This window comes from Microbispora sp. H11081 (assembly GCF_012999535.1).
In the GTDB taxonomy this organism is placed as follows: Bacteria; Actinomycetota; Actinomycetes; order Streptosporangiales; family Streptosporangiaceae; genus Microbispora.
In genome coordinates this window covers 55,950-138,964 of record NZ_JABBWV010000017.1, presented here as the reverse complement: position 1 = coordinate 138,964, position 83,015 = coordinate 55,950, and the positions used below count along the sequence as shown (strand labels likewise).

Below are 83,015 nucleotides of genomic sequence, written 5' to 3'. Positions count from 1 at the left end.
CCTGGTTCGACCGCTTGAACTTCGCCACCCGGTACGTCGTCCGCGTGCCGTCATCGTTCATGATCGTGATGTAGTCGGCCGAGACCTCCTCCACCACACCCGCCTTCTCAGCGGTGATCACATCACCCGCGTCGGTCGCCGCGCGGTACTCCATCCCGGTGCCGACCAGCGGCGCCTCGCTCTTCAGCAAAGGCACCGACTGACGCTGCATGTTCGAACCCATCAGCGCCCGGTTCGCGTCGTCATGCTCCAGGAACGGAATCATCGCCGTCGCGACCGACACCATCTGACGCGGCGACACGTCGATGTAGTCGACCTCCTCGGCACGGGCGAGTTCGGTCTCACCGCCCTTGGTCCGCACCAGGATCCGAGGCTCGGCGAACGAGCCGTCGGGATTGAGCGCCGTGTTGGCCTGCGCCTTGACGAATCTGTCCTCCTCGTCCGCCGTCAGGTAGTCGATCTCGTCGGTCACCTTGCCGTCGACGACGCGGCGGTACGGGGTCTCGACGAAGCCGAAGGCGTTGACCCGTCCGTAGGAGGCCAGCGAGCCGATCAGGCCGATGTTCGGGCCTTCCGGCGACTCGATCGGGCACATCCGGCCGTAGTGGGACGGGTGCACGTCACGGACCTCGAAGCCGGCCCGCTCACGCGACAGACCACCGGGACCCAGCGCGTTCAGGCGCCGCTTCTGCGTCAGGGCGGCCAGCGGGTTGATGTGGTCCATGAACTGCGACAGCTGCGAGGTGCCGAAGAACTCCCTGATCGACGCCACGACCGGGCGGATGTTGATCAGGCTCTGCGGCGTGATCGCCTCGACGTCCTGCGTGGTCATGCGCTCGCGGACCACGCGCTCCATCCGGGCCAGGCCCAGGCGGACCTGGCTCTGGATGAGCTCGCCCACCGTGCGCAGACGACGGTTGCCGAAGTGGTCGATGTCGTCGATCTCGACGTCGGCCTCGCCGGCGTGCAGCCGGACGAGGTACTCGATGGTGGCGACGATGTCGTCCTCGGTCAGCGTGCCCTGGGTGATGTCGGCGTCGACGCCCAGCTTCTTGTTGATCTTGTAACGACCGACCTTGGCCAGGTCGTAGCGCTTCGGGTTGAAGTACAGGTTCTCCAGCAGCGCCTGCGCCGACTCCTTGGTCGGCGGCTCGCCCGGACGCAGCTTGCGGTAGATGTCCAGCAGCGCGTCGTCCTGGCCGGAGGTGTGATCCTTCTCCAGGGTCGCCCGCATCGACTCGTACCGGCCGAAACGCTCCAGGATCCGGTCGCTGGTCCAGCCGAGCGCCTTGAGCAGCACGGTGACCGGCTGCTTGCGCTTGCGGTCGACCCGCACGCCGACGCTGTCCCGCTTGTCGATCTCGAACTCCAGCCAGGCGCCCCTGGACGGGATGACCTTGCACCCGTAGAGGTCCTTGTCGGAGGTCTTGTCGAGATTCCGCTCGAAGTAGACGCCGGGCGACCGGACGAGCTGGGAGACCACGACACGCTCGGTGCCGTTGACGATGAAGGTGCCCTTCGGCGTCATGAGCGGGAAGTCGCCCATGAACACCGTCTGGCTCTTGATCTCACCTGTGGTGTTGTTGATGAACTCCGCCGTGACGAACATCGGGGCGGAGTAGGTCATGTCCTTGTCCTTGCACTCGTCGACCGAGTACTTGGCCATCTCGAACCGGTGATCCCGGAACGACAGGGACATGGTGCCGGAGAAGTCCTCGATGGGACTGATCTCCTCGAAGATCTCTTCGAGACCGGACTGGGGCGGAACGTCCTTGCGCCCGGCCTGGCGAGCCGCCTCGATCCGGCCCTTCCATCTCTCGTTGCCCACCAGCCAGTCGAACGACTCGGTCTGCAGGGCGAGAAGGTCGGGAACTTCGAGCGGCTCCCGGATGTGCGCGAAAGAGACGCGGCGGGGACCGGCGGGCACGGCGAAAGCGCGGGGCGAGGCTGCCAACAGATGTCCTTCCGAGGACTCGCGGACCGACTACACGCACGCCGGACGGCAGCTCACTCGATACGAATCACTCGAAGCGAAGGAATGGGATGCCGAGGGCGAGCGTGAAAGGGCAGCATAAAGCAAACTACCTAGAAATGTCCACGCGTATCCGCATTGTCCACCTATATCCCGCAATCAGAATCGCACGCACGCCTGGAATTCGTCAAGCCGCCGCGCGAATTCATCGGCGGCACGAGTATGCGATGCGAAGAGACCGGCCCGCCGGAGGGGGCGGGCCGGTCTCGGAGCGGAGGGCGGTTACGCGTCCGCCTTGTCCGGACGCTCGGTGACCCGGATCGAGTTCACGATGGGGTCTCCCTCGTGGGGCCGGAAGACCACGTCGAGGCGGCCTCCGGTGACCTTCACCGTGTACTGACGCGTCACCGCCGTGTTCTCGCCGGCCTCCTTGGCCAGGTCGAGGCCCTGGATGACCGGGGCGCCCGCGACGGCGACGTCGAAGACGCGCTTGCCCGCCTTCTTGTGCCGGGTCTCGGCGAAGCCCAGTTCCACGGTGTAGACGCCGTCGGGAAGACCGTCGAACCGGTAGGCCCGCATGCCTTCACGGGTGCTGCGGAACAGTCCCTGCTCGGACGTGCCCTTGACGTCGGTGGGCGACGTCTTCGCCTTGGTGCCGTCGCCCACGTAGCCGTACCCGCCGGGGGTGTACTCCCGGTCGGCCGTCCACGTGTCGCCGGCCGCGTCGACCACGCTCCTGTCGCCGCCCGCCTCGATGGCGACCTGAACCTTCGGCACCACGACGACCACGCTGACCGGGACGACCGGCGCCCGGCCGCTCGACGAGCGTACGAGCAGCACGCCGGTGCGGACGGCGCCGGGGGACACTCCCGCGCTCGACGCGGTGACCCGGAGCGTCACCGACGCGCCCGCCTTGACGCTCCCGCTCGCCGGCGTCACGCTGAGCCAGGTCTGCGCCGGGTCGTTCTCGACGGTGTACGTCGCGTCGGAGCCCGGGTTGGACAGCTCGAAGGTCGCGTTCCTGGTGGCCGAGGCCGGCATCACCAGGGTGACCTGATTCGTGGACGCGGTGACCCGGCCGGTGGCCAGGGCGGCGTCCACCCGGCTCCGGCCGCCGGCTGCGACGCCGACCTCCTTGGTGAGGGTGCCGTAGTCGTCCGCCGAGATCTCCACATGGTGGTCACCGGCGGGCACCTGCCCGAGGAAGGCGCCGTCGGGGCCCGTGGTGAAGGCGACGTCGTCGACCTTGACGGTCGCGCCGGCCAGCGGGCCGCCGTCGTTGGCGTCGGTGACGGTGCCGGCGACCAGCCCGTGCCCGCGGGCCGCGACGGTCAGGCTCTGGCCCTCACGCAGGACCGGGCGGTCGGACGAGTACTGGAACGCGTCGGTGCCGTCGCCGTTCTCGATGCCGATCGTGGCCTTCTCCCCGGCCTTGAAGTCGCTGTCGATCCCGCGGTAGCGGAACCCGACCGAGCCGTCCTCGCCGAGCAGCGCCTCGAACGAGACGACCGCGTCCACGCCGAAGAACCGGGCGTTGCGCCACTCCACCACGAAGGTGCGGTTCGGCGCGGCGCCGATCGTGGCCGTATAGAGCCCGCCCTCGCCCTCGAACAGCCCGAGGTCGGTCCAGTACGGATAGATGGCGGCGTTCGGGTCGTTGCCGGAGGGCAGTGGCACATGGGTCGGGAAGGCGTAGGTGTTGTCACCGAAGCTCAGGAACCCGTTGGTGCTGACCAGGCCGCTGGTGTAGGTCTTGCCGTAGAACGGGAAGGCGAACGGCAGCGTGATCCGCTGGGTCTCGTCGTCGTAGGTGAGGGGCTCCAGGTGGGTGCCCTCGACGTACGGCTCGGCGCCGCTCCTGCAGGTGTGGCCGAAGGCGTCGATGTGGCTGGACAGCTCGATGTCCCTGGTCATCTCGCCGGTCACCGTGACGGGCACGGTGGCGTCCTCGGCGCACAGGGAGTCCGCCGCGACCTTCAGGTCGTAGGTCTTGTGCGGCAGCAGCAGCTCGTAGTGGCCCCGGGCGTCGGTGACGGCGGTGGCCGGCGTGCCCGCGGCGGTCACCGTGGCGCCCGCCTCGGGCAGGCCCACGCTGGTGACCGTTCCCGACACCGCGCTCAGGATCTCCTCCGTGAGCGACACGTCCTCGGTGACCGTCTCGTCGGTGCCGACGGTGACGGTCCTGGTGACGTCGTCGTAGCCGAACTTCCGCACGGTGAGCTCGTAGTCGCCGCTGAGCAGGCGGGGCAGGCTGTAGGCGCCGTCCTGCGCGGTGGAGACGGTGCGGTTCAGCGGGCCTGAGACCTCGACGGTCGCGCCGGCGAGCGGGGAGCCGCCGGAGGTGACCGTCCCGGTCAGCGTGCCCAGCTCACCGGCCGGCGTCGCCTTGACGGCCGCGTACGCGTCGAGCGTGCCCTCGCCCCAGACGAAGTTGTCGGCGGCGGTGCCGCCACAGCCCTCGTCGTCGACGTCGGTCGCCGTGTGGTCGAGCAGCGCCCGCGTGCTCTCGATGTCACCCCGCAGGTAGGGGGAGGCCGACCACATCAGCGCCACGGTCGCGGCGACGTGCGGGCTGGCCATCGAGGTGCCGGACTTCAGCCCGTAGCCGTTGCCGGGCACCGCCGAGCGGATGTCGACGCCGGGGGCCGAGATGTTCGGCTTGATCTCGCCGTCCTCGCCCGGGCCCCTGGAGGAGAAGAGCGCGATCTTCCCACTGGAGTCGAAGGCCCCGGCGCTGTAGCTGGCGACGTACCCGCCGGGCGTGCCGGTGGTGCCGCAGTCCGGTCCCGCGTTGCCGTTGGAGAAGGCGGGGAAGATGCCGGCGGCGACCCACGCCTCGACCATGTCCTTGTACCAGAGGTTGATGCCCTCGCCGCCCCAGGAGTTGTTGACGATGTCGGGCGCCAGGTCGGGACGGGGGTTCTGGCCGTTCAGGTCGGTGGGCGCGAGGATCCACTGCCCGGCGGCGAGCAGCGCGTAGTCGGGGCACCCCGTGAGGAGGCAGCCCTTGGCCGCGATCCACGTGGCTCCGGGGGCGACGCCGATCCCGTTGGCGCCGCCGTCCCCGCCGACCATGGTGCCCACGGTGTGGGTGCCGTGGCCGCGGTCGTCGCACGGCGCCTGGCCGGGGCAGGCGTGCGCCGGGTCGAACCAGTTGTAGTTGTGGTCGACGGCGCCGCCCGGCTGGGTGCCGCGGTAGTGGGAGACCAGGGCGGGATGGTCCCACTGGACACCGGTGTCGATGCTGGCGATGACGACGCCCTCGCCGTGGTCGCCGAGTTCGTCCCACACCTTCGGGGCGTTGACGCGGTCGACGTTCCACTCGACGGACGCGGTCGCGGCCTTCGCCGTGGCCGGCTGCGGGTCGGGCAGCGGCACGGTACGGGACGGCTCGATCGCCGCCACCTCGGGCAAGTCGGCGATCTCGGCGGCCAGCTTCGCGTCAGCGGTCACCTTGACGGCGTTGACGATCCAGAAGGGGGTGAAATCGGCGTGCGCCTTGGTGAGGAGCCTGCGCAGGCCGGCCTGGGAGGACGCGGCGGTCTCCGACTTCAGCCGGTAGACCTGTCGGCCCTTGTCGTTCTTCTTCTTCGCCGTACGGGCGGCGCCGAGGTCGGCGCGGTCCTTGAGCCGTACCCAGAAGGTGGCCTTTCCGTGGGCGGACAGGTCATTCTGGACCACCCGATCGACCTTGTCGGGTCCGGGTGCGGCCGATGCTGCGCCGACGGCGTTCTGCGGGAGCAGCAGAGCGAGGGCGGCGGTCCCGATCAGGACCGCACGCCGGATGTGCAGGAGTGACACAAGCTCTCCTATGTGGGCATACGGCACCCACAGGGGGAAAAGGGATTATTGGGGTTCGGATGAACTCCGGGGACGTATCGTGGTGGATCTTGCCGCTCTAGGCAATACCGGGGCAAATAGTTCAACTGGATTTAACAATCGCCCTGACACCACGGTCGGGACATCCGAAATGTGCGCCCCTGCCGCGGATGTCGCGTCTCGGCGGAACGACCCCAAGATCCACCGCGATGTCCTCGTGGACGGTCTGCCGCCCGCGGCTTCGGACGGCGTGACCGTCGGCCCCGTATGCCCAGGTAAGGGAGGGGACGTGCACCCCGAGATCGCGTTACGCACCCTGGCCGACGGCTTCGACGGCGAGGTGATCATGCCTCAGGACGCCGGTTACGAGTCGGCCCGCCGCGTCTGGAACCAGTCGATCGACCGCAGACCCGCCGCGATCGCCCGCTGCCGCACCAGGGCCGACGCCGTCGCGGCACTGGCCCTCGCCCGCGAGACCGGCCTCGAACTCGCCGTACGCGGTGGCGGGCACGGCTTCCCCGGCTTCTCGACGACCGATGGAGGCATCGTCCTCGACCTGGGCCCGATGAAGCGGATCGCCGTCGACGCCGGCCGGCGGACCGCCGTGGTCGGTCCCGGTGTCCGATGGGGCGAACTCGCCGCGGCGACGGCGCCCCACGGCCTCGCGCCGGTCGGCGGCCACGTGGCCGACGTGGGCGTCGCCGGGCTGACCCTGGGAGGAGGCAACGGCTGGTTCTCCCGGATCTTCGGGCTCGCCTGCGACAACCTCGTCGCGGCCGACGTCCTCACCGCCTCCGGGCGGATCGTCCGGGCGAGCGCCGACGAGAACGAGGACCTGTTCTGGGGCCTGCGCGGCGGCGGCGGGAATCTCGGGATCGTCCTCGACTTCACCCTGCGCCTGCACCCGGTCGGCCCGCTGCTCGCCGGGATGGTCCTGCACCGGCTGGACGACGCGGCCGACGTGCTCCGCTTCCTCGCCGAGTACGGCGCGGGCGCCCCCGACGAGGTCAACGTCGCGGCCGCGGTCCTCGCCGCCCCGCCGGCGCCGTTCGTGCCGGAGGAACTGCACGGCAGGCCGGTGCTCGCGCTGGCGATGTGTCATGTCGGGCCCCTCGCCGGCGGGGAGCGCGCGCTCGCGGCCGTACGCGGAGCAGGCAGGCCCTTCGCCGACCTGGTCGGGCCGACCACGTTCGAGGTCCTCCAGCACATGTTCGACGCGCAGGGACGGCCCACGCCCTACCACATGCGCTCTCACCTGGGCGGACAGCCGACCGGAGACCTGATCGACGCCGTGGTGACGGCCGGCGACGGCCTGACCTCGCCGGACAGCGGAGTCCTCCTCCTGCCGATGGGCGGCGCCGCGGGCAGGGTCGCCCCGGATGCCGGCGCCTTCCGGCACCGGGACGCCTCCTACTGCCTGGAGATCGGGGCCGCCTGGCGGGCGGGTGACGCGGACGCGCGCCGGCACGTCGACTGGGCCGACAGGACCTGGACGGCGACCCGGTCATGGGCGACCGGGGTGGAGGTCAACCACCTCGCCGACGAAGGGCCCGAGGGGGTTCGCCGGGCCTACGGCGACAACTACGACCGGCTGGCCAGGCTCAAGCGGACATGGGATCCCGAGAACCTGTTCCGGCTCAACCAGAACGTCCCCCCTGCCTGAACGCCACCGGGGTCGTCCGGCGGTCAGGCACCCGGCGCGACCCACAGGCGGACCGCCAGGCCGAGGCCGATCAGGGCGACCAGCCAGCGCAGCAACCCGGCCGGCAGGCTCCGGGCGACCCGGGGACCGAGCGTGGACCCGGCGAACAGGCCGACGGCCAGAGGGACCACCGCGGCCCAGTCGACCGGCCCGAAGACGGCGAACCCGGCGGCGGAGACCAAGGCGCCGGCGCCGATGAGCATGTTCTTCAGGGCGTTGGCGGCGGGCAGCCGCGGCTCGGCGGTCACCAGGAGGAGGGCGAGGATCATCACCCCGGACCCCGCGCCGAAGTATCCGTTGTAGACCGACAGGGCGGTCAGCCCGAGCGGAAGAACGGCGTCGGGCGAACCACGCCGCTCGTGCCGTACGGCGAGCCGGGGCTGCGCGAGCAGCGCCAGCGACCCCGCCGCCACGAGGAACGGCACCACGCGGGCGAAGACCCCGGGCGGGGTGGACAGCAGCAACGCCGACCCCGCCGCCCCGCCGAGCGCCGCCAGCGGCACCCACCGCCGCAGCCACGGCGCCTTCCCGCGCAGCTCGGGCTGCGAGGCCAGGGCCGAGCCCGGCCAGCAGGCGACGAGCGCGACGATGTTGGCCACGTTCGCCGCCAGGGCGGGCAGACCCGCCGCGAGCAGGGCCGGATAGGAGATGAGGGAGGTGATGCCGCCCGCGGTGCCGACCAGCCCGGCGAGCACCCCGGCGGCGGCCAGCAGCGCGGCGTCACCGAGGCCGGTCACGCCGCCAGGCGTCGATCAGGGCCCGTTCCTCGGCGGAGTCGAGCCCGCGCGGGAACGCGGGGACCTCTTCCGGCCCGGTCAGCCACGCCCAGGTGTCGGCGACGGTCTCCACCACGGGACGGCACCGCAGCCCGGTGGCCATGGCCCGGCCGACGTCGGTCCGGACGAGCCCGGCCAGCTCAGGACCCGGCGGGATCCATCCCGGCAGCGCCGCCCACCGGTCGATTCCCGCGGCCTCGATCGCCTCGGGATCGACCCACACCAGGTCCGCGAGCCCGCCGGTCACAGCGACCGCCGACTCCAGCAGGTCGCGGGTCGTGGCGTGGCCCTCCGGGTTGACCAGGTTGACCGGACCCGTCACGCCGCCCTCGGCCGCGTCGAGCAGCCAGGCCGCCAGATCGCGCACGTCCACGTAGCGGAACGGCTGGCCGGCCGGGCCTGGGGCGAGCATCTCCCCGCCCCGTGCGGCACGCAGCAGCCAGTGCGGCAACTGTCCCGGGCCCTCGTGCGGCCCGAGGATCAGCCCGGCCCTGGCCAGTACGGCACGGTCGCCGAACGCCTCCTCCACGGCGATCTCACCACCCCGCTTGTTTGAGGCGTAGCCGGTGTCCTCGGCGTCCGCCGACGCCTCGACCGTGGGAAAGTCCTCGTTCAGCCCGGCCGGCATCGGCGACGCGTACACCGCCCTGCTGGAGACGTACAGGTACCTGTCCGCGCGTCCGGCCAGCGCGCGGGCGCTGTCGCGTACGACCCGGGGCGCGCCGGCCCAGGTGTCCACCACGGCGTCCCACCGGCCCTCGGCGAGCCGGGCCAGATCGGCCGGGCGAAGCCGGTCGCCGGTCACCGCCTCGGCCCCCGGGTGGGCCCATCCCGCCCGCCCGCGCGTGAACGTGGTGACGTGCCAGCCGCGCGCCACGGCGGCCGTGACCACCCACCGGCCGACATACGTCGTGCCGCCCAGCACCAGCAACCGCGGGCCGCTCACCCCTGCCTCCGGATCCGGTAGAGAACGTGGCGGCGCAGCGGGTGACCCTCGGGAAGCACCGGGTGGTCGAAGTCCCCGGCCGCGTCGTGGGTCATGCCGAGCCTCCGCATGACCGCCTGCGAGCGGACGTTCGGCACCGCTGTGAACGAGACGACCTCGGTCAGGCCGGCCCGGCCGAACCCGTCCTCCAGCGACGCGCGCGCCGCCTCCGTGGCGTACCCGCGCCCCCAGGCGGAGCGGGCGAGCCGCCAGCCGATCTCCACGCACGGCGTGAAGTGGGCGGTGAACCTCGGGACCTGCAGTCCGGTGAACCCGACGAACTTCCCGTCCGCCTCGACCGCCCACAGGCCGAACCCGTGCTCGTCGAACCCGGCGTCGACACGTTCGGCCAGAGCGTCGCTCTCCTCCCGGGAGAGCGTGGCCGGGAAGTGCTCCATGACGACCGGATCCGCGTTCAGCGCGGCGAAGGGCGCCTTGTCCTCCTCACGCCAGCGCCGCAGCACGAGCCGAGAAGTTTTGATCGAATCCGTCATCCGCCGACGATAGTGCACGCACGCTTGGGCCGCTGATGACGGACCCCGATGAGGGGGGCGGGAGAAAGCAGAGGCGAAAGTCGGCTAGAGTCGTTCGTGGCCGATGTGGTTTGTGTCCCCCGGGCCGCAATCACCGCCTTCACGGAATACCGTTCGGCTGGAGCCGTGTTGTGCATTCCGCCGAGGAGGCGACCGCCACATCGGCCCTCGACGTGGGCGCCCCGCGAGACTCGTTCTCGCGGGGCGCCGCCTCTTCTTACCCTGTGTCTTCTCACCCGGCGCACCCTCCCCCAGCAGTTCAGGGGCGCTCCCGACGAGGCCTTTGGTGAAGCCGCACAAAAAACAAGGCGCGGTGTTGCAGGGGCCGTACACCTCAGGGGGCGCGGGTCGCCCTAGGGTATGTGCGTCGGACCGGAGAAGGAGAGGCCGTGCTCTACCCCGCCCTGAAGTTCCTCAGCGTTCCCGTCATGCACGCGCTGTGGCGGCCGCGGACGGAAGGACTCGAGCACATCCCCACGCACGGGCCCGCGATCCTCGCATCCAACCACCTGTCCGTGCTCGACTCGTTCTTCATGCCTGCCGTCGCGCCGCGGATGGTGCGGTTCGTGGCGAAGAAGGAGTACTTCACCGGCAACCGTCTCGCCGCGGCCTGGATGCGGGCCATGGGAGCGATGGAGATCGACCGCGAGAACGTCACGGCCGCCCAGGACATGCTCGACGCCGCGGTGGAGGTGCTGAAGGCCGGTGAGCTGTTCGGCATCTATCCCGAGGGCACCCGCTCCCCCGACGGCCGTCTCTACCGGGGCAAGGTCGGCGTGGCCTGGCTGTCGCTGACCACCGGCGCCCCGATCGTGCCCGTCGCCATGCTGGGCACCGAGAAGGTGCTGCCGCCCGGCGCGTCGGTGCCGCGCCTGCACAGCATCGGCGTGCGGTTCGGCGAGCCGATGATCTTCACCGGCGACGCCGGCAACGCCCGGGACCGGCGGCGGGTGACCGACGAGGTCATGGCCGCGATCCAGCGTCTGTCCGGCCAGGAGTACGTCCCCAGGTACGGCACCAGCGTGAAGAACGCCGGGGAGACGGAAGGGTAGCCGGCCCGTCCGGCCCCGCTAGGCTCTGGTCCGAGCACGAAGCCGTCATGGGGGGTGCGTGTGCCGCGAGGACGTACCATCGCGATCTCGGCCACCGTGGCCGTCGTACTGGCGGCAGCGGGCGCCGGCGGCGCCTACTACGTGCTGCACACGCGCGGCACGCCACAGGAGACCGCGGCGCGGTTCGCCTCGGCCTGGTCGCGGGGCGACCTCACCGCGATGAAGGCCGAGCTCGCCGCTCCCGCACCGGGCTTCGACGCGGCGTACGCCGAGCTCACCAAGAACCTCGCGGTGGCGAAGGTCGCCGTCCGCGACGTACGGGCGGCCCCGGCGAAGGACGACAGGGCGACCGCGTCCTTCACCGCCACCGCCACCGTGAAGAACGTCGGCGACTGGACCTACCGGGGCGCGCTGAAGCTGGTGGTCAAGGACCGCCACTGGAAGGTCGACTGGTCGCCGGCCGCGGTCCACCCCGCGCTCGACGGGACCAACCACCTGGCGCTCAAGACCTCGTGGCCGCAACGGGCCGCCATCACCGGCGCCGACGGCTCCCGCATCGACGGCGGCGACGTGGGCGGCTCGGTCCAGCAGCTCGTCGGCTTCCTGGACAAGGCCGGGGACGAAGACGTCGAGAAGCTCGGCACCGCCTACAAGAAGGGCGACGCCGTGGGCCGCGGCGGCCTCCAGGAGGCGTTCCAGAAGCGGCTCGCCGGCACGCCCTCCACCGAGATCCAGGTGGTGGGCGGCAAGGACCGGAAGACCCTGCACACCGTCGAGGGCTCCTCCGGCGAGGACCTGCGGACCAGCCTCGACCTGAAGGTGCAGACCGCCGCCGCCGACGCGGTGCGCGACCTGGACAAGCCCGCGTCGCTCGTCGCCGTCAGGCCCTCGACGGGCGAGATCCTCGCCGTCGTCAACAACAAGGGCGGTTTCAACCGCGCGCTGGACGGCAAGTACGCGCCCGGCTCCACCTTCAAGACGATCACCGCAGCCGGGCTGCTGGCCGAAGGGCTGACCCCGTCGAGCCGGGTGACCTGCCCGAAGGAGGCGGTGGTCGGCGGGCTCAAGATCCGCAACTCCGACCACGAGGCGTTCGGGTCGCTGTCGTTCCTCGACTCCTACGCGCACTCCTGCAACACCACGTTCGCCCCGCTCGCCGCGAGCAAGCTGGGGGCGGCCAAGCTGTACGACCTGGCGACGGACATGGGCTTCAACCAGCCGCTGCGCATCGGCGTCCCGGCGACCGCAGGGAGCATGCCGAAGGCCACCAGCGACGCCGACCTGGCCGCGGAGTCGTTCGGGCAGGGCAGGATCACCGCCAGCCCTCTGGTGATGGCGAGCGTGGCCGCGGCGGTCGCCGACGGCTCCTGGCGGCCGCCCACACTGGTGCCCTCGCTGAAGCAGAAGGCCGCTCCCAGGAAGCTGCCGGAGAAGACGGTGACGGGCCTGCGGTCGATGATGAGGGCCGTCGTCACCAAGGGCACCGCCCACTCCGCCGGGCTGCCCTCGGGTACGGCGGGCAAGACCGGAACCGCCGAGTTCGGCACCGGGCCCGAACTCGACTCGCACGCCTGGTTCATCGGGTATCGCGGCGACCTGGCCTTCGCCGTCGTCGTGGAGGCCGGCGGAGGGGGCGGTGACGTCGCCGCCCCGGTCGCCGCGCACTTCCTCAAGGGCCTGTCCTGACCCGCGCGAGCGAGCCGGCTTCGGCGCTACACGGGGATCGCGGCGGCGTCGTGCCGCAGGGCCATGACCAGCAGGGTCGCGATCAACGTGGCGATGAGCAGCCAGCTCACCGCGATGATCACGGTTGAGCGGCCCAGCCGCCGGCCGGAGCCCGGCGCCTGACCGCCGCGGTCCGCGCGATGGTTGAACGACTCGAGCCGGGCCGCGAGCTTCGGGTCCTCGTCGGCGAGGTGCCGCTCGATCATCGCCAGCATTCGCTCTTCGTCCTGCGACCAGGCCATCGCGCAACTCTCCGAGAACGCAAGGTATGTGCCGACGTTCTGCCCAACGATGAAGATCGTTAGCCGTTTCCGGGGCCGCGATTTACGACGCGTTGCATGTTGCGATGCGGATCGAACTTGTGTTCTAATCTGGAGGTGCGGTGGGACGGGCTGCTTCTCGACACAGGCCTCGATACGGGGTTGGACACAGGCTTGGACACAGGCCTGGATGCGGGTGACGGCGGGCGGGGGAAGACGACGCCCCTGTTCGCCCGGCCGGCCGTGACGAGGACCTTCGACACTCCCGAGTTCCGTGGCGTCACCTTCTACGAGATCCACGCGCGGTCGATCGTCAACCGCGTCCCCTCGGCGAGCCGGGTCCCCTTCGAGTGGACCGTCAACCCCTACCGCGGCTGCACCCACGCGTGCACGTACTGCTTCGCCCGCAGGACGCACGAATACCTCGACCTGGACTCCGGGCGGGACTTCGACTCGAAGATCGTGGTGAAGGTCAACGCCCCCGACCTCGTGCGCAAGGAACTGGCGGCGCCACGGTGGCGCGGGCAGCCCATCGCGATGGGCACCAACGTCGACTGCTACCAACGGGCCGAGGGCCGCTACCGGCTCATGCCCGGCATCCTCGGCGCCCTGCGGGACGCCCGCAACCCGTTCTCGATCCTGACCAAGGGCTCGCTCATCCTGCGCGACCTCGATCTGCTCGCCGAGGCGGCCGGCGTGACCGACGTGAGCACGGCCGTCTCGGTCGGGTTCACCGACGAGCCGTTGTGGCGAGCCGTCGAGCCGGGCACCCCATCGCCGCGCAAGCGCCTGGAGGTGTGCGCCACGCTGAACGAGCACGGCATCCCGTGCGGGGTGCTGATGGCGCCGATCCTCCCCTATCTGTCCGACTCGCCGCGGGCGCTGGAGACGACCGTACGGCGCATCGCCGAGGCCGGCGCCACGCACGTGACGCCGATCGTGCTCCACCTGCGGCCCGGCGCGCGCGAGTGGTTCATGGCCTGGCTGTCCCGCGAGCACCCCCGGCTCGTCCCCCGCTACCTGGAGCTGTACGGCAGGGGCGCCTACGCCCCCAGGGCGTACCAGGAGCGGATCGCCGAGACCGTGCGGGCGCTCGCCCGCGAGCACGGCGTCGGCCGGGCGGCCCCGCGCGAGGCCAGAGCAGCGGGGTGGCGCGGCGCCCGGATGCAGGGCGCGCGGCGGCAGGGCGAGCCGGTCCCACCGCCCGAGCAGCTCACGCTCCTGTGAGCCGGCGACCCGCCCGTGCGGTCGTCTGTGCCGCTCGTCTGTGCCGTCGGTTATAGGGATACGATCGGCGACCGTGCGGGCCGAGAACTTCGTGCGTGAGCACACCGGACTCGCGGCCGTGCCGTACGTGCCCGAGATCCGGCTGCGCGTGATCGACACAGACGCCGCGCGGGACGCGGGCGAGGATCGCGTGTACGAACTGTGGGAGCGTTCCGGACGGCTGCCCTTCTGGGCCTGTCCCTGGGCCGGCGGGCAGGCGCTGGCGCGCCACGTGCTCGACCACCCCGAGATCGTCCGAGGCCGCACTGTGCTCGACCTCGCCACCGGCTCGGGGCTGGTCGCGGTCGCCGCGGCGCTGGCCGGAGCCGCCCTGGTCGTCGCCAACGACGTCGACCCGTACGCGCTGGCGGCCGTCAGGCTGAACGCCCGCGCGAACGGCGTCGCGGTGCAAGTCGTCGAGGGCGACCTGCTCGACGGGACGCCGTCCCAGCAGGTCGTGCTGGCCGGAGACGTCTACTACGAGGAGCCGCTGGCGCGGCGGGTGACCCCGTTCCTGTCCCGCGCGGGCGGCGATGTCCTTATCGGGGTGCCCGACCGCACCTGCTCCTACCTTCCGCACGGGGTGTTCGAGCAGGTCGGCACGCACCGGGTGCCCGCCGCCCTGGAGGACACCCCCAGCAAACGGACAACCATATACCGACTTTCCAGGCATCGAGTGACTTAGCTCACATCAACAGGACAAGTGCCGGTCACGTCATAGGGAAGGGATCTTCAACCGACACGAACGGGGCGTGGCTGTGTCTTCTCTTCACCGGACTCTGGTCCGCAAGACGGCCAGGAAAGCAGTGAGGGCCCTCGTACGGGCGCTGGAGGCCCGCGACCGATGGCGCGCACGGTCCGCGCCGCCGCCCGACGATCACGAGATCCGCATCCTGCTGCTGCACGCCAACGGCATGGGCGGCACGATCCGCACGGTGCTCAACCTCGCCGGCCAGTTGGCGCGCACCCACGACGTGGAGATCGTGAGCGTCGTACGGGAACGAGAGGAACCCTTCCTCCCCGTGCCTCCCGGAGTGCGCATCCGCTATCTCGATGACCGACTGCCCCGCCGCAAGGGCCTGCTGTCCCGGTTCCCGAGCAGGCTGGTGCCGAAGGACGAGGCGGCCTACCACTGGTTCACCCTGCGCACCGACCTCAAGCTGGTCCGCTACATCCGCTCCCGCCGCGGGGGCGTCCTCATCGGCACCCGTCCCGGTCTGAACCTGATCGCCGCGCGCTTCGCGCCCCCGGAGATCATCACGGTCGCGCAGGAGCACGGCAACCTGTCCTCACACCGGCCGCTGGTGCGCAAGCAGATCATCCGCAGGTACAGCAGGCACGACGCGGTCGTCACCCTCACGCAGGCCGACCTGCGCACCTACGAGCGGTCCTTCGGCAAGGCCCGCAGGGCCATGCCCGGCGTGCTGGCCCAGGTGCCCAACGCGACGCCCCGCCTGAACGGCGGCGTCTCGCCGCTCACCGCCAGGACCGTCGTCACCGTGGGCCGCCTGACCTGGGGCAAGGGATACGACCTGCTCATCCGCGCGTGGGCGCACGTGGCGGAGCGGCACCCGGACTGGACGCTGCGGATCTACGGCGGCGGCCCCAGGCAGGAGAAGCTCCAGGCCTCGATCGACAAGCGCGGGCTGTCCGACCGGGTGTTCCTCGAAGGCCCGGCCGCCGACGTCGGCGCCGTCCTGCGGGACGCCTCGGTGTTCGTGCTGAGCTCCCGCCACGAGGGCATGCCGATGGCCATCCTGGAGGCCATGAGCAAGGGCGTCCCCGTCGTCAGCTACGACTGCCCGACCGGACCCGGCGAGATGATCACCCACGGCCACGACGGGCTGCTGGTGAAGCCGGAGAAGATCCACGCGCTGGCCGACGCCCTCTGCGTGCTCATCGAGGACGAGGATCTGCGCCGCCGGATGGGCGCCAACGCGCTGGAAACGGCCGCCCGCTACGACCTCGACGTCATCGGCGCGCGGTGGGAGGACCTGCTGTCCGGCCTGGTGGCCCGGCGGCGCGGCCTTCCGCCCGGCGGCCCGCTCGCCTGCGAGGCGGCCGCGACGGACGAACGCGACGCGGAAGAACGGCCCGGCCCTCTCGACGCCGCCGCGCTGGACGTCGCCTCAGCCCAGGGCTGAAGCGCCCCCGATGCCGATGACGGCCCGGCTGCCGCGCAGGAACGAGGCGGCGCCCTCAGCCTGCTCACCGCAATCGGCCTGGCCGCCACGGCCGCCTCCGGTGTGCCCGCCGTACTGCGCGTCTGGGGCGCCTGGGGAGCGCCTGAACACCGTCCCGCTAGTGGCCGCCGGCGTCCCGGGGCTCACCGGCCCAATCCCGCAGGCGGCGGGCGAGCGCCCGGACCTCGTCGCTCAGCTCGGGCGGGCCGACCACGGTGAACGGCATGCCGAGACCGGCGAGCACCTGCGCCATGCCGTCCAGCCGCTCGGCGCGGCCGGTCATCCGGACGCCGCCGTCCACCGGGGCGAGCGCGGCCACCGTCGGAGGGATCCGCCGCCGGGCCTCCTCCATCGTCGTGGCCAGCACCACGTCGATCTCATACCGGTACGGCACGCCCGCCAGCGACTCCATCACGTGGGCGACCGCGTCGAACTCTCCCGGCGCGGGAAACTCCTCCTCCGTCGCCGTCACCTCGCCGATCCGGTCGAGCCGGAACGTCCGCACCTCGCCCCTGCGGTGGTCGTGGCCGGTCACATACCAGCGGCCGGAGTGGAACACCAGCCCGTAGGGATCGACCGCCCGCTCGCTGTCCTGCCCCCGGTACGACCGGTAGGTCAGCCGTACGCGGCGACGGCGGCGGGCGGCGTCGGCGAGCGTCAGCAACGTCGTGCCGCTCGGCCGTGAGGCCGTGGCGGATCGGGAGGTCAGGCCGACCATGTCCTCGACCGCGCCGACCCGGTCGCGCAGAGCGTCGGGCAGCACACGCTGGATCTTCGCGAGCGCGCTCTCGGCGGCCCCCTCCCCCACCGTCAGGCCCGCCCGGCGGCCCGCGAGCAGCCCGAGCACCACGGCGGCGGCTTCGTCTCCGGTCAGCATGAGCGGCGGTAGCCGGTAGCCCGGCATGAGCCGGTAGCCGCCGTACCGTCCCCGCTCGGCCTGCACGGGAATGCCGAGGTCCTCCAGCCTGCGGACGTATCGGCGCACGCTGCGCACGTCCACCTCCAGGCGCTCGGCGAGCTGGGTACCGGTGAGCCCGGGCCGGGCCTGCAGGAGTTCCAGAAAAGCGAGGACGCGATTGGCCGACATATCAGGACCGATTCTGCCCTGATTCGGCTTTAGCGTCGACGCATGACGACATACGTACTGGTCCCCGGACTCTGGCTCGGCGCGTGGGCGTGGCAGGACGTCGCCGCCGCCCTTCGCGGCATGGGACACGAGGCCCATCCCCTGACCCTCACCGGCCTCGCCGACCGCGCTCACCTCGCCTCCCCCGCTGTGGACCTGGACACCCACATCCGCGACATCACCGGACTCGTCGAATCCGAGGACCTGAACGACGTGGTGCTCGTCGGCCACAGCGGCGGCGGCGCCGCGGTCACCGGAGCCGCCGCCCGCGCGGCCGGCCGCGTCGCGCGTGTGGTGTACGTCGAGAGCGGCCCGGTGCCGGACGGCATGGCCCCGATCGACCTCACCGGGCGGGAGTTCGTCGAGAAGCGCGTCGAGGACGGCTGGCGTTATCCCATGCCCTCCTGGGACGAACTGGAGGAGTCGGGCGCGAGCCTCGACGGACTGGGCGAGCGCGAGCGTGCCCTGATGTCCGCCCGGGCCACCGCCCAGCCGCTCGGCACGATCACGCAGCCCCTCGTGCTCGGCGACGCCGCCGCCTCGTTCGCCGCGCTGCCGAAGACGCTGGTGAGCTGCTCGTTCCCGCTCGCGCAGGTCAAGGAGCTGATCGCGACCGGGCACCCGTTCTTCGCGTCGCTGAGCGGGCCGGAGTGGAGTCTGCGCGAACTGCAGACCGGTCACTGGCCGATGCTTTCCCGCCCTGATGATCTGGCCATGCTTCTCGCCGAGCTAGCTTAATTGACCCAGCGCCTTTACATTGTAGATTTGCTCACTGCACGTCGAATCACTGCACGTCGAACTCGTTGCCCTCGGGGTCGGCCATGGTCACGTGGTGACTCCCCGGCTCCTGGACGGTCCGCAGCACGGTGGCGCCGAGGGCCTTGAGCCGGTCCACCTCGGCGTCCCTGCGCTCGGGGCCCGCGTGCAGGTCGATGTGCAGGCGGTTCTTGCCGGCCTTCGGCTCGGGGACCGCGTGGAAGAGGATCCGGCGGCCGAGACCGGTGCCGCTGTGCGGGTCGAACGGGTCGTCCGGGTGCCGTACGGCCCGAAGCGTGCGGAACGCCGTGCGGTCGGGGGTGGCCTCCGCCTCCGGCAGCACGCCGGCGTCCAGGAGTTGCCCGACCAGCGCGCTGTTGTCCTCCACCTCGTAGCCCAGGGCCTCCGCCCAGAACGCGGCCTGCGCGTGCGGGTCGGCGCAGTCGACGACGAGCTTCCATTCAAGTGTCATGTAACCCTTTATAGTGGTTACATGACCCTGACGCTACATCCCCGCGACGGCGCCTCCTTCCGCTTCGATCCGGGCGCCCTCTGTCTCGAGTTCCTCGTGAGCGGCGGCGTCGGGGTCTACGCCCACTACGAGACGCTCCACGAGCCGGCCGACCTCGCCCGCTGGGCCGCCGCGTCCCGGCTCCGCCTGGAGCGGGTGGACGGGACGCCGGACGACCTCGCGCGCGCGAAATCCCTGCGGGCCGCCCTGTGGGGGCTCGCGGGCGACCGCACCCACGGACGCACGCCGAGGCAGGCCGACGTGGACGCGGTCAACGAGGCCGCGGCCGCCGCTCCGCTGACGCCCGCGATGACGGTCGGCGGGCTGAGATCATGGGCCACCCCCGTGACCGGGGCGCAGTTGCTGGCGACCATCGCCAGAGACGCGATCGAACTGTTCACCGGCCCGTACGCGGACCGTGTGCGGGAGTGCGCGGGCGACAACTGCGCCCTCATCTTCGTCGACACCTCCCGCCCGGGCAGCAGGCGCTGGTGCTCCATGGAGCGGTGCGGCAACCGCCACAAGGTCCGCGCGCACCGCTCCCGTGAGGAGTGACCCCTCCCCCGGGCTACAGCCGGCGCAGCGCCTCCAGCGTCCTGCGGCAGGTCCCGCCACGGCTCACCGGCGCGCCGAGAAGATCAGGGCTGCACGACGTCGGAGAAGAAGCCGGGATCAAAGGTGATCTTGGCGAGGGCCTTCTGCCCGTCGGCGTTGGGGTGGAAGTAGTCCCACGTGCTCACCTGCTTGAGGGTGAAGGGATAGGCGAAGACCGCTCCATCGTCGTAGTGGCAGTCAGGACCGTACTTCGCGCACGCCTGCCTGAGCTGCTCGTTGTAGTCCATCACCCGCCCGCGCACCCGGTCGCGCCTGGCCTCGTCCTTCTTGGCGGTGGACGTCGGGTTGGCCAGCATCGACTGGCAGATGCGGCCGACGCCCCAGAAGAGGCGGGCCCACCCGTTGTCCTTGCCCACCCGCCACAGCCGCTTGACGTCCGGGATGCTCGCGACGAAGACCCGCGCGCCGGCGGGTCGCAGCACGCCGAAGGCCGCGTCGATGTTGCGCCGGAACGTTCCCACCGGCGTCATCTCCTTCTCGGAGCCCACGCAGGCGTCCTGCGCGCCGATGAGGACTGTGACGTAGCTCGCACCGGCGTCCGCGGCCCGCCGCGCCTGCCCCGGCAGGTCCGCGCTGGTCGACCCGGGGACGGCGAAGTTCAGGTTGTGCCCCTTGATCGCGCTCCCGGAGGCGAGCAGGCGCAGGTAATGGCTGTTCACCGACGGGAAGTCGCCCGCCGACCACGAGCGGGACGTGCAGGCGACGTACCAGCCGCAGGCGTTGAACCCCGCGCTGATCGAGTCCCCCAGCGCCGCCATCACGGCGGGCGTCGTGCGGGCGTGGGCGCCGGCCGGCACGAGCAGGACGCTCGCGACCAGGACCGGCGTGATCTTCTTGATCATGGGCACCTCCGGGAGATCAAAGGTAGGGATCGTGTGGAGGTACGCTCTATCGCCACCAGGGAAGTCGAGCCTTCCATGACCAAGTTCCTATCGCGGCTTGACAGAGGGTGGCCCGATCACACGGGGGCCTCTTGTCGAACATGTTCAGATCGTGCGTAGAGTGAGTCGGGTGAGTGTCGCTCTTATCCGGCCCCTCGTGGTTCGCACGGTCGCGGTGAGCGACCCTGACGATCTGCTGGCGCGTCTGCCCGACACCGCGCCGTACGCCTGGATCAGGCACGGCGAGGGACTCGTCGGCTGGGGGGAGGCGGCGCGGGCCGCGGTGCCGCCGGGCCCCGGACGGTTCGACTGGGCGCGTGGCTGGCTTTCCTCGCTGTTCGCCGGAGCGCTCATCGAGGACGAGGTCGGCATGCCGGGCTCAGGACCGGTCGCCTTCGGCTCCTTCACCTTCGACGCCGACGCTGAGGGGACCGTGCTGGTCGTCCCCCGGGTGGTGCTCGCCCGCCGTAACGGCCGCGCCTGGCTCACCACCATCGGCGACGACGCCTTCGGCCTGGCCACCCCGCGTACGGAGCCCGGCCGGATCAGGTACGGCGACGGCTCGCTGTCGGCGCCGCAGTGGGAGCAGCGGGTCGCGCGAGCCGTACGGCGGATCAGAGAGGGCCTGCTGGACAAGGTCGTCCTGGCCCGCGACCTGACGGCGGTCGCCGAACGGGACATCGACCCCCGCGTGCTGCTGCAACGCCTGACCGAGCGCTATCCCGAGTGCTACACGTTCTCCGTCGACGGACTGGTCGGCGCGACGCCGGAACTGCTCGTGCGGCACACCGGCCGGGCGGTGGAGTCGCTGGTCCTCGCCGGAACCACGCCGCGCGGCACCGGTGACGCCGACGACGCCGCCCGCGGCGCCGCCCTGTTCGCCTCCCAGAAGGACCGCCACGAGCACGCCTTCGCGGTCGCCTCGGTCCGCGAGGCTCTCGCCCCCCTCTGCTCGGCGCTCGACGTGCCCGACGAGCCCGAACTGCTGGTGCTGCCGAACGTCCAGCACCTGGCCAGCCGTGTCACCGGACGCCTGTCCGACGGCGCGTCGGTGCTCGACGTGGTGGCCGCCATGCATCCCACGGCCGCCGTCGGCGGGACCCCCACAGGCGCCGCGCTCCGCGTCATCCGCGAACTGGAGGGCATGGACCGCGGGGGTTACTCCGGGCCGGTCGGCTGGATCGACTCGCGCGGCGACGGCGAGTGGGGCATCGCCCTGCGCTGCGCGTACGTCTCGGGCAGACGGGCCCGGCTGTTCGCCGGCTGCGGCATCATGGCCGGGTCGGACCCCGCCGCCGAACTCGCCGAGGCGCAGGCCAAGCTCCGCGTGATGCGGTACGCCCTGGAGGGGTGACGGGCCCCGCGCTCAGCCGCGCTCAGCGGGCGAGATGGACCGTGCCGCCGAGCGCGGTCTCGGCCCGCCCGGCGGTGGCGGCCGCGATCCACTCCCCGAACACGGGCAGCCGGTCCTCGGCCACCGCCACCTCGAAGGCGACCCGCGCGCCGTGGTCGACCTCGTAGTCCACACCGCGCAGCGCGTACGGCGAGGCGCGCAGGTCGCTTTCCAGCCGGCCGGCCTGGGCGTGGCCGACCGACACGGTCACGACCGCCGCGGGGACCATCTCGACCACCTCCGCCCGGTCGAGCGTCTCCCCCACCGCGCCGCCGTACGCCCGCGCCAGGCCGCCCGCACCCAGCAGCACCCCGCCGAAGTAGCGGGTGACGACGGCGACCACGTCGGCGAAACCACGCCGCGTGAGCATCTCCAGCATCGGGGTGCCGGCCGTGCCGCCCGGCTCTCCGTCGTCGTCCGCCCTGCGGACACCCTGACCGATGACGTACGCCGAACAGTTGTGGGTCGCGTCGGCGTAGTGCCGCCTGCGCTCGGCGACGAACTCCCTGGCTGCCTCCTCCGTGGCCGCCGGGGCGAGCGCGCAGACGAAGCGCGAACGACGGATCTCGACCTCGTGCTCGACGATGTCCCTGATTGTGCGGTAGGGCGCTGCCACAGGATCAGCTTATTCAGCCCATCGCCTTTACGAAGTAAGGTTGCTGCGTGTTCATTTGAACACTGCCGCCACGATTGGCCGTTTTGGACGCATCGCACCATTCATGCCCTGGCGTACCATCAGCAAAGTGCCTGCCGAGCCCCACCACCATGACCTTCATCACGCCGCCGTCGTCGCGGACACGCACAACGACCTGCTCATGGCCGTCGCCGAACGCCCGCCGAGCCGGTGGGCGCGGTTCTTCCGAGAACGCTGGCTGCCCCAGTTGCGGGACGGCGGCGTGAACCTGCAGGTGCTGCCGGTCTTCGTGGACGACCGCTACCTGCCGGACGGCGCGTTGCGCCAGACCCTGCGCATGATCGAGTGCGCGCACACCCTGGCCGAGGGCAACGCGGACGCCGTGCGGCTCTGCCTGGACGGCGAGCAGGTCGACCGGGCTCTCGACGACGGCGTGATCGCCCTGGTCCTCGCGCTGGAAAGCATGCCCGGCCTGGACTCCTCCATCGAACTGCTGCCCACCCTGCACCGGCTCGGCGTACGGGTCGCCTCGATCGCCCACTGGGGGCGCACGCCGCTCGCGGACGGCAGCGGCGAGGACGCCACCGGCGGCCGGCTCACCCACGCGGGGGTGGCGGCGGTCCGGGAGATGGAGCGGCTCGGCATGATCTTCGACGTCTCCCATCTCGGTGCACGCGGGATCGAGCACGTCCTGGAGCTCGCGACCCGCCCGGTGATGGCGACCCACTCCTCCGCCCGGGCCCTGCGTGACCACCACCGCAACCTGACCGACGACCAGATCCGCGGCGTCGCCGCCACCGGCGGGGTCATCTGCGTCAACTTCTTCCCCGTCTTCATCGCCGAGGACCCCGCCGACCACACGGTGGACCGGCTGGTGGATCACATCGAGCACGTGGCGGAAGTCGCCGGGATCGACCATGTGGGGCTCGGGCCCGACTTCGTCCGCGAGGTGCTGCAGGACATCACTCCCCCGTGCTGTGAGGACTTCGGCTTCGACGGCATCGACCCCTACGCCGCCTTGCCCGGGCTGGACGGGCCGCGCGGGTTGCCCGTGGTCACCGAGGCCCTGCTGCGGCGGGGCCTGGGAGAACACGAGATCATGAACGTCCTCGGTGGCAACGTGCGGCGGCTCTTCCGCGCCGAACTGGGCAGGCCCCGGTGACCACCACCGGGGATCTCGGCATAGCTGGACCCGAAGGACCTCAGCCGCTGCGAGCAGTTCTCCGCCGGCCTCAAGCCGTCCCCTGCTCGCAGGCAGCCCACGCCCGCCTGGCCGTGGCCGGTTCGCGTGCCCGGCACCTGCGAGGTGGGAATTCGGGCGGCGGATCCAGCCGCGAGGCCACGCCGGCCCAAGTGGTGCCTCTTCTGTCATTCTCACTGCCTCCGGGCTCCGGCGAACCGGCCGTGGTAGGTGAAGGCCCAGCGGTCTTTGCCGGTTTGGCGTCTGGTGTAGCGGTGGGGGTGTTGGTAGCGGTCGCGGTTGTGGAACTGGCAGGCCGGGCCGAGGAGTTTCAGGTCGGTCAGGCCGCCGGTGCTCCAGTTGTCGGCGTGGTCGATCTGGCACAGGGTGGCCGGGAGCGGGCAGCCGTCGATCCAGCAGGTGGCGTAGCGGGCGAAAATGGCCCGCCGCTGGGCGGGAGTGGCCAGGCGGACTTTGCGGCCCATGTCGAGGACCTGGCCGTCGGCGTCCATGACGATCCGCATGAGGGTGGAGGTGCGGGCCAGCCGGTGCACGCTGGTGACGGGCAGCACCTGCCCGGTCGCCAGCAACAACCCCGGCACCATCCCCAACCCCACACCCAACGCCATCCCGCTGTGCCCATGCGGGACCTCCCCCGCAGGCCGAGGCCCGGCGTGGGTGCGGTGGGCATGGGTATCCCCCGGAGGACCGGGCGAGCGCCACTCACCCCACCGCGACTCCCGCGATCTCCCCTCCCGACTACGACCCGCGCCCTCCTGCGGCTCCTCTTGCTTGGGCCAACCCGGCTGCGGCGAGCGCGGCGAATCGTGCTCTGGCTTGCGGTGCTCCTGATCGCTGTGCTCTTGGTCGCTCTGCTGTGGCTCCTGCCGCGACTCGCTCCGCCGCCCGGTCTTCGCCTGCGCGCGGCCGGTCACGTCACCGCCGGACTCCTCGTCACGGAGGCCGGCCGAGCCGCCAGTCGCAGTGCCACCCGCGTCGTCAGCCGCACTGCCGCTCGCGCCGTCGACCGTGCTGCCACCTTTGCTAGCGACGTCGCTCGTGTCGTCCTCGGCGGGAGCGCTGGTGTCCTCGCCGTCCCGGCCGACCGGCGCGGCCTCGGCTTCCGCGGCCTGCCACGCCTCGCGGCCACTCTCAGCTTGCCAGGCGTGCTCGATGTCGTCGCTGGCCCGGGTCTCTTCTGGGGTCCCGTCCTGCGCGGGTCCTTCGGCGGTCTCCGTCGCCGGGTCGGCTGCAGGGGCGGTGGTGGGATCGGGTTCGGGGTCGGTGGGGAGGGACTCGGCGTTGACCAGCACGAGAAGCTCGGTGGTGATCTGCTGCTCCAGCAGAGCGATGAACGCGTCCGCCTGCCGCTCCGCCAGCGACCGGTCATCGCCCTCCGCCCGCGGCCGGGCATAGGCGTCCAGCAGCGCCCGCAACCGGGCCGCCGCCTCACGCGGCAGATAGAACTCCCCCTCCAGCCCACCCCCCTTACCCGGGCGCACCCGCAACGACCGCCGCGCGTAGTCGGCACGCTCGCCGCACTCCTCACCGTCGGGGTCCAGCACCGCCCGCAGATACCGCCCCGCCTTGGCCACCTCCGCCGCACCCGCCCGCCCGGCCAGCTCCACCAGGATCGGCTCGGCCAGCCCCGCCTGCTCATCGGTCAGCCCGGCAACGGCGGCGCAGATCGCCTCCACCACCCCCGCCGCCAACCCTCCGGCGGCGAACATCTCCCGCACGGTGGGCAGCCGCGCCAGCTCAATCCCCAGGGTGAGCAGGCGGCCCGCACCCCCGACCGTCATCCCCCCAGCCGTGCGCAACCAACTCCGGGTGGAGGCATGCCCATGCTGCTTCGCCTGCCCCGCCCGATGCACCCGCCCCACCCGCTCAGCCAGCGCACACGTGATCCGATCCCGCACGAACAACAGATCCTCAGCCTCGGCCAGACAGATCTCCACCGCATCCGGGACCGGAGCCAAGGCCAGCGCCTGCGCCGACTCCCGCAACGAAGCCACCAGCACCCACGACGACCGGCCCTTGCCACCGGCGGCACCGCTGTCGGTGGGCGCGTCGTTTTCCACATCTTCGTCGCGGGCTGCCGAGCCGTCGGACGACCACAACGGAGAATCGGCGATCAGCCGATCCCACCAGCCGTCATCTCCGCTATTCGAACGATGGTGGCGCTCAGGATCGAGGTCGGACAGATCCATCGCACCTCCCGACGCGATTCGAACTCTTGTGTGAATTCTTTCACGCCAGCGCCCCACCAACACCCCTGAGCAGGCGATTTGTTGGAGCGACAGGTGGGGGAAAGAGCACGTGGTCGAAGTGGAGGAAGATCTCGCACATGGAGCCCGGCGTGACCGGCGCTGCCGGCTTCCAGGTCGCGCGGCGGCGCCCGGCCTGATCAGACGGGGGCAGGCCCATCGGAACGGCGTGACCGTGCCTCGAACAGGAAGCAGCCGAACTCCACGGCCCGCACGTGGACCAGCGCCACCTGTGGGTCCTCCAGGAGGGCGTCGAGCAGGGCCGACGCCGCGACGGGGTCTTCCGACCGGTGCGCCTCGACGAGGTGCCCGTCCAGGATGGAGCCGTCGGCGCGGTAGGTGCGGAAGACCCGCCGCGGGCCGCCCATGGCCGCCGGATAGCCCGGCCCCGTTTTCAGCTGGGCTCCCTCACACGGCTCCGCGTGGACGAACACCGGGCCGACCTCTTCGTACGCGCCGGGGTCGGCGCCGGTCTCCAGCGCCCAGCGGCGCAGCGGCGCGTAGGCCGCGAGCAGGACCGCCTCCCCCGGCCGGGAGCGGCGCAGGCAGCAGCGCAACGGGTTGCCGCCCTCCTCCTCGACGATCCGGCGCGGGCTCCGCCCGGCGTCGTCGATCTTTCTGAGCTGGTCCAGCACGTCGGGCGCGATGGCCCTGATCTCGAACGACATGTCCTCATCGTGGCGGTACGCCCGCCCCGAGAACCGGCGGAAATCGGACGGCGCGTCAGGAGGCGCTGACGGTTTCCGGCACGGGCTCCTCGCTCGCCGCCTTGGCGGCCTTGCGCTTCAGCCACACCGTGGTGCCCAGGCCGAACAGGAGGGCGATCACCAGCCCGACCCAGGAGAACCCCTTGAGCCACTTGTCGGCCACCACGCCCAGGTAGTAGACGGCCGCCGTGGTCCCGCCGGCCCACACCACGCCGCCGAGGATGTTGGCGATGAGGAAGCGCCAGTACGGCATGTGCAGGGCACCGGCCAGCGGCCCCGCGAGGATCCGCAGCAGTGCCACGAAGCGGCCGAAGAACACCGCCCACATCCCGTGACGGTGGAACACCTGCTCCGCCTTGGCGATGTGGGCGGGGCCGAAGTGCTTCGGGAAGCGCCGTCCCAGCCGGTCGAACAGCGGCCGGCCGCCCTTGCGGCCGATCATGTAGCCGATCGAGTCTCCGATGATCGCGCCTCCGCTGGCGCAGATCCCGACGATCAGGGGGTCGACGACTCCTCTGGACGACAGCAGCGCGGAGCTCACCAGCACGATCTCGCCCGGGAGCGGGATGCCCAGACTCTCCAGCCCGATGACGGCGCCCACGAGCACGTAGACCCAGACGGACGGGATGGTCTGAAGCCACTCGTCGACGTGCATCTCACTCCTCACGGCGGGGAAACAGCACCCATTCTGCCGTCGCCCCGGGAGTGCGGCATCCGCCTGAGGAATGACACCACATGAGCTTGCGAAACGATCAGCCGCGCATGGCGGCGCGTACGGCCTCGCGCATCGCGGCGTGTACGGCCGCGTTGCTCGCACGGTCGGTGCGCGCCTCCACCAGTCGCAGGCCGTCCCCCTTGATCGCCCTGGACAGCTCCTCGGGCTCCTCCACCAGCGTGTACGGCAGGCCGCCTGCGGCGGCGAGGTAGCCGAAATCGATGCCGTGAGGGGTGCCGAAGACCCGTTCGAACGGGTCCTCGATCGCGGCCTGCGGCAGCAGCGAGAAGATCCCGCCGCCGTCGTTGTTCACCACCACCAGGCACAGGTCGGGCCTGGGCTCCCGCGGACCGAGGATCAGCCCGTTCTGGTCGTGCAGCAGGGTGAGGTCGCCGATCAGCGCGTACGCCGGCCCGTTGTGGGCGAGCGCGGACCCGATGGCGGTGGAGACCAGGCCGTCGATGCCCGATGCGCCCCTGCTGGCCATCAGGCGCAGTCCGCGCCGAGGGCGCATGACCTGGTCGAGGTCGCGGATCGGCATGGACGATCCGCAGAACAGCAGCGACCCGTTGGGCAGTACCTCGGCGAGGTCCCTGGCCAGCCGCGGCTCGGTCAGCCCCGAGGAGCCGAGCACCTCGTCGAGCGCGTGGCGGGCGAGGTGTTCCGCGTGCCGCCAGTCGCGCAGCCAGGCGTCCCCTCCCGCGGCGATCGGGATCTCCACCGCCTGCGCCACCTGGGTCGCGGAACGCGTCGGGTCGGGCCACCTGGTCAGGTCGGGGGCCACCACGATGTGCTCCTCGGCCCGACGCAGCCACGACAGCAGCGGGCGCGAAAGCCCGGGGCGGCCGAGGGTGACCACCACGTCCGGCTGGTGGGCGTCGGCCCATTCCTGGTCGCCCAGGAGGAAGTGATAGGTGGAGATCGCGTGGTCGCCGTACCTGCCGCCGCCGTTGGGCTCCGACAGCACGGGCCAGCCCGCCATGCCGGCGGCCGCGACGTACCGCCGCACGTTGGCGGCGCCGTCGCCGATGACCAGGGCGCCGCGGCGCGTCGGCGGGATGTGCAGGGCGGCGGAGGGCGGCGCGACCCGCGCCCGCATCCACGGGCCGGAGGCGTCGCCGTTGAGCGGCTCGCACCAGCTCGCGTCGCCGTCGGGGATCAGCGGCTCGCGGAATGCCACGTTGAGGTGGACGGGACCGGGGTCGGGCGGCCCGGCGGCGCGCTGGCAGGCCCGGCACACCAGCGATCGCCAGTAGGCCACCTGGCCGGGCCGCTCCTCGGGAACGCCGACCTCGGCGAACCAGCGTACGGCCGAGCCGTACAGCTTGACCTGGTCGATCGTCTGGTTGGCGCCGGTGCCGCGCAGTTCGGGCGGCCGGTCGGCGGTCAGCACGAGCAGCGGCACGCCAGACTCCGACGCCTCGATGACGGCGGGGTGGAAGTTGGCCGCCGCCGTGCCCGAGGTGCAGATCAGGGCGACCGGCCGCTCCGACCGCTTGGCAAGGCCGAGCGCCAGATACGAGGCCGAGCGCTCGTCTATGCGCACGTGCAGCCGCAGCCGCGACTCGCCGTACGCGGCGAGCGCCAGCGGCGCGGACCGGGAGCCGGGGGCGAGCACCACGTCGGTGACCCCGCAGCGCACCAGTTCGTCGATCAGGACGGTCGAGAGCGCGGTCGCCGGGTTCACCGCCGTGCCTCCAGAACGCCCCGGTCGGCCCGGTTCGTGTCCAACCGCCCGTCTCCTCCCGTTCCCGCAGCCGCAAGCGTACGGCAAAACGGAGAGGCCACCGCCATCGCGTGGCCTCTCCCCGCCCCCGTCAGGGCCGTCGGGGATACTTCGAGAAGTCCGGCTTGCGCTTCTCCTTGAACGCGTCGCGGCCCTCCTGGGCCTCCTCGCTCATGTAGTAGAGCAGCGTCGCGTCGCCGGCGAACTGCTGCATGCCGGCCGCGCCGTCGGTCACCGCGTTGAGCGCGCCCTTGAGCATGCGCAGCGCGAGAGGCGACTTCTCCAGCAGCTCGCGCGCCCACTGGACGGTCTCCTCCTCCAGGCGCTCGATCGGCACGACGGCGTTGACCAGACCCCACTGGAGCGCGGTCTGGGCGTCGTACTGACGGCACAGGTACCAGATCTCGCGGGCCCGCTTGAGGCCCACGGTCTCGGCGAGCAGCCAGGAGCCGTATCCGCCGTCGAACGAGCCCACCTTGGGACCGGTCTGGCCGAACTTCGCGTTGTCCGCGGCGATGGTCAGGTCGCAGCAGACGTGCAGCACGTGACCGCCGCCGATCGCGTAGCCCGCCACCATCGCGATGACCGGCTTGGGGCAGCGGCGGATCTGCACCTGGAGGTCCAGGACGTTGAGCCGACCGATGCCGTGGGTCTTGTCGTCGACGTAGCCGTCGTCGCCGCGGATCTTCTGGTCACCGCCGGAGCAGAACGCCTTGTCCCCGGCGCCGGTGAAGATGATCACACCGACCTCGGTGTCCTCCTGAGCCCGGTCGAAGGCCTCGCGGAGCTCGAACAAGGTGGTGGGGCGGAAGGCGTTGTGCCGCTCGGGGCGGTTGATCGTGATCTTCGCCATCCCCTCGGCGGTCTCGTAGATGATGTCCTCGTACTCGCCCGACCGCTTCCAGTCGACCCCGCTCGTCACACCCGCTCCTTCGTCGTCACCTGCCAGGCGGCGGCCAGCGGCCACCGCGCCGGGACTAACCTTACGACCGTGCTCAGCTCTCCCGGACACCGCCCAGGACAGCGCCCAAAACAGCGACCCGTGCACGCCCTCGTCCTGCCTCCGGGGCCCGCCCTGTCCGAGGCCGTACGGCACGCCCTGACCGGCGAGGGGCCCGCCGTGCTGCCGCTGTCCCCCGACCTGCCGCGGCCCGCGCTGGCGGCGACGCTCGCCGCGCTGCGGCCCACCCACGTCGTCACCCAGGACGGGGTGCGGCGCGAGCCGGATGGCGAGCCGTCCGACGCGGCGCTGATCATCGCGACCTCCGGCTCCACCGGCGCCCCCAAGGGCGTGGAGTTGACGGCGGAGGCGCTGCTCGCGTCGGCCCGTGCCTCGCTGGCGAGGCTCGGCGCCCGCGAGGGCGACCGCTGGCTGTGCTGCCTGCCTCCCTCGCACATCTCCGGCGCGCAGGTGCTCGTCAGGTCGCTGCTGTGCGGCACCGAGCCGATCGTCCACTCGCGCTTCTCCCCCGAGGAGGTCGCCGCGAGCGGGGCCGACCACGTCTCGCTGGTCCCCACCCAGTTGCGGCGGATGCTGGACGCGGGGGCCGGCGTGGCGGCCTTCCGCACGATCCTCCTCGGCGGAGCCGCCGCTCCCCCCGGCCTGCTGGCCGAGGCACGGGCGGCGGGAGCCAGGATCGTCACCACGTACGGCTCCAGCGAGACGAGCGGCGGCTGCGTGTACGACGGCGTGCCGCTCGACGGCGTCGAGGTCAAGATCGGCGGCGACGGACGGGTGCGGATCGCGGGCCCGGTGCTGTTCTCGGGCTACCGCCTGCGCGATGAGCGGCCCTTCGAGGGCGGCTGGTTCGTCACCTCCGACCTGGGCTCGATCGAGGACGGGCGGCTCACCGTGCTGGGCCGGGCCGATGACGTGATCAACACCGGGGGCCGCAAGGTCGTGGCCGGCGTGGTCGCCGAGGTCCTGGCCGCGCACCCCGCCGTACGCGACGTCGTGGTCGTGGGCAGGCCCGACCCCGAGTGGGGTGAGATCACGGTCGCCGTGGTGGTCCCCCGGGACACCCGTGAGGTCACGCTCGACGAGCTGAGGGACTTCGCCAAGGAGCGGCTGCCGGCCTACGCCGCGCCACGCGCCGTCGAGCTGGTGTCCCAGATCCCCCTCCTTCCGAACGGCAAACCGGATATGGTCGCACTGAAGAACCGGAACTGAAGATCCGGAACCGCGGGTGACCGCCGTGCGTCTATGAGAGCGGGGAAGGGGGAAGCCCTATGCGACCGATCCGCCTCACGCCGGCCCACAAGATGACGGCCTCCGCCGTGCTCGTCGCCGTCGTCATCGTGGGCGGAGCGTCCGTCACCGCCGCCGCGTTCGCCGGACGCCTGGACGACGTCGCCAAGGTCGGCGACGCCCCCGCTGTCAAGATCCTCCCCGCCGACTCCGGCCGCGACGGCTTCGCCGGGCCGAGGATCACCCCCGGGGCCGATCCCGGCGTGGTGTCCGAGGCGCTCACGAACGACCCCGACGAGGTGGCCGGCTACTGGACTCCCGAGCGCATGGAGGACGCGCGTCCCATGCCGATGCCCGAGATCAGCGTCACCATCATCCCCGACTGAAATCCCGCACTGACATCCCCCACTGACATCCACGACTGACATCCACGGTCGCCCGGTTCATCCGTGCCACCCGGGCGGACCCAACAACCTCCCCCGCGGGGTGAGGGAACAAACCAGGCGCGAGAGCGTTATTGATACTGGTGCGCTGAGCCGCCGGACGCCGCGCCCCGATCGCAATCAGTGAAATCACGAACTCCGCAAGGAGGAGGTGTCCTCATGCCCCGGACCGCCGTGGCGGCCTCGCCCGAGTGCGAGGTGACCCGGACGACGCTCGACCTGCTGCTGGAGCGAGGCCGTGCGCAGGGTCGCCTTTCCCTGTCGGAGCTGCGCCAGGCCTTCGCCAAGGCCGGCGTCAGCCCTGTCGAGGGGCGCTCGATCCTGCGCGAGCTGACCGAGGCGGGCGTGAACCTGGCCGCCGAGCCCGGCTGCGACCCCGGAGCGGACAGCGGCAGCGTGGACAGTGGCAGCGCGGACAGTGGCAGCGCGGACGCCAAGAAGGGCAAGGCCCCGGCCAGGAAGTCCCGCCGGGCCGCGCAGGCCGAGGCCGCCACCAAGAAGCCCGCCACCAGGAAGCCCGCCGCGAAGACGCCCGCCACGGACGCCGACGAGGAGCCGCGCGACGAGGAACTCCAGGTCAACGAGACCGACGCCGAGGAGGGCGGGACGCTCGACCTCGACGACACCTCGTCGGTCATGGGCGACTCGGTGCACACCTACCTGAAGTCCATCGGCCGCCGCACGCTGCTCACCGCCGCCCAGGAGGTGGAGCTGGCCAAGCGCATCGAGGCCGGGCTGTACGCCGAGTACAAGCTGGAGACCGCCCAGGAGAACGGCGAGCGCCTCGCGCCGGGCGTCCGCGAGGACCTGGAGTGGGTCATCGAGGACGGCAGGCGGGCCAAGGACCACATGCTGGAGGCCAACCTCCGCCTGGTCGTCTCGGTGGCCAAGAAGTACACCGACCGCGGCATGGCCCTGCTCGACGTCGTGCAGGAGGGCAACCTTGGCCTGATCCGCGCCGTCGAGAAGTTCGACTACACCAAGGGCTACAAGTTCTCGACGTACGCCATGTGGTGGATCCGGCAGGCCATCCAGCGCGGCTTCGCCGACTCGGCCCGGACGATCCGGCTGCCCGTCCACGTGCTGGAGATGCTGTCGAAGCTGTCGCGCGTCGAGCGTGACATGCACCAGCGGCTCGGCCGGGAGCCCACGCCCGAGGAGCTGGCCGTCGAGCTGGACAAGACCCCCGACCAGATCGAGGAGCTGCTGCGCACCAGCCGACAGCCGATCAGCCTCGACTCGACCATCGGGGAGGACGGCGAGACCAGGATCGGCGACCTCATCGAGGACGTCGACTCCCCCGAGGCGTCGGAGGTCGTGGACCGGCAGTTGCTGGCCGAGCAGCTCAAGGGCGTGCTCGGCAACCTGTCGCCGCGCGAGGCCAAGATCATGAGCCTGCGCTTCGGGCTGGCCGACGGCAAGCCGCACACGCTGGACGAGATCGGCAAGCACCTGGGCCTGACCCGGGAGCGGATCCGCCAGCTCGAGAAGGAGTCGCTGTCCAAGCTGCGCCACCCGAGCAACACCCGCCCGCTGCTCGACTGGGCCAGCTGACCGCCCCGGCATCGTACGGCCCGCGTCCCCTCAGGGGCGCGGGCCGTACGGCTTCACGGGAGTGTGCTCAGCGACCGGCGGAGGCCAGGCCCTTGCGCACGTCGCGCGGGGTCAGCCGGGCCGGGTCGCCGGTCTTGCCGGCACGGGGCACCCGGGGGATGTCGCTGAGGCGGTGCGCCTCGCGCAGGGTGCGCAGCCGGTTCACCTCGTCGGTCCACAGCGCGCCGTCGGGGGTGGCCCTCGCCTTGCGCCGGGCGATCCTGCTGTCGTAGGACTTCACGCCGTAGGTGGCGCGCTGCCCCGCCTCGGCGGCGCGCAGCGCCTCGGTCAGCGCGGCGTCGAGGCCCAGGGCCGCCTCGCGGAGCTCGGGGAGCGCCACACCTGCCGCCTTCGCCTCCTGGAACCGCCGCTGCGCCGCACTGAGCCTGTCCAGCACGTGGTCGAAGTTCGCCCGGGTCGCCAGATCCGCGTGGTAGCGGACCTCCGCCTCCCGGCTCACCCGCGGACGGAAAAACGCCATCGTCAGCCCCTTCGTATCGGCTCGCGCGTCTGAACTCACGTCGCAAGCGGTAGCGTACGCGGTCCGCGCGAGGGTTCGCGCCGCAGGGTGCGCCGCCCTTTACGAAGTAAGGCAGTGTGTGGCAGCATGATCGGCATGCCTGCCAAGCGACCGCCCGTCCCCCTGTCCCGGGAGCGGATCATCGACGCCGCCCTGCACATCGCCGACGGGCAGGGCCTGCGCCGGCTGACCATGCGCCGCCTCGGCGACGCGCTCCAGGTGGAGGCCATGGCCATCTACCACCACCTGCCGCGGGGCAAGGAGGCCCTGATGGACGCGCTCGCCGAGCACGTGACGACGGTGGAGGTCGACCCGGCCGCCGCCGCCACCTGGCAGGACAGCGCGCGCGCCTGGGCCCGCGCGAGCCGCGCGGCGCTGCTGGAGCATCCGGGTGTGCTCTCGCTGGCCCTGACCAAGCCTCCGAAGGGCTCCGCCCTCATAGCGATCAGGGAGCAGACCGAGCAGTTGCGCGAGGCGGGGGCCGGCGACCCGGCGGGCGCGGTCCGCGCGCTGCGGGCGTACGTGTTCGGCAGCGTGGCCGTGGAGGTCCAGCAGTCGGGGTGGGCCGATCCGGACGCCGAGGTGCGCGACGCCCGCACGGCCGAGGGCGAGCGCGACTTCGAGCACGGCCTCGACGCCCTGATCTCCGGGCTCGGCGGCTGAGTACCGGCGGATTTCCGGGCCGTCCACATCCATTCTCGTCCGGAAGCCGAAACCTGTGATCCCCTGGTTACCAGGCCGTCGGCGTGTCGAGGCCCGAGCGTTGCCGGCAATGGGGCATTCTTGTGTACTAGGTCACATCAGTGCGCGCGAGCCTGCTCGGGGTGCGGCCGGGTCCCCAGCCCGACCGGCGGAAATGCTCCGAACTGACTATGTCGTACCGATGCGGCCGAGCCGCAAACTGGTGTAGTCCAGTGTGGTGTTCGTCATACCGAGCCCCCTCGCGCTGAACGAGGACACTCCTGACGGCACCCGCGGGACACCCGCAAGGCAAAACGAGCGAACGAACGAAAAGACACGGAGCCCCGGCGATGTGCCCTCATGAACCGGCCTGTCCCACCGCGGACGCGAAGGATCGAGAAGCCGCCCGCACGATAGCCTGCCACCCCGAACAGGGCTGGAGTCTGCTCTGCAACGGCGTCGTGCTGTTCGAGGACACCGGCGAACTGCTGCCGGACGGCGGCGTCATCGCCCCGCATCGCCCCACCGACATGGCCATCAGCGCCGCCTAGCACTCACCGGGCGACGACAGCCACCGTGCCACCACCTCGCCCACCCGGGCGGGGTCCTTCTTGAACTCGTGCCCCTCCCCCGGGAGGACCACGAGACGTGCGGCGTCCTTCTCGTCAGGCACGCCGAACGGATCCCGATCCCCGTTGACCACGAGCACGGGGGTCCCCGCCTGCCGCAGTTCCTCCGCCCGTGAGCGTTCCGGCTTTCCCGGCGGGTGCAGCGGGAACGCGAGCGCCACCACCGCCTCCGCCCCCGCGGCGCGCGCGGTGCGGCAGGCGACCCGCGCGCCGTTGCTCCGCCCGCCCTGGACGAGCGGCAGGCCCGGATGGCGTTCGCGCAGCGCGGCGACGACCGCCAGCCACGCCTCGTCCTGCTTGGCCGCCGGCCCCGGCGCCCGCGCGCCGCGCAGCCGGAACGGCTGGACCACCCGGGCGACCGTGCCCCCTGCCGCCAGCACCGCGTCGCGTACGGCGAGCAGGTCCGGGGCGTCCACCCCGCCCCCGGACCCGTGCGTCAGCACCAGCAGCAGCCGGGGATCGGCCGCCTCGTCCACCTCGGCCAGGGCACGGCCGTGCGGGGTCTCGATCTCCAGCGTGGTTCCCATGGCGGCGACCGTATCGGCTCGGCCCCGGGCGGCTCAGCCCCGGGGAGGAAGTGCGCACCCTACGCGAGGAGGATGGCAGGCCTCGTGAGATAGGACACAATGACGTGATGCCAGAGATCGCATCGCAACCGCCCACCCCGGGGCAGGGTTTCACATCGCCGCACCCCGGGGGGACGCAGACGACCCGGCAGGACCTGCGCGCCGTCATGGCGGCCCGCCGGGACCTCGGTCCCGAGTACGAGGACGCGCTGGTCGACTCGTTCCTCGACAAGCTCGACGTGGAGATCGCCGCACGGGTGCGGAACGAGGTCGCCGCGCAGATCGGGCGTCAGCCGCTCGCCGAGAAGCGCTCGAAGGACAACAGCACCGTGGGCATGGCCATCGGGTCGCTGGCCCTGGGCATCCCGCTGACCGCGATCGCGGCGAACGCCGCGGACGCGCCGGGGCTCCTGCTCGCCTGGGGCGGGATCGTCGCGGTCAACCTCGCGCACGCCCTCAGCCGGCGTCCCCGGCGCTGAGCCCTCCGTCCATGGCCGGGCGGACGTCCCGCCCGAGCCGCAGCCGCACCTGCTCGGACAGCGCCGGATCGGGATGGTCGAGACCGTAGCGCCACACGGTCTCGGCGTCGGCGTCGCGGCCGCGCAGCGGCAGTGTGCGGGCCAGCAGTTCGATCGCCAGCGCGCCGGTGCCGGCGTCCGCCCCCTCCTGGCGGCTGTCCTCCACGGCCCCGGCGAACTGCGCGCACGCCATCTCCAGATGGGCCAGGCCGAGCAGCACCCGCAGGCGCGCCGGGTCGGCCACCGCGCTGACGGAGAGGGCCTCCAGCAGGACGTCCGCGGCCTGCTCCGGCTCGCCGTCCTCCAGCAGCCGCTCGGCCATGCGCTCGACCACGACGGACAGGCCGTCGCCCGCCTCGCCGCGGTCCTGCGCGTTCTCGTCCGCGGCGAGCTCCGCGAAGATCGCGGCCGCACCGTCGAGGTCGCCGCTCTCGGCGAGCCGGCGCGCGTGGTCGAGCCGCCCGGAATCGATGGCCGTCATGAGGGGGCCTCACAAGGGGTCGCAGGTTACCGGAGAACGATCACCGAGATCCTAACCAGCGGAGCCCTCGCCGGGGGCGGCATTCAGGCGGTACGCACCGGACCCGCCCACCTTGATCGACGATGGGACGTACTCTGCGGGAGTCGAGGTCACAGAGTGAAGCGAGGGGTAGATGAGCTTCAGGCTTGAGGGGCCGGTCATGGAAGGGGCGCTCGTGCGCCTGGAACCGCTGTCCCACGCCCACGCGGCGGACCTCGCCGCGGCGGCGGAGGAGGACCGCGGTTCCTACGACTTCACCTGGGTGCCCAGGTCGGCCGAGATCGGGGAGTACATCGACGCGCAGCACGCCAGGGCGGCGGCCGGGAAGCTCGCCCCGTACGCGCAGGTGTCCATCGCGTCCGGGCGGGCTGTCGGGGCCACCGCCTACTGGGATCCGCGGCTGTGGCCGGACGGCGACCGCCTGTGCGCGATCGAGGTCGGCTTCACCTGGCTCGCGGCCTCTGCTCAGGGCACCGGCGTGAATGCCGAGGCGAAGCTGCTGCTGCTCCGCCACGCCTTTGAGACATGGGAGGTGGAGCGGGTCGACATGAAGACGGATGCCCGCAATCTTCGCTCCCGCGCCGCACTCGCCAAGATCGGCGCGCACTTCGAGGGCGTCCTGCGCCGCTGGTCCCCCTCCTGGGCCCCCGGCGAGGACGGCCTCCTCCGCGACTCGGCGATGTTCTCCGTGGTCGGACCCGAATGGCCGCATTGCCGGGCGAAACTGGAGGCCCGGCTGTCCGGGATCCCCCGCGGCGGCGGGGCCGGCCAGGGCCGGCCCCGCTTCGAGTAGCGTCCGCCCGCGTGACGCCCGGGCCGACGCTCAGGTCGACGCTCAGTCCTCGTACGCCTCCAGGGGCGGGCAGGAGCACACGAGGTTGCGGTCGCCGTACGCCTGGTCGACGCGGCGCACCGGCGACCAGTACTTGTCCTCCCGCAGGCCGGGCACCGGGTAGGCGGCGACCGCCCGCGAGTACGGGTGGGCCCACTCGTCGGCGGTGAGGCACTCCGCCGTGTGCGGGGCGTTGCGCAGCGGGTTGTCGGTCTTGTCGAACTCGCCCGACGCCACCTTGCCGATCTCACGCCGGATGGCGATCATGGCGTCGGCGAAGCGGTCGAGTTCGGCCAGGTCCTCGCTCTCGGTGGGCTCGATCATCAGGGTGCCCGCGACCGGGAACGACATCGTGGGCGCGTGGAAGCCGTAGTCGATCAGCCGCTTGGCCACGTCGTCGACGGTTACGCCGGTCTCCTTGGTGATCTGGCGCAGGTCGACGATGCACTCGTGCGCGACCAGGCCGCCCCTGCCGGTGTAGAGCACCGGGTAGTGCGGCGCCAGCCGCCGGGCCAGGTAGTTGGCCGACAGAATCGCCTGCTCGGTGGCCTGCCGCAGCCCGTCGCCGCCCATCATCCTCACGTACGCCCAGGAGATCGGCAGGATGCCCGCCGAGCCGTACGGCGCGGCCGACACGTGCGCGGGCAGGTGCTCGGCGAGGTGGGCCTTGACGGCCACCGGGCCGACGCCGGGCCCGCCGCCGCCGTGCGGGATGCAGAAGGTCTTGTGCAGGTTGAGGTGGGAGACGTCCGCGCTGAACTCGCCCAGCTTGGCCAGGCCGACCAGCGCGTTGAGGTTGGCGCCGTCGACGTAGACCTGGCCGCCGACCTCGTGCACCCGCGCGCAGATCTCGACGATCGTCTCCTCGTACACGCCGTGCGTGGACGGGTAGGTGACCATGATCGCGGCGAGCGCGTCGCGGTGCTTTTCGATCTTGGCGGTGAGGTCGCCGAGATCGACGTTGCCGTTCTCGTCGCAGGCCACCACGACCACCCGCATGCCCGCCATGACGGCGCTCGCGGCGTTGGTGCCGTGCGCGGAGGACGGGATGAGGCACACGTCACGGCCGTCCTCGCCGCGGGAGCGGTGGTAGGACCTGATGGCCAGCAGCCCGGCGAACTCGCCCTGGGACCCCGCGTTGGGCTGGATCGACACCCGGTCGTAGCCGGTGACCTCGGCCAGCCAGCCCTCCAGCGTCGCGATCAGCTCGGCGTACCCCTCGGCCTGGTCCGCGGGCGCGAACGGGTGGATCGAGGCGAACTCCGGCCAGGTGATGGGCTCCATCTCGGTGGTCGCGTTGAGCTTCATCGTGCACGAGCCCAGCGGGATCATCGAGCGGTCGAGCGCGATGTCCTTGTCCTGGAGGCGACGCAGGTAGCGCAGCATGGCCGTCTCGGACCGGTAGGAGTGGAACACCGGGTGGGTGAGGAAGTCCGAGGTCCGCTGCAGACCCGCGGGGAGGGCGTCGGGCGTCACCCGGTCGAGGTCCTCGACCACGACCCGCTCGACGCCGAACGCCTCCCAGACGGCCCTCAGGTGGGCGGTGGCGGTCTTCTCGTCGCAGGCGACGCCGACGTGGTCCTCGTCCGCGAGCCGCAGGTTCACGCCCCGCTCGGCCGCGGCGGCCACGACCTCGGCGGCCCGCCCGGGCACGCGGGCGAGCACGGTGTCGAAGAAGTCGTCGTGGACGACCTCCACGCCGCCCTCGCGCAGCCCGGCGGCCAGGACGGCCGCGTGGCGGTGCGCCCGCTGGGCGATCCTCCTCAGGCCGTCCGGGCCGTGGTAGACGGCGTACATGGACGCCATGACGGCGAGCAGGACCTGCGCGGTGCAGATGTTGCTGGTGGCCTTCTCCCGCCGGATGTGCTGCTCGCGGGTCTGCAGGGCGAGCCGGTAGGCCGGGCGGCCGTCGGCGTCCACGGAGACGCCGACCAGACGGCCCGGCATCTGCCGCTGCAGGCCCTCGCGGACCGCCATGTACGCGGCGTGGGGGCCGCCGTAGCCCAGCGGGACCCCGAAGCGCTGGGAGGAGCCGACGGCGATGTCGGCGCCCTGGTCGCCCGGGGTCTCCAGCAGGGTCAGCGCCAGCAGGTCGGCCGCGGCCACGCACAGCGCGCCCCTGTCGTGGGCCCGCTCGGCGACCTCGCGGAAGGACGCCACCCGGCCGCTCGCGCCCGGGTACTGCACGAGGACCCCGAAGCACTCGGGCAGCTCACCGGCGAGGTCGGACTCCACCAGCGTGATGCCGAGCGGCTCCGCGCGGGTCGCCAGCACGGCCTTGGTCTGCGGCAGAGCGTCCGCGTCCACCACGAACACGTCGGTCTTGACCTTGCTCGCCCGCCTGGCCAGCGTCATCGCCTCGGCCGCGGCGGTCGCCTCGTCGAGCAGGGACGCGCCGGCGACGTCGAGGCCGGTGAGGTCGGACACGACCGTCTGGAAGTTCAGCAGCGCCTCCAGCCGCCCCTGCGAGATCTCCGGCTGGTACGGCGTGTACGCGGTGTACCAGCCCGGGTTCTCCAGCACGTTGCGCTGGACGACGCCCGGCGTGATCGTGTCGTGGTAGCCGAGGCCGATCATCGGGGTCAGCACCCGGTTGCGGGCCGCGAGTGCGCGCAGTTCGGCCAGCGCCTCGGCCTCCCCCACCGCCTCGGGCAGGTTCAGCGGCGCCTTCGTGCGGATCGCCTCCGGCACGGCCACCGCGACCAGGTCGGCCACCGACTCGTAGCCGACCGCCTCCAGCATCCGGGCGCGGGCGGCCTCGGAGGGGCCGAGATGACGGGTCGCGAAGGGCGGTGCGGCGAGATCGCGAAGTGTGGACCGATCGGTCATGACAGGGGCCTCCTGGACGGGTCGAGACCTGCGGCGACCGTCCGGCGCGCTAGGCGCGGCCGGTCGTGAAGCGGTCTCCCCCTCTGTCATCGGACCTGAGAGCTTCACCGGGCGTCGTCGTGCCCCGGTTTTCCCCTTCGGTGAGGCGCCACCTGGCCGGCGGGCCTGCTTTTCAGAGTCGCCTCGTCCGTGCGGTACGGATGCCTGAGAGATTCCGGGGAGGTTTGCTCCTTCGGCGCCCCTGTCGGACCAGAGGGCTCTCCCGCACGAGGTCGTCAGCCGTATCTACTGTACCGGCTACCCCGAATTGCCCCGTCTCGCACCTTGCGCAGAACCTCAGCCGGTCCTGCGGGCCTTTCTCCGGCGGGCCAGCTCGTCGGCCGGATAGTCCCCCTCCGCATCCGAGGCGGGCTCCGCGCGCTCACCGGGAAGCTCGGCCAGCGATCCTTCGACCTCCCGCCAGACCCGCCCGAGCGCGATGCCGAACACGCCCTGGCCGCCCTGCAGCAGGTCGATCACCTCGTCGGCGCTCGTGCATTCGTAGACGCTCACGCCGTCGCTCATCAAGGTGATCTGCGCCAGGTCGTTCACGCCGCGGTCGCGCAGATGCCGTACGGCGGTGCGTATCTGCTGGAGGGAGACCCCCGTGTCGAGAAGACGTTTGACGACCTTCAGGACGAGGATGTCACGGAAGCTGTACAGTCGCTGGGACCCGGATCCCTGGGCCGCCCTTATCGTCGGGAGCACGAGCTCGGTCCTGGCCCAGTAGTCGAGCTGCCGGTAGGTGATCCCGGCCGCCGCGCACGCCGTCGGCCCGCGGTATCCGATGCCCTGGGGCAGCGCCGTCGGCTGCTCGTCGAACAGCAGGCCCTGTTCGCCGGCGCGCTCCCGAGCCGCCTGCCGAACCGGGTCGTGCTGGCCGGCCGACTTACCCTCGCCGCTGCTGACCGCCACTGCGGACCTCCGGCTTTCTCTCATCCCACGGTCTGATCTGGGGGTTCGTGAATTACAACCGTGGTTTCCCTTGCACCGTAGGACCGAGGCCATCGTCAGTCAACGACCCCGTCCGGCGCGTCGTGAAGCGTAATCTCCCGAAATCGTCCGGCACGTCAGCCCGCCCGGCCGAAGTCTTCCGGTGTGATTTTGTCCAGGAACTCCCGGAACTTCTCCACTTCGTCTTCCTGGTCGTCGGGCATGCTCACGCCCGCCTCCTGGATCACGTCCTCACTGGCGTAGATCGTCGCGCCCGTGCGCAGCGCCAGGGCGATCGAGTCGGAAGGACGGGCGCTCACTTCCACGCCGTTGGAGAACACCAGGTCGGCGAAGAAGATCCCGTCGCGGAGCGCGACGATATTGACGGTGCGCAACCGCACCCCAAGGGCCTCAAGAACGTCACGGAACAAGTCGTGGGTCAGCGGCCTGGGCGGCGGCTCCTCCGCCTGGGCCAGTGCGATGGCGGTCGCCTCGGTCATGCCTATCCAGATCGGGAGGTACCGATCGCCGCTCGTCTCCTTCAGGAGCACGATCGGCTGGTTGGTGGGCATCTCAACGCGAACCCCCACGACCTCCATCTGCAACACGGGCGGCTCCGTCTCAAAGCGTCGCGGCATATCACCAGGCATTCAACGTAACACCCACGGGGGAGCGGATGTGCCGGTCACCGCCCCAGAACGCCCCTAACACCCCCACGCAGTAACGCATTGTGCAGTTCCTGCAGAAGTCCGGAGATCTCCCGTGCGGTCTCGTCCGCCTCCGCGATCGCGCCCGGCGCCTTACGCCGCAGCAGCGGGGCCACCGCCTGCTCGATCAGACCGGTCTCCCGGTCCACTGCCGCGCGCACCGCTCTCAGGTGCCGTGCCTGGAGGCCGAACCGCGCCAGCGCCCCCACGCTGCGCGCCACCTCCAGCGCCTCCCCGTCGTACCGGCGCGCCACGGGAACGACCAGGCCGTAGCTCTCCATCTCGGCCAGCGTCTCCTCGTCGATGCCTGCGGCCTCGATGAGCTCCTCGCGGCTGAGACGCACCGGCGGGGCGGCGTCGGGCACGGCGGCGGGAACGGCGTGCGGACGGGCCGCCTGCTCGTCCAGCTGGTCCTTGATGACCCGCAGCGGCAGGTACTGGTCGCGCTGCGCGCGCAGGATGTATCGCAGGCGCTCGACGTCGGTGTAGGTGAACTTGCGGTACCCAGAAGGACTCCGCTGGGGCTCTATCAGCCCCTCACCCTCCAGAAACCGGATCTTGGAGACGGTCACGTCGGGGAACTCGCTCTGCAGCAGGGCGAGCACCTCCCCGATGCTCATGAACGCCCGTACGGCCTGCGCGCTCATGACTCCTCCTCCTCAGCGATCACAGCCCTCCGGGACCACGCGTGAGGAACACCAGCCGGAACTTACCGATCTGCACCTCGTCGCCGCCCTGCAGCGGAGACTCCTCGATACGCTCCCGGTTGACGTAGGAGCCGTTCAGGCTGCCCACGTCACGCACGGTGAACTGGCCACCGCGCCGGTAGAACTCCACGTGCCTCCTGGACACGGTCACATCGTCCAGGAAAATGTCGCTTTCCGGGTGGCGACCCGCCGTGGTGAGGTCGCTGTCGAGCAGAAACCGGCTGCCCGCGTTCGGGCCCCGCATGACCACCAGGAGAGCCGTGCCCGGGGGCAACTGCTCGACCGCCGACCTGTCCGGCAGAAGCGTCTGGCCCGTCTCCGCCTCGAGCGCCTCGAGCGAGATCGTCGAGGTCGTGTCGGCGGCGACGGGCGCGGGAGCGCTCAGCGGCGAACCGCATCGTGAACAGAAACGGGCATCCTCGGGGTTGGCATGACCGCACTGCGTGCAGTAGACGCTGGGCATCGAACGGCTCGGCCTCTCTCACGACTTGCTCAGGACTAGCTCAAACTGCGAATGCCGCAACTTACGCTGATCAGGCACAAAGGTCAAGACCGCGGCTGGGCGCGGACTGACCAACGCTACAGCCAGCGGCGGTTCAATGTCATCTAGCTCCCGCCGCTTGTTCGACGACACGGGCCCAGCGCTCCAGGAGCGCCTGGGCGGTGTCCATGTCGTGGCCCTCCGCCCACAGGTGGGTGACGGCCTCGGCGGGATCGGGCAGGACGAGCGCCCAGCTTCCGTCGTCCTCCACCACGCGGACCCCGTCGGTGGTGTCCAGGCGGTAGCCCTCGGCCGCCTCGACGACCGACCGCATCACCGCGCCCTTGTGCGCCCAGGGCGTGGGGACGGTCCGCTTGAGCAGCTTGGCCTCCGGGATCCTGGCGTCGATCTGGCTGAGCGACAGCCGGGTGCGCGCGACCAGGCCGAGCAGGCGCAGGAACACCGCCAGGCCGTCCACGGTGTGCGCGAACTCCGGGACGATGAAGCCGCCCTTGCCGTCGCCCGCGAAGATCGTGTCGGGGTGCCTGGCCGAGCGTGTCAGCGTGTCGAGGCTCGTCGCCGCCCAGTCGACCTGCACGCCGTGGAACCGGCACACCATCTCCGCCACCCGCGTCGTGGTGACCGGCAGCGCCACCCGCCCGCCCCGGCGCTCGGCCGCGACCAGGTCGAGCACGACGAGCAGCGCGCGCTCCTCGCTGATCAGCTGGCCCATCTCGTCCACCAGGGAGACCCGCTCCCCCACCGGGTCGAACCGCACGCCGAAGGCGGCCCGCGCCGACGACACCAGCTCCCCCAGCCGCTGCAGGTCGCGGCGGCGCTCGGCCAGCGTCTCCGTGGGCGAGATGTCGTCGAGCCGGTTGTTCACGGTCAGCACGTCGACCCCGGCCCGGCCGAGCAGGCTCGGCAGCACGAGTGAGGAGGTGCCGCCCGCGCAGTCGACCACGACCTTCATCTCGGTGTCCTTGACGCCGGACATGTCGATGCAGGCCAGCAGCTCCCTTGCGTAGGTGTCGACGGCGCGGGCCGGGAAGGTCAGCTCGGCGATCTCGCCGGGGAACGCCCTGCGGTACTCCTGCCGGGAGAACACCCGCTCCAGCTTGCGCTGGGCCGCCTGGGACAGGTCGGCCCCCGTCTCGTCCATGAAGACGATGTCGACGCTCTGCGGGTCGCCCGCCGTGGTGCGCAGGGCGATGCCGCCCCTGACGTTCTCCCGCGAGGTGTTGAACCGGGCGACCGGCATGGCGGCGGCCTCCAGGTCGACCACGTTGATCGCGCTGGAGTTCAGCGCGCTGATCACCGCCCGCTTGAGCGCCCGCGCCGCGCGCGAGGCGTCGCGTGAGGTGACGACCGTGTCGCCCTTGCGCAGCGTCGTGGCGTACGCGCTGGCCAGCCGTACGCACAGCTCCGGGGTGATCTCCACGTTGACCAGCCCGGAGACCCCGCGGGGCCCGAACAGGCTGCGCTGGCCGCGCGACTCCCAGATGACGCTGGTGTTGACGACCGTGCCCGCCTCGATGGTCTTGAACGGGTAGATCTTCACGCCGGAGGAGACGTACGCCTCGGCCTCGATGACGCACTCGTCGCCGACGACCGCGTTCTCCTCGATCCTGGCGCCGGTCATCACGTCGGTGTTCTTGCCGATCACGCAGCCGCGCAGGTGGGCGGCCGGGCCGACGTACACGTTGTCGCTGACCACGGCGCGGTGCAGGAACGCGCCCTCCTTGACGACGGCGTTGCTGCCGAGCACGGTGTACTCCCGCAGCTCCGCGCCGGCCTCGACCTTGGCGTAGTCGCCGATGTAGAGGGGGCCCTTGAGCACCGCGTCGGGGTCCACCGACGCGCCCTCGGCGGCCCACACGCCCGGGGCCAGCTCGAAGGCGTCGAAGTCGACCTTGACCTTGCCCTCCAGCACGTCGGCCTGGGCCTTGAGGTAGCTCTCGTGCGTGCCGACGTCCTCCCAGTAGCCATCGGCCACGTAGCCGAACAGCCGGCAGCCCCGTTCGAGCAGCCTGGGGAAGATGTCGGACGACCAGTCGACCGACTGGCCGGGGGCGATCTCGTCGAGGACCGACGGCTCCATGACGTAGATGCCGGTGTTGACCGTGTCGGAGAACACCTGGCCCCAGGTGGGCTTCTCCAGGAAGCGCTGGATGCGGCCGTTCTCGTCCACGATGATGATCCCGAACTCCAGCGGGTTGGGCACCCGCTTGAGCCCGATGGTGACCAGCGCCCGGTTCTCGCGGTGGAACCTGAGCATGTCGGTCAGGTCGATGTCGGTGAGCGCGTCACCCGAGATGACCAGGAAGCGGTCGTCGCGGAGCTTGTCCGCGGCGTTCTTCACGCTGCCCGCCGTGCCGAGGGGGACCTCCTCGGTGGCGTAGTGCAGGCTCATGCCCAGCTCGTCGCCGTCGCCGAAGTAGTTGCGGATGAGGGCGGCCAGGAACTGCACCGTGACCACGGTCTCGGTGAACCCGTGCCGCTTCAGCAGCCGGAGCACGTGCTCCATGATCGGCCGGTTGATGATGGGGAGCAGGGGCTTGGGCTGGTTGGCGGTCATCGGCCGCAGCCGTGTCCCCTCCCCGCCCGCCATGACGACGGCCTTCACGGGTCACCCCTTCGTTAGCTGGCGCACCTGTACGACATACAACACCCCCGCCCACCAATACAGACCAGTTCCCCAGATGGCGAAGGCCCATCCGAAGATCGCGGCAATCTCGGCGTACCATCCCTCGTGCGAGGCGAGGAACAGCAGCGGGAACGCGTACATCAGGGCCGCGGTGCCCGCCTTGCCGAGGAAGTGCACGGGCAGGGCCGGGCCGTACCCGTGCCGCCGCAGCAGCGGCGGGATCCACAGCATCAGCACGTCGCGCAGCGGCACCGCGAGCGCCAGCCACCAGGGCACCACGTCCCGCAGGACCAGGCCGGCCAGGGTGGCGAGGATGTAGAGGCGGTCGGCCAGCGGGTCGATGAGCCGGCCGAGCCTGCTGACCTGGTTCCAGGCGCGGGCGAGCTTGCCGTCGAGCCAGTCGCTGAAGCCCGCGAGCGCCAGCAGCGCGATGGCCCACCCGTCGGCGTGCGGACCCAGCACGAGCCAGAGGAAGACGGGCACGCCGAGCAGCCGCAGGGCGCTCAACAGGTTGGGAACCGTCCAGATCCGGTCCTCGGCAGCGTTCACGCCCCAGACCCTACATGCCGCCCTTGCTGCCGCTTCGTGGAGGATCCACGGGGTTGAACGCCGTGTCGACCAAGCCGAACCTGTGCGCCATGACCGCCGCCTGGGTGCGGTTGCGCAGCCCCAGCTTCTCGATGAGCGCGGCGACGTGGCTCTTGACCGTCGTCACCCCCACGTGCAGCCGGTCGGCGATCTCGGCGTTGGACAGGCCCACCCCCACGAGGGTGAGCACCTGCGCCTCCCTGCCGGTGAGGCCGGCCGGGAGCGGCGCCACCTGCCGCTCGGCGGCCAGGGCGCGTTCGACCACCCGCCGCAGCACGGACGGCGCGAGCGGGGGCTCCCCCGTCGCGGCGCGCCGCACCGACTCGACCATCCGTGCGGGCGGGTCGTCCTTGACCAGGAACCCGAGCGCGCCCGCCCCGAGGGCTGCGTAGAGGTCCTCGTCCTCGGAGAACGTGGTGAGCACGACGATCCGGGCGGACGGAGAGGCCGCGAGGATCCTGCGGGTGGCCTCGAGGCCGTCGACGCGCGGCATCCGCAGGTCCATCAGCACCACGTCCGGGTGGTGCCGCTCGGTCAGCCGCACGGCCTCGGCCCCGTCGGCGGCCTCGCCGCACACCTCCATGTCGCCCGCCGCCTCCAGCATCATCCGCACGCCCGCCCGCACCAGGGCCTGGTCGTCGGCGATCACGACGCGGATCACGCGAACCTCCCCACCCGGTGGCACGCCGCCGGCCGGCTCTCGCGGGGGACGGGCAGCGAGGCGGCGAGTCGCCAGCCGCCGTCCCCGGCGGGCCCCGCGGTGACGTGCCCGCCGAAGGCGCGGGCCCGCTCCCGCATGCCCGCGATGCCCTGGCCGTGGGACGGCAGCGCCTCCGGCGAACGGCGCTCGCCCGGGCCGTTGACCACCTCCACCGTGAGCGCGCCCTGGCGCATCGCGACGCTGACCTCCGCGAGGGCTCCCGGCCCCGCGTGTTTGAGCACGTTCGTCAGCCCCTCCTGGACGATCCTCGCCGCCGACGCCCGCACCACCAGCGGGGCCCGCTCCGCCTCCTCCGTCAGGCGCAGGCCGACGCGCAGACCGGCCGCCGACATCCGGGCCACGGCGTCGCGCAGCACGTCGTCCGGGTCGGCGAGCATGTCCCCGAGCGCGAGGTCGCCGCCCTGGTCGCGCAGCACCGCCAGCAGGCCGCGCAGGTCCTCCAGCACCCGGTGGCCGGTGTCCCTGATGTCGGCCAGCGCCTCGGCGGCCGGTCCGCTCGCCCCCGCGTACTGCGCGGCGCTCGCCCGCAGCACCATCGCCCCCACGTGGTGGGCCACGATGTCGTGGACGTCCCTGGCGATCCGTTCCCGCTCGGCGAGCCTGGCCGCCCTGGTCCGCTCCGCGGCGAGTTCCGCGGCGTGCCTGGCCTGGGCCTGGCGCACCCCCACGTAGCGGCCGATGGCCACGGGGGCGGTCACCATCGTCATCAGCGCGATGATCCGGAACGGGGTGACGTCCGCGGGGTCGTCCGCGACCACGACGGCGGCGACCGAGCAGGTCAGGGCGTACGCCGCGGCCAGCCACGGCCACGCGGCGCGGGTCGAGAAGACGCCGAGTGCCACCAGGGCGAGCAGTTGCAGGCTGCTTCCGGTCCTCGGCACGTAGTGGTCGGCCACGAGCAGCGCGGCGCACTCCAGCAGCAGGACCGCCCCCGGCAGGTGCCGTACGACGCCCAGCGCGAGCCCGGCGAGCATCACCCCCAGCGCGACCGCCCACACGGGTGGCGCGCCCGCGTGCCAGTGCGGCCAGGTGGTGAGCACCGACAGCGCGACCCCGCCGCCCGCGAGCAGCAGGTCGAGCAGCGGCGCCGGGTCCTCCTTGCGGCGTCCCTCCTGGCTGTGCAGGTAGCGGCCGATCAGCACGGGAGCCGCGATCAGTCCGACGGAGTAGAACCAGGTGGTGCCCGTGAACGCGACACCGGGGTCGGCGAGGTTCACCGCCGTCGCGGCGCAGGCGAGCAGGGCCACCGGCGCCGTCCTGCCCCAGCCGCGCGACCTGGCCAGCACGCCCACCGAGATCGGCAGCAGGACCTGCAGGGTGTTGACGGTGTACGCGCCGAGCTGGTCGCAGATCACCAGCAGCACGGACAGGTAGACGGCCACGGGTCCCGGCCGGCGGCGCACCAGGCCCATCGGCAGCCCGGCCAGCAGCGCGAACCCCACGCCCACCCAGCCGGGGGCGGGGCCGCGCCAGGAGCCGGCGCTGACGAGCACGTCGAGGCCGGTCCCGCACACCGCCAGCCCGGCGTCGAGGGCCACGCCGCGCGAGAACGCGACGGGCCTGCCGGTGAGGATCGGGCGCGTCGAGGGCCACCGCATGAGGGAACGCTACCGCCCTCCCGCGGCGAGGCCGGTCCTCCATGTGGACGACCGGCCTCCTCCTTCTGGCCGGTCCCGCTCCGCCCGCCGGACTCCACCTCGGTCCTGACGGCGGGCGGGAATGGCCGGGGTCGCGGCCTAGCGTCGCCGCATGACCAGCGAATCAGCGATCTTCTTCAGGCAGTTCCTGCGCTCCCCCGCCGTGACAGGGGCGGTCGCGCCCAGCTCACGGCGGTTGTCCGAGGCGGTGTGCGTGCCGGTGCCGGAGCGCGGCGACCCCGTCGTGGTCGAGCTCGGGCCTGGCACCGGCCCCTTCACCGCCGAGATCCAGCGCCGGCTCGGCGGGCGGGGACGGCACCTGGCGGTGGAGATCAACCCGCTGCTGGCCGGGCGTCTCGCCGCCCGTTATCCGGGGGTGGAGCTCGTGGTCGACGACGCCGCGCGGCTGCCCGAGCTGCTCGCCGCCCGGGGCGCGGCCGCCGCCGACGTGATCGTGAGCGGGCTGCCCTGGGCGGCGTTTCCCCCTTCGCACCAGGCGGGCCTGCTGCGTGCGGTGGTCGCCTCGCTGACGCCGGGGGGCGCGTTCACGACGTTCTCGTACGTCCACGCCCGCGTGCTGCCCGCGGCCCTGCGGTTCCGCCGCGGGCTCGGCCGCGCCTTCGAGGAGGTGGTGACAGGGCGCACGGTGTGGCGGAACCTGCCGCCCGCCTTCGTCCATCACGCCCGGCGGCCCCGCCGGTGATGTCAACGGTGATCTCAAAGGTGATCTCGCGGGGCGCCGAACCGCATTCTAGAGTGACGGCATGGACTTCACGCTGCCGGAGAGCGCCGAGGCGGTGCGCCGGGGCATCGCCGACATCTGCTCGCGCTACGACATGGACTACTGGCAGCGTTGCGAGGCGGACAAGCGCTGGCCTGAGGAGGTCTGGGCCGACCTGGCCAAGGGCGGCTGGCTCGGTCTCGCCGTGCCCGAGGAGCACGGCGGAGGCGGGCAGGGCCTGCTGGAACTGGCCGTGGCCACCGAGACCCTGTCCGCCTCAGGCTCCGCCGGCGGCTCGGCGTTCATGTACGTGCTGACGCCCGGTTTCGGGGCGCTCACGCTGGCCAGGCACGGCACGGCCGAGCAGCGGGCCGCGCTGCTGCCGAAGCTGGCCACCGGTGAGATCGAGACCTGCTTCGCGCTGACCGAGCCCGACGCCGGGTCCAACTCGCTGGCGATCTCGACCTTCGCCCGCAGGGACGGCGACGACTTCGTCGTCAACGGCCAGAAGATCTGGATCACCGGGGTGCAGCGGGCCACCTGGATGCTGCTCGTCACCCGGACGATTCCGGCGGAGCGAGCCAGGCCGCGCACGGACGGGCTGACGGTGTTCCTCGTGAACGTCCCGGAGGCCGTGGCCGCCGGGCGGCTGTCCTACCGGCCGATCCCCAAGATGGGCGCGAACACCACGCCGTCGAACATGGTCTTCGTCGACGACCTGCGGCTGCCCTCCTCCAGCGTGCTCGGCGAGGCCGACCGGGGCGTGGCCGTGCTGTGGGACGTGCTGAACCCCGAGCGGATCCTGCTCGCGGCCAGCGCGCTCGGCGGCGCAGAGGTCGCGCTCAGGGTGGCCGTCGACTACGCGAGGCAGCGGGAGGTCTTCGGCCGCCCCATCGGGGCCAACCAGGCCATCGCCTTCCCGCTCGCGCAGGTCAAGGCCAAGATCGAGCTGGCCAGGCTGATGCTGTACAAGGCCGCCTGGTCGTTCGACAACGGGCTGCCCTGCGGCACCGAGGCCAACATCGCCAAGCTCACGGCCTCGCAGGCCGCGTGGGAGGCCGCCGACGCCGCGTTCCAGACCCACGGCGGCATGGCGTACTCGCTGGAGTACCCCGTCGCGCGACTGCTGGCCGACGCGAGGATCGGCAGGGTCGCGCCGGTGACCGAGGAGTTGCTGCTCAACTACCTGGCCACTCAGGTGCTCGGCCTGCCGAGGAGCTTCTGACCCGCTCCCTCAGGAGCCGGCGCCAAGGGCGTCCCTGAGCCGGGCCGCGACGAGGTCGCGGGCCTCCAGCGCCTGGTCGAAGAACCCGGGCAGGCCGAAGAAGCCGTGCAGGGCGCCCTCGAAGCAGCGGTACTCCACCGGGACGCCCGCCCCGGCGAGCGCCCGCGCGTAGGCCGCGCCCTCGTGGCACAGCGGGTCGTACTCCGCCGTGATCACGGTCGCGGGCGCCAGGCCCGACTTGTCCGGCAGGTGGAGCGGCGCGAGACGTGGGTCGCGCGGGTCGGCCCCGGCCGCGTACCGCTCGATGAACCACCGCATCTCGGCGGCCTCGAGCCCGAACCCCTTCGCGTACGCCGCGTAGCCCGGCGTGTCGCCCGAGGCGTCGACGACGGGGTAGATCAGCGCCTGGTGGACGAGGGGCAGCCCGGCGTCCCTGGCCAGCCAGGCCGCCACCGCGGCGAGGTTGCCACCGGCGCTGTCGCCGACGACCGCGACCCTGCGGGGGTCCGCGCCATAGAAGGCGGGGCGGGCGTGCACGTCGCCGACCACGGCGAAGGCGTCCTCGGCCGCCGCGGGGAACGGGTGCTCGGGCGCGAGCCGGTAGTCCACGGAGACGACGACGGCCCCGGTCCTGTGGGCGAGGTCGCGGCCCAGGGCGTCGTTGCGCTCGACGCTGCCGAAGACCCAGCCACCGCCGTGGAAGTACACGAGCACCGGCAGCGGGCGCCCGGCCGGCTCCGGCCGGTAGATCCGGACCGGCACCCCGGCCACCGTCTCGTCCCTGACGTCCGGCAGGCCGATCCTCGGCCCGCGCTGCTCGGCCATGCCGTCCATGGACCGCAACTCGGCGATCTGGCCGGGGGTGAGGGAGTCGAGGTCGACGCCGAGATCCGAGGGGAACAGGGTCAGATAGGCCTCTGCCTGGGGGTGCAACGCCATGCCGAGCACACTAACAGCGCCCGCCGGGGATCAGGGGCGGGCGGCTCCCACCAGCGCCTCGATCAGACGGTTGTCCGTGCCGCGCTCGGGGTGCCACTGGACGCCGACCGCGAACCGGTGCCCCTGCAGTTCGACGGCCTCGACGATCTGGTCGTCCGCCCAGGCCACCGCGATCAGGTCGGTGCCGAGGCGCCGTACGGCCCTGCGGTGCGCGCCGGTCACCTCCGCGCGGTCGCCCACGGCCTTGCCCACCCGGCTCGACACGCTGACCGTGACCCTGTGCCCGGCCGTCTCGTGGCGGGAGTGGCCGACCGCTTCGGGCAGCGACGTGATCAACGTGCCGCCCCTGGCGACGTTGAGCACGTGCATGCCCCGCGAGATGGCCAGCAGCGGCACGTCGGCGTCCACCGCCGCCTGAGCAAGCGCCGTCTCGAACCTGTCGCGCTGGGGCTGCGGCCCGCCGAGCCCGTCGTCGTCCTGCTCCTCCCCCTGGACCTCGCCGTACAACGTGGGGTCGACGTCGACGCCCCCGGCGAGGATGACCGCGTCCAGGCGGCGCACGTAGTCGCCGGCGGACACCGGGCTCAGCGGCGGCAGCAGGACCGGGGCGCCGCCAGCCTTCTCCACCGCGTTCGCGTACGCCCGGGGCGAGATCGCGGCCTCGCGGACCCACGTGCCCCAGCGTGCGGCCTCGAGATAGGTGGTGATGCCGACGATGGGACGCGCCATGGGCCATCTCCTGGGGTGTGCGAGCGGGCAGGCCCATAATGGCGCAGATCGGTACCTTCTTGGCCGTTTTTCACTCCAGTCACACCCGTCACGCCGTAAGCGTTACGAAAAATAACGAAGTATTCACAGACGGTTGCCTTGCGGGGAATCGGTTGTCGCGCCCCGGAGCGAGTGGAACACTCCCGGTTGAGCGATCGGTCGAGCCGGGGCCACCGGCGCTCGTCACCCGGAACCTTCAGGAGGTGGATCGACAGACCGGAGCACACTTCCGGTCCCTAGGGTGGGACACAACTGATGTCGCTGAATCCGCGCCTCGTCAAGGAGAGCTTCGCGGTCGTCGAGCCCGTCGCCGGTAAGGCCGCGGGGTACTTCTACGGACGGCTGTTCACCCACTGCCCGCACATGAGGGGGATGTTCCCGCCGGGCATGGAGGTGCAGCGCGACCGGCTCTTCAACGCGCTCACCAGGATCGTCTGGATGCTGGACAGCCCCGAGGGGCTGGCGTCCTATCTCGCCCAGCTCGGGCGCGACCATCGCAAGTACGGCGTGTCCGCCGAGCACTACACCGCCGTGGGCAGCGCCCTACTCGCCACCATCAGGCACTTCGCCGCCGAGGTCTGGACCGACGAGGTCGAGGCCGCCTGGACCGAGGCGTACGCCATGGCGGCGAAGATCATGATCGACGCGGCCGCCGGGGAGGCGGCGCCGCCCTGGTGGCTGGCCGAGGTGACCGACCACGAGCAGCGCACCAGGGACATCGCCGTGCTCACGCTGCGGCCCTCGCAGCCCATGGACTTCGCCGCCGGCCAGTACGTCACGGTCCAGACGGCCAGGTGGCCGCGGGTCTGGCGGCGGTTCTCCATCGCCAATGCGCCCCGCCCCGACGGCACGCTGCGCCTGCACGTGCGCGTCGTGCCGGGCGGCTGGGTGAGCACCGCACTGGTCCGGCACACCCGCGTCGGCGACCAACTCCTGCTGGGCCCGCCCGTGGGCACGATGACGCCGCCCGAGCCCGGCCGGGACATCCTCTGCGTCGCCGGGGGCACCGGCCTCGCGCCGATCAAGGCCGTCGTCGAGCACGTCATCGCCTCGGGCGACCGGCCGAACATCCACCTGCTGTTCGGCGCCCGCCGTGCGTGCGACCTGTACGACATGCCGGACCTGGCCAGGATGGAGGCCGCCTTCCCCTGGCTGCGGGTGATTCCGGTGGTCTCCGACGACCCCGCCTACGACGGGATGCGCGGCCGCCTTCCCGACGTGGTCGAGAGGTTCCACTCCTGGGCCGGGCACGAGACGTACGTCTGCGGACCGCCCGCGATGGTGGACGAGACCGTGCGGCGGCTCCAGGACTCCGGGGTGCCTCCGGCGCGGATCCACCGCGACCCGGTCCAGCGGACCACTTGACCGGAACCTCGGGCGGACGGGAGGGCTTTCTGGCAGGATCGAATCGAAAATACGCTCGAAATCGCGACATGGGGGACCAATGACCGCACTACTCGCCATCGGCACCCGCAAGGGACTGTTCCTCGCGCGCTCCTCCGGAGGCGGGACGTTCGAGGTCGAGCCCGTGCGGTTCTCCACCATCGGGATCCACTCGGTCGCGATCGACACCCGCGCGAGCACGCCCCGGCTGCTCGCCGGGATCGAGTACGGCCACTTCGGCCCGTCGGTGATGTGGTCCGACGACCTCGGCGAGACGTGGCAGGAGGCGCAGACCCCGCCGGTCGCCTTCCCCGAGCGCACGGGGGCCGCGCTGGCCCGGGTGTGGCAGCTCCAGCCGTCACCGGCCGAACCGGACGTGGTCTGGGCGGGCGCCGAGCCCGCCGCGCTGTTCAGGTCGGAGGACCGCGGGGCCACCTACACCATGGTCGACGGCCTGTGGGACCACCCGACCCGGCCACGCTGGCAGCCGGGCGGGGGCGGCCTGTGCCTCCACACGGTGGTCCCCCACCCCCACGACCCCGAGCGCATCGGGATCGCCGCCTCCGCCGTCGGGTTCTTCCGCAGCGACGACGCGGGGGCCACCTGGCGGCCGTCCAACAAGAACATCCGCGCCCCCTTCCTCCCCGAGGGCGCGCAGTATCCGGAGTACGGGCAGTGCGTGCACAAGGTGGCGCAGCATCCCGCGACGCCGGAGCGGCTCTACCTGCAGCACCACTTCGGGGTCTACCGGTCGGACGACTTCGGCGACTCCTGGACGGAGATCGGGTCGGGCCTGCCCTCCGACTTCGGGTTCCCGATCGCCGTCGACCAGGACGACCCCGACAGGCTGTACGTCTTCCCGCTGCACGGGGACGTCGACCGGACGCCGCTCGGCCACCGGTGCCGGGTGTTCCGCAGCGACGACGCCGGGACCACCTGGCGGGGCCTGTCCGCCGGGCTGCCCGAGGGCCCGGTGCACGCCTCGGTGCTCAGGGACGCGATGTGCGCCGGGCCCGCCGGTGTGTTCTTCGGCACCCGGGACGGCGAGGTGTACGGCTCGGCGGACGCGGGCGAGACCTGGTCGCTGATCGCCCGCCACCTGCCCGACGTGCTGTGCGTGCGGGCCGCCGTCGTCTGACCTGAGCTGACCGGCTCAGACCTTGCGCCAGCCGGGGACCCAGGCGCCGTCCTCGACCACGTAGTCGCCGAACAGCGCCGGGGCCTCCTCCCGCATGACCTCCCCGATGCGGTGGAAGACGAGGCGGATCTCCTCCTCGGCTCCGGCCGCCGTACGGGCCTCGATCGTGTGCCGCAGGGTGCGCACGTTGGCCGTCCAGACCAGGCCCGTCGCGACGCCCTCGGGCGCGAAGCGACGCATGAACGAGGTGCGGTGCTTCTTCTCCGCGAACGGCACGCCGTCCTCGTCCAGCCCGAAGTGGACCGCCATCCAGTTCTGGAACTCCTCCATCCGGTCGAGCATCTCGGCCGCCCGCTTCATCAGCTCGGCGTCCTCGCGCGCCCACTCGGGGAACCAGAACGGGAGGTCGCTCAGCCGGACGAAGCGCAGCGACTCCTGCGAGATCGCCACCCCGGGCCGGTGCCGTACGAGCTCGTGGGTGAGCACCCGCGAGACGTTGTGCAGCACGAAGCTGAAGCTGAGGTGCTCCAGCACACTGCCGTGCGCGCTGGCCAGGATGTTGCGCAGATACGCCTCCTGGTCGGTGCGCACCCTCGTGACATTCGGGTTCAGCCCCGGCTCGAACGACCGGTAGCACAGCCGCCCGGCGAACTCGGCGAGGTTCTGGGCGTCGAACTCGCCGCGCTCCAGCCGCTCCAGCCAGCTCTCCCCGCCGATCTCGTGGAGGTAGCGGGCCAGCTCGTCGTAGTCGATGGACGGTTTGGCGACGAGGAAGACCTCGGGCTCGACGCTGCGCATGCACAATCCCCGTGAAGTGGTGCCGATGGATGACCGTCCAAGCAAACCAGCTCGGGCCCACGATCGCGACCCGGCCCCCGCCCGGGGACCGGTCAGGTGATGTCGCGCCGGACCGTGGTGGCGGTGGCCACCCCGGCGAACAGCAGACCCCAGGCGACCAGGACGAGGGCGCCTGCCCAGGCGGGCAGCCATTCCGGCTGGCCGAGGCCGGTGTTCACGTCGATGCTCATCAACGCCTGGGCGGCGCCGCCCGGCAGCCACTTGCCCACCACGTGCAGCGCCGGGATCGCCGTGAAGATGCTCTCGATCACGTACGTCCAGGCGATGGCCGCCACGACGCCCGCGACCTGGTTGCGCACGAGCGCTCCCAGGCCGATGCCGAACAGCGCGTACAACGCCAGGGTCGCGAGGATGCCGATGCTGATCTGCGGGACCCGCGCGCCCGACAGCGAGAACTCTCCCCCGCCGAGCATCACGGCCGGGATCACCGTGACCGCCTGGAGGACCAGCACGGCCAGGGCGAACAGCGCCCCCACGATCAGCCCGGCCACCAGCTTGGCGATGATCACCAGACCCCGCCTGGGGGTGACGAGGAAGGTCCCGGTGATCGTCTGGTAGCGGAACTCGGACGTCATCAGGACGACACCGAGGATCATCACGAAGATCCCGGCGCTGGATCCGCTCGCCCAGGCGAGCTCCGTCCACTGCGCGGTGTCCAGCCCGGGCACCGCGGCGCCGTTCTGGTCCACCCCGGCGAACGCGATGAGGACGCCCAGCCCCACCCCGACGAACAGCAACGCGACGACCAGCATGACCCACCACAGCCGGGTGGTGAACAGCTTGCGCAGCTCGGCCTTGACCAGGCCGGCAAGGAGACTCATCGTCCCTCCGTGAGCTCGAGGAAGACCTTCTGCAGGTCGGACCGCTCCTGCGTCACCTCGGTGAGCACGATCCGCCGGTCCAGGGCGACCTGGCCGATGGCCTCCGCGTCCAGCCCGCGCACCCGCAGCAGGCCGTCGTCCGCGCGTTCGACCGTCCCGCCCGCCGCCTCCAGCGCGGGGGCGAGGTCGGCGGCCTGCGCGGAGCGCACCCGGACGGACCCGGTGCCGCCGCCGGTGAGCTCGGCGAGGCTCCCCTGCCGGACCAGGCGGCCCTTGGCGATGATCACCACGTTGTCCACGGTCTGCTCGACCTCCGACAGCACGTGGCTGGAGACGAGCACCGCGGCCCCCTCGTCATGGGCGAGGTGGCGCAGGAACCCGCGCAGCCACTCGATTCCCGCCGGGTCGAGGCCGTTGGCGGGCTCGTCCAGGATGTAGACGCGGGGCCGACCGAGCAGGGCCGAGGCCAGCGCGAGCCGCTGCCGCATGCCCAGCGAGAAGCCGAGCACGCGCTTGCCCGCGGCGTCCCCGAGGCCGACCTGCTCCAGCGCCTCGTCGGCGCGGGCGTCGGGCAGCCCGGCCGCCGTACACAGGATGCGCAGGTGGTTGCGGGCGGTCCGGCCGGGGTGGAAGCTCGTGGCCTCGAGCACGGCGCCGACCTCGGTCACCGGACGGGGCAGCGTGACATAGCGCTCGCCGTTGACCAGCGCCTCACCAGAGTCGGGAGTGACCAGGCCGAGCAGGCAGCGGAGCGTGGTCGTCTTGCCCGCGCCGTTGGGGCCGAGATATCCGGTGACGGATCCGGCCTCCACGCTGAACGAGACGCCGTCCACGGCCTTCACCGGCCCGAAGGACTTAATCAAGTTTTTGATCTCTATAGCAGCCATCGTGGCGAAATTATTTCGCACCACATGCGCTGGTTCCTCCTCATTAAGGAGGATGTTTGACCTCGACCGATCGCGGCTCTCAGAGGCGGTAGACGCGGCGGGCGTTCCCCGCGCCGATCATGTGGGCGATCCTGGCCGCGTCGGATGGGCTCCACTCCCCCTCGGCGATCCGGTCGGCGAGCACACGCGCCATGCCCCTGCGGTGGCAGAGCGCGGCCAGGAAACACAGCTCGGCGGCTCCGTGACCCCCGGAGCCGTACATCTGCTTGTGGAACGGGACGAGTTCGAGCAGCTCACGCAGGACCTGCGCGGAGCCCGTGGCGGTGTGCGCGACGGCGGGCCCCGCGTCGACGTACACGTGGGGGAAGACGCCCGCCAGGTACGCCGCCTGCCGGTGGTAGGGGTAGCAGTGCAGCAGGACGACCGGCACCCCCAGCGGGGCGAGCGCGCGCACGAACCCCGTCAGCAGCGTGGGATCGGCCGGATGACCGGCGTTCCCCGCGTCGCCGGGACCGAGGCCCGACAGTCCCCGGCCGGACAGACCGCAGTGGAACTGCAGCGGCAGGCTCCGCTCCCTGGCGACGTCGACCGCCGCCCACAGCAGGTGCCGTACGAGGACGGGGTCGTCCAGACGGGCCTTGGGGTCGGCGAGCCTGCGGCCGGCCGCCGCGATCACGCTGCCGCGCGACGGCCTGGAGGGGTCGAAGCCGAGGCCGCACCGGTGCGCCGCGACCGACTTGAGCGCGGCGGCCCTGGCCGCGCGCGCCGCGAGCTCGTCCCGCAGCAGCCCCGCGTAGTCGGCGGCGGGCAGCCCGGCCTCCGCGACGTCCTGCTCCACCTGCTCCAACCGGACGATCTCGTCCGCGGCGGCCCCGCCGATCCGGCCCATCTCGGCGGGCGAGAGCATGCCGGGGACGTCGAGCCCGGAGTCGACCAGGAAGGCAGAGACCCCGGCGCCGCGCAGCAACCGGCGGTTGACCTCGGCCGCGCCGAACTCGGCGCGGCGCGACAGGTAGACGGTGGCCGAGGCGTGCGGCTCCAGGCCGAGGACCGGCGCGCACCAGCGGCGGATCGCCGCGCCCGCCGGGGTGTCGAAGTGCGTCGTCCCCGGCGGCGCCGGGGTGCCGCCCGCACCGATGAGCTGCTCGAATCCCGACCTGGTGGTGTCGTCGCGGCGCACGCCGTGGCAGTGCTGGTCCACCATGGGCGCGAGCAGGGCCGCCCGCACCGCGTCGGGCAGGCGCACGGGCAGCAGTTCGTCAGGTCTCGGCTCCGGCACGGCGTGGACTCTACGGCTCCCCCGCCGCGCCGGCGCCTGCCTCGACGCCCTCTTTACTCAGTCATGGCGCGCGCAAAGCCGCAGGACGTTCGCGATGATCCGCGCTCCGGCGCCGCCCTGCGTAGTCAGGATCGACTCGGGGTGGAACTGCACGCCGAAGCGCAGGTTCTCGGCGTCCTCGATCGCCATGGCCGCGCCGTCCGGCGTGTACGCGGTGACCCGGAAGCCCTTGACCCCCGGCTCCTTCGCGTGCACCGAGTGGTAGCGGGCCGCGACGAACTCGCCTGGCAGCCCGTCGAGCAGCGCGCTGTCGCCCTCGCGGCGGACCCGGCCGCGCTTGCCGTGCTCCGGGTAGGGCAGCAGTTCGAGCGTGCCACCCGCCTGCTCGACCATGGCCTGCAGGCCCAGGCACACCCCGAAGACCGGCAGCCTCCTGGCGTACAACGCCTCGACGAGCGCCGAGCAGCCGAAGTCGGACGGCCAGCCGGGGCCCGGCGACAGCACGACGAGCGTGGGCGCGATCTCGTCGATCTTGTCCAGCGGGAAACCGTGCCGCAGCGTGACGACCGAGGCGCCCTGCTGCCGGAAGTAGTCGGCGAGCGTGTTGACGAACGAGTCCTCGTAGTCCACGAGCAACACGCGGTGGCCCTCGCCCGGCAGGTCGGCCCGGGGCTCCGCCCGTGCCTCGTCCCTGGGCCGGGCGGCCGCCGCGAGCGCTCCGAGGAGCGCGCTGGCCTTGAGCTCGGTCTCCCGCTCCTCGGCCTCGGGATCGGAGTCGTACAGCAGCGTGGCGCCGGCCCGCACCGTGGCGACCCCGTCGCGGATCTGCGCGGTGCGCAGGGTCAGGCCGGTGTTCATCGAGCCGTCGAAGCCGATGAAGCCGACCGCGCCGCCGTACCAGCGCCTGGTGGTCTCCTCGTGGTCCTCGATGAACTGCATGGCCCACGCCTTGGGCGCGCCGGTCACGGTGACGGCCCACATGTGGGTGAGGAACGCGTCGAGGGCGTCGAACTCGGGGCGCAGCCGGCCCTCGATGTGGTCGACGGTGTGGATCAGCCGGGAGTACATCTCGATCTGTCGGCGGCCGATGACCCGGACGCTGCCCGGGACGCAGATGCGCGACTTGTCGTTGCGGTCCACGTCCGTGCACATGGTCAGCTCCGACTCCTCCTTCACGCTGGACAGCAGCGTGCGGATGGCCTCGGCGTCCTCGACGGGGTTGGCCCCGCGCGCGATCGTGCCGGAGATCGGGCAGGTCTCCACCCGGTCGCCGGTCACCCGGACGTACATCTCGGGCGAGGCGCCGACCAGGTGCTCGCCGTCGCCGAGGCTGAGCAGGAACTCGTACGGCGCGGGGTTCTCCACGCGCAGCGACCGGTAGAAGGCGGAGGGGTCGGCGCAGGCGCCGTGGAAGATCTGGCCGGGGACGACCTCGAACAGGTCGCCGCGCTGGAACTTCTCCTTGGCCTTGGCGACGACCTCGGCGTAGGTCCCCCGCACCGGGTCCGGCGGGATCTCGCGGGGCGCGACCAGCGGGATCGCCTCACCGGTGCGCTCCAGGCCACGGGTGGAGACGCCGTCCACGGTGAAGTCGTAGCAGTGCTCCACGCTGGTCTCGCGGACCCGGTCGATCACGACGAGCCGGTCGGGCAGGTGCAGCACCAGGTCGCGCTGGTCGCCGGGCCGGGTCAGGCGATAGCGGATCGGCTCGAACTGGAACGCCAGGTCGTAGCCGAAGGCGCCGTACAGGCCGAGGTGCGGGTCGTCGGACCGGAAGGCCGCGATGATCTCGCGGATGGCGGTGAAGACGGTGGGACGGCGGCTGCGCATCTCCTCGGGCAGCAGGTCCTCGGACTCGGCGACGTGCACCTCGACGTAGCCGGGGGTCGGCTCGGCCTCCGGCTTGCCTGCGGCGAGCAGGCAGGAGGCGACGGCGGGCAGCACGACCTCGCCGCGCTCGTTGAGCGCCCGGGCGGATATCCGCCGGCCGCGCGCCACGATCTCCAGGCAGGGATCGACGTAGCCGAACGCCCATCTGCTGTAGCGGCCTGGGTAGTCCATGCCGGAGGAGAAGGCACCGCCGCGCCGCTCCCCCAGCGACGTGACGATCTCTTCCAGCGCCTCCTCGGGCACCTCGCGCACCCGGCGCTCGACCGCGATGCCGCCGGCCGTGGTATATCCGCTGATCTCCACTGTCCACGCCCTTTTCGTATGCCCCGGGGCGGACACACAGAAGGCCGCCTCCAACGGGGCGGCCGGTCTCCAATGCGAATGCGAAAACGCCGCCTGCTAGCGGCGCCACCACTGGAAGGATGCAGGAGTTCGCACGTCGTAAGGGTAACCGCGAGAGGCGCGATCATGCAACGCGACGCGTCTGGAAGCGCGAGAACCGGATAGATATTCTGCTACTGGTCGGAAACTCCGCTTTCAGCCGGGCATGACACACCCGGGGGAAGGAGGGGCATCATGGTCCGCGTGCCGGCCGGTCCGCCGCCGCACCGCCGCGTCATGGTCCGGCGGAGCGCCTCCCGGGGACTCCGGGTCAGGGTGCGCCGCGACGTTCCCGTGCCGATGCCGGACGGCGTCACCCTCCTGGCCGACCACTACACCCCCGTCGGCGCCGACCGGCCGCCGACGATCCTCATCCGCACGCCGTACGGGCGGGCCGGCGTGGTCGGCTGGATGTACGGCTGGTCCTTCGCCCGGCACGGGTTCCAGGTCGTGCTGCAGAGCTGCCGGGGCGGTTTCGGCTCCGGCGGGCGGCTCGATCCCCTGGTGCACGAGCAGGAGGACGGCCTGGCGACCGTCGAGTGGATGCGGGCGCAGTCGTGGTACGGCGGCGTTTTCGCCATGCACGGGCCCTCCTACCTGGGCTACACCCAGTGGGCGATCGCCGCGCGGACCCCCGACCTGCGGGCGATGGCCGTGCAGGTGACCGCCTCGTGCTTCCGGGACGCGGCGTACGTCGGCGGGTCGTTCGCGCTGGAGTCGACGCTGATCTGGACGACGCTCACGGCGGGGCTGGAGGGCAGGCTGAGCGGGATGGCCCCGTTCACCGCGCCCCGGCGCACGCGCCGGGCGGTGCTGTCGGGCCTGTCGGGCCATCCGCTGCCCGAACTCGACATGCTGTCTGCGGGCAGGCCGCTGCCGTTCTACCGGGAACTGGTGGCCCACCACGCTCAGCCCCTCTGTACGTACTGGGACAAGAGAGACTTCTCCGCGTCAGTCGGGGAGGTCGGCGCCGAGATCACGATGACCGGCGGCTGGTACGACGTATTCCTGCCCTGGCAGCTCAAGGACTACGCGGCGCTGCGCGCGGCCGGGCGGCGGCCCTACCTGACGATCGGGCCCTGGTATCACGCCGACATCCGCCACGGGCGGGCCGCCAACGCCGACGCCCTGGCCTGGTTCCGCGCCCACCTGCTCGGCGACCCCTCCGGGCTGCGCCCCTCCCCCGTCCGCCTGTACGTCACCGGCGCGGGCGAATGGCGGGACGAGCCCGACTGGCCGCCGCCCGGCATGCGGCGCGAGCGCTGGCACCTGCAGCCGGGCTTCGCCCTGTCGCCGGACAACCCGGGCGGTGGCGAGCCCGACCACTACCGCTACGACCCCGCGCACCCGACGCCCGTGATCGGCGGCCCGGTGCTGATCGGCAACTCCGAGCCGAGGGACAACCGGCGGCTGGAGGCCCGCCGCGACGTGCTCGTGTACACCTCGGATCCGCTCACCCGGGACACCGAGATGATCGGCCCGGTGAGCGCCGAGTTGTTCGTGCGCACCGGCAGGCAGCACACCGACTTCGTCGTACGAGTGTGCGACGTGCACCCCGACGGCGCGTCGATGAACGTCTGCGAGGGCGTGCGCAGGCTGACGCCGCGGCTGCCGGCGGACAGGGACGGCGTCCGCCGGGTGGAGATCGACCTGTGGCCGATAGGTCACCGGTTCCGCCGCGGCCACCGTGTCCGGGTGCAGGTGGCGAGCGGCGCGTACCCGCGCATCGCGCGCAATCCGGGCACCGGCGCGCCGCTGACCGCCGGCACTCCCATGGTCGCCTCGGACCAGGAGATCCTGCACGACCCCCGGCATCCCTCCGCCGTGATCCTCCCCATGCTGCCCTGATGCGCCCCGCTGATATGTCGGCTGATATGTCGGCTGATATGTCGGCCGGGCGCGCTACCCTCGCGACCGTGGCGATCAAGAACTCCCACTGCTCCTTCTGCGGAGCCGCCTACGCGCCCGGCCTGCCCTGGCCGAGGACCTGCGAGGAATGCGGGAACACCGGTTATCTCAACCCCCTGCCGGTCGCGGTCATGGTGCTACCCGTGGACGACGGCCTACTCGTCGTCCGCAGGGACGTCGAGCCGCACCGCGGCCTGCTCGCCCTCCCCGGCGGTTTCGTCGACGTCGGCGAGTCCTGGCAGGAGGCGGCCGCACGGGAGCTCCGCGAGGAGACGGGCGTCGTCGTCGACGCGGCGGCCGTGCGGCTGTTCGACGTGATCAGCGCGCCGGACGGCACCGTGCTGATCTTCGGCCTCGGGCCGCGTACGACCGCCGGCGCGCTCCCGCCGGTCGCCCGCACCGAGGAGACCAGCGAGTGGCTGGTGATCGACGGCCCACGGGAGCTGGCCTTCCCGCTGCACACCCAGGTGGTGGCCGGCTACTTCGGCTCCGTCCCCGGGCCGTCAGGCCTCGTCGATCCGGCCGGCCTCGACGACGACGCGGCGCGTGGTGTGGACGGCCTTCAGCATGCGCCGGTCGTGCGTGACGAGTAGCAGCGTCCCCGTGTACGAGTCGAGCGCCGACTCCAGCTGTTCGATCGCCGGAAGGTCGAGGTGGTTGGTGGGCTCGTCCAGCACGAGCAGGTTGACGCCCCGGGCTTGAAGGAGGGCGAGGGCCGCCCTGGTCCGCTCACCCGGCGACAGCGTTGCCGCCGGGCGGAGCACGTGGTCGGCGCGCAGTCCGAACTTGGCCAGCACCGTGCGCACCTCCGCGGGCGGCAGGTCGACGAGCGCGCCGAACGCGTCGAGCAGCGGCTCGTCGCCCTCGAACAGTGCGCGGGCCTGGTCGACCTCGCCGACCACCACGCCGGCGCCGAGCGTGGCCGTCCCCTCGTCGAGCGGGAGCCGGCCGAGCAGCACACCGAGCAACGTGCTCTTGCCCGAGCCGTTCGCGCCGGTGATCGCGACCCGGTCCGCCCAGTCGATCTGCAGGTCGACGGGCCCGAGCGTGAAGGCGCCACGTCGCACGAGCGCGCCGCGCAGCGTCGCCACCACGGCCCCGGAGCGGGGCGCGGCGGCGATCTCCATCCGCAGCTCCCACTCCTTGCGCGGCTCCTCCACGACATCCAGCCGCTCGATCATCCTCTCCGTCTGCCGCGCCTTGGCCGCCTGCTTCTCCGTCGCCTCGGTGCGGAACTTCCGTCCGAGCTTGTCGCCGTCGGGGGCCTTGCGGCGCGCGTTCTTGACGCCCTTCTCCATCCACGCCCGCTGGGACCGGGCGCGGGCCTCCAGGGACGCCCTGGTGTCGGCGTACTCCTCGTACTGCTCGCGCGCGTGCCTGCGGGCGACCTCGCGCTCCTCCAGGTAGGCGTCGTAGCCGCCGCCGTACGCGCGGACCTGCTGCTGGACCAGGTCGAGCTCGACCACCCTGTTCACCGTACGGGCGAGGAACTCGCGGTCGTGACTGACGACCACGGTCCCGGCGCGCAGCCCGGTCACGAAGCGTTCGAGCCGGTCCAGGCCGTCAAGGTCCAGGTCGTTGGTGGGCTCGTCGAGCAGGAACACGTCGTAACGGCTGAGCAGCAGCGAGGCGAGCCCCACCCGGGCCGCCTGACCGCCGGACAGGGACGCCATCTCCTGCTCAAGGCCGACCGTGAGCCCGAGGTCCGCGGCCACCTCCGCGGCCCGCTCCTCCAGGTCGGCGCCGCCCAGGGCGAGCCAGCGGTCGAGAGCCTCGGCGTACGCGTCGCCGGGATCGCCGCCCACGAGCGCCTCGGTGGCCGCGTCGAGCGCCCGTTGCGCGGCGGCGACCCCGGTGCGTCGGGCGAGGAAGGCCGCGACGGTCTCGCCTGGCCGCCGTTCAGGCTCCTGCGGCAGGTGACCGACGTTTGCGGTGGGCGGGCTGAGCCGTACGCTGCCGTGTTCGGGGGCGTCGAGGCCGGCCAGCAGGCGCAGCAGCGTCGACTTGCCCGCGCCGTTCACCCCAACCAGCCCCACGACGTCCCCGGGCGCGACGACAAGATCGAGATCCGCGAACAGGACGCGATCGCCGTGCCCGGCGGCGAGCTCCTTCGCGACAAGAGTGGCGCTCATCAGGACACCGACCCTACTGGGTTCGGCATCGAGGGCTACTCCTGACGCCGGATACCCACCGCGCCGCACCGCCCGTGCCGCCCGCGCTCGCGCTGCCCACGTCGGCTGGTCTTTGCGTCTCGGTGGGCTGTCCCTCTCGCGCCCGCTATACCTGCGTGCGTCTGGTGCGGCCGTGGTAGGTGAAGGCCCAGCGGTCTTTGCCGATCTGGCGCCGGGTGTAGCGGTGGGGGTGTTGGTAGCGGTCGCGGTTGTGGAACTGGCAGGCGGGGCCGAGGAGTTTCAGGTCGGTGAGGCCGCCGGTGCTCCAGTTGTCGGCGTGGTCGATCTGGCACAGGGTGGCGGGCAGTGGGCAGCCGTCGATCCAGCAGGTGGCGTAGCGGGCGAAGATGGCCCGCCGCTGCGCGGGGGTGGCGAGGCGGACTTTGCGGCCCATGTCGAGGACCTGGCCGTCAGCGTCCATGACGATGCGCATGAGGGTGGAGGTGCGGGCCAGCCGGTGCACGCTGGTGACGGGCAGGACCTGTCCGGTGGCCAGCAACAACCCCGGCACCATCCCCAACCCCACACCCAACCCCGCACCCAGGCCTGCCCCCGGTGGCGCTTCCCATGACGCCCCCGATGCTGCTCCCGGCTCTGCTCCCGGTGCGCCGGGCGGCGGCTCTGCTCCCGGTGAGGTCCCCGGTGCTGCTGCCGGTGTCTGTTCGCCGCGCGGTGCCTGACCGCTGCCCTGCTCACCGCTGCTCTGCTGACTGCTGCTGTGCGCATGCGGGACCTCCCTCGCAGGCCGGGGCCCGGCGTGGGTGTGGTGGGCATAGGTATCTTCCGGAGGATCGGGCGAGCGCCACTCACCCCAACGCGACTCCCGCGATCCCCCCTCCCGACTACGACCCGCGCCCTCCTGCGGTTCCTCCTGGTGCGGCCCACCCGGCTGCGGCGAGCGCGGCGAGTCGTGCTCTGGCTTACGGTGCGCCTGGTCGCTGTGCTCCTGGTCGCTCTGCTGTGGTTCCTGCCGCGACTCGCTTTGCTGCCCGGTTCTCGCCTGCGCGCGGCCGGTCACGTCAGCGCCGGACTCCCCGTCGCGGAGGCCGGCCGCGCCGCCAGTCGCAGTGCGACCCGCGCCGCCGACCGTGCTGGCACCTGTGGTGTCGGCATCGTCGGTGCCGTCGGTGTCGTCAATCTCTTCGGCCCGCCGGGCGTCCCGGTCGCCCTCAGCAGTCCCGGCGTCCTGCCTGCCGCTGTCGCTGTCGTGGCTGTCCTGGCCGTCTTCAGGGGCCCCTGCCTGCTCGGGTCCTTCGGCGGTCTCCGCCGCCGGGTCGGCTGCAGGGGCGGTAGTGGGCTCGGGGTCGGTGGGGAGGGACTCGGCGTTGACCAGCACGAGAAGCTCGGTGGTGATCTGCTGTTCCAGCAGGGCGATGAACGCGTCCGCCTGACGCTCTGCCAGTGACCGGTCATCGCCCTGCGCCCGTGGCCGGGCGTAGGCGTCCAGCAGCGCCCGCAACCGGGCCGCCGCCTCACGCGGGAGATAGAACTCCCCCTCCAGGCCGCCGCCCTTGCCCGGGCGCACCCGCAACGACCGCCGCCCGTAATCGGCCCGCTCGTCGCGATCTTCGCCGTCGGGGTCCAGCACCGCCCGCAGATACCGCCCCGCCTTGGCCACCTCCGTCGCGCCCGCCCGCCCGGCCAGCTCCACCAGGATCGGCTCGGCCAGCCGTGCCTGTTCGTCGGTCAGCCCGGCAACGGCGGCGCAGATCGCCTCCACCACCCCCGCCGCCAGCTGTCCGGTGGCGAACTTCTCCCGCACGGTGGGCAGCCGTGCCAGTTCGGTCGCCAGGGTGAGCAGGCGGCCCGCACCCCCGACGGTCATCCCTCCGGCGGTGCGCAACCAGCTGCGGGTGGAGGCGTGCCCATGCTGTCTGGCCTGACCCGCGCGATGCACCCGCCCGACGCGGTCGGCCAGCGCACACGTGATCCGATCCCGCACGAACAACAAATCCTCAGCCTCGGCCAGACAGATCTCCACCGCCTCCGGGACCGGAGCCAACGCCAGCGCCTGCGCCGACTCCCGCAACGACCCCACCAGTACCCACGACGACCGAACCCGCCGATCACCCCCACCGGCCTCGGCCTCGGCGTCTGCACCGGCAGGACCGGCTCCGGGGTTCTCCGGGCTGCCGGCAGCGCCGCCGGTGGCCGGGCCATCGCTTGCCGGGCCATCGTCTGCAGGACCGTCGGGTGCCGGGGCGTCGGTGGCGGGTCCGCACTCGTCATGGGCGAGTGAACCGTCCGTCGACCACAAAGGAGAATCAGCGATCAGCCGATCCCACCAGCCGTCATCGGGTCCGTTCGAAGGACGAGGGCGATCACGATCCGGATCGAACAGATCCATCCCCGCCCCCTACTAGACTCGAACACCTGTATGAATTTTCTCAGCTCTCCTTCGCAGGAGCAACCGGCCGAGCGGATTAGTTGGAGTTGCAGGTGGCGGCCCTGTCCCCAAGACGAACGAAGCATGCCTGCCACGGTCGCCGGGCGCGTCGACTGAGAGGGTCGCCCGCGGCCGGGCCCGCTGTCCCCGGCCAGAGGGCGACCCTAGAGATCCTCCTCGGCGAGCGAGAGCAGGCGGGTGACCGTGTTCCAGTTGCGCATGGTCGCCGGACCGGCCGAGCGCTTCTCCAGGAGAGACGGCAGCCTGGGCCGTCGCAGCCCGTCGGGGAAGTAGACGTAGAGCTCCCGCTCGCCCACCCGCATCTCCTCCGGGGCGTACGCCGCACGGTCGATACTCTCCAGTTCCTCGCGGTCCGGCGGCCTGGCCAGGAAGACCACGGCGAACCGGGCCGGGTCCCGGACCTCCAGGGGGTTGCGCTCCACCACTTCGCGAAGCTGCCCGGCCGTACGGACGATCACCGCGGCCGGCACGCCGAGCTCCTCCTCCACCCCGCGCTCGATCGCGGCGGCGATGGACTCGGCGTCCCCGTCGGCCGTGAACAGGGCGTTCCCGCTACGCAGGTGGGTGCGTACGTTCCCGTAGCCGAGCCGTTCCAACAGTGCCTTCAGATCGGCCATCGCCACCGCGCTGGCGGGGTTGACGTTGATGCCGCGCAGCAGCGCCACATAACGCATCGCGTCACCTCCTTCCGGCGTGACGCTACCCTCCGTTCCTGTCAGACTGCGTCAGGTATCGGATTGTCAGACACGTAGTCATTTGTGCGGTCGCGGGTCGTCGCTGGGCGCGTCAACACGACCGTTCGGCGATCGGTGAGCCGTCTGTCACCTGGGCGTCTTCTACGCTGCGGCCGAGTAACGGTCCCGCTGGTCCGCGTGACGTTCAGTCACGCGGGGCTGCCGGGCACGCCTGGTCCGTGTCCGATTGGAGAACGTGTTGACGACCCCCCGCGACGACCGCCGCCGGAGCCCGGACTACAGTCCGCTCAACTGGCTGCTCCTCCTGCCGGTCGTGATCCCGCTCGTCCCGCCCCTGTTCAACGCGGTGGAACCCCGGCTGTTCGGCGTGCCGCTGTTCTACTGGCTGCAGCTCGCCTTCATCGTCCTCGGCGTCACCACGACCACCCTCGTCTACCGCGCGACGAGGAGGAACCGGTGAAGACCACCGAGATCGTCATCTTCACGATCCTCTTCCTGGTCGTCAGCGGCATGGGTTTCCTGGCCGCCCGCTGGCGCCGCCCGAACGACCTCGCCAGCCTGAACGAATGGGGCCTCGGCGGGCGCAGCTTCGGAAGCTGGATCACCTGGTTCCTGATCGGCGGCGACCTCTACACGGCGTACACGTTCGTGGCCGTGCCCGCCCTGATCTTCGGCGCGGGCGCCATGGGCTTCTACGCCGTGCCGTACACGGTGGTCGTCTACCCGATGGTGATGCTCGTGCTGGTCCGGCTGTGGTCGGTCTCGCACGTGCACAATCTCGTCACGCCGGCCGACTTCGTCCGCGTGCGCTTCGGCTCGCCCACGCTGGCGCTGCTCGTGGCGATCACCGGCATCGTCGCGACCATGCCGTACATCGCGCTGCAGCTCATCGGCATCGAGGCGGTGCTGAAGACGATGGGCCTGACGGGCGACCTGCCGTTGATCGTCGCGTTCGCGATCCTCGCGGCGTACACCTACCAGTCCGGGCTGCGCGCCCCCGCGCTGATCGCGTTCGTCAAGGACTCGCTGATCTACCTCGTGATCCTGGTCGCGATCATCTACATCCCGGCGAAGCTGGGCGGCATGGGCTCGGTCTTCGACGCCGCGAAGGCCAAGTTCGACGCCGCGGGCAGCGGCGGCATCACGCTCAACGCGAACAACCAGCTCCAGTACGTCACGCTCGCGCTGGGCTCGGCGCTCGCGCTGTTCCTGTATCCGCACAGCGTCACCGGCATCCTCGCCTCGCGGAACCGGAACGTCATCAAGCGGAACATGTCGGCCCTGCCCGCCTACAGCCTGCTGCTCGGCCTGATCGCGCTGCTCGGCTACATGGCGATCGCGGCCGGGATCACGCCCATCGGCAAGGACAACAACACGATCGTGCCCCGGCTGTTCGACGCGATGTTCCCCGACTGGTTCGCCGGGGTCGCGTTCGCGGCCGTCGGCATCGGCGCGCTCGTGCCCGCCGCCATCATGTCGATCGCCGCGGCCAACCTCTTCTCCCGCAACATCTACAAGGAGTACGTGAACCGGAACGCGACCGCCGCGCAGGAGGCCACGGTCAGCAAGGTCGCGTCGCTGGTCGTGAAGGTGGGCGCGGTGCTGTGCATCCTGCTCATCGACCCGCAGTTCTCGATCGACCTTCAGCTCATCGGCGGCGTGATCATCCTGCAGACGCTCCCGTCGGTGGGCCTCGGGCTCTACACCCGGTGGTTCCACCGGGGCGGCCTGATCGCCGGCTGGGCCGCCGGCATGGCGGCCGGGATGCTGCTGCTGTACAACATCTCCAACCCGGCCACCGACCACGCCCACTTCGGCGGCTCGGCCTTCCCGCTGGCGCAGCTCGGGTTCGACACCAAGATCACGGTGTACGCCGGGTTCCTCGCGCTGATCGTGAACCTCGTCGTCGCCGTGCTCGGGACCTTCGTGGCCCGCGCGTTCAGGAGCTCCGACGGCCCGGACGGCACCCGGCCGGAGGACTACTTCGCCGACCAGGGCGACCCGCGCGTCCACGAACTGGAGACGACGGCGCCCGCCGCCTGATCGGGCTCCGTACGGACTTGTGGCCGGCTTGACGCGGCGGCGCGCGCCGCGTGGAGCCGGCCACAAGCGTGCGATGGCACAAAGAGGCATCACCTCGAACGACGAAGGAGCGAAGGATGCCTCTCAGCAACGACCTGATCGTCACCGGCGGTCACGTGATCGGCATGGACCCGGCGGTGCCGGACGGCCCCGCCGACGTCGTCGTCCGCGACGGCGTGATCGTCTCGGTCGGCCTCGCCGCCGGAGCGTCCCCGGACGCGGACGTCATCGACGCCTCCGGCTGCGTGGTCATGCCGGGCCTGGTCGACACCCACCGCCACACCTGGCAGTCCGCGCTGCGCCACATCGGGCTGGACTGGAGCCTGATGGACTACCTCGGGGCCGCGTTCCTCCAGCTCGGGCCGAACTTCCGGCCCGAGGACGTCTACGCGGGCACCCTGCTCGGCGCGCTCGGCGCGCTTGAGGCCGGGATCACCACGCTCGTCGACTGGTCCCACATCCAGAACACCCCCGAGCACAGCGACGCCGCCGTGGCCGCGCTGCGCGACAGCGGCATTCGCGGCGTCTTCGCCTACGGCTGGCCGCAGATCGACCCGCTCGCCTGGGTGGGCGACCACAGCGACGCGGAACTTCCCGCGGACGTCCGCCGGGTCAGGGACGTGCTCCGCGACGACACCGCCCGCGTGACGATGGCCCTGGCGGCGCGCGGCCCGGAGATGTCGGCCCCGTCGGCCGGCGCGACCTGCTGCTCGCGCGGGACCTCGGCCTGCGGGCCACCATGCACGTCGGCTCCGCTGACAAGGCGGACAGCGTCGAGTGGCTGCACGCCGAGGGCCTGCTCGACGAGACGATCACGCTGGTGCACGCGAGCGCGACCGGCGACGACGCGCTGAAGGCCGCCGCGGGCGCGGGCGCGACCGCGAGCGTCTCACCGTTCATCGAGATGACCATGCCCGGGCTCGGCACGCCCGCGACCGGCCGTCTCCTGCGCGCGGGCCTCGTCACCGGCCTCAGCACCGACACCGAGGTCGCCACGTCGGGAGACATGTTCACGCAGATGCGCGCGGCCCTCGCGCACCACAGGTTCACGCGGGACCCGGCGCCGCTGACCGCCGCCGACCTGCTGCGGATGGTCACCGCCGACGGCGCCGCGGTGGCCGGGCTGTCCGCCGTCACCGGCAGCCTCACGCCCGGCAAGCGCGCCGACCTGATCGTGGTCGAGGCCGGCACCCCCGCCATGGCCCCGATGCTCGACCCGCGCGCCGCCGTCGTCCTCGCCGGCCACCCCGGGCTGGTCCGTACGGTCGTCTGCGACGGCGTGGTGGTGAAGCGGGACGGCGTGCTCACCGGGCCGGTCGGGCGGGCCATGGACGCCGCCGCCGCGAGCCTCGCGCACCTCCGCGAAGCCGTGCCCGCGGTGCTCTGCCCCTGAGGGCTCATCGGCTGAGGGCTCAGTCGCGGCCGATGATCGTGCCACAATCCCGGCATGGCGGTCATGTTCCGGGTGCTCGGCCCGGTCGAGGCGTACGTCGACGGCGTTCCCGTCGACCTCGGCGGGCCGCGGCCCCGGCTGCTGGTGGCCCGCCTGCTGATCTCCAGGGGCGCGACCGTGTCGGTGGACGCGATCCTCGACGACCTGTACGACGGCGCGCCGCCGCCGCGCGCCCAGAGCACGCTGCACAGCTACGTCTCCAACCTGCGCCGGGTGCTCGAACCAGGCCGCGCTCCGCGCACGCCCTCGTCCGTGCTCCTCAGCCGCCCTCCGGGGTACGCGCTCGGCCCGCACGAGGTGGACGCCGACGAGTTCGTCCGCCTGGCCCAGGCCGGCGAGCCGGAACGCGCCCTGGCGTTGTGGCGCGGCACGCCGTACGAGGAGTTCGGCGACGTGCCTTGGCTCCGGCCGGAGATCGAGCGGCTCGCCGAGGCGCGTCTGGTGACGCGGGAGCGTCTCCTGGCGGGGCGGGTGGGCGATCCGCACGTGGTGGGCGAGCTGGAAACCCTGGTGGCCGCGCATCCCCTGCGGGAGGGGTTGTGGGAACTGCTCGCCCGCACGCTCTACGCCCTGGGCCGGCAGGCGGACGCCCTGGAGGCGCTGCGCACGGCCAGGAGCCACCTGGCCGAGGAGCTCGGGCTCGACCCCGGCCCGGCGCTGCGCCGTCTGGAGGAGGCGATCCTCGCCCAGGACCCCGCCCTCGACACGGCCCTCGACACGGCCCTCGACGGCCCCGCCCCCGTACGGCAGAGCCTGGCGGCACCGGTCCAGCCGGAGCGGCCGGAGCGGCCAGAGCGGCGCGCCGTCGGCCGCGGGTCGCAGGTCGACCGGCTCGACGAGCTGGCGCGGGACGTGATGCGGGCGGCCCGGGGAGTGGCACAGCGGGGTGGAGCACAGCGCGGGCCGGGGATCGCCGTGATCTCCGGTGAGCCGGGGATCGGCAAGACGTGGCTGGCGGAGGCGTTCGCGGAGCGGCGGGCCGCCGAGGGCTGGCTGGTCGCCTGGGGCAGGTGTCACGAGACTTCCGGCGCGCCCGCGCTGTGGCCGTGGCAGCAGGTCGTGCGGGATCTCGCCGGCCGGGTCCCCCCTTCCCCCGCGCAGGCCGCCGCCCTGCGGGTGCTGCTCGGCGACTCCGCCCAGGGAGACGACCCCGCCCCCGGGGCCGGACGGCCCGCCGAGGCGAGCGAGGCCCGTTTCCGGCTGCACCAGGCGACCGCGTCCTACCTGGAGACGGCCGCGGCCGACCGGCCGCTGCTCGTCGTGATCGACGATCTCCAGTGGGCCGACACGGCGTCGCTGGGCCTGCTCTCCGACCTCGCGTCGCTGCTGCGCGGCGCGGTCGCCGTCGTGATCACCGTACGGTCCGGCGAGGGCCCGGCCGCGGTGCACGACACGCTCGGCCTGCTCGGGCGGCACGACGCTCTGCGCCTGCCGCTGGCCGGGCTCGACCCGGCCGCGATCGCCGAGCTGTCGGGGCTGCGCGACACGGCGAGCGTCGCGGCGCTCGCCGAGCGCACCCGGGGCAATCCGCTGTTCATCCGCGAGACCCTCCGGCTGGCCGAGGACCAGGGCATCGACAGGGCGCTCACCGGGGTGCCCGAGGGCCTGGCCGACGTCCTGCGCCGCCGCCTGCTCGACCTGCCAGCCCGGCACCGCCCCGCCATCGACGCGGCGGCCGTGCTCGGCACCGGCGCGGACCGACGGCTGCTGACCGAGGTCGTCGCGGACTCCTCAGTCGCCTCAAACGCGGACGCGGCCGTGGACGCGGACGCGGCCGTGGACGTGGACGTGGACGCGGCCGTGGACGTGGACGAGGCGCTCGACGCCGCGACCGCCCTCCGCGTTCTCGACGAGGACCTGCGTTTCACCCACGATCTGGTCCGGGAGACGGTCTACGCCGACATCCCGCCACGCCGCCGTGCCGGGCTGCACCTGGCCGCGCTCCGGGCGCTCGAACTGCGGCCGGGGGCCGACCTCGCGGTCCTCGCCAGGCACGCGATGGCCGCCGGCCCCGCCGCCGTGGCGGACGCGGTGCGCTGGGCGTCGGCCACGGCGGGGCAGGCGGCGGGACGGCACGCGCACGAGGACGCCGCGCAGTGGTGGCGCCGGGCGGTCGAGGCGCACGGCACGCTGCCCGGCGCGGACCCCCGCGAACACGTCGAGCTCCTGCTCCAGCTGGTCCGCGCGCAACTCGCCGCCGGTCACGGCTTCTCGGCCAGGCAGACCCGGGCGGAGGCGTTGCTCGCGGCCGACAGGTCGGGCGACCCGCTGCTCGCCGCGCGTGCGCTGACCAGCCTGGACGCTCCCGGGTTGTGGAAGTTCTACACCTACGGCGACATCGAGCTGCACACCGTGCGGCGGATCGAGGAGTCCCTCGCCGCGCTGCCCGAGGGCGACTCCGAGCTGCGCTGCAGGCTGCTCGGCTGCCTGGGGATGGAACGCTACGACGGCTCGGCCGACCCCCGCTGCGACACCGCCACGGCAGAGGCGCTGGCGATGGCCCGCCGCCTGGTCACCTCAGGGGAGGCCGGCCGGGAACTGCTGGCGATCACCCTGAACGCGCGCTATCTGGGCGTGCAGCTCCCCGAGCACATGGCGGAGCTCGACGCGATCGGCGAGGAGCTCACCCGGCTCGGGCTGCCCGGGTTCGAGCTGCTCGGCTACATGATCAGAGAGCGGACCAGGATCGACCTGTTCGACGTGGCGGGCGCCGACCGGGCCGCCGAGCGGGCGGGAGTGCTGGTCGAGCGGCTCGACCTGCCCTGGCCCCGGTTCCAGCACCTCATCTGGACCGGCACCCGGCGCCTCCTCGACGGGGACTTCGACGGCGCCGCCGACGCGTACGCCGCGGCGGCCGAGGCCGGGGAGCGGCTCAACCTGTGGCACACGAGCAGCACGCTCTCTTCCGCGCTGCTCACCCGGCACTTCGCGATGCGCGACTTCGAGGGCGCCGACAAGCTGATGACGCACTACTCCCCCTTCCCCGCCCACCGGCAGGTGATGGGCGTCCTCATCGCCGATTCGCGGGGCGACCGCACGGCGGCCGAGACGGCGCGCGAACAGGGCTGGCACGCGCTGCCGCGCGACTTCGGCGAACTGCCGGGGCTGTGCCTGCTGGGCGAGGCCCAGATCGTCGCGGGCGATCGCGAGGCGTGCGCCCTGACCTATCGAAGGCTCCTGCCGTACGAGGACAGGATCGCCTTCGGGGCGGGGACGTTCTGCGCCGGGCCGGTCGGCTACTACCTGGGGCGGATGGCCCACCTGGGCGGGGCGGCCGGGCCGGAGACGGCGCGGGCGCATCTGGACACGGCCGCGAAGCGCTGCGCGGCGGCCGGGCTGACCTGGTGGGCTGCCCGGATCACCCGCGAACGCGAGGCCGTACGCGGCTGACAGCGGATGGCGACCGGCCGGGGAGCGGGCCGCAAGTGCACGTTGAGTCGCGGTGAAGGGGGCGGGGACATCGTGGGGGCATGACAACACCGACACAGACCCGGCGCCGGCCGGGCGACCCCGCTCCCGACCTCGGCACGTTCCTCGTCTTCCATGCCGGCCTGCGGCGCGAGTTCGGCAGGCTGGCCCAGGTCCTCGACCGCTGCGACCCCCGGGACGCGCGGCGCCGCGCGGTCGTCGACGAACACCTCGCGCTGCTGCTGCGCGCCCTGCACCACCACCACACCGAGGAGGACGAGGCGATCTGGCCGCTGCTGCGCGGCCTCGTCCCCGAGGCCCGGACCGTGCTCGACCGGCTGGAGGCCGACCACCAGGAGATGGACGCCGTCATCGGCAGGCTCTCCGGCGGCGGCCGGCCGCCCCGCGAGGTCGCGGCCGACCTGCGCACGCTCGACCGGCTGCTGAACACCCACCTCGATCTGGAGGAGTTCGAGGTCGTCCCGCTCATCAGGGAGCACGTCAGCGCGGCCTGGTGGGACGAGTCTGGCAAGAAGGTCGCCAAGAGCCACGGCCGCGACCTGCCGATGCTCGCCGCCTGGCTGCTCGACGTGGCCGCCCCCGCCGACCGCGACCACATCTTCGGCTCCGCTCCTGCCGTCATGCGGATCCTCTACCGGCTCTCCTGGCGCCGCGCCTACGAGCGCCGGGTGTCGCAGGTGTACGGGTGACCTGGAGGAGCCTGGTCAGTCGCCGGGACGGCAGACGGCGCCGGGCGGAGGCAGCGTCAGGTCGGTGAGATACCGCGTGGCGTGCCCGATCGCGCACCGGTTGCCGGACAGGTAGAGGACGTGGCCGGGGCCGTCGTACCGCACGGCGGCCGATCCGGGCACGCGCAGGACCAGGCTCTCGGTCATCGCGAAGTCGCCCCAGGTCCCCATGCCGAGCAGCGGCGGCAGGCCGTCGGCCGGGAGGGGACGGGACGGGTTCGCGGCCGGCCACGGCCACCCCGAGCAGGCGAGCTGCTCGAAGGGCGCGCCGCCGAGGTTCGGGGAGATCTCGCGCGCCTCCCTGCGGACCCTGACGTACTCCTCGTACCCGTGGAGGCCACGGTCGTCGTCGCAGGTCATGCCGAGCGCGAAGGGCATCGTCCAGGCGCGGGCGTTGCCCAGCGCCGCGTCGGCGAAGCCCGAGCCGTCGCCGTGCCTGGCCCTGTCCACTGCCTCGGCGAACGCCAGCCATCGGGAGTCGCCGGGGCCCGGGTCGGCGGCGAAGCCGAACCAGCGCAGGTGGGAGCCGGTCAGCGCGCCCCGGCCTGACCGCTCCGAGACGACCGGGATCGGCGACCTGTCCGCCCGTGCGGTGAGATCGCGCCAGACCTTCCCCGCGTCCTCGCCGTGCAGGGCGCAGGCGGCCGTCGCCGCGCACCAGTCGATGAAGCGGCCGAACGTCCGCTCCAGCTCCCGGTGGGCCAGCAGGTACTGGTCCGCCCAGCCTGCGGTGTGGTCGATCACGCCGTCCAGGTACATGGCGCGGACGCGTCCGGGGAACAGCCGGAGGTATGCGGCGGCCGGCACCCCTCCGTAGGAGTTGGCCATGAAGCTGAGCCGCCGTTCTCCGAGGGCCGCGCGGATCGCCTCCATGTCGCGGGCCACCGACACCGAGTCGAGCCTGCCGTACAGCCCGCTGCGGTCCTCGGCCCGGCAGGCCCGGACGGCCGCGGCGATCGCCGCGGCCTGGGCGTCGTACTCGGCCCGGTCGCGGGGCTCGGTCAGGGTCGTCGCCGCCGGCCGCGCGCAGGACTCGGGTAGCTTGGCGGTGAGCCCGGTGTTGCGCGGGTCGTAGGCGACCAGGTCGAAGCGCTCCCGCAGGGCGGCGAGGTCGCCCGCCGCCCGCGTGATGTCCTCGATCCCGCTGGAGCCGGGGCCGCCGGGGACGTGCAGCACGCTGCCGATCCTGCGGGCGGGATCGGTGGCGGGCAGCCGGGCGAGAGACAGGGTCGTCGTCCTGCCGCCCGGGTGCGCCCAGTCGAGCGGCACGTCGATCGTGCCGCACCGCGTCCCCGCGGGAAGCCCGTCCCCCGCGCACGCCGTCCACCTGATCGCCGCCCGGTTCTGCACACTCTGGGCCTGCACACTCTGGGCCGGGACGAGCCCGGCCGCCATCGTCGCCGTCGCGAGCCCGGCGGCCGCGAGTCGGGTTCTGCCACGCATACGTCTGTCCTCCTCGGCGTCGTGTCGCTTCCTCTCACGCTCGCCGAGGCGCGTGCCGGGCGGAATCCGAACGCCCCCCATGTCCGGGGTGGGGCCTACCCCCCGCCGCCGGAGGGGCGCGCCGGAGCGGGAGTCCTTCGGCCGAGGTCGTGGGGGTTGTCGCGGGATCGCCCGGCGGCGTGTACGGGCCGCGCGCCTACGTCTCCCTGACCCGCCGGGCGTCGAACTCCTCGTCCGGGACGACCAGTTCGCTGCCCGCCAGACCGGCCTCGCCCGCGACCGCGGCGAGTTCGGAACCGAGCGACTCGTGGGCGGCGGCGCGGTGCCCGCGGCGAACGCGGTCGGTCAGCAGCGACGACAGGCCGGCCACCAGGCAGACGGCCACGGCGAACCAGAAGGCGATGACCAGGCCCTGGTGGAAGGGGCCCGCGATGAGGTGCGGGAAGAACTCCTTGCCGGTCAGGCGGGCGCCGCCGTCGGGCAGCCGGTCCAGGACACCGCCGAGGAGCTGCCTGAACGGGTTGTATCCGAGGAACGCCGCGAACAGCACGGCGATCGGCGGCAGGTGGGCGATGTCCTCGGCCTGCGCGGCGGGCACGCCCTGGGCCACCAGTTCCACGTTCATGGTGTGCGGCAGCGACTGCGCCAGGCCCGCGATCATCAGGCTGAAGAACACGCCGATGGACAGCACCATGGAGGAGTTCTGGAAGGTCGCGGTCATGCCCGCGCCGACGCCGCGGGACTCCGCGGGCACCGAGTTCATGATCTCCGCCCGGTTGGGCGAGGAGAACAGGCCTGACCCGATGCCGTTGACCAGGATGAGCAGCGCGAAGACGCCGTAGCCGAAGTCCGTCGGCAGGGTCATCAGGGCGTAGAAGCTCGCCGCGGTGACCAGGGCGCCGCCGACGGTGAACCTCCGCGGCCCGAACTTGTCGGAGAGCCAGCCGGAGATCGGCGCGGACAGCAGGAAGCCCACGGTCAGGGGGATCATGTAGATGCCCGCCCACAGGGGCGTCTCCTCGAAGCTGTAACCGTGCAGCGGCAGCCAGATGCCCTGCAGCCAGATGATCAGCATGAACTGGAGGCCGCCGCGTCCGAGGGCGGTGAGCAGGCTGGCGACGTTGCCCGCGAGGAACGCGCGGTTGCGGAACAGCGCGAGCCGGAACAGCGGTTCTTCCACCCTGGTCTCGATCCAGGCGAACAGCGCCAGGAGCAGGACGCCACCGGCGAGCGCGGCGATCACCCAGGGGTTGCCCCAGCCCATCACGCCGGTCCCGTACGGCTGGATGCCGTAGGTGATGCCGACCAGCAGCGTGATGAGGCCGACGGCGAAGGTCGCGTTGCCCCACCAGTCCATGCGCGCCCGCCGCCGCACGCCGTTGTCGCGCAGTTTGAGGTACGCCCAGATCGTGCCGAAGACGCCGAACGGCACGGAGACCAGGAAGATCGCCTTCCAGTCGACGGGAGCCAGGACGCCGCCGATGATCAGGCCGAGGAAGGAGCCCGCGATGGCGGCGATCGAGTTGATGCCGAGCGCGGTGCCCCGCTGCCTGATGGGGAAGGCGTCGGTCAGGATCGCGGTGGAGTTGGCGAACAGCAGCGCGCCGCCGACGCCCTGCACGATCCGCCATCCGATCAGCCACAGCGCCCCCGCGTCGCCGTCCATCCAGGTCAGCGAGAGCATGATCGAGCAGAGGCTGAAGACCGCGAACCCGAGGTTGTACATGCGGACCCGGCCGAACATGTCGCCCAGGCGGCCGAACATCACCACCAGCACGGCGGTGACGACCATGAAGCCCATCATCATCCACAGCAGGTAGCCCGTGTTGCCGGGGTCGAGCGGGTTCAGGTGGATGCCGCGGAAGACGTCAGGAAGGGCGATCAGCACGATGGACTGGTTGATCGTCACCATCAGGACGCCGAGGGTGGTGTTGGACAGCGCGATCCATTTGTACCGCGAGGACGGCGCCGGCTCCGACGACGCCCCCGCCCGGGACTGGTTCGCTACGGCCACGGAGTGGTTCCTCTCCTGCTGGTCCGCATGGCGGACGAAACGTTAGTTAGGCGAACTAAATTACCCGGTCCGGATGGTTGCGACGCATCCGGGCATGCACGTCGACGGCCGCCATGGGCACGCAGAGGGCGTGGCCGGCCGTCCGGCGTCAGGATTCGAGCGCGCCGGCGATCACGCCGGCCACGCTGTCCACGACCGTGTCGCGGTCGAGCCCGGGGTTCTCCAGCCACCAGTCGCCGATCGCCCGCACCATGCCGACGAACGCGTGCCCGAGCACCTGGGCGCGCACCGGATCGGCGACGCCCTCCGCCGCGAGCGCCGCGCCCAGTTCCTCGCCGACGCCGCGCACGATGGCCGCCATCCGCGTGTGGGTGCGGCTGTCCTCGGCGCTCGCCCGGTGGAACAGGAAGTGGTAGAGGTTGGGGTTGGCCGAGATGGTCTCCAGGTAGGCCTCGACGGCGGCACGGGCGCGTGCGCGAGGATCGGCCATGGCCTTGGCGAACTCCGGGCGCAGCAGGTCGATGACGACGCGCGTGTGGCGTTCCGCGAGGGCCTGGTAGAGGCCGCTCTTGTCCCCGAAGTGGCGGTAGAGGATCGGCTTGGTGATTCCCGCCTCGGCCGCGATGGCGGCCATCGACGCGTGCGGGCCCTCCCTGCGAATGACCCGGTCGGCCGCGTCGAGCAACTCCCTGCGCCGCTCCGGACTCCGGCCGCGCTCCCCCGTGCCGCCCGTCGAGAGCCCCGTCATGAGCACAGCATAGGGTCCGTCCCCGGCCTCGCCCCGATCAAGACCGGGACCCAGGGGTGATCGCTCCGGTAATGTGCCGGACGCGGGATTTGTGATCGTGGTTCGCCGGGGCCGGAGGTGCGGGGTGGGCGAGGCGGGCGGGCCGCTGGTGCCGGGCTACGAGGTGCTCGGCGTCCTCGGCCAGGGAGGCTTCGGGGTCGTGTACCGCGCCCGTCAGCTCGCGGTGGGCCGGGAGGTCGCGCTCAAGGTCGACAACCGGGTGCTCGTCTCCGACCGCGACCGGCGCAGGTTCATGCGCGAGGTGACGTCCGCCGGCGCGTTGTCGGGGCACCCGCACGTGGCCGACGTCTACGACGCGGGCGTGCTCCCGGACGGCCGGCCGTACATGGTGCTTGAGCTGTGCCCCAACGGGTCGCTCGCCGACCGGCTGCGCGACGGCGGCCCGCTCGGCCCCCGCGAGGTGCGCGACATCGGCGTCAAGATCGCCGACGCGCTGGCCGCCGCCCACGCCGTGGGCGTCCTGCACCGCGACGTCAAGCCCGCCAACATCCTGGTCAACTCCTACGGCATGGTCGCGCTCTCGGACTTCGGGCTCGCCACGATGCCGGGACAGGGCGGCGCGGAGCGGGGCGAGGTGTCGGTCACGCGCGAGTCGCTCACGCCCGCCTACGCCCCGCCGGAGGCGTTCGACCTCACCGAGCCGACCGCCGCCGGGGACGTGTACGCCCTGTCGGCCACGTTGTACGCCCTGCTGCGGGGCAGGCCGCCGCGCTTCCCTGACAGCGGCGTGGTGAACATCGCGGCCATCATGGCGCTGCACCGGCTGCCGATCCCCGAGATCCCCGGTGTGCCCGCCGCGTTCACGGCCGTGCTGCGGCACGGCATGGCCGCCGATCCGGCCCTGCGGATCCGGACGGCCGCGGAACTGCGGGACGCGCTCGCCGCGCTGCCCGCGTACGGCACCGCCGGCCACGGCGCGCGGAGCGCGGTGCCGCCACCCCCGCCCGGTCGGCTGCCGCCCGGCGGGCCGCCCCAGGGTCCCCGGCGGGAGGCGGCGCCCGCGATCCCGCCGCGCACCGGCATGTCCCGGCAGTCGATCGTCTTCGCCGTGATCGCCGCCGTCTTCGCCCTGCTGCTCACGGCCGGGATCGCGGCGCTTGCCCTGGGATAGGGCGACGAGCGTCGCGTCATGAGGCGAGCGCGGCGTACTCGGCCAGCGAGTCCCACAGGTAGTCGATGAGGTCCCAGACGTCGGGCACCATGTCGCGGTCGCTGACGATCCCGAAACCGAGCCTGCCGTCGTAGGAGAACACCGTGATGTTGATCCCCCCGCTGACGTCCGTGATCACTGACATCGGGTAGAGCGCGGTGACCCTGGCCCCGCACACGTAGAGGGGAGTCTGGGGGCCCGGCACATTGGAGATCATCAGGTTCATCGCGGGCGCCGTACGCGAGGCGAGCCGGAAGGCGGACCTGGCCGCCAGCGCGCTCAGCGCGGCCGGCATCGCCTGGCTGAACTCGAGGAGCCAGGTCGCGGGGGCCGCGGCGAGCCGCTCCTTGATCAGTCGCATCGAGCGGTTCACCGACAGCAGCCGGTCGCGCGGGTCGGCCACGTCCGTCGGCAGGGTGGTCATGGTCAGCATGACCTCGTTGGCGGCCGACCCGTTGGGGGCCTGTCCCCGGGTGGAGACCGGGATGCCGGCGACCAGCGGCTGACGGGGGAGCTCGTCGCGCTTGACCAGCCAGCGCCGCAGCGCCGTGGCGCACATCGCCATGACGACGTCGTTCACGGTGACGCCGAAGGCGTTCTTGACCCGCTTGACCTCGTCCAGCGGGAGCTGGCCGAACGCGAACCGGCGGTGCCGGGAGATCGGCCCGGAGAACGGCGTGCGCGGCACCACCATGCGCGGCAGGTCCGGCAGGCTCTCGGCGGTTCCGCCGATGCTGCGGACGAGCCGCGAGACCAGTCCCGCCCCCGGGATCTGGGCCACGAACGGCACCTCGTCCAGCCGCGGCATCGCCTCGGCCACGAAACGCAGCAGGGCGAACGGGTTGTCCAGCACCCGCGCGAGGCATCGGACGAACATCTCCACCGCGTCGGGACCCTCCTGCGGCTCGTCCCCGTCCTCCGGGGGCGGCTGGTCGGCCGGTTCCGGCTCGAAGTCCATCAGCGCGGCCAGCACCTCAGCGCCCGTGACGCCGTCGACGGCCGCGTGGTGGACCTTCGTGTAGATCGCCACCCGGCCCTCGGCCAGGCCGTGGATCAGGTAGATCTCCCAGAGCGGCCGTCCCCGGTCGAGCCGCGCCCCGTGCAGCCGGGCGATCTGCTCGGCGAGCTTGTGGTCGTCCCCGGGGGGAGGCAGCGCCAGGTCCCGTACGTGGTAGTCGAAGTCGACCTCGCGGTCCTCGGCCCAGTAGGGGTGGTCGAGTCCGAACGGCACCTGGACCAGCCGCCGGCGCAGCGGAGGCGCGAGATGCAGCCGTCGTCTGAGCAGCGCGATCAGGTCGTCGCGGGTCAGCGTGCTGCCTGGCCTGCCCGACGGGTCGAGGATCGTGAGCGCCGCGATGTGCGCGAGGTTGGTCGCCGTCTCGATGTTGAGGAACTGCGCGTCGAAGGCGCTGACTTGCTGTGCCATGCCTACTGACCTGCCCCGAAAGCCGGGGCTCGGACCGCCCCGGCTCCCGGCGCCGCGCCTCGAGGGCGGACGCCGGCGGCCGGGGCGGCCGTTCCTCTCACGGCACCTGCCGAGGGTCCGCTAGTCGCAGTGCCCCGGGCCGATGATTCCGTTGTTGTAGTCGTCGAGCGTGCCGGCCAGGCGGTTGACATTGTTCTTGTCGGCCTTGCTCAGCGAGTTCCAGCTGCTCGGAGCATGAGCGGCGAGGAAGGCGTCCGCTTCGGCGATGACGTCGGCCACCGCGGAGCCGTCCGCGCCGTCCGCGATGCCGAGCTTCGCGGCGAGCAACTGTCCGCGCAGCTTGTTGATGCCGTTGCTGGCGGCGCCGTTGAAGTTGAGAATGGCGACGGCGTCGCTCGTGGTGGTCACCGCGTGGCTGAACTGGCCGTTCTGGGCGCCGAGCCAGACC

The 83,015-nt window shown here is 72.1% G+C and carries 72 protein-coding genes and 1 riboswitch (1 of these 73 only partly in view); of the genes, 30 read left to right on the top strand and 42 right to left on the bottom strand.

The genetic code is table 11. From position 1 onward, the window contains the following. On the bottom strand, positions 1-1,954 hold a 1,954-nt coding region (locus tag HHX31_RS30025), incomplete at its 3' end, for a DNA-directed RNA polymerase subunit beta (RefSeq protein WP_169952480.1). Between the two features lie 300 nt (positions 1,955-2,254). Continuing rightward, positions 2,255-5,773 carry a S8 family serine peptidase gene (locus HHX31_RS30020; protein ID WP_169952478.1) on the bottom strand — a complete coding sequence of 1,173 codons (3,519 nt, stop codon included), beginning with the start codon at positions 5,771-5,773 and terminating at the stop codon, positions 2,255-2,257. Positions 5,774-6,080: 307 nt separating this feature from the next. On the opposite strand from HHX31_RS30020, the gene HHX31_RS30015 reads away from it, so the two are divergent. Beyond that, positions 6,081-7,454 carry an FAD-binding oxidoreductase gene (locus HHX31_RS30015; RefSeq protein ID WP_169952476.1) on the top strand — a complete coding sequence of 458 codons (1,374 nt, stop codon included), beginning with the start codon at positions 6,081-6,083 and terminating at the stop codon, positions 7,452-7,454. A gap of 23 nt (positions 7,455-7,477) precedes the next feature. Here HHX31_RS30015 and HHX31_RS30010 read toward each other — a convergent pair whose 3' ends face one another. From HHX31_RS30010 to HHX31_RS30000, 3 genes are read right to left on the bottom strand one after another with little or no spacing between them, the layout of a single operon-like run. Then, complete coding sequence (locus HHX31_RS30010; protein ID WP_169952474.1) at positions 7,478-8,230, bottom strand: sulfite exporter TauE/SafE family protein; 753 nt, start codon at positions 8,228-8,230, stop codon at positions 7,478-7,480. Further along, on the bottom strand, positions 8,214-9,215 hold the full coding sequence (locus HHX31_RS30005; RefSeq protein WP_311932325.1) for an NAD-dependent epimerase/dehydratase family protein: 1,002 nt from the start codon (positions 9,213-9,215) through the stop codon (positions 8,214-8,216). Before HHX31_RS30005 ends, HHX31_RS30010 begins: the two co-directional genes overlap by 17 nt. Beyond that, positions 9,212-9,748: a GNAT family N-acetyltransferase gene (locus HHX31_RS30000; RefSeq protein WP_169952472.1), complete on the bottom strand. Its 537-nt coding sequence runs from the start codon at positions 9,746-9,748 to the stop codon at positions 9,212-9,214. Before HHX31_RS30000 ends, HHX31_RS30005 begins: the two co-directional genes overlap by 4 nt. A gap of 428 nt (positions 9,749-10,176) precedes the next feature. On the opposite strand from HHX31_RS30000, the gene HHX31_RS29995 reads away from it, so the two are divergent. Together HHX31_RS29995 and HHX31_RS29990 are read left to right on the top strand one after the other, a co-directional pair. Further along, positions 10,177-10,839, top strand: a complete 663-nt coding sequence (locus HHX31_RS29995) for a lysophospholipid acyltransferase family protein (RefSeq protein ID WP_311932323.1) — start codon at positions 10,177-10,179, stop codon at positions 10,837-10,839. A 60-nt stretch (positions 10,840-10,899) separates the two neighbouring features. Further along, a complete protein-coding gene (locus tag HHX31_RS29990; RefSeq protein ID WP_169952470.1) occupies positions 10,900-12,525 on the top strand; it encodes a penicillin-binding transpeptidase domain-containing protein in 1,626 nt (541 codons plus the stop codon). 26 nt (positions 12,526-12,551) lie between these two features. Here HHX31_RS29990 and HHX31_RS29985 read toward each other — a convergent pair whose 3' ends face one another. After that, positions 12,552-12,806, bottom strand: a complete 255-nt coding sequence (locus HHX31_RS29985) for a DUF3040 domain-containing protein (protein WP_169952468.1) — start codon at positions 12,804-12,806, stop codon at positions 12,552-12,554. 135 nt (positions 12,807-12,941) lie between these two features. Between HHX31_RS29985 and HHX31_RS29980 the strand changes: the two genes are divergently transcribed. The 3 genes from HHX31_RS29980 (at position 12,942) to HHX31_RS29970 (ending at position 16,234) form a co-directional block, all read left to right on the top strand. Next, on the top strand, positions 12,942-14,051 hold the full coding sequence (locus HHX31_RS29980) for an Rv2578c family radical SAM protein (RefSeq protein WP_311932326.1): 1,110 nt from the start codon (positions 12,942-12,944) through the stop codon (positions 14,049-14,051). A 73-nt stretch (positions 14,052-14,124) separates the two neighbouring features. After that, a complete protein-coding gene (locus tag HHX31_RS29975; RefSeq protein WP_169952465.1) occupies positions 14,125-14,775 on the top strand; it encodes a methyltransferase in 651 nt (216 codons plus the stop codon). Between the two features lie 121 nt (positions 14,776-14,896). Next, on the top strand, positions 14,897-16,234 hold the full coding sequence (locus HHX31_RS29970) for a glycosyltransferase family 4 protein (protein WP_311932322.1): 1,338 nt from the start codon (positions 14,897-14,899) through the stop codon (positions 16,232-16,234). Positions 16,235-16,391: 157 nt separating this feature from the next. Here HHX31_RS29970 and HHX31_RS29965 read toward each other — a convergent pair whose 3' ends face one another. Continuing rightward, complete coding sequence (locus HHX31_RS29965; RefSeq protein ID WP_169952461.1) at positions 16,392-17,360, bottom strand: YafY family protein; 969 nt, start codon at positions 17,358-17,360, stop codon at positions 16,392-16,394. 42 nt (positions 17,361-17,402) lie between these two features. On the opposite strand from HHX31_RS29965, the gene HHX31_RS29960 reads away from it, so the two are divergent. Further along, on the top strand, positions 17,403-18,137 hold the full coding sequence (locus HHX31_RS29960; RefSeq protein WP_169952459.1) for an alpha/beta fold hydrolase: 735 nt from the start codon (positions 17,403-17,405) through the stop codon (positions 18,135-18,137). A 46-nt stretch (positions 18,138-18,183) separates the two neighbouring features. Here HHX31_RS29960 and HHX31_RS29955 read toward each other — a convergent pair whose 3' ends face one another. Further along, positions 18,184-18,627 (bottom strand): VOC family protein, encoded by a 444-nt coding sequence (locus HHX31_RS29955; protein WP_169952458.1) that lies wholly within the window; start codon positions 18,625-18,627, stop codon positions 18,184-18,186. Between the two features lie 21 nt (positions 18,628-18,648). On the opposite strand from HHX31_RS29955, the gene HHX31_RS29950 reads away from it, so the two are divergent. Then, positions 18,649-19,221 carry an ABATE domain-containing protein gene (locus tag HHX31_RS29950; protein WP_169952456.1) on the top strand — a complete coding sequence of 191 codons (573 nt, stop codon included), beginning with the start codon at positions 18,649-18,651 and terminating at the stop codon, positions 19,219-19,221. An 83-nt stretch (positions 19,222-19,304) separates the two neighbouring features. Here HHX31_RS29950 and HHX31_RS29945 read toward each other — a convergent pair whose 3' ends face one another. Then, a complete protein-coding gene (locus HHX31_RS29945) occupies positions 19,305-20,123 on the bottom strand; it encodes a GDSL-type esterase/lipase family protein (protein WP_169952455.1) in 819 nt (272 codons plus the stop codon). A gap of 169 nt (positions 20,124-20,292) precedes the next feature. Between HHX31_RS29945 and HHX31_RS29940 the strand changes: the two genes are divergently transcribed. Further along, the gene (locus HHX31_RS29940; protein WP_169952453.1) at positions 20,293-21,516 is read left to right on the top strand and encodes an isochorismate synthase MenF; all 1,224 of its coding nucleotides are present in this window, start codon (positions 20,293-20,295) and stop codon (positions 21,514-21,516) included. A gap of 22 nt (positions 21,517-21,538) precedes the next feature. Here the strand turns inward: HHX31_RS29940 and HHX31_RS29935 are convergent, their stop codons facing one another. Then, positions 21,539-22,171 carry a YigZ family protein gene (locus HHX31_RS29935; protein WP_169952452.1) on the bottom strand — a complete coding sequence of 211 codons (633 nt, stop codon included), beginning with the start codon at positions 22,169-22,171 and terminating at the stop codon, positions 21,539-21,541. Positions 22,172-22,298: 127 nt separating this feature from the next. Here HHX31_RS29935 and HHX31_RS29930 point away from each other — a divergent pair, with 127 nt between their 5' ends. Continuing rightward, positions 22,299-23,351: a membrane dipeptidase gene (locus tag HHX31_RS29930; protein WP_311932321.1), complete on the top strand. Its 1,053-nt coding sequence runs from the start codon at positions 22,299-22,301 to the stop codon at positions 23,349-23,351. A gap of 212 nt (positions 23,352-23,563) precedes the next feature. Here HHX31_RS29930 and HHX31_RS29925 read toward each other — a convergent pair whose 3' ends face one another. The 5 genes from HHX31_RS29925 to menB all read right to left on the bottom strand — a co-directional run bounded on the left by HHX31_RS29925 (position 23,564) and on the right by menB (position 29,706). Beyond that, the gene (locus HHX31_RS29925) at positions 23,564-25,579 is read right to left on the bottom strand and encodes a DUF222 domain-containing protein (RefSeq protein WP_169952449.1); all 2,016 of its coding nucleotides are present in this window, start codon (positions 25,577-25,579) and stop codon (positions 23,564-23,566) included. Between the two features lie 197 nt (positions 25,580-25,776). Then, entirely contained in the window at positions 25,777-26,304 is a 528-nt protein-coding gene (locus tag HHX31_RS29920) for a DUF1203 domain-containing protein (RefSeq protein WP_169952448.1), read from the bottom strand. A gap of 55 nt (positions 26,305-26,359) precedes the next feature. Further along, a complete protein-coding gene (locus HHX31_RS29915) occupies positions 26,360-26,998 on the bottom strand; it encodes a DedA family protein (RefSeq protein WP_169952446.1) in 639 nt (212 codons plus the stop codon). Positions 26,999-27,095: 97 nt separating this feature from the next. Beyond that, entirely contained in the window at positions 27,096-28,745 is a 1,650-nt protein-coding gene (menD, locus tag HHX31_RS29910; RefSeq protein WP_169952445.1) for a 2-succinyl-5-enolpyruvyl-6-hydroxy-3-cyclohexene-1-carboxylic-acid synthase, read from the bottom strand. Positions 28,746-28,875: 130 nt separating this feature from the next. Further along, on the bottom strand, positions 28,876-29,706 hold the full coding sequence (gene menB, locus HHX31_RS29905; RefSeq protein WP_169952443.1) for a 1,4-dihydroxy-2-naphthoyl-CoA synthase: 831 nt from the start codon (positions 29,704-29,706) through the stop codon (positions 28,876-28,878). Positions 29,707-29,826: 120 nt separating this feature from the next. Between menB and HHX31_RS29900 the strand changes: the two genes are divergently transcribed. The 3 genes from HHX31_RS29900 (at position 29,827) to HHX31_RS29890 (ending at position 32,969) form a co-directional block, all read left to right on the top strand. Then, positions 29,827-30,954, top strand: a complete 1,128-nt coding sequence (locus HHX31_RS29900) for an AMP-binding protein (RefSeq protein WP_169952442.1) — start codon at positions 29,827-29,829, stop codon at positions 30,952-30,954. 59 nt (positions 30,955-31,013) lie between these two features. Then, positions 31,014-31,358, top strand: coding sequence for a hypothetical protein (locus tag HHX31_RS29895; RefSeq protein ID WP_169952440.1), 345 nt, complete (start codon positions 31,014-31,016; stop codon positions 31,356-31,358). Positions 31,359-31,574: 216 nt separating this feature from the next. Continuing rightward, positions 31,575-32,969, top strand: a complete 1,395-nt coding sequence (locus HHX31_RS29890; RefSeq protein WP_169952438.1) for an RNA polymerase sigma factor — start codon at positions 31,575-31,577, stop codon at positions 32,967-32,969. A 67-nt stretch (positions 32,970-33,036) separates the two neighbouring features. Here HHX31_RS29890 and HHX31_RS29885 read toward each other — a convergent pair whose 3' ends face one another. Beyond that, entirely contained in the window at positions 33,037-33,489 is a 453-nt protein-coding gene (locus tag HHX31_RS29885; RefSeq protein WP_211590513.1) for a hypothetical protein, read from the bottom strand. Between the two features lie 135 nt (positions 33,490-33,624). Here HHX31_RS29885 and HHX31_RS29880 point away from each other — a divergent pair, with 135 nt between their 5' ends. Together HHX31_RS29880 and HHX31_RS29875 are read left to right on the top strand one after the other, a co-directional pair. After that, complete coding sequence (locus HHX31_RS29880; protein WP_169952437.1) at positions 33,625-34,191, top strand: TetR/AcrR family transcriptional regulator C-terminal domain-containing protein; 567 nt, start codon at positions 33,625-33,627, stop codon at positions 34,189-34,191. Positions 34,192-34,559: 368 nt separating this feature from the next. Next, positions 34,560-34,760 carry a DUF5999 family protein gene (locus tag HHX31_RS29875; protein WP_169952435.1) on the top strand — a complete coding sequence of 67 codons (201 nt, stop codon included), beginning with the start codon at positions 34,560-34,562 and terminating at the stop codon, positions 34,758-34,760. Here HHX31_RS29875 and HHX31_RS29870 read toward each other — a convergent pair. Next, positions 34,757-35,365, bottom strand: coding sequence for an alpha/beta family hydrolase (locus HHX31_RS29870; RefSeq protein ID WP_169952434.1), 609 nt, complete (start codon positions 35,363-35,365; stop codon positions 34,757-34,759). The two genes, HHX31_RS29875 and HHX31_RS29870, sit on opposite strands and share 4 nt — an antisense overlap. 107 nt (positions 35,366-35,472) lie before the next feature. Here HHX31_RS29870 and HHX31_RS29865 point away from each other — a divergent pair, with 107 nt between their 5' ends. Further along, a complete protein-coding gene (locus tag HHX31_RS29865; protein ID WP_169952432.1) occupies positions 35,473-35,883 on the top strand; it encodes a hypothetical protein in 411 nt (136 codons plus the stop codon). Here HHX31_RS29865 and HHX31_RS29860 read toward each other — a convergent pair. Further along, positions 35,861-36,403, bottom strand: coding sequence for a hypothetical protein (locus HHX31_RS29860; protein ID WP_169952431.1), 543 nt, complete (start codon positions 36,401-36,403; stop codon positions 35,861-35,863). The two genes, HHX31_RS29865 and HHX31_RS29860, sit on opposite strands and share 23 nt — an antisense overlap. Positions 36,404-36,575: 172 nt before the next feature. On the opposite strand from HHX31_RS29860, the gene HHX31_RS29855 reads away from it, so the two are divergent. Further along, entirely contained in the window at positions 36,576-37,235 is a 660-nt protein-coding gene (locus HHX31_RS29855) for a GNAT family N-acetyltransferase (protein WP_169952429.1), read from the top strand. 42 nt (positions 37,236-37,277) lie between these two features. Here HHX31_RS29855 and gcvP read toward each other — a convergent pair whose 3' ends face one another. The 9 genes from gcvP to HHX31_RS29810 all read right to left on the bottom strand — a co-directional run bounded on the left by gcvP (position 37,278) and on the right by HHX31_RS29810 (position 48,524). Further along, positions 37,278-40,103 carry an aminomethyl-transferring glycine dehydrogenase gene (gcvP, locus tag HHX31_RS29850; protein WP_169952427.1) on the bottom strand — a complete coding sequence of 942 codons (2,826 nt, stop codon included), beginning with the start codon at positions 40,101-40,103 and terminating at the stop codon, positions 37,278-37,280. A gap of 182 nt (positions 40,104-40,285) precedes the next feature. Then, a riboswitch (glycine riboswitch) is annotated at positions 40,286-40,378 on the bottom strand. Positions 40,379-40,439: 61 nt separating this feature from the next. After that, positions 40,440-41,057 (bottom strand): MerR family transcriptional regulator, encoded by a 618-nt coding sequence (locus HHX31_RS29845; protein ID WP_311932317.1) that lies wholly within the window; start codon positions 41,055-41,057, stop codon positions 40,440-40,442. 155 nt (positions 41,058-41,212) lie between these two features. Beyond that, positions 41,213-41,683 (bottom strand): bifunctional nuclease family protein, encoded by a 471-nt coding sequence (locus HHX31_RS29840; RefSeq protein WP_139577972.1) that lies wholly within the window; start codon positions 41,681-41,683, stop codon positions 41,213-41,215. Positions 41,684-41,760: 77 nt separating this feature from the next. Beyond that, on the bottom strand, positions 41,761-42,429 hold the full coding sequence (locus HHX31_RS29835; protein WP_169952423.1) for a MerR family transcriptional regulator: 669 nt from the start codon (positions 42,427-42,429) through the stop codon (positions 41,761-41,763). A 19-nt stretch (positions 42,430-42,448) separates the two neighbouring features. Continuing rightward, on the bottom strand, positions 42,449-42,952 hold the full coding sequence (locus tag HHX31_RS29830) for an FHA domain-containing protein (protein ID WP_169952421.1): 504 nt from the start codon (positions 42,950-42,952) through the stop codon (positions 42,449-42,451). A 139-nt stretch (positions 42,953-43,091) separates the two neighbouring features. Beyond that, a complete protein-coding gene (locus tag HHX31_RS29825; protein WP_169952419.1) occupies positions 43,092-45,596 on the bottom strand; it encodes a mannose-1-phosphate guanyltransferase in 2,505 nt (834 codons plus the stop codon). Between the two features lie 3 nt (positions 45,597-45,599). Next, the gene (locus HHX31_RS29820) at positions 45,600-46,166 is read right to left on the bottom strand and encodes a CDP-alcohol phosphatidyltransferase family protein (RefSeq protein ID WP_169952417.1); all 567 of its coding nucleotides are present in this window, start codon (positions 46,164-46,166) and stop codon (positions 45,600-45,602) included. Positions 46,167-46,176: 10 nt separating this feature from the next. After that, positions 46,177-46,866 (bottom strand): response regulator transcription factor, encoded by a 690-nt coding sequence (locus tag HHX31_RS29815; RefSeq protein WP_169952415.1) that lies wholly within the window; start codon positions 46,864-46,866, stop codon positions 46,177-46,179. Continuing rightward, entirely contained in the window at positions 46,863-48,524 is a 1,662-nt protein-coding gene (locus HHX31_RS29810) for a histidine kinase (RefSeq protein WP_249346998.1), read from the bottom strand. Before HHX31_RS29810 ends, HHX31_RS29815 begins: the two co-directional genes overlap by 4 nt. Before the next feature lie 151 nt (positions 48,525-48,675). On the opposite strand from HHX31_RS29810, the gene HHX31_RS29805 reads away from it, so the two are divergent. Both HHX31_RS29805 and HHX31_RS29800 read left to right on the top strand, forming a co-directional pair. Continuing rightward, the gene (locus tag HHX31_RS29805) at positions 48,676-49,266 is read left to right on the top strand and encodes a class I SAM-dependent methyltransferase (protein WP_169952413.1); all 591 of its coding nucleotides are present in this window, start codon (positions 48,676-48,678) and stop codon (positions 49,264-49,266) included. 61 nt (positions 49,267-49,327) lie between these two features. Further along, entirely contained in the window at positions 49,328-50,509 is a 1,182-nt protein-coding gene (locus HHX31_RS29800; RefSeq protein ID WP_169952411.1) for an acyl-CoA dehydrogenase family protein, read from the top strand. Between the two features lie 9 nt (positions 50,510-50,518). Here HHX31_RS29800 and HHX31_RS29795 read toward each other — a convergent pair whose 3' ends face one another. Together HHX31_RS29795 and HHX31_RS29790 are read right to left on the bottom strand one after the other, a co-directional pair. Continuing rightward, the gene (locus HHX31_RS29795; protein WP_169952409.1) at positions 50,519-51,448 is read right to left on the bottom strand and encodes an alpha/beta hydrolase; all 930 of its coding nucleotides are present in this window, start codon (positions 51,446-51,448) and stop codon (positions 50,519-50,521) included. A 30-nt stretch (positions 51,449-51,478) separates the two neighbouring features. Next, on the bottom strand, positions 51,479-52,177 hold the full coding sequence (locus HHX31_RS29790) for a gamma-glutamyl-gamma-aminobutyrate hydrolase family protein (protein WP_169952407.1): 699 nt from the start codon (positions 52,175-52,177) through the stop codon (positions 51,479-51,481). A 294-nt stretch (positions 52,178-52,471) separates the two neighbouring features. Between HHX31_RS29790 and HHX31_RS29785 the strand changes: the two genes are divergently transcribed. Continuing rightward, complete coding sequence (locus HHX31_RS29785; RefSeq protein WP_169952405.1) at positions 52,472-53,581, top strand: globin domain-containing protein; 1,110 nt, start codon at positions 52,472-52,474, stop codon at positions 53,579-53,581. A gap of 79 nt (positions 53,582-53,660) precedes the next feature. After that, a complete protein-coding gene (locus HHX31_RS29780; RefSeq protein WP_169952403.1) occupies positions 53,661-54,737 on the top strand; it encodes an exo-alpha-sialidase in 1,077 nt (358 codons plus the stop codon). A gap of 15 nt (positions 54,738-54,752) precedes the next feature. Here the strand turns inward: HHX31_RS29780 and thyX are convergent, their stop codons facing one another. From thyX to HHX31_RS29755, 5 genes are all read right to left on the bottom strand, one after another. Continuing rightward, a complete protein-coding gene (gene thyX / locus HHX31_RS29775) occupies positions 54,753-55,535 on the bottom strand; it encodes an FAD-dependent thymidylate synthase (protein ID WP_169952402.1) in 783 nt (260 codons plus the stop codon). A 92-nt stretch (positions 55,536-55,627) separates the two neighbouring features. Further along, a complete protein-coding gene (locus tag HHX31_RS29770; protein WP_169952400.1) occupies positions 55,628-56,416 on the bottom strand; it encodes an ABC transporter permease in 789 nt (262 codons plus the stop codon). Next, a complete protein-coding gene (locus HHX31_RS29765) occupies positions 56,413-57,279 on the bottom strand; it encodes an ABC transporter ATP-binding protein (RefSeq protein WP_249346995.1) in 867 nt (288 codons plus the stop codon). The genes HHX31_RS29770 and HHX31_RS29765 overlap by 4 nt, the downstream gene beginning before the upstream one ends. Before the next feature lie 103 nt (positions 57,280-57,382). After that, on the bottom strand, positions 57,383-58,582 hold the full coding sequence (locus HHX31_RS29760; protein ID WP_311932312.1) for an amidohydrolase family protein: 1,200 nt from the start codon (positions 58,580-58,582) through the stop codon (positions 57,383-57,385). Between the two features lie 57 nt (positions 58,583-58,639). Beyond that, positions 58,640-60,775 (bottom strand): anthranilate synthase component I, encoded by a 2,136-nt coding sequence (locus HHX31_RS29755; RefSeq protein WP_169952396.1) that lies wholly within the window; start codon positions 60,773-60,775, stop codon positions 58,640-58,642. A 273-nt stretch (positions 60,776-61,048) separates the two neighbouring features. Between HHX31_RS29755 and HHX31_RS29750 the strand changes: the two genes are divergently transcribed. Both HHX31_RS29750 and HHX31_RS35415 read left to right on the top strand, forming a co-directional pair. Beyond that, positions 61,049-62,701, top strand: a complete 1,653-nt coding sequence (locus HHX31_RS29750) for a CocE/NonD family hydrolase (RefSeq protein WP_249346992.1) — start codon at positions 61,049-61,051, stop codon at positions 62,699-62,701. 68 nt (positions 62,702-62,769) lie between these two features. Further along, positions 62,770-63,354: an NUDIX domain-containing protein gene (locus HHX31_RS35415; protein ID WP_311932309.1), complete on the top strand. Its 585-nt coding sequence runs from the start codon at positions 62,770-62,772 to the stop codon at positions 63,352-63,354. On the opposite strand, the gene HHX31_RS29740 is transcribed toward HHX31_RS35415, so the two are convergent. The 3 genes from HHX31_RS29740 to HHX31_RS29730 all read right to left on the bottom strand — a co-directional run bounded on the left by HHX31_RS29740 (position 63,265) and on the right by HHX31_RS29730 (position 68,013). Then, complete coding sequence (locus HHX31_RS29740; RefSeq protein ID WP_169952393.1) at positions 63,265-64,893, bottom strand: ABC-F family ATP-binding cassette domain-containing protein; 1,629 nt, start codon at positions 64,891-64,893, stop codon at positions 63,265-63,267. The genes HHX31_RS35415 and HHX31_RS29740 overlap by 90 nt on opposite strands. Positions 64,894-65,038: 145 nt before the next feature. Continuing rightward, complete coding sequence (locus HHX31_RS29735; RefSeq protein WP_249346988.1) at positions 65,039-67,279, bottom strand: HNH endonuclease signature motif containing protein; 2,241 nt, start codon at positions 67,277-67,279, stop codon at positions 65,039-65,041. 203 nt (positions 67,280-67,482) lie between these two features. Beyond that, positions 67,483-68,013, bottom strand: a complete 531-nt coding sequence (locus tag HHX31_RS29730) for a DUF1697 domain-containing protein (RefSeq protein WP_169952389.1) — start codon at positions 68,011-68,013, stop codon at positions 67,483-67,485. Positions 68,014-68,272: 259 nt separating this feature from the next. Between HHX31_RS29730 and HHX31_RS29725 the strand changes: the two genes are divergently transcribed. From HHX31_RS29725 to HHX31_RS29700, 6 genes are all read left to right on the top strand, one after another. Beyond that, the gene (locus HHX31_RS29725; RefSeq protein ID WP_211590511.1) at positions 68,273-68,494 is read left to right on the top strand and encodes a DUF3311 domain-containing protein; all 222 of its coding nucleotides are present in this window, start codon (positions 68,273-68,275) and stop codon (positions 68,492-68,494) included. Next, complete coding sequence (gene mctP, locus HHX31_RS29720) at positions 68,491-70,077, top strand: monocarboxylate uptake permease MctP (RefSeq protein WP_311932308.1); 1,587 nt, start codon at positions 68,491-68,493, stop codon at positions 70,075-70,077. The genes HHX31_RS29725 and mctP overlap by 4 nt, the downstream gene beginning before the upstream one ends. A gap of 116 nt (positions 70,078-70,193) precedes the next feature. Then, positions 70,194-70,970 (top strand): amidohydrolase family protein, encoded by a 777-nt coding sequence (locus HHX31_RS35410; protein WP_169952386.1) that lies wholly within the window; start codon positions 70,194-70,196, stop codon positions 70,968-70,970. Further along, positions 70,856-71,509, top strand: a complete 654-nt coding sequence (locus HHX31_RS35405; protein WP_169952384.1) for an amidohydrolase family protein — start codon at positions 70,856-70,858, stop codon at positions 71,507-71,509. The genes HHX31_RS35410 and HHX31_RS35405 overlap by 115 nt, the downstream gene beginning before the upstream one ends. 54 nt (positions 71,510-71,563) lie before the next feature. Further along, positions 71,564-74,959, top strand: a complete 3,396-nt coding sequence (locus tag HHX31_RS29705) for a BTAD domain-containing putative transcriptional regulator (RefSeq protein ID WP_169952382.1) — start codon at positions 71,564-71,566, stop codon at positions 74,957-74,959. An 80-nt stretch (positions 74,960-75,039) separates the two neighbouring features. Then, positions 75,040-75,687, top strand: coding sequence for a hemerythrin domain-containing protein (locus HHX31_RS29700; RefSeq protein ID WP_169952381.1), 648 nt, complete (start codon positions 75,040-75,042; stop codon positions 75,685-75,687). 15 nt (positions 75,688-75,702) lie between these two features. Here HHX31_RS29700 and HHX31_RS29695 read toward each other — a convergent pair whose 3' ends face one another. The 3 genes from HHX31_RS29695 to HHX31_RS29685 all read right to left on the bottom strand — a co-directional run bounded on the left by HHX31_RS29695 (position 75,703) and on the right by HHX31_RS29685 (position 79,931). Continuing rightward, a complete protein-coding gene (locus HHX31_RS29695) occupies positions 75,703-77,169 on the bottom strand; it encodes an alpha/beta fold hydrolase (protein ID WP_169952379.1) in 1,467 nt (488 codons plus the stop codon). Between the two features lie 196 nt (positions 77,170-77,365). After that, on the bottom strand, positions 77,366-79,183 hold the full coding sequence (locus HHX31_RS29690) for an MFS transporter (protein WP_311932307.1): 1,818 nt from the start codon (positions 79,181-79,183) through the stop codon (positions 77,366-77,368). A gap of 148 nt (positions 79,184-79,331) precedes the next feature. Next, entirely contained in the window at positions 79,332-79,931 is a 600-nt protein-coding gene (locus HHX31_RS29685; protein ID WP_169952377.1) for a TetR/AcrR family transcriptional regulator, read from the bottom strand. Between the two features lie 124 nt (positions 79,932-80,055). Between HHX31_RS29685 and HHX31_RS29680 the strand changes: the two genes are divergently transcribed. Beyond that, the gene (locus HHX31_RS29680) at positions 80,056-81,102 is read left to right on the top strand and encodes a serine/threonine-protein kinase (RefSeq protein WP_169952375.1); all 1,047 of its coding nucleotides are present in this window, start codon (positions 80,056-80,058) and stop codon (positions 81,100-81,102) included. Positions 81,103-81,118: 16 nt separating this feature from the next. Here HHX31_RS29680 and HHX31_RS29675 read toward each other — a convergent pair whose 3' ends face one another. Continuing rightward, positions 81,119-82,567: a wax ester/triacylglycerol synthase family O-acyltransferase gene (locus HHX31_RS29675; protein WP_169952373.1), complete on the bottom strand. Its 1,449-nt coding sequence runs from the start codon at positions 82,565-82,567 to the stop codon at positions 81,119-81,121. A gap of 120 nt (positions 82,568-82,687) precedes the next feature. Next, positions 82,688-83,015, bottom strand: partial view of a hypothetical protein gene (locus HHX31_RS29670; protein WP_169952371.1) — the final stretch only. It continues 695 nt past the right edge of the window; the window shows 328 of its 1,023 coding nt (coding positions 696-1,023); the start codon falls outside the window, past its right edge; it ends in the stop codon at positions 82,688-82,690.

What these genes read in the sequence shown, in the direction of transcription:
- HHX31_RS29750 (WP_249346992.1), top strand. Translation starts at nt 61,049, where the DNA reads ATGGTCCGCGTGCCGGCCGGTCCGCCGCCGCACCGCCGCGTCATGGTC.
- HHX31_RS29920 (WP_169952448.1), bottom strand. Translation starts at nt 26,304, where the DNA reads ATGTCGTTCGAGATCAGGGCCATCGCGCCCGACGTGCTGGACCAGCTC.
- HHX31_RS29870 (WP_169952434.1), bottom strand. Translation starts at nt 35,365, where the DNA reads ATGGGAACCACGCTGGAGATCGAGACCCCGCACGGCCGTGCCCTGGCC.
- thyX (WP_169952402.1), bottom strand. Translation starts at nt 55,535, where the DNA reads ATGCGCAGCGTCGAGCCCGAGGTCTTCCTCGTCGCCAAACCGTCCATC.
- HHX31_RS29740 (WP_169952393.1), bottom strand. Translation starts at nt 64,893, where the DNA reads ATGAGCGCCACTCTTGTCGCGAAGGAGCTCGCCGCCGGGCACGGCGAT.
- HHX31_RS29780 (WP_169952403.1), top strand. Translation starts at nt 53,661, where the DNA reads ATGACCGCACTACTCGCCATCGGCACCCGCAAGGGACTGTTCCTCGCG.
- HHX31_RS29985 (WP_169952468.1), bottom strand. Translation starts at nt 12,806, where the DNA reads ATGGCCTGGTCGCAGGACGAAGAGCGAATGCTGGCGATGATCGAGCGG.
- HHX31_RS29965 (WP_169952461.1), bottom strand. Translation starts at nt 17,360, where the DNA reads ATGTCGGCCAATCGCGTCCTCGCTTTTCTGGAACTCCTGCAGGCCCGG.
- HHX31_RS29865 (WP_169952432.1), top strand. Translation starts at nt 35,473, where the DNA reads ATGCCAGAGATCGCATCGCAACCGCCCACCCCGGGGCAGGGTTTCACA.
- HHX31_RS29890 (WP_169952438.1), top strand. Translation starts at nt 31,575, where the DNA reads ATGCCCCGGACCGCCGTGGCGGCCTCGCCCGAGTGCGAGGTGACCCGG.
- HHX31_RS29810 (WP_249346998.1), bottom strand. Translation starts at nt 48,524, where the DNA reads ATGCGGTGGCCCTCGACGCGCCCGATCCTCACCGGCAGGCCCGTCGCG.
- HHX31_RS29895 (WP_169952440.1), top strand. Translation starts at nt 31,014, where the DNA reads ATGCGACCGATCCGCCTCACGCCGGCCCACAAGATGACGGCCTCCGCC.
- HHX31_RS29855 (WP_169952429.1), top strand. Translation starts at nt 36,576, where the DNA reads ATGAGCTTCAGGCTTGAGGGGCCGGTCATGGAAGGGGCGCTCGTGCGC.
- HHX31_RS29945 (WP_169952455.1), bottom strand. Translation starts at nt 20,123, where the DNA reads ATGATCAAGAAGATCACGCCGGTCCTGGTCGCGAGCGTCCTGCTCGTG.
- HHX31_RS35410 (WP_169952386.1), top strand. Translation starts at nt 70,194, where the DNA reads ATGCCTCTCAGCAACGACCTGATCGTCACCGGCGGTCACGTGATCGGC.
- HHX31_RS29885 (WP_211590513.1), bottom strand. Translation starts at nt 33,489, where the DNA reads ATGGCGTTTTTCCGTCCGCGGGTGAGCCGGGAGGCGGAGGTCCGCTAC.
- HHX31_RS29735 (WP_249346988.1), bottom strand. Translation starts at nt 67,279, where the DNA reads ATGGATCTGTTCGATCCGGATCGTGATCGCCCTCGTCCTTCGAACGGA.
- HHX31_RS29675 (WP_169952373.1), bottom strand. Translation starts at nt 82,567, where the DNA reads ATGGCACAGCAAGTCAGCGCCTTCGACGCGCAGTTCCTCAACATCGAG.
- HHX31_RS29800 (WP_169952411.1), top strand. Translation starts at nt 49,328, where the DNA reads ATGGACTTCACGCTGCCGGAGAGCGCCGAGGCGGTGCGCCGGGGCATC.
- HHX31_RS35405 (WP_169952384.1), top strand. Translation starts at nt 70,856, where the DNA reads ATGCACGTCGGCTCCGCTGACAAGGCGGACAGCGTCGAGTGGCTGCAC.
- gcvP (WP_169952427.1), bottom strand. Translation starts at nt 40,103, where the DNA reads ATGACCGATCGGTCCACACTTCGCGATCTCGCCGCACCGCCCTTCGCG.
- HHX31_RS29695 (WP_169952379.1), bottom strand. Translation starts at nt 77,169, where the DNA reads ATGCGTGGCAGAACCCGACTCGCGGCCGCCGGGCTCGCGACGGCGACG.
- HHX31_RS29790 (WP_169952407.1), bottom strand. Translation starts at nt 52,177, where the DNA reads ATGGCGCGTCCCATCGTCGGCATCACCACCTATCTCGAGGCCGCACGC.
- HHX31_RS29830 (WP_169952421.1), bottom strand. Translation starts at nt 42,952, where the DNA reads ATGCCCAGCGTCTACTGCACGCAGTGCGGTCATGCCAACCCCGAGGAT.
- HHX31_RS29730 (WP_169952389.1), bottom strand. Translation starts at nt 68,013, where the DNA reads ATGCGTTATGTGGCGCTGCTGCGCGGCATCAACGTCAACCCCGCCAGC.
- HHX31_RS29770 (WP_169952400.1), bottom strand. Translation starts at nt 56,416, where the DNA reads ATGAGTCTCCTTGCCGGCCTGGTCAAGGCCGAGCTGCGCAAGCTGTTC.
- HHX31_RS29880 (WP_169952437.1), top strand. Translation starts at nt 33,625, where the DNA reads ATGCCTGCCAAGCGACCGCCCGTCCCCCTGTCCCGGGAGCGGATCATC.
- HHX31_RS29955 (WP_169952458.1), bottom strand. Translation starts at nt 18,627, where the DNA reads ATGACACTTGAATGGAAGCTCGTCGTCGACTGCGCCGACCCGCACGCG.
- HHX31_RS29795 (WP_169952409.1), bottom strand. Translation starts at nt 51,448, where the DNA reads ATGGCGTTGCACCCCCAGGCAGAGGCCTATCTGACCCTGTTCCCCTCG.
- HHX31_RS30000 (WP_169952472.1), bottom strand. Translation starts at nt 9,748, where the DNA reads ATGACGGATTCGATCAAAACTTCTCGGCTCGTGCTGCGGCGCTGGCGT.
- HHX31_RS29950 (WP_169952456.1), top strand. Translation starts at nt 18,649, where the DNA reads ATGACCCTGACGCTACATCCCCGCGACGGCGCCTCCTTCCGCTTCGAT.
- HHX31_RS29960 (WP_169952459.1), top strand. Translation starts at nt 17,403, where the DNA reads ATGACGACATACGTACTGGTCCCCGGACTCTGGCTCGGCGCGTGGGCG.
- HHX31_RS29915 (WP_169952446.1), bottom strand. Translation starts at nt 26,998, where the DNA reads ATGCACGTCGACGAGTGGCTTCAGACCATCCCGTCCGTCTGGGTCTAC.
- HHX31_RS29875 (WP_169952435.1), top strand. Translation starts at nt 34,560, where the DNA reads ATGTGCCCTCATGAACCGGCCTGTCCCACCGCGGACGCGAAGGATCGA.
- HHX31_RS29685 (WP_169952377.1), bottom strand. Translation starts at nt 79,931, where the DNA reads ATGACGGGGCTCTCGACGGGCGGCACGGGGGAGCGCGGCCGGAGTCCG.
- HHX31_RS29785 (WP_169952405.1), top strand. Translation starts at nt 52,472, where the DNA reads ATGTCGCTGAATCCGCGCCTCGTCAAGGAGAGCTTCGCGGTCGTCGAG.
- HHX31_RS29700 (WP_169952381.1), top strand. Translation starts at nt 75,040, where the DNA reads ATGACAACACCGACACAGACCCGGCGCCGGCCGGGCGACCCCGCTCCC.
- HHX31_RS29860 (WP_169952431.1), bottom strand. Translation starts at nt 36,403, where the DNA reads ATGACGGCCATCGATTCCGGGCGGCTCGACCACGCGCGCCGGCTCGCC.
- HHX31_RS29925 (WP_169952449.1), bottom strand. Translation starts at nt 25,579, where the DNA reads ATGGATCTGTCCGACCTCGATCCTGAGCGCCACCATCGTTCGAATAGC.
- HHX31_RS29835 (WP_169952423.1), bottom strand. Translation starts at nt 42,429, where the DNA reads ATGAGCGCGCAGGCCGTACGGGCGTTCATGAGCATCGGGGAGGTGCTC.
- HHX31_RS29705 (WP_169952382.1), top strand. Translation starts at nt 71,564, where the DNA reads ATGGCGGTCATGTTCCGGGTGCTCGGCCCGGTCGAGGCGTACGTCGAC.
- HHX31_RS29805 (WP_169952413.1), top strand. Translation starts at nt 48,676, where the DNA reads ATGACCAGCGAATCAGCGATCTTCTTCAGGCAGTTCCTGCGCTCCCCC.